This window comes from Actinoallomurus sp. CA-142502, from assembly GCF_050936355.1.
GTDB classification, from domain to species: domain Bacteria; phylum Actinomycetota; class Actinomycetes; order Streptosporangiales; family Streptosporangiaceae; genus Actinoallomurus; species Actinoallomurus iriomotensis.
Genome location: NZ_JBNJMY010000001.1, coordinates 6,652,166 through 6,767,508, shown reverse-complemented (window position 1 = coordinate 6,767,508; position 115,343 = coordinate 6,652,166). Strand labels below are relative to the sequence as shown.

General features: G+C 72.2%; 98 protein-coding genes (2 of these 98 running past the window's edge). 41 read left to right on the top strand and 57 right to left on the bottom strand.

Translation table 11 applies throughout. The features are described from left to right. Both ACQEV1_RS31930 and ACQEV1_RS31925 read left to right on the top strand, forming a co-directional pair. Positions 1–2,270: the 3' portion of an FAD-binding and (Fe-S)-binding domain-containing protein gene (locus tag ACQEV1_RS31930; protein WP_433398377.1), read on the top strand. The gene continues 709 nt to the left of window position 1, outside the view; 2,270 of the gene's 2,979 nt are visible here — the last part of the coding sequence; the start codon falls outside the window, past its left edge; its stop codon occupies positions 2,268–2,270. Continuing rightward, positions 2,267–3,340 (top strand): enolase C-terminal domain-like protein, encoded by a 1,074-nt coding sequence (locus ACQEV1_RS31925; protein ID WP_433398375.1) that lies wholly within the window; start codon positions 2,267–2,269, stop codon positions 3,338–3,340. Before ACQEV1_RS31930 ends, ACQEV1_RS31925 begins: the two co-directional genes overlap by 4 nt. A gap of 411 nt (positions 3,341–3,751) precedes the next feature. Here ACQEV1_RS31925 and ACQEV1_RS31920 read toward each other — a convergent pair whose 3' ends face one another. Next, complete coding sequence (locus ACQEV1_RS31920; protein ID WP_433398373.1) at positions 3,752–4,498, bottom strand: TetR/AcrR family transcriptional regulator; 747 nt, start codon at positions 4,496–4,498, stop codon at positions 3,752–3,754. A gap of 127 nt (positions 4,499–4,625) precedes the next feature. Between ACQEV1_RS31920 and ACQEV1_RS31915 the strand changes: the two genes are divergently transcribed. Then, a complete protein-coding gene (locus tag ACQEV1_RS31915) occupies positions 4,626–5,189 on the top strand; it encodes a dihydrofolate reductase family protein (protein ID WP_285622977.1) in 564 nt (187 codons plus the stop codon). 668 nt (positions 5,190–5,857) lie between these two features. Further along, complete coding sequence (locus ACQEV1_RS31910; RefSeq protein ID WP_285622975.1) at positions 5,858–6,301, top strand: PPOX class F420-dependent oxidoreductase; 444 nt, start codon at positions 5,858–5,860, stop codon at positions 6,299–6,301. A gap of 31 nt (positions 6,302–6,332) precedes the next feature. Here ACQEV1_RS31910 and ACQEV1_RS31905 read toward each other — a convergent pair whose 3' ends face one another. From ACQEV1_RS31905 to ACQEV1_RS31850, 12 genes are all read right to left on the bottom strand, one after another. Beyond that, positions 6,333–6,617: a hypothetical protein gene (locus ACQEV1_RS31905; RefSeq protein ID WP_433398370.1), complete on the bottom strand. Its 285-nt coding sequence runs from the start codon at positions 6,615–6,617 to the stop codon at positions 6,333–6,335. A 94-nt stretch (positions 6,618–6,711) separates the two neighbouring features. Continuing rightward, positions 6,712–7,131 carry a DUF3147 family protein gene (locus tag ACQEV1_RS31900; protein ID WP_433398368.1) on the bottom strand — a complete coding sequence of 140 codons (420 nt, stop codon included), beginning with the start codon at positions 7,129–7,131 and terminating at the stop codon, positions 6,712–6,714. Continuing rightward, positions 7,128–7,460, bottom strand: coding sequence for a DUF3147 family protein (locus ACQEV1_RS31895; RefSeq protein ID WP_285622969.1), 333 nt, complete (start codon positions 7,458–7,460; stop codon positions 7,128–7,130). Before ACQEV1_RS31895 ends, ACQEV1_RS31900 begins: the two co-directional genes overlap by 4 nt. A gap of 70 nt (positions 7,461–7,530) precedes the next feature. After that, positions 7,531–9,333 carry a DUF4118 domain-containing protein gene (locus tag ACQEV1_RS31890; protein ID WP_433398366.1) on the bottom strand — a complete coding sequence of 601 codons (1,803 nt, stop codon included), beginning with the start codon at positions 9,331–9,333 and terminating at the stop codon, positions 7,531–7,533. 81 nt (positions 9,334–9,414) lie between these two features. Beyond that, complete coding sequence (locus ACQEV1_RS31885; protein WP_433398364.1) at positions 9,415–10,497, bottom strand: DUF5937 family protein; 1,083 nt, start codon at positions 10,495–10,497, stop codon at positions 9,415–9,417. A 21-nt stretch (positions 10,498–10,518) separates the two neighbouring features. Then, positions 10,519–12,414 carry a CocE/NonD family hydrolase gene (locus ACQEV1_RS31880; protein ID WP_285622962.1) on the bottom strand — a complete coding sequence of 632 codons (1,896 nt, stop codon included), beginning with the start codon at positions 12,412–12,414 and terminating at the stop codon, positions 10,519–10,521. A gap of 18 nt (positions 12,415–12,432) precedes the next feature. Beyond that, on the bottom strand, positions 12,433–13,254 hold the full coding sequence (locus tag ACQEV1_RS31875; RefSeq protein ID WP_285622960.1) for a substrate-binding periplasmic protein: 822 nt from the start codon (positions 13,252–13,254) through the stop codon (positions 12,433–12,435). A gap of 26 nt (positions 13,255–13,280) precedes the next feature. After that, positions 13,281–14,048: an amino acid ABC transporter ATP-binding protein gene (locus tag ACQEV1_RS31870; RefSeq protein ID WP_433398361.1), complete on the bottom strand. Its 768-nt coding sequence runs from the start codon at positions 14,046–14,048 to the stop codon at positions 13,281–13,283. Positions 14,049–14,050: 2 nt separating this feature from the next. Continuing rightward, positions 14,051–14,830, bottom strand: coding sequence for an amino acid ABC transporter permease (locus tag ACQEV1_RS31865; RefSeq protein ID WP_285572144.1), 780 nt, complete (start codon positions 14,828–14,830; stop codon positions 14,051–14,053). A gap of 147 nt (positions 14,831–14,977) precedes the next feature. Beyond that, positions 14,978–16,597, bottom strand: coding sequence for an IclR family transcriptional regulator domain-containing protein (locus ACQEV1_RS31860; protein ID WP_433398359.1), 1,620 nt, complete (start codon positions 16,595–16,597; stop codon positions 14,978–14,980). Between the two features lie 84 nt (positions 16,598–16,681). After that, on the bottom strand, positions 16,682–17,197 hold the full coding sequence (locus tag ACQEV1_RS31855; RefSeq protein ID WP_285622954.1) for a nitroreductase family deazaflavin-dependent oxidoreductase: 516 nt from the start codon (positions 17,195–17,197) through the stop codon (positions 16,682–16,684). Positions 17,198–17,253: 56 nt separating this feature from the next. Beyond that, the gene (locus ACQEV1_RS31850) at positions 17,254–18,216 is read right to left on the bottom strand and encodes a helix-turn-helix transcriptional regulator (RefSeq protein WP_433406019.1); all 963 of its coding nucleotides are present in this window, start codon (positions 18,214–18,216) and stop codon (positions 17,254–17,256) included. A gap of 63 nt (positions 18,217–18,279) precedes the next feature. Between ACQEV1_RS31850 and ACQEV1_RS31845 the strand changes: the two genes are divergently transcribed. Together ACQEV1_RS31845 and ACQEV1_RS31840 are read left to right on the top strand one after the other, a co-directional pair. Continuing rightward, positions 18,280–20,556 (top strand): ATP-binding cassette domain-containing protein, encoded by a 2,277-nt coding sequence (locus ACQEV1_RS31845; RefSeq protein ID WP_433398356.1) that lies wholly within the window; start codon positions 18,280–18,282, stop codon positions 20,554–20,556. Between the two features lie 147 nt (positions 20,557–20,703). Then, entirely contained in the window at positions 20,704–22,194 is a 1,491-nt protein-coding gene (locus ACQEV1_RS31840) for an alpha/beta hydrolase (protein ID WP_433398354.1), read from the top strand. A 73-nt stretch (positions 22,195–22,267) separates the two neighbouring features. Here ACQEV1_RS31840 and ACQEV1_RS31835 read toward each other — a convergent pair whose 3' ends face one another. The 17 genes from ACQEV1_RS31835 to ACQEV1_RS31755 form a co-directional block, all read right to left on the bottom strand. Next, entirely contained in the window at positions 22,268–23,278 is a 1,011-nt protein-coding gene (locus ACQEV1_RS31835) for a sugar phosphate isomerase/epimerase family protein (protein WP_433398352.1), read from the bottom strand. 21 nt (positions 23,279–23,299) lie between these two features. Then, positions 23,300–24,697: an alkaline phosphatase family protein gene (locus tag ACQEV1_RS31830; RefSeq protein ID WP_433398350.1), complete on the bottom strand. Its 1,398-nt coding sequence runs from the start codon at positions 24,695–24,697 to the stop codon at positions 23,300–23,302. After that, positions 24,694–25,821: a metabolite traffic protein EboE gene (gene eboE, locus ACQEV1_RS31825; protein ID WP_285622942.1), complete on the bottom strand. Its 1,128-nt coding sequence runs from the start codon at positions 25,819–25,821 to the stop codon at positions 24,694–24,696. Before eboE ends, ACQEV1_RS31830 begins: the two co-directional genes overlap by 4 nt. Position 25,822: 1 nt before the next feature. Then, the gene (locus ACQEV1_RS31820; protein WP_285622940.1) at positions 25,823–26,680 is read right to left on the bottom strand and encodes a TatD family hydrolase; all 858 of its coding nucleotides are present in this window, start codon (positions 26,678–26,680) and stop codon (positions 25,823–25,825) included. Position 26,681: 1 nt separating this feature from the next. Next, on the bottom strand, positions 26,682–27,296 hold the full coding sequence (locus tag ACQEV1_RS31815) for an EboA domain-containing protein (protein ID WP_285622938.1): 615 nt from the start codon (positions 27,294–27,296) through the stop codon (positions 26,682–26,684). Next, positions 27,293–28,141: a sugar phosphate isomerase/epimerase family protein gene (locus tag ACQEV1_RS31810; RefSeq protein WP_433398347.1), complete on the bottom strand. Its 849-nt coding sequence runs from the start codon at positions 28,139–28,141 to the stop codon at positions 27,293–27,295. The genes ACQEV1_RS31815 and ACQEV1_RS31810 overlap by 4 nt, the downstream gene beginning before the upstream one ends. Further along, complete coding sequence (locus tag ACQEV1_RS31805) at positions 28,138–29,046, bottom strand: SCO3242 family prenyltransferase (RefSeq protein ID WP_285572132.1); 909 nt, start codon at positions 29,044–29,046, stop codon at positions 28,138–28,140. Before ACQEV1_RS31805 ends, ACQEV1_RS31810 begins: the two co-directional genes overlap by 4 nt. Next, complete coding sequence (locus ACQEV1_RS31800) at positions 29,043–30,209, bottom strand: inositol-3-phosphate synthase (protein ID WP_433398345.1); 1,167 nt, start codon at positions 30,207–30,209, stop codon at positions 29,043–29,045. Before ACQEV1_RS31800 ends, ACQEV1_RS31805 begins: the two co-directional genes overlap by 4 nt. A gap of 66 nt (positions 30,210–30,275) precedes the next feature. Next, positions 30,276–32,738 carry a PQQ-dependent sugar dehydrogenase gene (locus ACQEV1_RS31795; RefSeq protein ID WP_285622929.1) on the bottom strand — a complete coding sequence of 821 codons (2,463 nt, stop codon included), beginning with the start codon at positions 32,736–32,738 and terminating at the stop codon, positions 30,276–30,278. 94 nt (positions 32,739–32,832) lie between these two features. Continuing rightward, positions 32,833–33,618 (bottom strand): ThuA domain-containing protein, encoded by a 786-nt coding sequence (locus tag ACQEV1_RS31790; protein ID WP_285622926.1) that lies wholly within the window; start codon positions 33,616–33,618, stop codon positions 32,833–32,835. Between the two features lie 90 nt (positions 33,619–33,708). Further along, positions 33,709–34,941, bottom strand: a complete 1,233-nt coding sequence (locus ACQEV1_RS31785; protein WP_433398342.1) for a Gfo/Idh/MocA family protein — start codon at positions 34,939–34,941, stop codon at positions 33,709–33,711. Positions 34,942–35,027: 86 nt separating this feature from the next. Further along, entirely contained in the window at positions 35,028–36,077 is a 1,050-nt protein-coding gene (locus ACQEV1_RS31780; RefSeq protein WP_285622923.1) for a substrate-binding domain-containing protein, read from the bottom strand. Between the two features lie 48 nt (positions 36,078–36,125). Continuing rightward, positions 36,126–37,235 carry an ABC transporter permease gene (locus tag ACQEV1_RS31775; RefSeq protein WP_433398340.1) on the bottom strand — a complete coding sequence of 370 codons (1,110 nt, stop codon included), beginning with the start codon at positions 37,233–37,235 and terminating at the stop codon, positions 36,126–36,128. Then, positions 37,232–38,749 (bottom strand): sugar ABC transporter ATP-binding protein, encoded by a 1,518-nt coding sequence (locus tag ACQEV1_RS31770; protein WP_433398338.1) that lies wholly within the window; start codon positions 38,747–38,749, stop codon positions 37,232–37,234. Before ACQEV1_RS31770 ends, ACQEV1_RS31775 begins: the two co-directional genes overlap by 4 nt. 29 nt (positions 38,750–38,778) lie before the next feature. Further along, positions 38,779–39,966: an ROK family transcriptional regulator gene (locus ACQEV1_RS31765; protein WP_285572117.1), complete on the bottom strand. Its 1,188-nt coding sequence runs from the start codon at positions 39,964–39,966 to the stop codon at positions 38,779–38,781. A gap of 179 nt (positions 39,967–40,145) precedes the next feature. Then, complete coding sequence (locus ACQEV1_RS31760) at positions 40,146–41,327, bottom strand: ROK family protein (RefSeq protein ID WP_433398336.1); 1,182 nt, start codon at positions 41,325–41,327, stop codon at positions 40,146–40,148. Between the two features lie 13 nt (positions 41,328–41,340). Further along, complete coding sequence (locus tag ACQEV1_RS31755; protein ID WP_433398334.1) at positions 41,341–42,300, bottom strand: multicopper oxidase domain-containing protein; 960 nt, start codon at positions 42,298–42,300, stop codon at positions 41,341–41,343. Between the two features lie 420 nt (positions 42,301–42,720). Between ACQEV1_RS31755 and ACQEV1_RS31750 the strand changes: the two genes are divergently transcribed. The 4 genes from ACQEV1_RS31750 (at position 42,721) to ACQEV1_RS31735 (ending at position 51,585) form a co-directional block, all read left to right on the top strand. Continuing rightward, positions 42,721–46,701: a ThuA domain-containing protein gene (locus ACQEV1_RS31750; RefSeq protein ID WP_433398332.1), complete on the top strand. Its 3,981-nt coding sequence runs from the start codon at positions 42,721–42,723 to the stop codon at positions 46,699–46,701. 91 nt (positions 46,702–46,792) lie between these two features. Further along, positions 46,793–48,409, top strand: coding sequence for an OmpL47-type beta-barrel domain-containing protein (locus ACQEV1_RS31745; RefSeq protein ID WP_433398330.1), 1,617 nt, complete (start codon positions 46,793–46,795; stop codon positions 48,407–48,409). Between the two features lie 25 nt (positions 48,410–48,434). Continuing rightward, on the top strand, positions 48,435–49,364 hold the full coding sequence (locus tag ACQEV1_RS31740) for a sugar phosphate isomerase/epimerase family protein (protein WP_433398329.1): 930 nt from the start codon (positions 48,435–48,437) through the stop codon (positions 49,362–49,364). Positions 49,365–49,590: 226 nt separating this feature from the next. Next, a complete protein-coding gene (locus ACQEV1_RS31735) occupies positions 49,591–51,585 on the top strand; it encodes a protein kinase domain-containing protein (RefSeq protein ID WP_433398327.1) in 1,995 nt (664 codons plus the stop codon). Positions 51,586–51,782: 197 nt separating this feature from the next. On the opposite strand, the gene ACQEV1_RS31730 is transcribed toward ACQEV1_RS31735, so the two are convergent. Beyond that, on the bottom strand, positions 51,783–53,120 hold the full coding sequence (locus ACQEV1_RS31730) for an MFS transporter (RefSeq protein ID WP_433398325.1): 1,338 nt from the start codon (positions 53,118–53,120) through the stop codon (positions 51,783–51,785). 231 nt (positions 53,121–53,351) lie between these two features. On the opposite strand from ACQEV1_RS31730, the gene ACQEV1_RS31725 reads away from it, so the two are divergent. The 21 genes from ACQEV1_RS31725 to ACQEV1_RS31625 all read left to right on the top strand — a co-directional run bounded on the left by ACQEV1_RS31725 (position 53,352) and on the right by ACQEV1_RS31625 (position 73,958). Next, a complete protein-coding gene (locus tag ACQEV1_RS31725; protein ID WP_433398323.1) occupies positions 53,352–54,197 on the top strand; it encodes an alpha/beta fold hydrolase in 846 nt (281 codons plus the stop codon). Continuing rightward, positions 54,194–55,201 (top strand): asparaginase, encoded by a 1,008-nt coding sequence (locus ACQEV1_RS31720; RefSeq protein WP_433398321.1) that lies wholly within the window; start codon positions 54,194–54,196, stop codon positions 55,199–55,201. The genes ACQEV1_RS31725 and ACQEV1_RS31720 overlap by 4 nt, the downstream gene beginning before the upstream one ends. A gap of 93 nt (positions 55,202–55,294) precedes the next feature. After that, a complete protein-coding gene (locus ACQEV1_RS31715; protein WP_433398319.1) occupies positions 55,295–56,260 on the top strand; it encodes a PDR/VanB family oxidoreductase in 966 nt (321 codons plus the stop codon). 48 nt (positions 56,261–56,308) lie between these two features. After that, positions 56,309–57,526, top strand: coding sequence for a Rieske 2Fe-2S domain-containing protein (locus ACQEV1_RS31710; RefSeq protein ID WP_433398317.1), 1,218 nt, complete (start codon positions 56,309–56,311; stop codon positions 57,524–57,526). Next, entirely contained in the window at positions 57,516–58,448 is a 933-nt protein-coding gene (locus ACQEV1_RS31705) for an alpha/beta fold hydrolase (RefSeq protein WP_433398315.1), read from the top strand. Before ACQEV1_RS31710 ends, ACQEV1_RS31705 begins: the two co-directional genes overlap by 11 nt. Then, positions 58,445–58,618: a hypothetical protein gene (locus ACQEV1_RS31700; protein ID WP_433398313.1), complete on the top strand. Its 174-nt coding sequence runs from the start codon at positions 58,445–58,447 to the stop codon at positions 58,616–58,618. The genes ACQEV1_RS31705 and ACQEV1_RS31700 overlap by 4 nt, the downstream gene beginning before the upstream one ends. Before the next feature lies 1 nt (position 58,619). Beyond that, a complete protein-coding gene (locus tag ACQEV1_RS31695; protein WP_433398311.1) occupies positions 58,620–59,942 on the top strand; it encodes a M20 family metallopeptidase in 1,323 nt (440 codons plus the stop codon). 67 nt (positions 59,943–60,009) lie between these two features. Continuing rightward, the gene (locus ACQEV1_RS31690; RefSeq protein WP_433398309.1) at positions 60,010–60,957 is read left to right on the top strand and encodes a hypothetical protein; all 948 of its coding nucleotides are present in this window, start codon (positions 60,010–60,012) and stop codon (positions 60,955–60,957) included. 2 nt (positions 60,958–60,959) lie between these two features. Further along, a complete protein-coding gene (locus ACQEV1_RS31685; protein ID WP_433398308.1) occupies positions 60,960–61,808 on the top strand; it encodes an alpha/beta fold hydrolase in 849 nt (282 codons plus the stop codon). Beyond that, positions 61,805–62,824 (top strand): LLM class flavin-dependent oxidoreductase, encoded by a 1,020-nt coding sequence (locus ACQEV1_RS31680; protein ID WP_433398306.1) that lies wholly within the window; start codon positions 61,805–61,807, stop codon positions 62,822–62,824. Before ACQEV1_RS31685 ends, ACQEV1_RS31680 begins: the two co-directional genes overlap by 4 nt. Then, positions 62,821–64,104, top strand: a complete 1,284-nt coding sequence (locus ACQEV1_RS31675) for an MmgE/PrpD family protein (RefSeq protein ID WP_433398304.1) — start codon at positions 62,821–62,823, stop codon at positions 64,102–64,104. The genes ACQEV1_RS31680 and ACQEV1_RS31675 overlap by 4 nt, the downstream gene beginning before the upstream one ends. A 49-nt stretch (positions 64,105–64,153) precedes the next feature. Continuing rightward, entirely contained in the window at positions 64,154–64,828 is a 675-nt protein-coding gene (locus tag ACQEV1_RS31670) for a TetR/AcrR family transcriptional regulator (protein WP_433398302.1), read from the top strand. Between the two features lie 150 nt (positions 64,829–64,978). Then, positions 64,979–66,085, top strand: coding sequence for a hypothetical protein (locus ACQEV1_RS31665; RefSeq protein WP_433398300.1), 1,107 nt, complete (start codon positions 64,979–64,981; stop codon positions 66,083–66,085). Then, complete coding sequence (locus ACQEV1_RS31660; protein WP_285622900.1) at positions 66,082–67,017, top strand: DUF6772 family protein; 936 nt, start codon at positions 66,082–66,084, stop codon at positions 67,015–67,017. The genes ACQEV1_RS31665 and ACQEV1_RS31660 overlap by 4 nt, the downstream gene beginning before the upstream one ends. An 11-nt stretch (positions 67,018–67,028) precedes the next feature. After that, positions 67,029–67,400 (top strand): hypothetical protein, encoded by a 372-nt coding sequence (locus ACQEV1_RS31655; RefSeq protein ID WP_285622897.1) that lies wholly within the window; start codon positions 67,029–67,031, stop codon positions 67,398–67,400. A 13-nt stretch (positions 67,401–67,413) separates the two neighbouring features. Then, positions 67,414–68,961 (top strand): ABC transporter substrate-binding protein, encoded by a 1,548-nt coding sequence (locus tag ACQEV1_RS31650; RefSeq protein WP_433398298.1) that lies wholly within the window; start codon positions 67,414–67,416, stop codon positions 68,959–68,961. Between the two features lie 19 nt (positions 68,962–68,980). Continuing rightward, positions 68,981–70,066 (top strand): LacI family DNA-binding transcriptional regulator, encoded by a 1,086-nt coding sequence (locus tag ACQEV1_RS31645; RefSeq protein ID WP_285622892.1) that lies wholly within the window; start codon positions 68,981–68,983, stop codon positions 70,064–70,066. Beyond that, positions 70,066–70,992, top strand: a complete 927-nt coding sequence (locus tag ACQEV1_RS31640; RefSeq protein WP_285622889.1) for an ABC transporter permease — start codon at positions 70,066–70,068, stop codon at positions 70,990–70,992. Before ACQEV1_RS31645 ends, ACQEV1_RS31640 begins: the two co-directional genes overlap by 1 nt. Further along, positions 70,989–71,873 carry an ABC transporter permease gene (locus ACQEV1_RS31635; RefSeq protein ID WP_433398295.1) on the top strand — a complete coding sequence of 295 codons (885 nt, stop codon included), beginning with the start codon at positions 70,989–70,991 and terminating at the stop codon, positions 71,871–71,873. Before ACQEV1_RS31640 ends, ACQEV1_RS31635 begins: the two co-directional genes overlap by 4 nt. Before the next feature lie 16 nt (positions 71,874–71,889). Then, positions 71,890–72,936, top strand: coding sequence for an ABC transporter ATP-binding protein (locus ACQEV1_RS31630; protein ID WP_433398293.1), 1,047 nt, complete (start codon positions 71,890–71,892; stop codon positions 72,934–72,936). Then, positions 72,933–73,958 carry an ABC transporter ATP-binding protein gene (locus ACQEV1_RS31625; RefSeq protein ID WP_433398291.1) on the top strand — a complete coding sequence of 342 codons (1,026 nt, stop codon included), beginning with the start codon at positions 72,933–72,935 and terminating at the stop codon, positions 73,956–73,958. Before ACQEV1_RS31630 ends, ACQEV1_RS31625 begins: the two co-directional genes overlap by 4 nt. A gap of 104 nt (positions 73,959–74,062) precedes the next feature. On the opposite strand, the gene ACQEV1_RS31620 is transcribed toward ACQEV1_RS31625, so the two are convergent. From ACQEV1_RS31620 to pdhA, 3 genes are read right to left on the bottom strand one after another with little or no spacing between them, the layout of a single operon-like run. Beyond that, complete coding sequence (locus ACQEV1_RS31620; protein WP_433398289.1) at positions 74,063–75,394, bottom strand: dihydrolipoamide acetyltransferase family protein; 1,332 nt, start codon at positions 75,392–75,394, stop codon at positions 74,063–74,065. Beyond that, positions 75,391–76,407, bottom strand: coding sequence for an alpha-ketoacid dehydrogenase subunit beta (locus ACQEV1_RS31615; RefSeq protein WP_285622878.1), 1,017 nt, complete (start codon positions 76,405–76,407; stop codon positions 75,391–75,393). The genes ACQEV1_RS31620 and ACQEV1_RS31615 overlap by 4 nt, the downstream gene beginning before the upstream one ends. A gap of 1 nt (position 76,408) precedes the next feature. Beyond that, positions 76,409–77,512 (bottom strand): pyruvate dehydrogenase (acetyl-transferring) E1 component subunit alpha, encoded by a 1,104-nt coding sequence (gene pdhA / locus ACQEV1_RS31610; RefSeq protein WP_285622875.1) that lies wholly within the window; start codon positions 77,510–77,512, stop codon positions 76,409–76,411. 150 nt (positions 77,513–77,662) lie between these two features. Here pdhA and ACQEV1_RS31605 point away from each other — a divergent pair, with 150 nt between their 5' ends. Then, entirely contained in the window at positions 77,663–78,142 is a 480-nt protein-coding gene (locus ACQEV1_RS31605) for an Lrp/AsnC family transcriptional regulator (RefSeq protein ID WP_285572068.1), read from the top strand. 7 nt (positions 78,143–78,149) lie between these two features. Here the strand turns inward: ACQEV1_RS31605 and ACQEV1_RS31600 are convergent, their stop codons facing one another. Next, the gene (locus ACQEV1_RS31600; RefSeq protein WP_433398286.1) at positions 78,150–78,632 is read right to left on the bottom strand and encodes a GbsR/MarR family transcriptional regulator; all 483 of its coding nucleotides are present in this window, start codon (positions 78,630–78,632) and stop codon (positions 78,150–78,152) included. Between the two features lie 136 nt (positions 78,633–78,768). On the opposite strand from ACQEV1_RS31600, the gene ACQEV1_RS31595 reads away from it, so the two are divergent. The 6 genes from ACQEV1_RS31595 (at position 78,769) to paaE (ending at position 84,501) form a co-directional block, all read left to right on the top strand. Continuing rightward, positions 78,769–80,325 carry a GMC family oxidoreductase gene (locus tag ACQEV1_RS31595; RefSeq protein ID WP_433398284.1) on the top strand — a complete coding sequence of 519 codons (1,557 nt, stop codon included), beginning with the start codon at positions 78,769–78,771 and terminating at the stop codon, positions 80,323–80,325. A 124-nt stretch (positions 80,326–80,449) separates the two neighbouring features. Beyond that, the gene (gene paaA / locus ACQEV1_RS31590; RefSeq protein ID WP_433398282.1) at positions 80,450–81,412 is read left to right on the top strand and encodes a 1,2-phenylacetyl-CoA epoxidase subunit PaaA; all 963 of its coding nucleotides are present in this window, start codon (positions 80,450–80,452) and stop codon (positions 81,410–81,412) included. Next, the gene (paaB, locus tag ACQEV1_RS31585) at positions 81,409–81,702 is read left to right on the top strand and encodes a 1,2-phenylacetyl-CoA epoxidase subunit PaaB (RefSeq protein ID WP_285622867.1); all 294 of its coding nucleotides are present in this window, start codon (positions 81,409–81,411) and stop codon (positions 81,700–81,702) included. The genes paaA and paaB overlap by 4 nt, the downstream gene beginning before the upstream one ends. A gap of 10 nt (positions 81,703–81,712) precedes the next feature. Next, complete coding sequence (paaC, locus tag ACQEV1_RS31580; RefSeq protein ID WP_433398279.1) at positions 81,713–82,630, top strand: 1,2-phenylacetyl-CoA epoxidase subunit PaaC; 918 nt, start codon at positions 81,713–81,715, stop codon at positions 82,628–82,630. Further along, entirely contained in the window at positions 82,627–83,136 is a 510-nt protein-coding gene (gene paaD, locus ACQEV1_RS31575; protein ID WP_433398277.1) for a 1,2-phenylacetyl-CoA epoxidase subunit PaaD, read from the top strand. The genes paaC and paaD overlap by 4 nt, the downstream gene beginning before the upstream one ends. 273 nt (positions 83,137–83,409) lie before the next feature. Then, positions 83,410–84,501, top strand: a complete 1,092-nt coding sequence (gene paaE / locus ACQEV1_RS31570; protein WP_433398275.1) for a 1,2-phenylacetyl-CoA epoxidase subunit PaaE — start codon at positions 83,410–83,412, stop codon at positions 84,499–84,501. A 24-nt stretch (positions 84,502–84,525) separates the two neighbouring features. On the opposite strand, the gene ACQEV1_RS31565 is transcribed toward paaE, so the two are convergent. Continuing rightward, entirely contained in the window at positions 84,526–85,155 is a 630-nt protein-coding gene (locus ACQEV1_RS31565) for a TetR/AcrR family transcriptional regulator (protein ID WP_285622859.1), read from the bottom strand. Between the two features lie 160 nt (positions 85,156–85,315). Between ACQEV1_RS31565 and ACQEV1_RS31560 the strand changes: the two genes are divergently transcribed. Further along, positions 85,316–85,783 (top strand): hypothetical protein, encoded by a 468-nt coding sequence (locus ACQEV1_RS31560; protein WP_433398273.1) that lies wholly within the window; start codon positions 85,316–85,318, stop codon positions 85,781–85,783. 175 nt (positions 85,784–85,958) lie between these two features. On the opposite strand, the gene ACQEV1_RS31555 is transcribed toward ACQEV1_RS31560, so the two are convergent. From ACQEV1_RS31555 to ACQEV1_RS31525, 7 genes are read right to left on the bottom strand one after another with little or no spacing between them, the layout of a single operon-like run. Continuing rightward, positions 85,959–87,005, bottom strand: a complete 1,047-nt coding sequence (locus ACQEV1_RS31555; RefSeq protein ID WP_433398271.1) for an ATP-grasp domain-containing protein — start codon at positions 87,003–87,005, stop codon at positions 85,959–85,961. Then, positions 86,992–87,627 carry a GAF domain-containing protein gene (locus tag ACQEV1_RS31550; RefSeq protein ID WP_433398269.1) on the bottom strand — a complete coding sequence of 212 codons (636 nt, stop codon included), beginning with the start codon at positions 87,625–87,627 and terminating at the stop codon, positions 86,992–86,994. Before ACQEV1_RS31550 ends, ACQEV1_RS31555 begins: the two co-directional genes overlap by 14 nt. Beyond that, positions 87,617–88,507, bottom strand: coding sequence for a S8 family serine peptidase (locus ACQEV1_RS31545; protein WP_433398267.1), 891 nt, complete (start codon positions 88,505–88,507; stop codon positions 87,617–87,619). Before ACQEV1_RS31545 ends, ACQEV1_RS31550 begins: the two co-directional genes overlap by 11 nt. After that, entirely contained in the window at positions 88,500–91,640 is a 3,141-nt protein-coding gene (locus ACQEV1_RS31540) for an ATP-binding protein (protein WP_433398265.1), read from the bottom strand. The genes ACQEV1_RS31545 and ACQEV1_RS31540 overlap by 8 nt, the downstream gene beginning before the upstream one ends. After that, positions 91,637–92,986, bottom strand: a complete 1,350-nt coding sequence (locus tag ACQEV1_RS31535) for an MFS transporter (protein ID WP_433398263.1) — start codon at positions 92,984–92,986, stop codon at positions 91,637–91,639. The genes ACQEV1_RS31540 and ACQEV1_RS31535 overlap by 4 nt, the downstream gene beginning before the upstream one ends. Next, entirely contained in the window at positions 92,986–93,900 is a 915-nt protein-coding gene (locus ACQEV1_RS31530; protein WP_433398261.1) for a DUF6895 family protein, read from the bottom strand. The genes ACQEV1_RS31535 and ACQEV1_RS31530 overlap by 1 nt, the downstream gene beginning before the upstream one ends. Before the next feature lie 2 nt (positions 93,901–93,902). Continuing rightward, a complete protein-coding gene (locus ACQEV1_RS31525; RefSeq protein WP_433398259.1) occupies positions 93,903–95,090 on the bottom strand; it encodes a radical SAM protein in 1,188 nt (395 codons plus the stop codon). A 235-nt stretch (positions 95,091–95,325) separates the two neighbouring features. Here ACQEV1_RS31525 and ACQEV1_RS31520 point away from each other — a divergent pair, with 235 nt between their 5' ends. Beyond that, a complete protein-coding gene (locus tag ACQEV1_RS31520; RefSeq protein ID WP_285622838.1) occupies positions 95,326–96,456 on the top strand; it encodes a YcaO-like family protein in 1,131 nt (376 codons plus the stop codon). Further along, a complete protein-coding gene (locus tag ACQEV1_RS31515) occupies positions 96,453–97,838 on the top strand; it encodes a TfuA-like protein (protein WP_433398258.1) in 1,386 nt (461 codons plus the stop codon). Before ACQEV1_RS31520 ends, ACQEV1_RS31515 begins: the two co-directional genes overlap by 4 nt. A gap of 101 nt (positions 97,839–97,939) precedes the next feature. Here ACQEV1_RS31515 and ACQEV1_RS31510 read toward each other — a convergent pair whose 3' ends face one another. The 14 genes from ACQEV1_RS31510 to ACQEV1_RS31445 form a co-directional block, all read right to left on the bottom strand. Continuing rightward, on the bottom strand, positions 97,940–99,124 hold the full coding sequence (locus ACQEV1_RS31510; RefSeq protein ID WP_433398256.1) for a glycosyltransferase: 1,185 nt from the start codon (positions 99,122–99,124) through the stop codon (positions 97,940–97,942). A 339-nt stretch (positions 99,125–99,463) separates the two neighbouring features. After that, positions 99,464–101,251, bottom strand: coding sequence for a BTAD domain-containing putative transcriptional regulator (locus tag ACQEV1_RS31505; RefSeq protein ID WP_433398254.1), 1,788 nt, complete (start codon positions 101,249–101,251; stop codon positions 99,464–99,466). A gap of 1 nt (position 101,252) precedes the next feature. Beyond that, the gene (locus tag ACQEV1_RS31500; protein WP_285622828.1) at positions 101,253–101,444 is read right to left on the bottom strand and encodes an aroma-sacti cluster domain-containing protein; all 192 of its coding nucleotides are present in this window, start codon (positions 101,442–101,444) and stop codon (positions 101,253–101,255) included. Continuing rightward, entirely contained in the window at positions 101,434–101,808 is a 375-nt protein-coding gene (locus ACQEV1_RS31495; protein WP_433406017.1) for a helix-turn-helix domain-containing protein, read from the bottom strand. The genes ACQEV1_RS31500 and ACQEV1_RS31495 overlap by 11 nt, the downstream gene beginning before the upstream one ends. Before the next feature lie 355 nt (positions 101,809–102,163). Then, the gene (locus ACQEV1_RS31490) at positions 102,164–102,805 is read right to left on the bottom strand and encodes an SIS domain-containing protein (protein WP_433398252.1); all 642 of its coding nucleotides are present in this window, start codon (positions 102,803–102,805) and stop codon (positions 102,164–102,166) included. Further along, entirely contained in the window at positions 102,802–103,593 is a 792-nt protein-coding gene (locus ACQEV1_RS31485; RefSeq protein WP_433398250.1) for a hypothetical protein, read from the bottom strand. Before ACQEV1_RS31485 ends, ACQEV1_RS31490 begins: the two co-directional genes overlap by 4 nt. Beyond that, positions 103,590–104,993 carry a trehalose-6-phosphate synthase gene (locus ACQEV1_RS31480; RefSeq protein ID WP_285622822.1) on the bottom strand — a complete coding sequence of 468 codons (1,404 nt, stop codon included), beginning with the start codon at positions 104,991–104,993 and terminating at the stop codon, positions 103,590–103,592. Before ACQEV1_RS31480 ends, ACQEV1_RS31485 begins: the two co-directional genes overlap by 4 nt. 40 nt (positions 104,994–105,033) lie before the next feature. Continuing rightward, complete coding sequence (locus tag ACQEV1_RS31475) at positions 105,034–105,951, bottom strand: transketolase family protein (protein ID WP_433398248.1); 918 nt, start codon at positions 105,949–105,951, stop codon at positions 105,034–105,036. Beyond that, positions 105,948–106,799 (bottom strand): transketolase, encoded by an 852-nt coding sequence (locus ACQEV1_RS31470; RefSeq protein ID WP_433398246.1) that lies wholly within the window; start codon positions 106,797–106,799, stop codon positions 105,948–105,950. Before ACQEV1_RS31470 ends, ACQEV1_RS31475 begins: the two co-directional genes overlap by 4 nt. Further along, entirely contained in the window at positions 106,789–110,676 is a 3,888-nt protein-coding gene (locus tag ACQEV1_RS31465) for a type I polyketide synthase (protein ID WP_433398244.1), read from the bottom strand. The genes ACQEV1_RS31470 and ACQEV1_RS31465 overlap by 11 nt, the downstream gene beginning before the upstream one ends. Next, a complete protein-coding gene (locus tag ACQEV1_RS31460; protein WP_433398242.1) occupies positions 110,676–111,731 on the bottom strand; it encodes a ketoacyl-ACP synthase III family protein in 1,056 nt (351 codons plus the stop codon). The genes ACQEV1_RS31465 and ACQEV1_RS31460 overlap by 1 nt, the downstream gene beginning before the upstream one ends. A 41-nt stretch (positions 111,732–111,772) precedes the next feature. Continuing rightward, positions 111,773–112,822, bottom strand: a complete 1,050-nt coding sequence (locus tag ACQEV1_RS31455; protein ID WP_433398240.1) for a ketoacyl-ACP synthase III family protein — start codon at positions 112,820–112,822, stop codon at positions 111,773–111,775. A gap of 62 nt (positions 112,823–112,884) precedes the next feature. Further along, positions 112,885–113,757 (bottom strand): phytanoyl-CoA dioxygenase family protein, encoded by an 873-nt coding sequence (locus tag ACQEV1_RS31450; RefSeq protein WP_285622810.1) that lies wholly within the window; start codon positions 113,755–113,757, stop codon positions 112,885–112,887. A 42-nt stretch (positions 113,758–113,799) separates the two neighbouring features. Beyond that, a protein-coding gene (locus tag ACQEV1_RS31445) for an FAD-dependent monooxygenase (protein WP_433398238.1) crosses the window boundary here: on the bottom strand, positions 113,800–115,343 show its 3' portion. It continues 82 nt past the right edge of the window; 1,544 of the gene's 1,626 nt are visible here — the last part of the coding sequence; the start codon falls outside the window, past its right edge; it ends in the stop codon at positions 113,800–113,802.

Here is a 115,343-nt window from a genome sequence, read left to right as displayed (position 1 = left end):
ACTTCGCCCGGGCCCTCGTCGGCAGCGAGTCGACGCTGGTGACCGTCCTGCAGGCGGAGATCTCACTGGTCCCGGTGCCGGCGTACCAGTCCCTCGTCGTCCTCGGTTACGACGACATCGCCGCCGCCGGCGACGCCGTGCCGACCGTGGCCCGGCACGAGCCGCTGGCCCTGGAGGGGATCGACGACACGCTCATCGACCTGGCCCGCGTCGAACACGTGGCGAAGCAGGGCGTGCTGAGTGAGCTGCCCGAGGGGTCGGGGTGGCTGATGGTCCGGTTCGGCGGCGACACGCAGGAGGAGGCCGACGAGCGCGCCGACCGCCTGCTGTCCGACATCCACCGGTCCGAGCACGGCCCGGGCGTGTCGTTCCTCGACGATCCGGGCGAAGAGGAGCGGCTGTGGAAGGTCCGCGAGGCCGGCCTGGGCGCGACCGCGTACCCGCCCGGCGGCCCGGACACGCATGAGGGCTGGGAGGACGCGGCGGTGCCGCCCGACCGGCTGGGAGACTACCTTCGCGACTTCCGCGGCCTGCTGGAGGAGTTCGATTACGGGTCGGCGTCCCTGTACGGGCACTTCGGCCAGGGGTGCGTGCACACGCGGATCGCCTTCGACCTCGACGATCCCGGTGGGGCCGAGAAGTACCGCCGGTTCGTCGAGCGCGCCGCGCGCCTGGTCGCCTCCTACGGCGGGTCGCTGTCCGGCGAGCACGGCGACGGCCAGTCCCGCGGCGAACTGCTGCCGATCATGTTCGGCGACGAGGTCGTCCAGCTGTTCGGCCGGTACAAGAAGATCTTCGATCCGGACGACCGGATGAACCCCGGAAAGGTCGCCTCGCCCCGGGAGGCCGAGACCGCGGTCGGCACGCCCGAGGTGTTCCGGCTGGACGAGAACCTCGACCACCTGGGCTACCACCCGGCCGAGCCGCGCACCTACTTCCACTATCCCGAAGACCACGGCCGGTTCACGCACGCGGCGGCGCGGTGCGTCGGCATCGGCAAGTGCCGCTCCTCCTCCGGCGGCGTGATGTGCCCGAGCTACCGGGTCACCCGGGAGGAGAAGCACGCCACGCGGGGCCGCGCCCGGCTGCTGATGGAGATGATGCGCGGCACGCCCGGCGGCGGCGAGGACGCCGTCATCACCGACGGCTGGCGGTCCAAGGACGTACACGAGGCCCTCGACCTGTGCCTGGCCTGCAAGGGATGCCGGGGTGACTGCCCGGTCAACGTCGACATGGCGACCTACAAGGCCGAGTTCCTGGCCCACCACTACCGCTGGCGGCCCCGCCCGCTCTCGCACTACTCGATGGGCTGGCTGCCGCTGTGGGCGCGCCTGGCCGCTGCCGCGCCGGGAGCGGTCAACGCCCTGACGCACGCGCCGGGGCTCGACCGGGTGGTCAAACGCGCCGGTGGCGTCGACCAGCGCCGGGAGCTGCCCCGGTTCGCGAGCGAACGCCTGACCGACTGGTTCAAACGCCGTGGAGGCCCGCGGGCGGACGGGCCGTCGGTCGTCCTGTGGCCGGACTCCTTCACCAACAACTTCCATCCCGCCATCGGCCGGGCCGCCGTTCGCGTGCTGGAGACGGCCGGGTTCCGGGTCGAGATGCCGCCGGTCCCGCTGTGCTGCGGACTCACCTGGATCTCCACCGGGCAGCTCGCCACCGCCGGGCGGGTGCTGCGCCGGACCGTCGACGCCCTGGCGCCCCGGCTGCGCGCCGGAGTGCCGGTGATCGCTCTCGAACCCAGCTGCGGCGCGGTCTTCCGCTCGGACGCCCCGGAGCTGCTGGCCGGCGACCCGGACGTCGAGCGGCTCTCGAAGCAGACGCACTCCCTGGCGGAGTTCCTCCTGGACCGGGCGCCGCAGGCGATCACCGCGCCCCCGCCGGGCACGGGCCGTACCGCCATCGCCCAGACACACTGTCACCAGCACGCCATCTGGGGGTTCGAGGCCGACACCGAGGTGCTCCGGCGCGTCGGCGTCCAGGCGGAGGTGCTGGACGAGGGTTGCTGCGGCCTGGCCGGCAACTTCGGCTTCGAACGCGGCCACTACGAGGTCTCCGTCGGCGCCGCCGAGCTGGGCCTGTGGCCGGCGGTGCGCGACGCCGACCCCGGCACCACCGTGCTCGCCGACGGCTTCTCCTGCCGCACCCAGATCGAGGCCGGCACCCGGGCGAAGCCCAAGCACCTGGCCGAGCTGCTCGCGGAGCTGCTGTGCCCGGAGGAGGCCGGTGAGCGCACCCCCGCCGCCAAGGCGCCGACGGAGGTCTCGTGATTGAGATATCCGCGTCCGCCTACACGATCCCGACGGACGCCCCCGAGGCGGACGGCACGCTGGAGTGGGACTCGACCACCATCGTCCTGGTCGAGGCGAGAGCCGAGGACCTGATCGGCATCGGCTGGACGTACGGCCCCGCGACCATCACGGGGGTGGTCGCCGAGCTGCTCGCCCCCGAGGTCGCCAAGAGCGGCGTGCTGAACCCGCCCGCCGCGCACGAGAGCATGTGCCGCGCGGTCCGCAACGCCGGCCGCCCCGGCACGTGCTCCATGGCGATCTCGGCCGTCGACTGCGCCCTGTGGGACCTGAAGGCGCGCCGCCTCGGCCTGCCGCTGCACCGCCTGCTCGGCGCCGTCCACGAGGAGGTGCCCGTGTACGGCTCCGGCGGCTTCACCACCTACGACGACGCGCGGACGCGCGAGCAGCTCGAGCACTGGGCCGGCGAGCAGCGCATCCCCCGCGTCAAGATCAAGATAGGGGAGGCGTGGGGAGGCCGGGAGGCGCGCGACGTCGAGCGCCTGCGCCTCGCCCGGGAGGCCGTCGGGCCCGGTACGGAGCTGTTCGCCGACGCCAACGGGGCCTACAGCGCCAAACAGGCGATCCGGGTCGCCGGGGTCACCGACATCCGGTGGCTGGAGGAGCCGGTCTCCTCCGACGACCTGGCCGGGCTCGCGACCGTACGCGACGCGGTGACGTGCGAGGTGGCGGCCGGTGAGTACGGCTATGACCTGCCCTACTTCGCCCGGCTGCTGCCCGTCGTCGACTGCCCCCAGGCCGACGTGACGAGGATCGGCGGGATCACCGAGTTCCTGCGCGTCGCCGGGCTCGCCCGCGCCCACGGCAAGGACCTGTCCGCCCACTGCGCCCCGCACCTGCACGCCGCCGCCATGGCCGCGATTCCGAACGCGCGCCACATCGAGTGGTTCCACGACCACGTGCGCATCGAGTCGATGCTCTTCGACGGCGTCCTCGACCCGGCCGGCGGCACCGTGCGCCCGCGCGACGACGCCCCCGGGCTGGGGCTGGAGTTCAAGCGCCCGGACGCCGAGCCCTACCGAGTCGCCTGAACCACCTGCGCCTCGGTCGAGGTCGGACAGGTTCAGCACGAAGCGGTAGCGGACGTCGCCCTGGTCCAGGCGGGTGAGAGCCTCCTGGACGCGGGCGGAGGGGAGCAGCTCGATGTCGGCGGTGATGCCGTGCTCGGCGCAGAAGGCCGGCATCTGGCTGGTGCCGGCACGACCGCCGGTGCCCGAGGAGGTCAGGTTCTTCCGGCCGTAGATCAGGTCCATGATCCGCAGCGGGATCTCGCCGGGCCGGCCGAGGACGCTCAGCGTGCCGTCCAGGGTCAGGAGACGCAGCAGCGGCGATCTGCTCGACTCCGGTTCCTGAGGAGACTCACAGGGGCGCGGGAGTGGCACCAGCCGGAATCCGGCCGTCGGTGGGCAGATCGTGTTCGGGGGCCCGCTGGTGGTCGCCGCTTACGGAGGATCCGGGCGCGAAGCCGTTTGTTCGTCGCCGTTGTTGTGGGTGCGTTGAGTGATGGTGCGTTCGAGGCCGTCGAGGAGGGCCAGGAGGCCGAATTCCCGGGTGGTGGTGGTTGAGGGGATGGCCACGGTGGTGGCGAGCAGCGGGAAGCGGCTGGCGTTGAGGAGTAGCAGCTCGCGCATGACTGGGGCGGCGCTGCCGTCCGTCCAGGTCTGAGTGCCTTGGGTGGCGGCCGGGTGGGTGGCGCGGATGTGGTGGGACACCATCATGACCGCGTCGAGCCGTTCGTGTTCGGTCAGGGGGGTGTCGGTGAGGGCGCTGAGGGCTGTTTCGGCCCATGCGGTCTCACGTGGGCCCATGACGCGGTCGCCCACGGTGACCGACGGCAGCCAGGGGTGGCGCCGCCAGGCGGTGGACAGTCCGCGGGCGTACTCCTCCAGCTTGGCCCGCCAGCCGGCCGCCCCGCTCAGGTCGGGGGGTGTGCCGACCGCCGCCTCGATCATGATGGCCATCAGCTCTGTCTTGCCGTTGACGTAGCGGTACAGGGCCATCTTGGTGAGGCCGAGCTCGGCGGCGATGCGGTGCATGGAGACCGCCTCCAGGCCCTCGGTATCGGCGACCTTGACGGCGGTGTCGGCCAGCCGGGCGAGGTCGTAGGCGGGCCTGGGGCCTCTGATACGCGGCTTCCGCAGGCCCCACAACAGTTCCGCCAGTGTCCTCGGATCCTCGTTGACCGCCACGTCGCCTCCCGCTTGCCATCCGCCAAAACTGTCTCTACCGTACACAGTGTTCTGGGGACACAGTTAATTTCCGGACCCGGGAGCAGGCGGTGGCCGAGGGGCCACGCCGTGAAACAAGGAGTGGGCCATGTCCAGATCAGTGCTCGACATGTCGATGTCCCTCGACGGGTACATCGCCGATCCCAACGACTTCCTCGGCGGCAACGATGGCGAGCGGCTGCACAAGTGGGCTGACTCGGACCAGCATCCCGGGCTGGTCAAGCAGTTCCAAGACGAATGGAACGGGGCTGGTGCGATCCTCGCGGGACGGCGGACCGCTGAGCTCATGGACCACTGGGGCGGCTCTCACGGCGGTGCCCCGATCTTCGTCCCCAGCCACCGGCCGCCCAGCCCGGCCGCCAGGTGGGGCTATCCGCTGGTAACCTACGTGAACGACGGGATCGAAAGCGCGATGGCGCAGGCGAAGGCCGCCGCCGGGGAACGGGACGTCCAGATTCGTGGCGGCGCGTACACGGTGCAGCAGGCCCTTGAGGCCGGAGTGCTGGATGAAGTGCAGATCCACCACATTCCAGTACTCCTGGGCGCAGGGCGCCGGTTGTTCGACGTCCTGCCGTCGGAGATCGAGTTGGAGATCATTCAGGTGCTCGACACGCCCGAGGCCACCCACATCCGCTACCGCGTCCGCCGCTGAGCCGATCGGCCACGGACCGGGCTGGGCGTTACCGCCCAGGGGACGTTGAAATTGGTTTCGGTCATGATGGAAGAGTGACTGCTTTGCCTGGTTGGCCTTGTGGCCCCAGGCCGGGTTTCGCGAACGATCGGACGCATGAGGGCCTCAGCGCCCGCCACGGCCTGACCCGGGCCTGTTCGCCCCATCGCCCCTGACGCCCTCGATCATCTCTCTGGGACGCTCACCTCGCTAACCCGTGACCAACACGCGGCCCGTTTCTGCCGTATTCCGGTGGCACCCCAGGAAAGCCCAGAGTTCGTGCGAACCGAAGGGTCCTCACGATGAACCCACGAGCCTTCAGGCTCTTTCGACGGTTCTGGCCCTTGGGTTCGGGGAACTGGCGGGGTCTTGTTCTTCGGCCATGGTCGTCAGTCACCGTGCGTTGAGCCCATCTAGGTGACGGTTCTGGCAATTCGTCGGGAGTTCGCGACCATGGCTCGTGATCTCTGACAGAGCAGGTCGATTTATGAGCCGGAGGGTCGACGAGCCTCGCCGTTGTCCGTTCGATTGACTCGACTCGCCAGCTCCCAACCCCAGCTGACGACATCGAAAGCCGCCGTGTGGGCAAATCGATGCGGGCGGCTTAAGGCCCTTGACCTCAACTTTGGTTCAGGTTTTATGTTGGATGCATGACCTTCACCGATGCCGAGCTGGAGTACCTGACGAAGCATCCGCTCGGACGTTTGGCCACTATCGGGCCAGACGGCGCCCCGCAGGCGCACCCCGTCGCCTTCTGGGTCAACCCCGACAGCGGCATAATTGAGATCGGCGGCCCCGAGCTGTCCAAGAGCCAGAAGTTCCGGAACGTCAAGGCTGACCCCAGGGTCTCTTTCGTGGTTGACGATCAGGCCGAGACTCCCAACCCCATCGGCCAGACCGGACGAGGGATCGAGATACGCGGTCGGATCGAGATCGTCTCCCAAGACCCTCCGCTCATTCCCGGCTTCAGCCACGAAACGCTCCACCTTCACCCGCACCGGATCATCAGCTGGAATATCGGCGAGTTCGTGCCGGCCGGATCGGCGCGTCCGGCGCACCTGCAGGGGTACAACTCCCGCGATGTCTCCCGGTAGCCGTAGCCGCTGGCCCAGGCGCGTAATCTCCTTACGAGTCCCAGCGGACGAGCCCGACGGCCGCCGCGTCGGCGTCCGCGCCCGCCGCCAGCCGCAGGGAGGAGGGGAGCGGGAAGCCGCGCGACCAGGCCCGTGTCGACTGCGGGGCAGGCCACACCGCCGGGGCGGCGTACGCCTGCCTCCGGGGGGTGACGGCGTCCGCCGCCGTTCCCGTGACGACGGCCGACGCCACGCACGGCGCGGCGATCGCGCACGCCGCCGGGCGGCGACGCCGTACCGGGGCGCGCCGGCCCGTCGATCCGCGAACACGTGCCATACGGTCCCCACAGGACAGGGCCACGACCGGGCCGGTGTGGGAACGATTCCCTGCGACATGGCAATGATCAATGCCGTGGTGTCGCCGCGACGGGCTATTCGTCCGCTCCGTGCCCCAGGCGGCGTACGAGCAGGTATCCGGCGACCGAGACGACAACCCAGGCGAGCGTGGCCACGGCCAGCGCGACCCAGCCGCCCACCGTGTGAGCCGACACCGCGCAGACGATCGCGAACGCCACCATGCCCACCGAGCCGATCGCGGCACCGCGCGCGTCGTCCCGCGCCGCCCGGAGATCCTCCTCCTTGGCCACCAGCGTCAGGGACGCGAGCAGGATGGCGGGGAACGCGAGGAGGACACCGCCGGCCCGCGGGCCGAAGACGGTGGAGACCACCCCGGCGACGGTCGAGACGGCGGCGCCGAACGCGAACCGGACGAGCAGCGCCTTCGCCCGTACCTCGCGGACGCGGCCGATCCTCACCCTGACGTGCGGCGGGCCGGAGCGCCCGGCGCTCACGGCAGCACCCAGGCGCACGCACCGGCGACCACGAACCACGGGATGACGGCGATGGCCGCACCGGCCAGCGGGCCGAACCTCCGCAGCGCCCGGACCGCGACCACGCTGTAGATGAGCAGTGCGATCGCGCCCGCCACCATGCCGGCCGCGGCGGCCCGTACGTCGGATTCGCCCTTGGTCACCAGCGTCACCGCGAGGCTGCCGAGGGCCACGGACGGCGCCGCCGAGAACACGCCGGAGAACCGTTTCGGTGTCGTCACCTCGGAGATGAGGGCGAACACGACGACGAGCAGCCCTCCGAACAGCGCCTTCAGCGCCACCTCGATCATGTCACCCCCGCGGCCGCTACATTCGCGTGTTGTCATCCTCCCCGCCGTGGCCGCCGATCCACACGCGCCGTCAGTCGCCCGTGATCGGGATCTCGGCGAACAGCGACGTCCCGCCGCCCGGCGGGCTGCTGATCTCGAGTTTGCCGCCGATGGCCTCGACGCGGTCTCTGATGCTGAGGAGTCCCGTCCCGTGGGCGGTGTCGGCTCCTCCCGTGCCGTCGTCGCGGATCGACAGGCGGACGGCGGCGTCCTCGATCGTCAGGTCCACGTGGGCGACGGACGCGTCGGCGTGCTCGGCCACGTTCGCCAACGCCTCCGAGACGACGTGGTAGGCGGTGACCTCGGTCCGTTCCGCGACCCGGTCGCCGCAGACGCTGAGTTCGACCGGGACGGGGGAGCAGCGCGCGAGCGCCTTGATCGCGGGTTCGAGCCCCTGCCGGGACAGCAGCGCCGGATGAAGTCCGCGGGCGAGTCCCCGCAGATCCTCCAGCGCCTCGTCCAGACCGAGCACGGTGTGGTACAGCACTCCTGCGATCTCCTCCGGATCGGCCGGCGCGGTGGCCGTCGCGGCGCGCAGTTCGAGCATGAGCGCGGCCAGATGTTGCTGGACCCCGTCGTGCAGATCGCGTTCGATCAGGCGCCGGGTCGCGTCGGCCGCGGCGATCACACGGGCCCGTGACGCCTCCAGCTTCTCGTGGCTCTCGGCGTTCGCGATGGCGGTGGCCAGCAGGTCGGTGAAGTCGCGCATGCGGTTCTCGACGTCCTCGGGCAGCGGCTCGGACGTCGACGTGACGACCACCGCGCCCCAGAGCCGCCCGCCGACCGTGACCGGGCAGCCGACGGCGGCCGTGACGCCCATCCGCTGCAGCGAGGTGAGGAACTCGCCCGCGCCCTCGATGGGGCGGATAGGGCCGACCCGTCCCGTCTCGCCCGTCCGCGCCACCAGTTCCGCTGCGCCGCCCCGCTCCAGCCGCCAGCGGAACCCCAGGGGCATCGTGGCGACCGAACCTCGGTTCCAGACGCCGACGTTGGTGGCGGTGGCGCCTGGCTCGTACCGGACCACCGCCACGTGCCGTGCCTCCAGGACCTGCCCCGCCTCGCGGGCGACCGCGCCGAAGAGCTCCTCCGGCGGGGTCCCCCGCGCGACGAGCGTCGCCAGGCGCCGCAGCGCGACCTGCTGGTCCGCGGCCCGCTCGCGTTCCCGTGCCGCCCGCAGCAGGATCTCCAGCGAGGGCACCACCCGCTCCCGGAGACGCCGCAGCGTCGACCGCGGCAGGCCGGTGGGGACGAGGAGCGAGGCCACCGGGACACCGCGTTCACGCAGCGGGAAGGCCACGTGCCGTCCGTCGCCGGGGATGGGGTCGCGCTCGATCGCCGCGTACGGAAGATCGAGTGTCTCCGCGAGCAGCCGGGCGGCCGCAGGCTCCGCGGCCTTGACATCCGGCGTCTCCAGGAGGACACGCGAAAGGCCGGCAGCCAGGTCGGCCTCCCCGCGCGCGTCGATCTCGAGGGCCAGTGACCTGGTCAACCGGGAGATCGAGCCGGCCAGCAGGGTGACGGCGAGGAAGACCGCGAGCACCGTCCAGTCCTCGGCCTTGCCGAGGGTCAGGCTGCCCGTCGGCGGGGTGAGGAAGTAGTCCATGGCCAGGGTGCTGATCACCGCGGTGGCCATCCCGAACCACAGGCCCCAGACGGCCGCCACCGCCACGATGCCGAGCAGGTACACGACCCCCAGCGACCGGGCGGGCGTGACCTGCGAGAGGAACACGGCGATCACCGTCTCCACGGCGACGCACGAGAGCGCCACCACGATCCCCAGTGCGAGTGGAGGGCGGTTCCGGCGCGCCACGATCATGGGCAGGCCCGACGGCATATTTCAATGTACTCGCGCCGTACGGCGATTCGCGCGTCCAGCGACGTCGGCGGCACAAGAGCTCCGGCGTCGTGATCAAGATCAGCGCATGATCGTCGTCAGAACGTCGGAACCCAGTCCCAGAAGCAGCTGGGCGTGCAGGCGGTGGTAGATCATCCGGCCTTCGCGGCGCGACGTGACCAGCCCCACCTGGCGCAGCCGCTTGAGGTGCCGGGAGACCTGGGGCTCGGAGATCCCCATGCGGACGGCCAGCTCGGACGTGGTGATCGGCTCGCCGAGCAGGTGCCGGCACATCTCGAAGCGGCCGGGCTCGGCGATGGCGGCGAGCCGGTCGCGGATCAGGGACTGCGGGACCGCCGGGCGCTGCTCCCAGTCGCCGCCCACGAAGTGCACGACGAACGGCAGGCCGGGGTCCAGCTTGAGGATGAGGTGCGGCCAGCCGTGCAGGGTGGGCACGAGGAAGCACCCGTGGTCACTGACCTTGCCGAACGCCGATTGCAGCTTGTCGTAGCGGACACGCGTCGGCCGTTCGGTGACGCTGGCGGTCGGCGTGACGGAGGCCAGTACGGCGGCCGGCGGCTCGCGGCGCAGCTGGCCGCGCACCCGCGCCGCCGTGTCCTTCAGATGCGGGCCGACGCGCCGCCACTCGGCCTCGAAGAAGGTGTCCGCGCAGCGTTCGAGCGTCTCGACCAGCCCGGCGCGGAACGCCTCGGGGTCGTCGATCAGTGCACGGGCGAGCTCGCCGCGCGAGAAGGACCGGCGCTCGCTGGCCTTGATGAACGCCTGCTGCCGTACGGTGTCGTGGAGATCGTCCACGCCTTCGAAGGACGTGCCTCGGATACCGCTCGCCGCGAGCGAGACGAACATCCGCTGGTCGTAGCCTGCCAGGGTGCGCAGCTCGGCGGGCAGGTCGCGGTCCAGCGGGCCGCGCAGCGGGAACAGCAGCCGGCAGCGGTACCGCGCCCACAGCGGGGCGTAGTGGTTCAGCCGCTGGACGAGGGCGTCGGGGATGCGCTCCCGAGCCGACGTCAGCCAGGCCCTGGACTCCGGGTGGTGCTCGGGTTCGGCCAGCGCGTGCAGGCAGGCCAGGAGCTCGGACATCGGTGAGGCTCCGGCCGTGAAGTGCACGGGCAGAGCCTCATCGACGTCGAGCGTTACGACCACGCCTGCATGGTAGGGGCCCCGTCACCCCGGCAGGGCGTGCACGCGCAGCCACGAGGGATGCTCAGGGGAGAGGTGAACGGTGTTGACCGCCACCACGCGCCGCCGTTCGGTGGCCTCCGGCCCGCCCGTTCCCGGGTTCACGTCGAAGCGCGGGAAGTTGCTGGAGGAGACGTCCAGGCGGATCCGGTGTCCCGCCGCGAAGAGGTTGGCCGTGTCGGGAGCCGGCACGGTGATCGTGTACACCTCGCCCGGCCGCATCGGCGACGGCTCCGTGTAGGAGTCGCGGTAGCGGCAGCGCAGGATCCCGTCGGTGAGATTCATCGCGTAGCCGTTGGGATAGTCGTCGTTCGGCGGGTGCACGTCGATCAGCCGGACCGTGAAGTCGGTGTCGGGCGCGCTCGACGACACCGACAGCCGCACCTCCACGGGCCCCGCCAGCACGACGTCCCGGTCGAGCGGCTCGCTCTGGAAGACCAGCACGTCCGGCCTGCTGGCCAGCGGGAGGTACGGCGGTTCGCAGCCGAAGGTCTCCTCCGTCGGCGTCTGGTCGAACGCCCCGCCCACCATGACCGGCTCGCCCGAGGTGATCTGCCCGCCGATCGTGGGCACCGGGCGCGCGGGGTCGAAGTCGTACTCCAGCCGGTCGTCGGCGCCCGCGGCGGGCGGTTCGGCGCTCAGCGCGCCCCGTTGCCGCAGGTACAGCCGGAGTGGCGTGGCCTCGGGCGGCGGCCAGTCTCCGGCCGTACGCCAGTGTCCGCCGTGGTCGAGGCGGCCCTCGGCGGTCCGCCGCCCGCTGCCGCCGCCCATCACGAAGTAGCGGACGGGCGGGTCGGCCGGCTCCCCGCCCGGAGCCTCCGCGCCGTCCGGGCGCACGCCGAGGTGCCGGGCGAACCAGCGGGCACGGAAGTCCCAGTAGTCGGCGGCGAGGTTGCCGTCCAGGGTCGCCTCGGGGCCGAAGTCCACGTTCCCGGAGTGACGGACGCTGCGCGCGCCATGGGTCCACGGCCCGACGACGAGGTACGCGGGGCTGGACTTGGCCGCGCCGAGCCGCTGGAAGTTCTCCACGGCGGTCCGGACGTACGGGTCGTACCAGCTCACCATGTGCAGGCTCGGCACGTCGGGGAACCGGTCGTAGTAGCCCCGGCCGAACAGCCCCAGCTGCTGCCAGAACTCGTCGAACGCGCCGCGCTCCCACTGGTGCAGCAGGTAGTCCTCGTACTCCGGCGTCGCCCGGAGCGGCGACGCGCCGCGCCGCCAGGGCATGGCGTGGAACCAGGCGCGCAGGTCCTGGGACCGCAGGGCGGCGGCCACGACCGGATCGCGCTGGGCGGTGACGCTGCCCAGCGCGTGCCGGTACGCCCACGTGGCCTGCTTGAGCTCGAAGGCGCCGCCCATGCGGATCCCCGCCTCGTACGCGCTGGCGAATCCGCCGGAGTCGACGAACATCGCCGCGAGATGGTCCGGGGACAGCGCCGCGAGCGCGGTCTGCGTGTGCGCGGAGTAGGAGACACCGGTCGTGGCGACCCGGCCGTCACACCAGTCCCGCGCGGCGATCCAGTCCACGGTGTCGTAGCCGTCCGCGGCCTCACCGAGGTACTTCACGAACGTTCCCTCGGAGTCGCCGCGTCCCCGGCAGTCCTGCCGTACGACGTTGAATCCCCGCCGGGCGAAGTAGGCCGCGGACTCGTCCGGCATGATCGGCCGGCCGTCGCGGCCGAGACCGTCCGACTCGCGGCGGGCCCGGCGCCCGTACGGCGTGCGTTCCAAGAGCACCGGGCGCCGCTCCGGCGTCGGATCGGTGGTGTAGAGGTCCGCCACCAGTTCGACGCCGTCGCGCATCGGGGTCCGTACGACCCGCCGCCACACCGAGCCCCCGTCCGGCAGCGGGATCCGATCCGCCGCCGGCTCCGTGTTCACCGATGTCATCTCGCCGGCTCAGCTCCCCAGCTGGCTCTTCAGCGCGGGCCACGCGGAGACGAGGCCGTCCGCCGGCGCCTCGGTGAACCACTTCTTGTAGATCCGCAGGAACGTGCCGTCGCCGACCATCGCGGCGACCTGGGCGTCGACCGCCCCCAGGAGCTTGGTGTTCTTCTTCTGCACCGCCATGGAGGTCGGGTGGTCGACCGGGGCGGAGACCGCGATCTTCAGCTTCTGGTACTGCTTGAGGTAGGCCTCGGCGTCCGGGCCGCCGACCACGAACGCGTCGAGGTTGCCCGACAGCAGCTGCGAGACGGCGGCGTTCTGGTTGGCGAACTTCACCTCCCGGGCGCCGGTCATCTTCTGCTCGATGAACGCCTCCTGCACGGTGCCGGTCACCACACCGACCTTCTTGCCGCCGAAGTCGGTGACCTTGGTGGCGCTCTCGTCCTTCCGCGTGACGACGGCGGTCGTGCTCCAGTACAGCGCCTTGGTGAAGGCGACCTGCTTCTGGCGTTCCGCGGTCACGCCGAGCCCGCTGGCGGCGAGGTCGTACTGACCCGAGGTCAGGCCCTGCAGCGCGGCGGGGACCGTGCTGGCCTTGTAGCTCACCTTGAGTCCCAGCCGCCGGGCGACCTCGTTCGTGATGTCGACGATGTACCCCTGCGGCGCGCCGCCCTTGGACGCGGTCGCGAACGGGGGCTGGTCGGTGGAGACGGCCGCCTCGATGGTGCCCGCGGTCTCCAGGCCGTACCGGTCGTCCTTGGACGATCCGCCGCCGCAGGCGGTGAGGGACAGGGCGGCGGCCACGCCGACCGCGAGGAGCCGGGTTCTGAACATCGCTGTTTCCTTCGGAAGTAGGGGATTCACAGGACCTGCGCGAGGAACTCGCGGAAGCGGGTACCCGGCGGATGGTCCAGAAGCTCGCGGGCGTCGCCGTCCTCGGCGATCAGCCCCTCGTCCATGAAGATCACCCGGTCGGCCGCCTCGCGGGCGAAGCCGATCTCGTGGGTGACGACGACCATGGTCATGCCGGAGCCGGCCAGCTCGCGCATGACCGCCAGTACCTCCTTGACCAGCTCGGGGTCGAGCGCGGAGGTCGCCTCGTCGAACAGCATCACCTCCGGCCGCATGGCCAGGCTCCGCGCGATCGCGACCCGCTGCTGCTGCCCGCCGGACAGGTTCGCGGGCCGGTGCCGGGCGACGTGACCGAGGCCGAGCCGCTTGAGCTGGGAGTGCCCGATCTCCTCCGCCTCCGCCTTGGAGACCTTCTTGACGTGCCGGAGCGCGAGGGTGACGTTGTCCAGCGCGCTGAGGTGACCGAAGAGGTTGAAGTGCTGGAACACCATGCCGATCCGGGTCCGCGCGGCGTCGATGTCCACGCCGGGATCGGTCAGCGTCACCCCGCCCACCACGACGCTGCCGGCGGTGGGCGTCTCCAGCAGGTTGAGGCACTTCAGCATGGTCGACTTGCCCGACCCCGAGGGCCCGAGCACGCACAGCACCTCGCTGGGCGCCACGTCGAAGGTGACGCCGCGCAGCACCTCGTTACGGCCGTAGGACTTGCGCAGGTCCCGCACGCTGATCGCCGAGCCGGGCGGGGCCGGCCGGGCCAGTGGGGGTGTGGTCGGCATGCTCATCCTTCCGCGAGTGCCGGTTCGGGCAGCGGCTCCTCCGCGCCCGCCCGTGCGGGCCGGCCCTCCCGCATCCGCCGGTCGAGCCAGTTGACGAAGTACGTCAGCGGGATGGTGATGACGAGGTAACAGAGCCCCGCGGCGACCAGCGCGGACGCGTTGTAGCTGGCGGCCTGGCGCTCCTGCGCGATGAAGTACAGCTCGCGCTGCCCGACGCTGAGGCCCAGCAGGTAGACCAGCGAACTCTCCTTGACGTCCACGATGAACTGGCCGGTCAGCGCGGGCAGCACGTTGCGGACGCCCTGCGGCACGATGACGAGCCGCATCGTCTTCAGGTAGGACATCCCGAGGCTGCGGCCCGCCTGCATCTGCCCGGCGGGCACCGCCTGGATGCCCGCCCGGAAGATCTCCGCACAGTACGCCGCGGAGATCAGGCCGACGGCCACCACCGCGTACCCGAGCGGGCTGCGCCCGAACGGCCGGATGCCCGCCGCCGGCAGCCCCAGGCCGATCAGGCTCACCGTCACGATCGCGGGCAGCCCGCGGAACACGTCCACGTAGATCCGAGCCGGGAGCCGGACCAGCCGCCTGCGGGACAGCAGCAGCACCGCCAGCAGCATGCCGCAGACCAGGCCGAAGATGATCGCCAGCACCGCGATCAGGAGCGTGTTCCGCAGCCCCTCGCCAAGGAGCGACGGGAGAGCGCCGGCGATCTCCGACCAGTCGAAGAACGTATGGAAGAAGTCGTGCACGGCCGCTCCGATCTTTGTTTCGCCGTTCACCCGGGTGCCGTCGGCGCTCGCAGCATAGGGGCGGCCCACGCCGCTGACCGGGACGATTGCGCCTAAGTGGTAATTGAGATCCTATGAACGCCGCGGCTGGGGCCGGACAGCACGGCATGGCCTCACCGGGGCCGCGTCAGGCCTCTCTCAGGAGGTACGGATCTTGAGGAAGCGCCCGGCCACGTGCAGGTCCCGCTCGATCCGCGCCGCCGTGTCGCGGAGGGGCGGAAGAACGGACTCACGGGCCTGCTCGGCCGTGATCCGGCCGGCGTGCATCGAGACGTTGATGGCGGCGACGACCCGGCGGTCGAGGTCGCGGACCGGCACCGCGACGGACCGCAGCCCCTCCTCCAGCTCCTCTTCCACCAGGGCGTAACCGTCGCGATCGGCTCGGCCGAGGATGGCCTCGAGCCGTACGGGCGAGGTGACGGTACGGGAGGTCAGCGGTCGCAGGTCCGCCCGCCGCAGCCGTTCGCCGCGCTCGCCGGGCGGCAGGCCGGCGAGCAGGACACGCCCCATCGACGTCGCGTGCGCGGGGAACCGTGTGCCCAGCGTGATGTCGACGCTCATGATGCGGACGGTGGGAACGCGGGCCACGTACTGGATGTCGTCGCCCACGAGGACCGCCATGGACGCCGAGTCGCGCACCCTCGCGACGAGGGTGGCCAGGTGGGGCTGGGCGATCTCCGGCAGCGTCAGCGCCGACAGGCAGGGAAAGCCCAGGTCCAGCACCCGTGGTGTCAGCCTGAACAGCCCGTCCTGCGCGACCACGTAGCCGAGGTGCGCCAACGTGATCAGCGAGCGCCGGGCGGTGGCGCGGGCCAGGCCGGTGGCGTCGGCGACGGCGGTGAGCGGCAGCCCGGCCCGCGGCACGCCCAGGGCGGTGATGACACCGAGGCCGCGGGCGAAGGACGCCACGAACTCCGCGCCCAGGTCCCGCTTGGCCACCTGTTCCCGCGGCACGGCCGGAACGGGCCGCGACGCCGGAGCGACGGCGGCCGCCAGCACGTCCTCCATCGCCGCGACGGCCTCGCGAAGCCGGGGCAAGACCGCCTCCCGCAGCGATCCGGCGCTGTGCCGGCTGGTGTGGCCGACCACGTTCACGGCGCACACCTGACGCCCCGTGCGGTCGCGTACCGGCATCGTGACGGCGACCAGTCCCGGGTCGAGCAGCCGGTCGTCGAGCGCCCAGCCGTCTCGGCGCGCGCGGACGATCCGTGCCTCGAACGACTCCGCCCCAGGGGACACGGCCGCGTCGCCGGTCTCCCCGCGCCGCCGGGACCGCCATTCGTCGCCGGACCACTCGGCCGCGAACAGCGACCCTCCCATCCCGCACTCCGCGGGAAGGAGCTCGCCGACGCGGAACGCCACCGACACCGCGCGCCGCCGGGAGGCCTGATGGACGAAACGCACGCCGTCCCGGTCCGGGACGGTGATCCACACCGACTCGTCCAGCTCGCCGGCGAGCCGCCCGGCGACCGCGCCGAGGAGATCGGGAAGTCCGCAGGCCGTCAGGTAGGCGTTGCCGAGTTCCATCAGCCGGGGCGCGAGCACCGTGTCGCGGCCGTCCGGTCGCACGTAGCCGAGATGCGCGAGGGTGCTGAGACTCCGGTCGACCGTGGAGCGCGCCAGCCCGGTCTCACGCACGAGCCCGCTCGCGCTCCCGCGTCCGCCGGCCGCGGCCAGTGCGCGCAGCACGGCCGACCCCCGGATCAGCGGCCCGACCGCCTCCCGCGGTCGTGCCACCTCGGTGGTCACGTGCGTCATCTGCTCTCCTCGGCGCGCAGGCCCTCGCCGAAACCGTACCGGCACGGGCGTGACGGCGCCGTGGCCTCGTCTCCGTGGGTCCGGCTACCGCCCGGCGGACAACTCGATGACGACCGGTGTTCCGTCCGTGTACCACTTCTCGTGCATCGCGCGGATCTTCTCATCGGTCGGAGTGCCGGTGCGATGCATGCGGTACTCGAGGTGGTCGAAGGGATTCACGGTGGTCGAGTAGATCCGCCGGCCTTCCTCGATCATGGCCGGATCGGTGATCTCGCGGGCGAGACCGTCGAAACCTCCCCCTCTCATGCGGAGCCTCACCTGTGGGTTCGCCTTCACATTGAGAAACCACGCCGCGCCTGAACCGGTCAGAGAGACGAGGAAGACCTTCTGGCCGCTCCGGATCACCCGTACGCACGTGCGCCTTGTCTTTCCGGTCTTGCGGCCGACGGTGGTGAGGACGCCGAAACCGCGCGGCGGAGCGATTCTGAACCAGGGCACCTGGAATGCGTTGAGGACGCGGGCTCCGGTGAGCGTGGTCGTCAGGGGATTGCGCCGATGACCTGCGAGGTAGGCGCGGAACTGCTCGCTGTGATCACCCATGTCGGCTTCACCGCGCTCTGTTCGATCAACGATGACGATTGACGAGCGTAATCCGTTCAGCGGGCGGCCCGCTTCAGCCGGGAGGCGAGTTCTCTGCAGCGGTCACGGAATTCGGCCGGTTCCTCGATGAGGAAGTCCGCTCCGATGGGGACGAGGTTGAGGGTGAGCCATTCGAAGGAGTCGACCCAGGCGGTGACCCGGCTCCGGCCTCCCGGCAGCGGCACCAGGTCGAAGTCCTGGAATCTCAGCGCGTCGCCGACCATCGCGGGCGGGGCGTCGACGACGACCACGGCCTGGTGACGCCCCGCGGACACCTCCTCGCGGAGATACGCGGCGGCGGACCGGGCCGGCAGCGGCCGGGGCGTGAAGGGCGTTCCGGTGGCCGAGATCGCGCTGACGCGGTCGAGCCGGAACGTACGCCAGTCGGCCCGGTCGAGGTCCCACGCGAGCAGGTACCAGCGCAGCCGGAAGTGGACCTGGCGGTACGGCTCGACCCGGCGTGCGGTCGTGCCGCCGGTCCGGCTCGTGTACGTGAAGGTGACGCGTTCGTGCCGGGCCGAGGCGGACCCGAGGATCGCCAGGACGTCGGCGTCGACGTTGGGCGCGAACTGGGGCGCGGCTTCGACGGTCGCCCGGAAGGCGGTGACGCGTGGCCGGAGCCGTTTCGGGAGGAACTGGTCGATCTTGCCGTACGCGCGATCGGCGGCGGGCCCGATTCCGCCCCGGGAGTCCGCGGCGGAATCGGGTGCCGTGGTGGAGCCGAGCAGCGCGAGTCCGGCGAGCGTCGCGACCACTTCGTCGTCGTCGAGGATGAGCGGCGGTAGCGTCCGGCCGGCCGAGAGCTGGTAGAAGCCGCTGGGACCGGGCCGGGTCGTGACCGGGTAGCCGTACTCGCGGAGCCGCTCCACGTCGCGGCGCAACGTGCGCGGGCTGACGTCCAGGCGCGCGGCGAGTTCCTCACCGCTGAACCGCCGGCCCGTCTGCAGGTGGGCCAGGAGTTCGAGGGTGCGGTGCGTCATGTCGAGCACGGCCCCACTCTATTGCGGTCATGGTCTGACCGCGTCTGCTCCTACGGTGGCGACGTGGCCCCTTTCCAGCAGACGCAGCGCATGATCCGTATCCGTGGTGCGCGCACCAACAACCTGATGGCCGTGAGCCTCGACGTGCCGCGCGGCGCACTGGTGGTGTTCGCGGGAGTCTCGGGGTCGGGCAAGTCCTCGCTCGTGTTCGACACCATCGCGGCCGAGGCCGGGTACCAGCTGAACGAGACCTATCCGCCGTTCGTACGGAATCGCCTGCCCCAGTGGAGCCGCCCCGAGGTGGACCTGATCGAGGGGCTCTCGCCGGTGGTGGTCATCGACCAGAGACGCCTGGGCGGCAACGCGCGCTCGACGGTCGGAACCATCACCGACGCCTACACCTACCTTCGGCTGCTGTTCTCGCGCATCGGCGAGCCGTACGTGGGGGAGTCGAACCACTTCTCGTTCAACGACCCCGCCGGCATGTGCCCCACCTGCGCGGGCCTCGGGGAGACGCTCACCCCCGACGCGGAGCGGATGCTCGATCCGGACCGGTCGCTCGACCACGGCGCGATCCTGCTGCCGGGGTTCGACAACGGCCAGTACCGGTACCGGCGGTACGCCGAGATCGGCTCCTTCGACCCGTCGAGACCGCTACGGGAGTGGACCGCCGACGAGCGGCAGGCCCTGCTGCACGGCGGCGCCGCGGCGGCACGGCTCACGCCCCGGCCGCCGAAGGACTACGAGGGCCTGGTCGAGCTCTTCGAGCGGCTCTACCTGCACACGGCGGACCAGTTGTCGGAGCGCAAACAGGCCGTGCTCGACCGGTTCACCCGGTCGGCGACCTGCCCGGACTGCCACGGCGAACGGCTGGGTGCCGCAGCCCGTACGGCGCGTGTGCTCGACCGCACCATCGTCGAGATGAGCCGGCTGGAGATCGGCGAGCTGGCCGGTGTCATCGCCGGGGTGCGGGAGCCGAACGTCGCCCCGGTCGTCGCGGCGCTGCGCGAGAAGCTCACGGCGTTGACCGCGATCGGGCTGGGATACCTGTCGCTCGCCCGGCCGACGACCACGCTGTCCGGCGGAGAGTCCCAGCGCATCAAGACGGTGCGGCACCTCGGCAGCAGCCTCACGGAGATGCTGTACGTCTTCGACGAGCCGACCGTGGGCCTGCACCCGCACGACGTCCGGTCCATGACCGGCCTGCTCACGCTGTTGCGGGACCGGGGGAACACGGTCCTCGTCGTCGAGCACGATCCCGGCGTCATGCGTGTCGCCGACCGGATCGTGGAGATCGGTCCCGGTGCCGGCGACGACGGAGGACGGGTCGTGTTCGACGGCGGGTTCGACGATCTGCTCGTCGCCGGCACCCCGACCGGGCGCGGGCTACGCGAGTCTCCCGCTCCCCGTCGACCGCGCGGGGCGAACGGGAGGCTGCGGATCGAGAACGCGGGACGCAACAACCTTCGGGACGTCAGCGTCGACGTCCCGGTGGGAGTGCTGACGGTGATCACCGGCGTCGCCGGATCGGGCAAGTCGAGTCTGGTCGCCGAGCTCGTGGACCGGCATCCGGCCACGGTGGTCGATCAGCGCCCGGTGACCGCCAACCGCCGCTCGACCCTGCTCACCTACTCCGGTGTCGCACCCGCGATCCGGAGACTGTTCGCGCGGCGCAACGGCGTGAGCGCCGCGCTGTTCAGCGCCAACTCCGCCGGCGCCTGCCCGGCGTGCGAGGGCGTGGGCGTGGTCCGCACCGATCTCGCCTTCATGGACGGACACGAGTCCGTGTGCGAGGCGTGCGGAGGCAGGCGGTTCACCGATGAGGTCCTCACCCACACCGTCGACGGCCTGACGATCGCGGACGTGGACGATCTCACCGTCGGCGAGGCGACCCGGCGGCTCCGCGATCCCGGGATCGTCCGCGCCCTGCGTCACATCGCCGAGGTCGGCCTCGGGTACGTGCGGCTCGGCCAGCCGCTGACCACGATGTCGGGCGGCGAGTGCCAGCGTCTGAAGATCGCCAGAGAGCTCGCACGCCCGGACGAGCACACCCTCTACGTTCTCGACGAACCGACGACCGGGCTGCACCTGTCCGACATCGACACCCTGCTGGACGTGCTCGGCCGGCTGGTCGACAAGGGCAACACCGTGGTCGTCATCGAGCACGACCTGGAGGTGATCCGCCGGGCGGACTGGGTGATCGACCTCGGCCCCGGCCCCGGCCGCCACGGCGGCCGGGTCCTCTTCGAAGGGATCCCCGAACGGCTCGCCGAATGCCGCGAGTCGGCCACCGGGGCGGCGTTGGCGGTCCGCCCGAGGTCGCACGAAGCCTCGGCTTGAGGTCGTGCGAAAGGTCGGCCCGGAGTCGCACACGGACGGCGACGAGGTCCGCCCGGAGTGTGATGCGGCGCGGTGTCGCCGGCTGCGATCATCCACAGCGCGGCCCGCGCGGTGCGCCGCCGTTCCCCCTCAGCCAGTGGAGAGTCGTTGAGATATCGATCCGGATCGGCGATGGCCGCGGCTCTCGCCGCCGTCCTGGCCACGGGGGCGTGTTCGGCCCCGGCCGTGACCGCGGGGACCCGCGCCTCCGACGGCCAGGTCACGTCGTCGCCGAAGTGGCGCGACTGCCATACGGAGAACACCGCCCCGCAGCTGGAGTGCGCCACCGTCACCGTTCCCCTGGACTGGTCCCACCCGGACGGGAAGAAGATCAGCATCGCGGTGGACCGGCTGCGCGCGACCGACGCGTCGCACCGGGTCGGGGCGCTGCTGGTCAACCCCGGCGGTCCGGGCGGTTCGGGGACCGCGACGGTCGCCCAGGGCGGGATGCTGCTCGGGCATGCCGACCTGAAACCGCTGCGCGAACGCTTCGATCTGATCGGTCTCGACCCGCGCGGGGTCGGGGACAGCACGCCGGTCCGCTGCTCCACGCCGGTGTACGACCCGGCCGCGCCGACCCTTCCGCAGAACCGGGCGCAGTACCGGCGGATGGTCGCCGGCAGTCGCCGGCACGGGCTCGACTGCGCGAAGACGACCGGCCCGCTGATCGGCCACGTGGACACCGTCAGCGCGGCGCGTGACATCGACGCGGTCCGTGCCGCGCTCGGTGAGTCGCGGATCTCCTGGCTCGGCGTCTCCTACGGCACGGAGCTGGGCGCCGCGTACGCGCGGCTGTTCCCCGGCCGGGTACGGGCGATGGTGCTGGACGGCGCCGTGGACCACACCCGCCCGATGACCCGGGACGTGGTCGACGAGTCCGCGGCGATCGAACGCGAGTTCCGCCGCTTCGCGGCCTGGTGCGCGACGGCGAGCGGCTGCGCCCCGCAGGGCGGTGACGTCGTCGCGGACTTCGACACCCTCCTCGCGCGAGCCGGTCGCGGCGAGGTCCAGGACCCGGCGCTGGGGCGGCCCTTGACCGCCGCCGAGGTCACCTCTGGAACCTACGCCTACCTGACGATGCGCTTCCTGTGGCCGCAGCTGGGCACCGCGCTGGCCGCCGCCGAGAAGACGCCGTCGGACGCGTCCGCGCTGGGGCAGGCCGTGGTCGGCCTGGACCCGACCTACCCGGCCTACCGCGCGATCAGCTGCCAGGACTTCCCACCTGGCCTGCACGGCTACGCCGACCTGCGGGTCCGGCTGGCCGCCGTCCGCGGGGCGGCCCCGCACATGTGGCGGTACTCGGAGTACTGGGACTGGACGACCGGCTGCGCCGGCTGGCCGGTCAAGGCGGCCGACCCCCCGGCTCCGCAGCGCATCACCGGAGTACCGACCGTCCTGGTGGTCGGCAACACCTACGACCCGGCGACTCCGTACGCGTGGGCGCGGAGCCTGTCCCGGCAGATCAGCGGCAGCCGGCTCCTCACCTACGACGGAGACGGGCACACCGCCCTGTACAACTCCTCCTGCGCCCGCCAGAACGAAGTGGACTATCTGCTCACCGGCCAGGCCCCCGCACCCGGCCCCCGCTGCAGCGCCTGACCGGCGCCCGCGCCGGTGAAGCCGCGACCGGCGGAGGCCACCAGGTGACCTCCGCCGGTCGGGGATCCCGGGCTCAGTCGCCGGAGCCGAAGGCGGCGTCGAACGCGGCGGCCGGGGGTTCGATCTCGGCGAGCCGGCGGACGTAGGCGAGCGCGTCGGGCGCGCCGGCCAGCCGGTCCATGCCGGCGTCCTCCCACTCGATGGAGATCGGCCCGTCGTAGCCGATGGCGTTCAGCGCGCGGAAGCAGTCCTCCCAGGGCACGTCGCCGCGCCCGGTGGAGATGAAGTCCCAGCCCCGGCGCAGGTCGGCCCAGGGCAGATGGGACGACAGGCGGCCGCGGCGGCCGTCGCCGGTGCGCACCTTCGCGTCCTTGCAGTCGACATGGCGGATCCGGTCGGCGAAGTCGAGCAGGAAGTTCACCGGGTCCAGGTCCTGCCAGACGAAGTGCGAGGGGTCCCAGTTCAGGCCGAACGCCTCGCGGTGCCCGATCGCGTCGAGCGTGCGCACGGTCGTCCAGTAGTCGTAGGCGATCTCGCTGGGGTGCACCTCGTGCGCGAACCCGACGCCGACCTCGTCGAACACGTCGAGGATCGGATTCCAGCGGTCGGCGAAGTCCCGGTACCCGGCCTCGATCATCGACTCGGGCACCGGCGGGAACATGGCGACCGTGTGCCAGATCGACGAACCGGTGAAGCCCACGACCGTACGGACGCCCAGCGCGGCGGCGGCCCGCGCCGTGTCCTTCATCTCCTCGGCGGCGCGGCGTCGCACGCCTTCGGCGTCACCGTCACCCCAGATGCGCGCCGGCAGGATCGCCTGGTGGCGTTGGTCGATCGGGTGGTCGCAGACGGCCTGCCCGACCAGGTGATTGGAGATCGCCCAGACCTTCAGACCGTACTTGTCCAGGATGTCGAGCCGGCCCCGGACGTACCCGTCGTCCTCCAGCGCCTTGGGGACCTCGAAGTGGTCGCCCCAGCAGGCGATCTCCAAGCCGTCATAGCCCCAGCCGGAGGCGAGGCGGCACACCTCCTCGAACGGAAGGTCGGCCCACTGTCCGGTGAACAGGGTGATCGGTCGCGGCATGGTTTCCTCCGGGAGTCGTCGTCACGGTGTCCGGCTGGGCAGTCCGCTCAGCCGCAGGAGCAGGTCTTTCACCTCGGACGCCGCGTACGTCTCGCGTCCGTGTCCGGGGTCGGAGCAGAGCAGCACCGGGCCGTCGGCGGGGGTGTCGGGGAGCCGGGCGTGGCTGCCGCGTACACAGGACGGGTCCAGGGAGACGACCGACAGAGTCGAGCGCAGGCCGAGTTTCTTCCGGCCCAGTGCCGCGGCCGCCCGCAGCTTCACCGCACGGTCACCGGGGTCGAAGAACAGCTCGGCCGGGTCGTAGCCGGGCTTGCGATGGATCTCCACGGTCCGCGCGAAGTCCGGCGCCCGCGCGTCGTCGAGCCAGTAGTAGTACGTGAACCAGGCGTCCGGCTCGGCCACCGCGACCAGGTCGCCGGCGCGCGGATGGTCGATCGCGTACGCCGCCTTGCCCGCCTGGTCGAGGACCTCGGCGACCCCCGGCAGCGCGGCCACGATGTCGCGTACGCGCGGGACGTCGGCGGAGTCGGCGACATAGATGTGGGCGACCTGGTGGTCGACGACGGCGAAGGCACGCGACGCCCACGGGTCGAGGTACTCCATCCCGGCCTGGGTGTGCACCTCCAGCAGGCCCTCCCGCCGGAGCGCACGGTTGACGTCCACGGGCCGGTGCGCGGCGGTGATGCCGTACTCGCTCAGCACGACGACCGCGGCGCCGCGGTCCCGGGCGGCGTCGAGCAGCGGGCCGAGCGCGGCGTCCACCTCGCGCGCGGCGGCGATCGCCTCGGGCCCGTCCGGTCCGTAGCGCTGCAGGTCGTAGTCCAGATGCGGCACGTAGACGAGCGTGAGGTCGGGGTCCTTCGCGGTGAGGATCCGCCGCGCGGCCGCGATGATCCAGCGCGAGGAGGCGATCGACGCGGTCGGCCCCCAGTACGAGAACAGCGGGAACGGGCCCAGCTCGGCGGTCAGCTCGTCGTGCAGCTCCGGCGGGCGGGTATAGCAGTCCGGCGACTTGCGGCCGTCGGCGTGGTAGATCGGGCGGGGCGTGACGAGATGCTCGGTGGCGGCGCCCATGGCGTACCACCAGCACACGTTGGCCACCTGGAAGCCGGGGTACCGGCGGCGCGCCGCGTCCCAGACCTTCTCGCCCTGGACCAGCGCGTTGTGCTGGCGCCACAGGAAGACCTCGCCGAGATCGCGGAAGTACCAGCCGTTGCCCACGATCCCGTGGTCCCGCGGTGACGTCCCGGTGAGCAGCGTCGCCTGCGCCGAGCAGGTGACGGCGGGGAATACGGTGTCGAGCCCGGCCGAGAAGCCGGACGCGCCCACCGCAGCGACGTTCGGCATGTGGGGGAGCAGGCGCGGGGTCAGGCCGACGACGTCGAGGACGACGACCGGCCGGCGGTTCGTGTCGTTCATGTGATCACCTCGCGGAGTCCGAGGGCGAGCAGCCGGTCACGGGTCCAGGCGAGCTCGTCGGCGATGCCGTCGACGAGCGAGCGCGCACCGCCGGGCCGGTGCTCGGCGGGCAGGACGTCCCACGTGTACGTCTCGACCTCCAGGTGGTCGACGAGTGCTTCCGGGCCGCCGAGCAGGACGCCGAGCGTGTCGGTCAGCGTGTCGTGCGCGGTCGCGAGGGGCGGCTCGGGCTTGGCGTGCAGCGGGATGTGGAAGTGCACCCGCCAGGGGCCCGGCCCGCCGGCGGACAGCGCCTCACCGAGGTCGTCCCAGGCGCGGCCGTCGGCGGCGCGGGTCTGGTGCAGGAAACGCGGCTCGGCGAAGGCCCCGAGTGCCCGGCGGGTTTCCGGATCCGCCGGCTCGTCGGCCTGGAGCGCGGCGGACACCTGCGCCTTGACCACGGGCTTCGCCGCGGCCACGGCGGCGGCCGGGTCCTCGAACCCGACCGCGAGATGGCACAGGTCCAGGCAGCTCCCGATCCACTCGGGGTCGACCTGGGCGAGCGTGCGCCGCAACCGGCTCGTCGTCTCGATGACACAGCCGGGCTCGGGCTCGATCGCGACGCGCACCGGCCGGTCCAGCCGCGCCAGCTCCCGCGCCAGCAGGTCGAGCTGCCGCCGGGCGGCGGCGTCGCGCTCGGCGGGCCACGGGGTCCGCCAGCCGAGCGGCAGCGTCGAGATGCTGCCCCGCGCCGCGTCGTCCGGCAGGAGCCGCTGGAGGATGCGGGCGAGGCCGAGCGTGTAGTCCAGCCGCGCCCGCTCCGTCCAGTCCGGCACGTACACGGCCCTTTTCACCACGGGGGCGTGGAAGGCGCGGTACGGGAACCCGTTGAGCGTGACCACCTCGAGCCCGCGTGCGGCGAGTTCGCCGCGCAGGCGGGCGAGGGCCGCGTCGTCGGCCAGCGCCCGCGCGACGTCGGCCGCCAGCCACAGTCCCACGCCGAGCGTGCCGGCGCCGAGCCGCTCGCGTACGGGCTCGGCGTAGCGAGTGAGCTGCGCGAGCACGCCGTCGAGGTCCTCGGCGGGATGGACGTTCGTGCAGTACGCGAGGTGCACGAGCGTGCCGTCGGGATGCCGGAAGCGCATCTCAGCGCTCCCCGCGCAGCACCGAGTTGCCGGCGTACGTCGCGGTGGGTTCGGCGATGTCGATCCCGCCGAGGTCGAGCCGGCCGCTCTGCCCGTAGAAGGCGACGGGGTTGCGCCACAGCACCTTGTCGACGTCGTCCTCGGTGAAGCCCGCGGCGAGCATCGCCGCGCCGGTCCTGGCCGTCTTCAGCGGATCGCTGCGCCCCCAGTCGGCGGCGGAGTTCACCAGCATCCGGTCGGTGCCGTACTCGCCGAGGAGGCGCACCATGCGCTCCTCGTCCATCTTCGTGTCCGGGTAGATCGAGAAGCCCATCCAGCAGCCGGAGTCGTGCACCAGCCCGACCGTCACCTCGTTCAGGTGGTCGATGACCACCCGTCCGGGCGGGATACCGGACTCGGCCACCATCTCGAGCGAGCGTCGTGTGCCCAGGGCCTTGTCGCGGTGCGGCGTGTGAACCAGGACCGGCAGGTCGTGTTCGACGGCGAGCCGTAGCTGCGCGGCGAACGCCGAGTCCTCCTCGGGCGTCATCGCGTCGTAGCCGATCTCGCCGACCGCGACCACGCCGTCCTTCGCCAGGTAACGCGGCAGCACGTCGAGGACGCCACGGCACCGCGGGTCGCCGGCCTCCTTGGGATTGAGCGCGATCGTGCAGTGGTGGCGGATGCCGAACTGCCCGGCGCGGAACGGCTCCCAGCCGACGAGCCCGTCGAAGTAGTCGGTGAAGCTGCCGACCGACGTTCGCGGCTGACCCAGCCAGAACGCCGGCTCGACCAGGGCGCGGACGCCTGCCGCGTACATCGCCTCGTAGTCGTCGGTGGTCCGTGAGGTCATGTGGATGTGCGGGTCGAAGATGCGCATCTCAGTCCTCCTCTGGGTCGGTGACGAGCCAGACGTCGGCCGGTACGGTGCGCCCGGCCGCGACCCGCTCGCGCGCGAAGGCGGTGAACATGCGGGCGAGCTCGGCGTCGCGACGCTCGCGCAACCCGGCCACCGCGGCCAGCGGCACACCGGTGAAGACGCACTTCAGCACCCCGTGCCGGTACGCGTGGGGGTCGAGACGCGCCGCGCCGTACGGGCCGAGGGCGGCGGCGATCAACCGGGTGTCGTTGGTACGGAGCGCGTCGTGGACGAGCGGCAGCGCCTCGTCGCCCAGCCCGAGAAGGTGCAGTCCGCGCAGGACGCCGCGTTTCTCCGCCGCGTCCCCGTACCGGTACAGGTCGCCGACCTCCCGGGCCAGTGCCGGGCCGGTGAGCGGCAGGCACGTCAGCAGCAGCGCACGCCCGGCGTCATCGACCGTCCAGCCGTGCCCGTCCGCCGCCGGGTCGAGCGGGGCACGCCCGCAGTGCCGCCCGACGGCGGGGAACAACGGCCGGATCGCGCCGGCGTCCGCGGCGATCCGCTCGGCGGCGGCGTCCAGCCACTGCGCGCCGCTCTCGGTCAGGTGCGCGTCCAGGATTCGTCGCAGGTCGCTCACGCCGCCCCCTCGACCGGCTCGGCCGCGCGAAGGAAGTCCAGGGATCTCCGGCAGACGTCCGGGGCGGCGTGGCTGTGCCGGGGGAGCTCCACCGCGACCAGGCCCGCGTAGCCGATCTCACCGAGCGCGGCCAGCACCGGCGGGAAGTCGATCTCTCCCTCGCCGAACTCCAGATGCTCGTGCACGCCCCGGCGCATGTCGTCGATCTGCACGTTGACCAGCCGGGACCCGGCGCGGCGCACGCAGTCGGGCACGGACTGGCGCTCCAGGCAGCGGCAGTGGCCGATGTCCAGGGTGAGGCCGAAGCACGGCGGCCGGCCGAGCCGTTCGAACAGCCGGTCGTAGCCGTCGAGGTCCTCGACGAACATGCCGGGCTCCGGTTCGAAGCCGAGCGGCACGCCCGTCTCGTCGGCCGCGGCGGCGACCTTCGCGCAGCCGGCCAGGAGGCGGTCGGCGGCGACCGCGTCCGGCACGCCGGCCGGCTTGATGCCGCTCCAGAACGACACGGCCTCGGCGCCGAGGTCGGCCGCGATCCGCACCGCCCGTACGAGCAGGTCGATCCGCTTTTCCCGGCCGTCGTCGCTCACCAGCGTCGGCGCGTGCTTGTGCCAAGGATCCATCAGGTACCGTGCGCCGGTCTCGATGACGACGCCGAGGCCGAGCCGTTCCAGCCGGCCCGCCAGCGCCGCCACCTGCCGGGACACGTCGTCCGCGTACGGGTCGAGGTGGTTGTGGTCGAGTGTGAGGGCGACGCCTCGGTAACCGAGGCCGGAGATGATCTCCAGTGCGTCGTCGAGCCGGTGGTTGGCGAATCCGTTGGTGCCGTAGCCGTACCTCAGCGTCACGTCGGGGACACCTTTCTCGAGAGCCGGCGCGCGAGCGGGAAGCCCGCCGCCACCGCCGCGGCCGCCGGCAACGCGCCCCTCCGGGCCGCCAGCGACGCCTGCAGGGGGATCAGCCCGAGGATCCCGGCGCCGACCGCCCGGCGGATACGGTCGGCACCGGGATCCGCGACGGCGGCCAGCTGCGCACGCCCCGCCGTGGACAGGTACGAACCCAGCAGGCCGGCGCCCGCGGCCTGCCGCAGCAGACGCGCCGCCCGGCCCTGCCCCCGCCGGGGTACCGGCCAGGCCGCGGCCGACAGCGCGACGGCTCCGGTCGCGGCGAGCGTCGTGGCGGGCAGCACGGGGCCGCCGCCGGTGACCTCGCGCCGGCTGAGCGCGGTCACCGCCAGGGTGTGCGTCCCGACCAGCGCGGCGGGCGGCAGCGCGTCGCGCAGCCGCCCGGTGCCCGCGCCGAGCAGCACGTCGAGGGCACGGGCCGCGGCCATCGCGGCCGGACCGGCCGGTGTCGCCTTGAGCGCCAGGTCGTACGCCCACACGGTCGCCGCGAGGGGTACGGCGACGCCGAGCGCCCGCCGGCCGCCGGCGAGCCCGGCGGCGCCGATCGCGGCGGCGGTGAGCCCCGCCGACAGGCCCAGGGCGAAGCCCGGCCGGACCCGCCCGGACGGGATCGGCCGCTCCGGCCGTTCGACCGCGTCGAGGTCGCGGTCGGCGTAGTCGTTGAGGGCCATCCCGGCCCAGTACAGGAGGGTCGAGGAGAGCGCCAGCACGGGAGTCGCCGCGCCGAACGGCCAGCCGGCGGCCGCCGCGCCGGCCAGCGTGTCGCCGGGAACGGTCAGGGCCGCGGGCGCGCGAACGAGCTCCGCGACCGCGCGCGGCGAGGGCAGCGGCCCGCCGGCGTCGGTCATCGGGACGCCGCCCAGGAGCGGAGCGTCGCGTACTGCGTGGCGAGCGCGTGGTCCACGCCCGGTCCTCCGGTCGTGCCGTCCGCGCCGACCGGGTCCTTGAAGAAGAAGGCGAGCTCGTTCACCGGTCCCGCGCGCCCCGACGCGTGGGCGAGATCCATCAGCCGGGCGAGGTCCAGGATCAGCGGGGCGGCCAGCGCCGAGTCGCAGCCCTGCCAGGTGAACTGCAGGCTCATGCGCGCGCCGAGGAAGCCGTCGAAGACGACGTGGTCCCACGCGGTCTTCCAGTCGCCGAGATCGGCGACGTAGTCGATGTGCACCTGGCCGTCGACCGGATAGCCGAGGGTCTCCCCGACGACGAGGCTCTTGGAGGCGTTCTTGGCGGCCGCCGCGGCCGGGTCGGCCAGGGTGGCGCCGTCGCCGCCGCCCAGCAGGTTCGTGCCCGACCACGCCCGTACGCGCAGGGCCCGCTGGGCGAACATCGGGGCCAGCACCGACTTCAGCAGCGTCTCGCCGGTCTTGCCGTCCCGGCCGGCGTACGGCACGCCGCGCCGGCGGGCCAGCTCGTCCAGGGCGGGCAGGCGAGCGCCCGTCGAAGGGGTGAAGTCCACGTACGGGCAGCCGGCGGTCAGCGCCGCGTACGCGTACAGGGAACTCGCCGGAAGCACGTCGTTCCCGGACGCGAGGGCGGCGGACAGGGCGTCCAGGGATCCGTGCGCCGGGTGCTCGTCGGCCGGTGGCTCGGTGGACGCCACGTTGATGACCACGACGCGGTCGAGACCACGGCGTTCGCGGAACGCGGCGATGTCCGAGGCCAGGGCGGCCGCCGCCGTGGCCTGGTCGCGCACGTCCACCGGGACGCGGACGCCCGGCCGGATCTCCGCGTCGGCCGCGGCCAGGCCGTCCGCGACCAGTTCGGGCAGCCCCGCGGGAACCACCCCGGACCGTACGAGCTGCTCGGCGCGCTTGGTCAGGTCGGCGCCGGCGACGTCGTGGCCGCCGAAGACGAGGTCACCGAGGTCGGGCAGCGGTGTGCCGGCGAAGTCCGGCGACTCGGTGACACAACCGGTCGGCGGGGTGAGCCCGGCGGCGACCGCCGCCGCCCCCACCACCGCGGTGGTCGCGACGGACCCACGCGCCCCGACCAGCCATACTCCCGTGGTCATGTGTTCCCCTTCCGCAGGAACGGAGGCGGCCGGCCGGGGGTCGCCCGGCCGGCCGCCGGTGAACGGCTAGCCGTTCATGGTGAAGGCGTCGAGGGTGAACAGGTCACCGTCGCCGCCCTTGAACACCAGGAACAGCTTGTGCGTGCCACCTGGATCGGTCACCGGCGCGCTCACGGTGGTGAAGGCGCCGGAGGTGTCGGTCACCTTCGCCGAGCCGAGGAGGGTTCCGGTGGGCGAGTCGGCGTGGACCTCGATGGTGCCGCCGGACCCGCTCGCGGCGACCCGGAAGCCGATGGAGCTCACGCCCTGCAGGTCATAGGGGTCGTACTCCGTCCAGTCACCATCGTTGATCGAGGTGACGGCGCTGCCCTGGGCGCCGCTCACCGCGGTGACCTGTACGCCGGAGTCGGACTGGAAGAACTCTCCCTGCTTGTCCTTGGGCTGCAGGACGATCTGCGTCTTCGACGTGAGGTCCGGCACCCCGGAGGCCGGGGACGTGTCGGTGTAGCTCGCGCTGAAGATGCCGTAGAAGTTGTCGGCGTCGGTGTGCCCGGCGGTCGTCAGCGTGAACGTGCCGCTGCAGCCGGTCGCCTGGGACAGGTTGTGCGCGTGCTGGTCGTGGCCGAGCGAGTACTCGACCTGGACCTTGGAGCAGTCGACGGTGCCGTCCGGGTCGTCGACCTGGACCTTCCACGCCTGCTGCTGGCCGTCGCCGAACGTCAGCCCGTTCGGTGGTTCGGTGAAGGTGATCGTCGGGGCGGTGTTCCCGGCGGTCACGAGTACCGCCGCGGTGCCCGAACGGCCGCTCGGGTCGGTGACCGTGAGCTTCGCGTGGTACTGCCCGTTGCCGGAGTACGTGTGGGACGGCTTGGCCTCGGTGGAGTCGGTGGTTCCGTTGCCGTCGAAGTCCCACGCGTAGGTCAGCGCGTCGTTCTCCGGGTCGGTCGAGCCGGTGCCGTCGAACTGGACCGTCAGCGGGCTCTGCCCGGAGGTCTTGTCCACGGTGATGTTCGCCGTGGGGGACTTGTCACCCGGTGCGTACTCCAGCTTGTACAGAGCCGCGTCGAGCGACCCGCCGAACCAGTTGCTGCCGTAGTCCAGGACGTACAGCGAGCCGTCCGGGCCGAAGTCGGCGTCGATCGGCTCCTTCAGCTGCGACCAGTCCTGGCCGTCGGTGAGCGTCTCGATGGACTGGATCGCGCCCTTGCCGTCCATCGTGATCGGCTTGATCCAGTGCGCGCCGAACTCGTACGGGAAGAACTTCCCGTCGTAGGAGGCGGGGAACTTCGCGGGGGAGTCCAGCTTCTTGTCGAAGTGGTAGACGGGGCCGCCCATCGGCGCGCCCTCACCGCCCAGCTGCGGGTACGCCGGGTTGCCCGCGTAGTGGTTCGCGATCCAGGCGGGCTGCGCCGGCGGCAGGTTCTGCAGCCCGGTGTTGTTGGGCGAGTCGTTCTTCGGGTGCGCGCAGTCGAACGGCGGCCCGGCGGTGCCGGTGGCGAAGTCGTACTGCCGGTACGGCGTGTTCTCGCCGATGCACAGCGGCCACCCGAAGTTGCCGGGCCCCGCGATCCGATCGAACTCGACCGTGTTCTCCGGCCCGCGGTTCGGGTCCGCGTTCTGCGCGTCCGGGCCGTAGTCCGCCAGGTACACCACGCCGGTCCTGCGGTCCACGGTGAACCGGAACGGGTTGCGGAAACCCATCGCGTAGATCTCGGGGCGGGTCTTGGCGGTGCCCTTCGGGAACAGGTTGCCGCGCGGGATCGAGTACGACCCGTTCTTGTTCACGTGGATCCGCAGCAGCTTGCCGCGCAGGTCGTTGGTGTTGGCCGCGGACCGTTCCGCGTCGAAGGCGGGGTTCCGGGTGGACCGCCGGTCGATCGGGGCGTACCCGTCGGACTCGAACGGGTTCGAGTCGTCTCCGGCGGTCAGGTAGAGGTTGCCCGCCCCGTCGAAGTCGATGTTGCCCGCGACGTGGCAGCACATGCCGCGGTTGGTCGGGCCGACCTTGAGGATCTTCTGCTCGCTGCTCAGGTCGAGCTTGCCGTCCGTGAACTTGAACCGGGAGAGCTGGTTGTAGCCGTAGTACGGCTGGAAGTCGGCCGCCGTGCCCTCCTCCGGCGCGTCGGTCGTCGGTGTGTCCAGCTTCGGGGCGTAGTACATGTACACCCAGTGGTTCTGGGCGAACTGCGGGTCGACGGCGATGCCCTGCAGACCGTCCTCGTCGTGCGTGTAGACGTCGAGGTGGGCGACGACGCTCGTCACGCCGTCCTGGCTGTAGTAAACGGTGCCGTCGCGCGAGTCGTGCAGGACGCTGCCGTCCGGCAGGATCGCCATCGCCATCGGCTCGCCCATCGCGTCAGGTCCCCTCGCGAGGGTGACCTGCTGGAAGTCGGCCGTGGCGGCCTTGGGCAGGGGATTGGTCGCGTGGGGCAGGGGTTTGGCTCCGGCGGTGCCGGCGCTGAGCGCGAGCCCGGCGCCGACCGCCAGCGCGCAGGTCGCGCGCAGTAGTCTTGACCATGGTCGGTCCACGATTTCGTCTCCGTTCTGCGAGCTCGGGGCGGGGCTGACCGCTCCGGTCGGGCGCGCGGTGCGACGCGCGCCCGACCGTCATTCGCATGAGGGGTCAGGCACCGCCTGTGCCCTCGGCGTCGCACGGGAACCTGGTCACACCGGCGGACATCTCGATGCCGCCGAGCAGGTGCCGGACGAAGAGCGGGTCGGTGTAGCTCTCCTTGGTGTGGCCCATGCCCGTGTACCAGGCGCGTCCGCCGTCGTAGCGGTGGCACCAGCTGATCGGGTGGTCGCCCATGGCGTCGGGGCCGGGATCGTAGGAGTGCTCGTCCAGCGTCATCAGTACGCGTACGCCGGCGTCCCGCGGATTGGTCTGGTAGTTGTACCACTCGTCGAACCGGGTCCAGTGCCTCGGCAGGCCCCGGTTGGAGGGCGCGCCCTGGCCGACGAGGTCGACCGTCGCGTTCTGCTGCGCGGGGTGGCTGCGGAAGTAGGCGCCGACGAGGTCGCGGTACCAGGGCCAGGTGTAGCCCGAGTCGGCCGCGGCGTGCACGCCGGCGTACCCGCCGCCGTGGTTGACGTAGCGCTGGAACGCCGCCTTCTCCTCCGGCAGGTCGAGTGGGTCACCGGTGGTGGAGAGGAAGACGACGGTCCGGTACCGGGCGAGGTTCTCGTCGGTGAACCGGGTGGCGTCCTCGGTCGTGTCCACGGCGAAGCCGTGCTCCCGGCCGAGTTTCTGGATCGCCGCGATGCCGTCCGGGATCGAGTCGTGCCGGAATCCGGTGGTCCTGGAGAAGACCAGCACACGGAACGACGGGGTTTCCGCATGCGCGGCGGTCCCGGCGAGGACGAGCATCGCGACCAGTGTGCTGAGAAGGGATAGCCGTTTGCCTGACATGACAGTCCTCCATGCGGAGCGTCCGGGTCAATGGCAGGTGATGGGGGCGGTGGCCGGGCCACCGCCGCGGTGAGCGCGCCTCCTCTCGTGTCAGCCGGTCGTCGCGGTGGGCGAGGGAGCGCGCGCGGCGTCCTCCGCCCCCTCCACGGAGGTCCAGGCACCGTGGTGGGCGGCGCTGTGCGTGACGGCGGAAATGACCCGTTGCACCTGCAGACCGTCCGCGAACGACGGTTCGGGGTCGGTGCCGGAGGCGATCGCCTCCACGAAGTCCTTCACCTCGTGGGTGAAGGTGTGCTCGTACCCGAGCACGTGGCCCGGCGGCCACCAGGCGCCGGCGTACGGGTGGCTCGGTTCGGTCACGAGGATCCGGCGGAAGCCCGCGGTGCGGGGATCCTCGGTGTGGTCGTAGAACGACAGCTCGTTCATCGACTCCAGGTCGAAGGCCAGGCTGCCGGCCGACCCGTTGATCTCCAGGCGCAGCACGTTCTTGCGGCCGGTCGCGAAGCGGGTGGCCTCGAAGGACGCGAGGGCGCCGCCGGACATCCGGCCGGCGAACAGCGCGGCGTCGTCGACGGTCACCCTCCCGCGCCGGTCGTCGCCGTCCACGGTGGCGTCGAGGCCCGCCGACGCCTGCGCGATGGGACGCTCCTTGATGAAGGTCTCCAGCAGCGCGCTGACGCCGATGAGCCGGTCGCCGGTGACGTACTGGGCGGCGTCGATGATGTGGGCGCCGATGTCGCCGAGCGCGCCGGATCCGGCCTTGTCGGCCTCCAGCCGCCAGACCAGGGGGAAGTCCGGGTCGACGATCCAGTCCTGCAGGTACTGGGCGCGGACGTGGCGGATCGTGCCGAGGCGGCCGTCGAGGACGAGGCCGCGGGCCAGCGCCAGGGCCGGGACCCTCCGGTAGTTGAAGCCCACCATGGCCCGCACGCCGTTCGCGGCCGCGCGCTCGGCCGCCTCCACCATGGCGGTCGCCTCGGCGACCGTGTTGGCGAGCGGCTTCTCACAGAGGACGTGCTTGCCGGCGTCGAGCGCCGCGATCGCGATCTCGGCGTGGGCGTCACCGGGAGTGCAGATGTCCACGACGTGCACGTCGTCGCGGCGAATCAACTCGCGCCAGTCGGTCTCGGCCGATGCCCAGCCGAGCCGCTCCGCGGCCGCGGTCACCTGGTCGCGTGACCGGCCGGCGAGCGCCACCATCGCCGGCGTGCACGGCAGGTCGAAGAACGCGGCGGTGTTCCGCCAGGCCTGGGAGTGCGCACGCCCCATGAAGGCGTAGCCGACCATGCCGACCCCGAGCGTCGGCCTGCTTGCGTGCGTCATGGGTTTCGCCGTCCTCTTCCGTTGGTCATCGCTGAGCCGATCCCCCCCTGTGGTGCCGCCCGTGCCGTGCGGGCGGGACATTCGCCTCACTCGAATGCGAACGGGAGGTACGTGTCGACGTTCTGTTTGGTCACGACCGCGGAGAACAGGGTGATCGAGGAGGGCAGCTCCTGTTCGGCGAGGTCGCTCATGATCTTGCTCTGCCCGAGCAGCCGGGCCACCCGGATCGCGGACGCGGCCATCGTCGGCGGGTAGAGCACGGTGGCCTTGAGCACGCTGTCGTCCTTCTTGATCGAGTCCATCGCGCTCTTGGCCCCCGCGCCGCCGACCATGAAGAAGTCCGTGCGGCCGGCCTGCCGGATCGCCTGGAGTGCGCCGACGCCCTGGTCGTCGTCGTGGTTCCACAGCGCGTCGAACTTCGGGTGCGCCTGGAGCAGCTCCGCCATGCGTGCCTGGCCGGTCTGCACGTTGAACTCCGCCGCCGCCCGGCCGACCTTCTTGATCTGCGGATAGTTCTTCAGCGCGTCGTCGAAGCCCTTGGAGCGCTCCTGCGTGAGCGGGAGCGTGTCGATCCCCGCCAGTTCGACCACGGTGCCCTTGCCGCCGAGCCGCTGGCCGATGTAGTTCCCGGCGTTCAGACCCATGCGGTAGTTGTCGCCGCCGATCCAGATCCGGTACGCCTGGGCGGTGTCGAAGACGCGGTCGAGGTTGATGACCGGAATGCCGGCGTCCATCGCCTTGCGGGCGGTCGGCGTCATCTGCTTGCCGTCCGCGGGCAGGATGACCAGGACGTCGACCTTCTGGTTGATCAGCGTCTGGATCTGACTCGCCTGCTGGGCGGCGTCGTTCGAGCCTTCGGTGATCTTCAGGTCGACGTCGGAGTACCTCCCGGCCTCCTTCTTGGCCTGTTCGTTGATGGCGTTCAGCCAGCCGTGGTCGGCCTGCGGGCCGGCGAACCCGACGGTGACCTTCTTCCCGGGCTTGTCGTTGGCGCCGCCCGCCGTCGCCGCCGCGGGCGCCTTCGCCTCAGGCTCGGCGTTGCTGGTGCAGGCGGCGGCGAGCGCCCCCGCCCCGGCGAGGGTGCCGCTCAACAGGAAACCGCGGCGGCGAACGTCTCGCGCTTGGCTCGAAGTCATGTCATCACCTTTCGGAGCACCGGGTGTGCAGGGGAGGCGGCGAGACGGTCAGGAGGCACCGGACCCGGCTCGACGTTCGGCGAGCAGCCGCTGGAACAGCACCGCGATCACGATGATCACGCCCTTGGCGATCTGCTGGGTCGCGGTCGTGAGGTTGTTGAGGGTGAAGATGTCGTTGATCGTGGTGAAGACGAGCACGCCGAGCACCGAGCCGATCAGCGTGCCGCGTCCGCCGCTGAGGAGCGTCCCCCCGATGATCACGGCGGCGATGGCGTCGAGTTCGTACAGGTTCCCGTTGGCCGAGGTCCCGCTGCTCGTCATGATGATCAACATGATGCTGGCGATCCCGCAGCACAGACCGGACACGGCGTACAGCAGCAGCGTGTGCAGCCGCACGTTGAGACCGGCGAGCCGGGAGGCCTCCGGGTTCCCGCCGATCGCGAACGTCCGGCGTCCGTACGTCGTGCGGTTCAGCACGACCCAGCCCAGCGCGACGACCACCGCGAAGATGATCACGAGGGGCGGGATCCGGCCGAACAGGAAGTGGTCCTTGTAGCCGAGGTTCACCAGCGCCTGGTTGTCGGAGTTCAGCGTCTGCGTGTGGCCGCCGGAGATGTTGATCGCCAGGCCGCGGGCGGAGGCGAGCATCGCGATCGTCACGATGAACGCGACGATCCGGCCGTACGCGATGATCAGGCCGTTGACCAGGCCGCATCCGACGCCCACCGCGAGCGCGCAGAAGATCACGCCACCGGTGCCGTAGACCTGGGTGGCCTTGGTCGTCGCCCATACGGTCGCGAGCGCCACGATGGCCCCCACCGACAGGTCGATCCCGCCACCGATGATGACGAACGTCATCCCGACCGTGATCACGCCGATGACCGACGCGAGAGTGAGGATCACGACGACGTTGTCGTAGGTCAGGAACTCCGCCGGCCGGGTCAGCGCGCCCACCACGACCAGCACCACCAGCACGCCGATCAGACCGAGGTTGCGCAGCTCGCCGAGGCGGAAGCGGGAGAGCCCGCGTGTCCCCGTCGCGGCGGCGGCCGCCTCCACCCGTCCCTGCTCGTCGGCGGGTGGCGGCGCGGCGGAGACCGCCGGTGGGTTCGCGGTCGCGCCGGTCTCCTCCGCGCGCACACCTTCCGGACCGGTCATAGGTCGCTTCCTTCCATGACGAGGTCGAGGACCTGGTGTTCGTCGAGTTCCGTCGCGGCGCAGTCGCGGAGAGCGCGGCCCTTACGGATCACCAGTACGCGGTCGGCCAGGCCGAGCACCTCGGGGATCTCGCTGGACACCAGGAGGATCCCCACGCCCGAGTCGGCGAGCCGCCGGATCAGGGCGTACAGCTCGGCGCGGGCGCCCACGTCGACGCCGCGTGTCGGCTCGTCGAGCAACAGCAGCCGGCAGTCCTTGAGCAGCCACCGGGCGAGAAGGGCCTTCTGCTGGTTCCCGCCGGACAGCGTCCGTACCGGGCGGCGCGGATCGCGGGGGCGGATGTCGAGACCGCCCACCTCGCGTTCGGCGTCCGCGATCTCGCGCCGCCGGTCCAGCCAGCCCAGGCGCGAGTAGCGGCGCAGGGAGGCGACGCTGACATTGCCCGCGACGGTGTCGAGCATGAGCAGTCCCTGCGACTTGCGCTCCTCGGGAGCGAGCCCCATGCCGGCGCGGACCGCGGCGACGACACTGCCCGTGCGCACCGGCCGGCCGTCCAGGATCACCCGGCCCGCCGAGGGACGCCGCGCGCCGTACACCGTCTCCAGGATCTCCGACCGGCCCGCGCCCACCAGCCCGGCGAGACCGACGATCTCTCCGGCGCGTACCGAGAACGACAGGCCGGAGAACACCCCGGGCAGGGCCAGATCCTCCACACGGAGCACCTCCGGCGCGTTCTCGTACGCGTCGGCCTCCGGCCGTGGCGGGAACACGTACTCGTACCGGCGCCCGGTCATGTGCGCCACCAGCGTGTCCGTCGGCGTCGTACGGGCGGGCAGACCGACCGCCACCGTCCGGCCGTCCTTCAGGACGGTGACGCGGTCGCCGATCTCACGGATCTCATCCAGGCGGTGTGAGATGTAGATGACCGCGACGCCGGCCGCGGTGAGCTGGCGGATGACACGGAAGAGGTTCTTGACCTCGTCGTGCGCGAGTGCCGCCGACGGCTCGTCCATGACGAGGAGCCGGGCGTCGTACGACAGGGCGCGCGCCATGCTGACGATCTGACGGGCCGCCGCGGACAGCCGGCCGACCTCGGTGGACGGGGAGATCTCGCCGTGCCCGAGGCGGGCGAGCAGGGCGCGCGCCGCGCGGTTCATCTCGCCTCGGCGGGTGAAGCCGAGCGTCGCCTGCTCATGGCCGAGGAAGATGTTCATCGCGACCGAGAGGCCGTCGACGAGGTCGAGCTCCTGGTAGATCGTCGCGATGCCGAGCCGCAGGGCCGCGGTGGGCCCGGTCGGCTCCGCCGTCTCGGCGCCACGCCAGAGGATGTCGCCGGAGTCGGGCCGGTGGGCGCCCGACAGCACCTTCACGAGGGTCGACTTTCCGGCGCCGTTCTGGCCCAGCAGGCAGTGGACCTCGCCCTCGCGGACCTCCAGGTCGACTCCGTCGAGCGCCCGGACGCCGGGGAACTCCTTCACGATGCCGCGCATGACGAGCAGCTGCGGTTCGGGCATCGGCTCTCCTGTACCGGCGGGGGGACCGCCTATGTGGCCGAGAAGATGTGGTCGCTGATGAGCCGGGTCGCCCCAAGTACCCCGGCGGTGTCCCCGAGTTCGGAAAGCACGATCGGAAGGTTCCCCGTCGCCAGTGGCGGGGAGCGGCGGTAGACGACGCTGCGGATCTCGGCGAGCAGCACGTGCCCGAGGCCCGCGACGCCACCGCCGATGACGACCAGGCCGGGGTTGAAGAAGCTGATGAGCCCGGCGAGCACCTGCCCGACGCGCCGGCCGCCCTCGCGGACCATGCGCACGCCGACCGGGTCGCCGGCCGCCACCGCGTCCGCGACGTCGAGTGCGGTCAGTGCGCCGGCCTGCTCCAGGCGCTGCGCGAAGAACGCCGAGCGCCCCGACCGTGCCGCCGCGAGGGCGTCCCGCGCGAGCGCCGCACCGCTGAAGTACGCCTCCAGGCAGCCGGTGTTGCCGCACACGCACGTCGGCCCGTTGTCGTCGACCCGGATGTGCCCGATGTCGCCGGCACTGCCGGACATCCCGCGGTAGATCCGGCCGTCGACCACGATGCCGCAGCCGACGCCCGTGCCGATCTTGACCAGCAGGAAGTCCTCCGCCGACCGGGCCAGGCCGGCGTGCACCTCGCCCAGCGCCATGAGGTTCACGTCGTTGTCGACGAGTACGGGGCAGCCGAGCTTCTGGCTGATCACCTCACGCACCGGGAAGCGATCCCACCCGGGCATGATCGGTGGTACCACCGGCACGCCCTCACGGAAGCTCACCGGGCCGGGCACGCCGATCCCGGCGCCGTGGATCTCATCGATCAGCCCCTGGCCGCGCAGCTTGCCGACGAGGTCGAGGGCATGGTCGAGGACGACGTCGGGGCCCTCGCGCACGTTGCACGGCATGGACACGTGGCCGAGGATCTCCAGCCCGCCGTCGGTGACCGCGACGTCGATGGAGGTGGCGCCGATGTCGATGCCGATCAGCCGCAGGTGGCGCGACAGCCGCACGATGTTCGACCGGCGTCCGCCCCGGGACGCCGCGAGGCCCGCCGGTTCGACGAGTCCGAGTTCGACGAGCCGGTCGAGCTCCACGGCGAGCTTGGAGCGGGAGAGGTGCACGACGTCGCCGAGCTCGGCCCGCGACCGCGCGCCCTCGTCGCGCAGCAGGCGCAACAGGCGTGTCTGGTGCACGTTCTCCGGCCGCGCCGTCATCCGCATCTCGCCGTCCTCCCGGGGGGTACGGCGTGAACGTATCCGACTTTGTCGAGACCGGGGAGGCCTATGTCCTGATACGGCCAAACTTTCTCCTCTTAGAAGACAAAGCCGCTATAGGTGACCGGAGGGGAGAGGAGTCACGCCTGGTGGACGGTGGTCGGCGCGCGCGTCGCCGTGACGTCTCAGGACGCGGAGAACACGCGGTCGCTGATGAGCCGGGTCGCTCCGATCACCCCGGAGGTGTCCCCGAGTTCGGAGAGGACGATCGGCAGGTTCCCGGTCGCGAGCGGCGCCGACCGCTGGTACACGACAGCGCGGATCTCCGCGAGCAGCGGGTGCCCGAGCCGGGCGACGCCGCCGGCGATGACGACCAGGCCGGGGTTGAAGAAGCTGATCACGCCGGCGAGCACCTGCCCGACCCGCCGGCCGCCCTCCCGGACCAGCCGGATGGCGGCGGCGTCACCGGCCGCCGCCGCGGCGGCCACGTCGGCCGCGGTGAGCGCGGGGCCCTGGTCGAGCCGCTCGGCCAGGTACGGCGAACGGCCGGAGCGCGCCGCCGCCGTCGCGTCGCGGGCCAGGGCGGCGCCGCCGAAGTACGCCTCGAGACACCCGGTGTTGCCGCAGACGCAGAGCGGCCCGTCGTCGTCGACCCGGACGTGCCCGATGTCGCCCGCGCTGCCGGACGCTCCGCGGTAGATCTCGCCGTCGATGAGGATCCCGCATCCGACACCGGTCCCGAGCTTGACCAGCAGGACGTCGTGGACCGAGCGGGCCGACCCGGCGTGCAGTTCGCCGAGCGCCATGATGTTGACGTCGTTGTCGACCAGGCCGGGACAGCCCAGCCGCCGGCCGACCACCTCGCGGACCGGAAACCGGTCCCAGCCGGGCATCAGCGGCGGCACGATGGGCACTCCGTCGCGGAAGCCGACCGGGCCGGGCACTCCGATTCCGACGCCGTGGAGTTCGTCGAACAGGCCCTCGCCGCGTAGCTTCTCCGCCATGGCGAGCGCCCGGCCGAGGACGACGTCGGGGCCCTCGCGCACGTCGCAGGGCGCGGAGACGTGGCCGAGGATCTCCAGCTCCGCGTTGGTCACCGCGACGTCGATCGAGGTCGCGCCGATGTCGATGCCGGCGAACCGTAACCGCGTCGAGAGCCGGACGACGCCCGAGCGCCGGCCGCCCCGCGACGCGGCCGGCCTCGCCTGCTCGACCAGCCCGCACCCGGCGAGCCGGTCGAGTTCGACGACCAGCCGGGACCGGGAGAGGCCGACGACATCGCCCAGTTCGGCCCGCGGCCGCCCGCCCTTGTCCCGAAGCAGGCGCAGCAGCCGCGCCTGGTGCGCGTTCTCCGGCCGCCCGGTCATCGCGCCACACGCGTCAGTGCCGCATGCCTCCCGGCGGATCGCCGGGCATGGTCCCGTCCTTGTCGGTCACCATGAACACCCCGGCCATGCCCATGTCGGCATGGCTCTGCACGTGGCAGTGGTACATCCACATTCCCGTCCCGACGCGGTCGCCGGCGACGACCTGGAAGCCGAACGAGTCGCCCGGCCCGGTGGTCCTGGTGTCGATGATCCGGGTCGGGTCCGTCGGGCTCTCCAGCAGGCCGGTGCGGTTGTCGGCCCACCGGTGCCCGTGGACGTGGAACGTGTGGAAGAAGTCCCCGTGAGTGATCACGATGAACTCCACCCGCTCGCCGATCTTCGCGACGAACTGCGGCGTGTCGTCGCCCGTCCGGTTGTTGATGGTCATGTCGTTGAAGACGACGGTGAACTGCTTGTGCGGCCGTACGTCACCCTTCCGCCGGACGATCAGCGGCCCGTACAGCCCCGCCCGGATGCCGCCCGTGCCGTGGTCCGTGCCCACGGCGTGGTCGTGGTAGTGCCAGTAGCCGGCGCTGCCGTGCTCGACGACGCCGCTGGTGCGGCGGCCGGGCTTGTGGGTGCGCCAGACGTAGGTGCGGCTGCCGCCCGGCTCGACGACGCTGGCGTTCATCTTCGTGCCGTCACTGGCCGTGTCGTAGTCGACGCCGTGCACATGCAGGCTGGCGGCCACGTCGAGGTTGTTGACCATCGTGATCTCGAGGGTCTCGCCCTCGGTCATCTCGATGAGCGGGCCGGGGATCGTGGCCTTGCCGGGTTTCAGGCCGTAGCCCATCTGGCCGTTCGGCAGCTTCTCCGCGTACAGGGTCATACGGCGGATGGGGGTCGGCTTGTCGCCGGCCGCCGTCGCGGCGGACGCCTGGCCCGATACGGCCAGCGGAGTGAGCGCGGCGGCCGTGGCGAAGGCGCGCCGGGAGAGCGCGCCTCGCGGCACGCCTCTGCCAACCTCGGTCATGGTTCCCCAATCGGGTGGCGGCGGGACTCGGACCTGCGGAAAAGGCTCATACCACTCAAAATCGGCCTTACCGTAACCGCGAGGCGGGACTTTTTCTAGTGAGATGACAAAGTCCGGCCATTTGCGGCGCTACTTCTTGACGCAGGAGCAAAAGAGCCGGAAGCTCCGCCCAGAGTTCGGATGCATCCGGACAAAGCTCCTCCGCGCCCCGAGTGTGCGGGGCACATCGCCGACCGTTCTGGAGTGCCGCATGTCACCACCAGTACCCGGTCGGCGCCCGCGTCCGCTGCCCGCCCGACCGAGCCCCGGGCGGCCGTGGTCGACCATCCGCGACGCCGCACGAAGGTGCCCGCATCGCAAGGCATGACCCCATGGCTCTTCCGCAAGGTGCCGTTGAAGCTCTCCGACTAAGGAGCAACGATGGGTCGAAGAGACCTTTTCCCCCCGCCCCGACCATCCACCTGGCGCCGCGTGCTGACCGTCGTGTCGAGCGGTGCGCTGATGCTGGGACTGGCCACGCTGCCCGCCGTTCAGGCGCAGGCGAAAGCCGGCGACGCGGCGGCGGCCGGCGGCGACTCGGTCCGCGTGCTGGTGTTCCACGGGCCGGCCGACAAGCAGGACGACCCGGTCGCGAGTGCGGCGGGCGCGGTGGAGAAGCTGGGGAAGAAGAACCACTTCTCCGTCGACGAGTTCGACGACCCGCGGGTGTTCAACGCCGCGACGCTGGCGCACTACCGCGCCGTGGTGTTCCTGTCGGCCGACGGCGTGACGCTGAGCGCCGACCAGCAGGCGGCGTTCCAGACCTACATCGAGCAGGGCAACGGCTTCGTCGGCGTCCATGACGCCGCTCGCGCGCAAGCCGACTCCTCCTGGTTCACCGAGCTGATCGGCACCCGGCCCGCGGACAGCCTGCCGAACGCCGAGAAGGTCACCGACGTCTCGGCGAGCGACGAGAACCCGCCGAACGAGACCAAGGACAAGCTCTTCGACGGCAAGAACGACACCAAGTGGCTGGCCCACGCGAAGTCGGGCTGGGTGCAGGCGAAGGCCGAGAAGCCGGTCGCGGTCGCCCACTACGCGTTGACCTCGGCGAACGACTACCCCGGACGTGACCCGAAGGACTGGACGCTCCAGGGCTCGCAGGACGGCAAGAGCTGGACCGACCTGGACAAGCGGAGCGGAGAGAGCTTCGACCAGCGGTTCCAGACCAAGGAGTACACCTTCAAGAACACCACGGAGTACGCCTACTACCGGCTGGACGTCACCGCGAACAGCGGTGAGCCGCTGACCCAGCTGGCGGAGCTGCGCCTGTTCGGCCCCACCACCGGGCCTCCTCCCGAGGCCAAGGTCCAGCAGGCGACCGTGGACGTCACCGACCGTCAGCACCCGGCGAACAAGGGGCTGCCGCTCACCTGGAAGCGGTCGGACCAGTGGATGAACTGGAGCCCGAGCCCACAGGGCAAGGTGCAGACGATCGCACAGGTCGAGGAGAAGACCTACGACGCCGGCCCGAACGGCAACGGCGCGTTCCACCCGATCTCCTGGTGCCGGGACTACGACGGCGGCCGGTCCTTCTACACGGGCATGGGCCGTACCGCGGACAGCTACACGACGGACAAGAAGTTCCAGAAGCACCTGCTCGGCGCGATCGAGTGGACGACCGGCATGGTCCGCGGCGACTGCAAGGCGACCATCGCGTCGAACTACACGACCGAGCGGCTGACCGGGAAGAACAAGACGGGCGAGCTCGACCAGATCGGTGAGCCGCACGGCCTGACCGTCGCCCCGGACGGCAAGGTCTTCTACATCGGCAAGGCCGCCTGCCCGACCGGACCGATCGTCGACTGGAACGACCCCAAGGTCGGCCTCGGCTGCGGCACGATCCACCAGTGGGACCCGAAGACGAAGCAGGTCAAGCTGCTCACCACCCTGCCGGTGATGGGCAACCGCGGCAGCGGCGACGAGCTGGTCAAGAACGAAGAGGGCCTCGTCGGCATCACCCTCGACCCGAAGTTCCAGCAGAACGGATGGATCTACGTCTACTGGATGCCGCACGAGTCGATCGACCGCGACAAGCAGCTCGGCCAGCGGACGATCTCGCGTTTCACCTACGACGGCACGACCCAGTCGATCGACCAGGCGACGCGCAAGGACCTGCTGCACTGGACCGCGCAGATCCACAGCTGCTGTCACGCGGGCGGCGGCATGGCCTTCGACAAGCAGGGCAACCTGTACGTCGGCTCCGGTGACAACAACTCCTCCGGCGGCGCCGGGGCGGGGTACTCCGGCAACAACTGGACCCAGGACTACAAGGGCGTCTCGTTCCAGGACGCCCGCCGCACCGCCGGCAACACCAACGACCTGAACGGCAAGATCATCCGGATCCACCCGGAGCCGGACGGCACGTACACGGTCCCCAAGGGCAACCTGTTCAAGCCGGGCACCCCGCAGACCCGCCCGGAGATCTACGTCATGGGCGTCCGCAACATCGCCCGGATCGCCTGGGACAAGCAGAACAACTGGCTGACCGCCGGATGGGTCGGACCGGACGCGGGAGTCCCGGACCCGACCTGGGGCCCGGCCAAGTACGAGACCGCGACCATCATCGACTCCCCGGGCAACCAGGGCTGGCCGTACTGCATGGGCGACCGGCAGCCCTACCGCGACCGCAGCAACGTCGACGCCAGTCAGCCGGCCGGCTGGTACGACTGTGCCCACCTGAAGAACCAGTCGCCGCGCAACACCGGCCGGACCGACATTCCGGCGGCGCGCGACAACATGATCTGGTACTCGCCGCAGGGCGGTGGCCCGGTCTACCCGCAGCGCACCGACGGCAGCGGCCTCCCGACGTACAAGCTGGGCGATGAGACCTTCACCGAGCCGTACCTCAAGGGCGGCGGTCAGGCCATCATGGACGGCCCGACCTACCACCGTGCCGAGGTCAACACCAACAGCGGCGTGGCCTGGCCGGCGTACTGGGAGAACAAGTGGTTCATCGGCGACGAGTCCAACGCGCAGAACCGCGTCGCCGTCACCGTCGACCCGAAGACCGTCGCCAAGCACGGCGCGCCGGCCTTCGCCGAGGACCTGCGCAGCATCATCCAGCCCGGTGGCGGCGACACCCAGCTCCAGTCCTGGATGGACGCCAAGTTCGGTCCGGACGGTGCGCTCTACATGCTCGACTACGCGGGCGGCTTCTTCAGCCTCGACCCGAACCAGAAGCTGATCCGCATCACCTACCACGGTGGGGCGGCGACGCCGAACCCGAGCGAGGCCACGACGCGTGCGGTTCAGCAGAGCACGCCGAACACGGTCGCGTTCTCCAGCCGGAAGGCCGGCGGTGTGTCGTGGACCTGGGACTTCGGTGACGGCAGCAAGGTTTCCCACGCGGCCGACCCCACGCACACGTACCTCAGCTTCGGCACCTACCACGCCACCCTGAAGGTCACCTATGCGAACGGCGAGGTGACCACCGGAAAGATCAACGTGAAGGTCGGCTGCTCCGCGCCCGACGCACGGAAGACGGTCCGGCTGCTGGACACCGACACGGGCGTGGCCAACCGCGCCGTCGGGGGCGGCTGCACGATCAACGACATGATCGACGACGAGCGGACCTGGCCGAACCACGCCCAGTTCGTCAGCTACCTCGACAACCTGGTGAACCAGTTCCAGCGGGAAGGAGTCCTCACCGTCGCCGAGGCGCAGACGCTGAAGAAGGCGGGCGCCCAGTCGCCGATCGGCAAGACGAACGGGTACGAGCCCATCTTCGACGGGACGGCGCAGTCCCTCGGCGGCTGGTCCCAATCCCCGTCCGGCCGGTTCAACCTGCAAAGCGACGGCACGATCCGCAGCTCCGGCGGCATGGGCCTGCTGTGGTACTCCAAGAAGGCCTACGCCGACTTCTCCGTGCGACTGCAGTTCCGTGACGTCGCACCCGACGGGTACCGGGCCAACACCGGGGTGTTCGTACGGTTCCCCGACCTCCGGACCCCGCTCGAACAGCGGCCGCCCGGATGCGGGACCGTCGGCTCGGCCCGTACGTCCACCACGTGGGTCGCGGTCTACTGCGGCCAGGAGATCCAGATCTACGACGGAGACACGGGAGAGCCGCAGAAGACCGGCTCGGTCTACAACTTCAAGGCCAACGACCTGAGCCAGGCGCGGGTGACTCCGAAGGGCAAGTGGAACGACTACGAGGTCCGCGTGGTCGGCCAGCACTACACGATCATTCGCAACGGTGTGGTGATCAACGAGTTCGACAACACCCCGGGCAAGCAGTCGACGCGCGACGGTGATCCGCCCACGGACCTGCGCCAGTTCATCAGCGGGTTCGTCGGGCTGCAGAACCACAGTGACAACGACCTGGCCGAGTTCCGCAACATCCGGGTGCGGCAGCTCTAGTGGCCGGCCGGTGCCGGGAGGCGGGCATCGCCCCGCGTCCCGGCGCCGCTCCGGCGGCCCACCTCGCTGATTGTGAGAGGCAGAGCGACAGATGAGACCCAGACCCCTTCCCACCCTGCCGGCCCGGCGGAGAACGCCCCGCGCCCTGGCCGCGGTGGCCGTGGCGATACTGAGCGCGGTGATCTCGGCACTGTGGCTGGCGCCGAGTGCGGCGGCGGGCGCGTACGACCACAAGCTCCACGCCGCGGCGGACCAGGTGCTCACCTGGACCGCCGACGACAGCATGACCGCCTACAAGTCCGCGCCGTCCACGGCGACCGCCGGCCCCGTGACGATCGTCTTCGACAACAGCGCGGCCAGCGGCAACACCACCGGGATGACGCACACCCTGACCTTCGACACCGCCACCGCCGGCTACAACCACGACGTCAACCTCAACATCATCTCCAGCCCGTACGACGCCAACGGCGGCCATCACGAGGTCCAGGCGAACCTCACTCCCGGCAAGTACCGCTACTACTGCGCCATGCCGGGCCACCAGATGAGCGGCGAGCTCGTGGTCACCGCCGGCGGTGGCACCGACACGACGCCGCCGCAGGTGTCGGCGTCGGTGTCGGGGGACAAGGACGCGGACGGGAACTATGTGGGGTCGGCCACGGTGACGGTGTCGGCGAGTGACACCGAGTCCGGGGTGGCCACGGTGGAGTACGCGCTGGACGGTGCGCCGTACGCCGCGTACTCGGCTCCGGTCTCGGTGAGCGACGCCGGTGCGCACACGGTGAAGTACCGGGCGACGGACAAGGCGGGTAACACCTCGCCGGAGGGTTCGACGTCGTTCACCGTGGCTCCGCCGCCGAGCGGCGACACCACCCCGCCCCAGGTGTCGGCGACCGTGTCGGGAGACAAGAACGCGGACGGCACCTACGCGGGCTCGGCCACCGTCACGGTCGTGGCGAGTGACACCGAGTCCGGGGTGGCGACGGTGGAGTACGCGCTCGACGGCCAGCCGTTCACCGCCTACGCGAACCCGGTGGTGGTCGACCAGCCGGGCGCCCACACGGTCCAGTTCCGCGCGACGGACAAGGCGGGGAACACCTCGTCCGCGGGCTCGGTGTCGTTCACGGTGGCCGCGCCGCCGGGGAAGGACACGACGCCCCCGCAGGTGTCGGCGTCGGTGTCGGGGGACAAGGACGCGGACGGGAACTATGTGGGATCGGCCACGGTGACGGTGTCGGCGAGTGACACCGAGTCCGGGGTGGCCACGGTGGAGTACGCGCTGGACGGTGCGCCGTACGCCGCGTACTCGGCTCCGGTCTCGGTGAACGAGGCCGGTGCGCACACGGTGAAGTACCGGGCGACGGACAAGGCGGGCAACACCTCGCCGGAGGGTTCGGTGTCGTTCACCGTGGCCGCGCCGCCGAGCGGCGACACCACCCCACCGCAGGTCTCGGTGCAGGCCACCGGTGACCAGGACTGGGCCTGGAACTACGTCGGCTCGGCCACGGTGACGATCTCGGCGAGCGACGACGACTCCGGGGTGGCCACGGTGGAGTACGCGCTCGACGGCCAGCCGTTCACGGCGTACACCAAGCCGTTCGCGGTCGGCCAGCCCGGCGCGCACACGGTGCGGTTCCGCGCCACGGACAAGGCAGGAAACACCTCCGACGTCGGCACGGCGAAGTTCCGGGTCGTCAAGAGCGGTTCGTAGTACCGAACAGAAGGAGCGATTGCCCATGTGTGGTAACGAGCGCGTGACGTTCGACCGGCGGAGGTTCCTCAGGGGAGTGGCCGCCACCGCGGCGGGCGTCACCGCGATCGGAGCGGCGGGCGGCCTGGCGCCGAGCGCCTTCGCCGACACGGCCGGTTCCCGAGGTCATGGCAGGCACATCCCGAACGACAAGATCGGTCTTCAGCTCTACTCCGTACGCGACGCGTTCATGGCCCAGCCGGAGGCCGTCCTGCGCGCCCTGTCCAGAGCCGGCTACCGCAAGGTCGAGTTCGCCGGGCTGCCGGGCGGCACCGACCCGGCCCACGCCCCGGCGATCCGCGCGATGCTCGACAAGTACCACCTGGTGGCGATCTCCAGCCACCACAACTACAGCGAGTTCACCGACGAGAACCGGCTGAAGCAGCTCATCGAGATGGCGCGGATCCTCGGCCAGAAGTACATCGTGTGCCCGGGCGGCGTGCCCGACACCGCCGATGGCTTCGCCCAGGCCGGCCCCGCCTTCAACCGGGCGGGGGAGAAGATCCGCGCCGCCGGGATGAAGCTCGGCTACCACAACCACACCGGCGAGTTCCAGGGCCACGGCCCGGACGGCCGGACGTTCTACCAGATCCTGCTCGACAGCTCCGACCCCCATCTGCTCCACATGGAGCTCGACATGGGCTGGTCGAGCGCCGCCGGCCTCAGCGCCCAGGACAACCTCGACCTCATGGCCGCGAACAAGGGACGGATGCTCCTGGCCCACGTCAAGGATCTGCACCCGGACGGCAGCCTCGCCGACCTCGGCACGGGCATCGTCGACTACAAGACGATCCTGAGCGGGGCGACCCGGCTCGGCATGCGGGAGTTCATCATCGAGAACGACGACCAGAGCAACCCACTGACCGACTCCCGGGCAGCGCACATGCACGACTACCTGGCCACGCTCAAGCTCTGACCCGCGTCATCCCAGCGGAGCACGTCCCGCCGGTCCGGCCGTAGGCGAGATCGCGCGGGACCGCTCCGCCGGGTGGTGCGGGTGCACGGCACGCGGGGGTCTCCCGGCTCACCGTGCCACACGCCCGCCTCGGTGTCTTCGACCTCCCCGCGGTGGCCCACCGTGATCGTTAAGGTGGCCTGGAAGGTCCGCTTGGAGTAGATGGCCCGGTGTCTAGGGAGATGTGGTGGAGTCGCTCACGCCGGGGGATCCTGCGCGGATCGGGCCGTACGAGCTGCTGGGCCGTCTGGGGGCCGGCGGAATGGGGCGGGTCTATCTCGGTCGCACCGGCGACGGGAGGCAGGCGGCGATCAAGGTCGTCCGGCCGGAGCTGGCCGAGGAGCGAGACTTCCGCCGCCGGTTCGCCCGGGAGATCGAGGCGGCCCGTGCGGTCGACGGCCGGTACACCGCGGCGGTCCTCGACGCGGATCCGGACGCCGAGTCACCCTGGCTCGCCACCGCCTACATCCCCGGTCCGTCGTTGGTCGATCACGTCATCGACCGCGGGCCGATGGGCGAGGAGGACCTGCGGCGGCTGGCCGCGGGCCTGGCGTACGCGCTCGGCGCGATCCACGCCGCCGGGCTGGTCCACCGGGACCTGAAGCCCTCGAACATCCTGCTGGCCGATGGCGGCCCGCGGGTCATCGACTTCGGCATCGCGCGGGCGGCAGAGGCCAGCGCGCTGACCCGAACCGGGGTGACGATCGGATCACCGGGCTACATGTCACCGGAGCAGATCAACGGCGAGGCGGTGGAGACGCCGAGCGACGTCTTCTCCGTCGGGGCGGTGCTGGCGTACGCGGCGACCGGCCGGTCTCCGTTCGGGGCCGGCGCGACTCCGGTGCTGCTGTACCGCATCGTCCACAACGCCCCCGACCTGACCGGAGTGCCGGCCTCCCTGCTGCCGCTGGTCGCCGCGTGCCTCGACAAGCGGCCTGCGGCCCGGCCGACCGTTCCCCAGCTCCTGGCCACGGTCACGCCCCCCGCCATGGTCGCCCCGACCGCCGTCGCGCACACGGTCGCCCGCACGAGGACCGCGACCCTCCCCGTCGCGGGGGCGCACAATCGCCGCCGCGTCCTCGCCGTCGGCGGCGCGGCCGCCGTCGCCGTGGCCGCTGCGATCTACGCCCCCTCGCTGCTGACCGATTCGAAGGGGAAGAGCGCGAAGTCGGCCGGTGCACGCCCGGTCAACCCGCCGAAGACGCTGTGGCACGCGCCCACCATCAACGAGAGTGCCGTCACGACGAACGCGGTCCTGACCATCCAGGGTTCGGAACACAATGTGCTGGCCGCGCTGGACCCGGTGACCGGGGTCCAGCGCTGGTCCTGGACGGGCCCCACCGTGGGGATCATCTCCTCCATCGGCGCACTCCCGGCCACGGTGTACGCCTGCGGAGTCCAGTTGTTCGCGATCGATCCGAGCGACGGCCGGCAGCTCTGGTCGGCCAAGGTGGTCCTTGACGAGTTCGCCGTGTCCGACCGGGCGCTGGTCGCCTGGCTCGGGGGAGAGGCGCGCCTCACGCCGACGCTGTCCTGCCTGGATCCGGCCAGCGGTATGAAACGGTGGACCCGTCGCGCCCCCGCGACCGCTTACACCGGCGCGCTGAGCATGTCCTCCACCGTGGTGGCCTTCTGCGACAGCATCGACTCCCGCCGCGTCAGACCCGAGCGGGTGTACGCCCTCGATGTCACCACCGGCGAGGAACGATGGCGGTTCACGGCCGGCCGCCTGCTCGGCCGGCCGATCGCCACCGCCGACACCGTGTACGTCGGCGGCGGTGACGGCACACCTCTGTACGCCCTCGATGCCATGACCGGCGCCATCCGCTGGAAGTCCGCGGTCGGGCAGGGCACCGCCGCTCCCACGGTCGACCAGGCGACCCTCTACGTCATCGACGGAAGCCACAACGTACTGCGGGCCCTGGACACTGCCACCGGAGCCCAGCGCTGGAAGTTCGAGGGGAGGGACTTTCGCGGCGTGTGGGGACCCGTCAACGGCGTCGTCTACCTCAACGGCTTCTACGACGACATGATCTACGCTCTGGAGGCGCGGACCGGGCGTCTGCTGTGGAGCTACCGCGCCGCCGGGGCCGAGCAGGTCGCCGTCACCGGCGACGTGGTCACCGTCGTGTGCGGCGGCGACCCGGACGCCCGAACGGTGTACGGGATACGTCCCCGCTGACCTCCAGCGTGACGTTGAGGACCCGCAGCCGGATGCGGCCGGCACCCACGGAGGCCGGTGCCTGGAGGGCCTCATCGCGCAGCGCGACCGGAGACCGCTTCTGAGCCTGCGCGCCGGCCGGCCGGGGAACACGAAGTTCCGGGCCGGGCGCTCTCGAGGTGAGAGCGCCCGGCCCGGGGGTTCTTCCGGGAGGAACGTCACTCGGGCTGCGCCAGGGGGACCGGGTGGGCGGCGGGGCTCGGCTCGCCGGGCCGCTCGTCGGCGGGCGCGTCGGGCGCACGCAGGAACACTCCCGCCACGAGGGTCACCAGGGACGCGGCCGCCATGTAGGCGGCGATGGCGGTCCATCCGCCGGTCGCCGCCAGCAGTGACTCCGAGACGGCGGGCGCGATGGCGTTGCTGACGATGAGGCCGACGGTGAAGGCGATCGACATGCCGCTGAACCGCACCGCGGACGGGAAGACGCCGGAGAAGTACGCCGGGACCACGGCGTAGTTGGCCGCGTAGCCGACGAACAGCAGCGCGAAGCCGAGCAGCATCCAGCCGTACTGCCGGGTGTCGAGCAGGGCGAACCAGGCGAACGGCGCCACCACCAGCATGACCGCGCCGCCCATGAAGACCGGCCGCACGCCGATCCGGTCGGCCAGGCGCCCGAACAGGGGCACGGTGACCAGGACGACCACGGTGGCCGGCAGGAGGACGGCGAGCATCCGGTTGCCGGACAGGCCGAGGCCGGACTTGCCGTACGTCAGCGAGTAGACCGTGGCCATGGTGAAGGTGGTGCCTGCCCCGATGATCCCGAGCGCGACCAGCAGGACGGTCCGCCAGCAGGCGCGGAACAGGTCGACGACCGGCAGCCGTCGTACCTCGTGGTGCCGTTTGACCTCGTGGAACTCCGGCGTCTCCTCGACCGCCAGCCGGACGACGAGCCCGATCACCACCAGGACGGCGCTGAACAGGAAGGGAATCCGCCAGCCCCAGGCGTGCATGGAGTCCTCGTTCATCCCCAGCACCGGGAGGAAGACCAGGTTGGCCAGCACGAGCCCGGCGGTCGTGCCGGTGTTGACGAGCGAGCCGAAGAAACCGCGCCGGCCGCGGCCGGCGTGCTCCACGGTCATCAGCACGGCGCCGCCGTACTCGCCGCCCGCCGAGATGCCCTGCAGGACGCGGGTGATGACGAGCAGCGTGGGCGCGGCGGCCCCGACCTGTCGGTGGGTGGGCAGCAGGCCGATCGCGAAGGTCGCGGCGCCCATCAGCACGAGCGTCACGATGAGGATCGTCCGGCGGCCGACGCGGTCGCCGAAGTGTCCGAAGATCAGGGCGCCGAGCGGCCGCGCGACGTATCCGACGGCGAAGCTGGACAGCGAGAGCAGGGTCGCCACGAACGGGTCGCTCGAGGGGAAGAAGAGGTCGGCGAAGACGAGCGAGGCGGCGATGCCGTAGCAGGCGTAGTCGTAGTACTCGACAGTGGTGCCGATCCAGCTGGCGATGGCGGCTCTTCTGCGTTGGCGTACGGAACTGGTCGTGGCGGTCATGGCGCCCTCCGTGAGAAGCAAGAAAGGGTAACGCCTCGGTACGAGGGGATCCGGCGGCCCGTTGCCCGCGGCGTCGCCCAAAGCTGCGCCGTACTATGTACGGTTCAAAGAACGAATGTCAAGGGTCGACGATCGGGTGAATTTCCTGAGGTCAACGGGCCAACGGGCGGGCTCTTGACTTCGTACTATGCACCGTACATAGTACGAAGCGTCCTACTCCCGGAGGTCACTGTGCACGAGCGTTACCCGGACGATCGCCTGCGAGCGCCCCGGTTCCCGGTCGCCCCGGCCAGGGCGTACGCCGCCACCCCGCACGGGCTGATCCACTACGCGGAGCAGGGTGCGGGCGTGCCCGTCCTCCTTCTGCACCAGACGCCGCGCTCCTGGGACGAGTACCGGGACGTGCTGCCCCTGCTCGGCGCCCGCTACCGGGCGATCGCCATGGACACACTGGGCTTTGGCGCGTCCGACCGGCCCGCCGGCCCATGGAGCATCGAGCTGTTCGCCTCCGGCGCGCTGGCGCTGTGCGACGCCCTTGAGCTGGAGCAGGTCGCGCTGGTCGGCCACCACACCGGCGGGGTGATCGCCACCGAGATGGCCGCGCGCGAACCCGGACGGGTGAGCGCCCTGGTGCTGTCCGGAGTGCCGTACGTCGACGCCGCCCGGCGGGCCGAGGTGGCGCGACGGCCGCCCATCGACGAGGTGACGCCGCGTCCGGACGGCTCGCACCTGACCGGCCTGTGGAACAACCGCCGGTCGTACTACCCGGACGATCGGCCCGACCTGCTGAACCGCCTGGTACGGGACGCGCTGCACGTCCTGGACCGGGTCGAGGAGGGGCACCGGGCGGTCAACGCCTACCGGATGGAGGACCGCCTCGGCCTGGTGCGCGCACCCGCCCTGGTGCTGTGCGGGGAACAGGACTCGTTCTCCCGGCCCGACATGGCCGCCCTGGTCGAGCGTCTGCCGGACGCCCGGACCGAGCTGCTGCCGGGCACCGGTGTGCCGTCGGCCGACCACCGGCCCGACCTGTTCGCCGCGGCGGTCACGCGTTTCCTCGACCGGGTCCTGCGATGAGCCCGGTGGTGACGTGGGTCGCCACCGGGGGCACCATCGAGGCCGTCGGCCAGGACCGGCTCGACCTGGTGGGTTATGGCGAGAGCGGGCGGCGGATCACCCCGGCGGAGATCCTGGCGGAACTGCCGGAGCTGTCCCGGGTGGCGGACGTGCGGCCGATGCCGTGGAGCGACTCGGGTCGCGCCCAGCTTCCCCCGAGCCATGCCTGGACGGTCGCGGATCTGCTCGACCTGGGACGGCTGGTGCGGCAGGCCGCGGCCACCTCCGACGGCGTGGTGGTCACCTGCGGCACCAACGGCCTGGAGGAGGCCGCGTACCTCCTCGACCGGGTCCTGGACGACGCCGTTCCGGTGGTCGTGACCGGGGCCATGCGCCCCGCGTCGGCGCTGGGCGGTGACGGCCCGGCGAACCTGCTGGGCGCGGTCAGAGTGGCCGCGCACCCGGCGGCGCGCGGCTGCGGCGTGCTCGTGGTGCTCGACGACGTGATCCTTCCAGCGCGCGACGCGACCAAGACGACGACCTACCGCCGCGGAGCGTTCCGATCGCCGCCGTTCGGGCCGCTGGGCTGCGTCGACGCGGACGGCGCGGTGGTCATCCGCCGGCGTCCGGCGCCCGCCTTCCCATCGGCCCGGTTCGACCTGGACGTGCTGCCCGCCGCGCCGCCCCGGGTGGACGTCATCGCCTCCTACCTCGGCGCGGACGGGGCGCTGGTGGACGCCGCGGTGTCCGCGGGGGCGCGCGGGCTCGTGCACGCGGGTCTCGGTGCGGGACATCCCACGCCGGCCGAGTGGGCGGCGCTGAGGACCGCCGCCGGGGCGGGCGTCCTGGTGTGCCAGTCGTCGCGGGTGGGTTCGGGGCGGGTGGTGCCGCACGGCTCGATCCGCGCGGGCGGCTTCGTCGCCTGCGGCGACCTGAGCCCGTGGAAGGCGCGCCTCCTGCTGTGCCTGGCGCTGGCCCGCGGCGACCGCGCGGACGCCGTCCAGACGTTGTTCGACGAGTCCTGATTTGCTGCGTTGCAGCAGGTGATGGGCATTGTCCGCTTGACGCCATACTTTGAACCGTACATAGTACCGATCAATGCACCGACGGAGGTTGACGTGACCGAGGACGACACCGAGGAGGGCGTGCTCGAACTGCGGGTCGAGCAACTGCGCCGGGAGGCCGACGGGGTGCTGTCGGTGACCCTCGCCGACCCCGACGGCGGGCTGCTGCCCGCGTGGGAGCCGGGCGCGCACATCGACCTCGAGCTGCCCGGCCTCGTCCGGCAGTACTCGCTCTGCGGCGATCCCGCCGACCGGTTCACCTACACGGTCGCCGTCCTGCGCGAGGCGGCCTCGCGCGGCGGCTCCGCGTTGATCCATGACGAGCTGCGCCCCGGCGACCTGGTGGAGGTGGGCGGGCCGCGCAACCACTTCGCGCTGGTGCCCGCCGAGCGCTACCTGTTCGTCGCGGGTGGCATCGGCATCACCCCGATCCTGCCGATGATCGCCGCGGCGGAGGCGGCCGGCGCCGCCTGGCGGCTGGCCTACGGCGGCCGGCGCCGCGCGACGATGGCGTTCCTGGACCGGCTGGCCGCGTACGGCGACCGGGTGGACGTCGTCGTCGAGGCCGAGGACGGCCCACTCGACCTCGCCGCCCTGCTCGGCACCCCGCGGCACGGCACCGCCGTCTACTGCTGCGGCCCCGAGGGGCTGCTGGACGCGGTGGAGGAGCGCTGCGCCGCCGGATGGCCCGAGGACGCCCTGCACCTCGAACGGTTCAAGGCCAAGACGTTCGACGTCGACCCGTCGGCGGAGCGGGCCTTCGAGGTGATCTGCGCGCGCTCGCAGCTGACCGTCCCGGTGCCCGCCGCCCGTCCGATCGTCGACTGCCTGGACGAGGCGGGCGTTTCGGTGCCGACCGCCTGCCGCGAGGGCATCTGCGGAAGCTGCGAGGTCAAGATCCTGGACGGTGTCGCCGAGCACCGCGACTCGCTGCTGTCCCACGCCGAGCAGGAGGCGGGTCAGACGCTCATGGTCTGCGTGTCCCGCTCCCGCTCCGACCGGCTGGTACTCGACCTGTGAGCGCCACCGCCGCTCTCGTCCCCACTCTGACGACCTTGGAGGTCACCCATGGCCGAGCCCGCTGAGAAGACGCCCGGCGCGCCCGCCGCCGCCCGTCGCCGGCCCCGCCGCGCCACCGCCCCGGCCGCCGCGAAGGCGCCGTCCCCAGCCGGGCAGGACTGGTCGGCCTGGCCCACGTACAACGACGCCACCTTCGGTTTCCGTGACTTCTGGTATCCGGTGCAATGGGCCAGGAGCATCGGCTCGAAACCGGTCCCGATCACCTTGCTCGGCGAGAAGATCGTCCTGGTCCGCGACGGCGACGACGTACGGGCCCTGCACGACCGCTGCCCGCACCGGGGCGTGCCGCTGTCCCTGGGCCGCCGCCAGTTCGACGGCACCATCAGCTGCCCCTACCACGGGTGGACATTCGACCTGGAGGACGGCCGGCTGAGCGCCGTCCTCACCGACGGCCCCGAGTCGCCGATCTGCGGCAAGCTGGCGGTGCGCACCTACCCCGTGGCGCAACGCCTCGGGCTGGTCTGGGTCTACGTCGGTGACGGCGACCCGCCGCCCATCGAGCGCGACATTCCCTCCGAGCTGACCGAGAACGCCTTCGTCATGGGCGGGCGCACCGACATCCGGGACGGCAACTGGCGCTTCGCCGCCGAGAACGGCTTCGACGAGGGACACGCCAAGTACCTGCACAACACCGCGCTCTGGCGGCTGTTCAAGGTGATGCCCGCCTGGAACAAGACCCGGGTCGTGGACTCGGACGCCGACGGCTGGATCATCCGGGTGCAGGACGAGGTGCACTGGGAGGCGGAGTTCCCCGGCTACGGCACCTGGACCAACAAGCGGTGGTGGAAGCGCATGCCGCTGCCGGACCACCCCGGCAAGTCCGCCGACATCAACCCGGTCATCAAGAAGATGAACATTCCCGGCTTCGTGTCGTTCCGGCTGCCCGGCCTGCTGCGCGTCGCGTATCCCCACTTCATCCACTACGAGTGGTACGTGCCGGTGGACGCCGACCACGTCCGGTACGTGCAGATCATGGTGCGGTTCGAGGACGGCCTGAAGGCCGCGATGTTCAAGGCCAAGTACGTCAGCTGGGTCCGCTGGCTGTTCCACGGCCAGTTCACCGGCCAGGACGCCTGGATGGTGGACGTGATGGACGCGCCGCCGGAGAAGCTGTACCGGCCGGACCTGTCCATCACCGCGCTGCGCCGCCTCGTCGAGAACAGCGACCTGAAGGTGCAGCGCCCCGGGGGCCCCGTTGCCCGCTGAGGCCGCAGGCGCCGCGCCGCCCGGCCGGGACGTCGACGCCGGCGGAGTGCGGCTGCACGTCGCCGAGCTCGGCACCGGCCGGCCCACGGTGCTGCTGCACGGCGGCGGACCGGGCTGCACGGCCTGGACCGACTTCGGCGCGGTGGCCTCCCGGCTCGCCGCGGAGCGCCGGCTGATCCTCATCGACCTGGCGCAGTACGGCCGGTCGGAGGCTCCCGCCATCACCGGACCGGCCGCGCCGTACCACGCCGCCCGTGTACTCGGCGTGCTGGACGCGCTCGGCGTCGACCGGGCCGACTTCGTCTGCCAGTCCCTGGGCGGCGCCGTGGCGTTCGCGCTGGCCGCCCGCCACCCGGAGCGGGCCGGGCGGCTGGTCGTGACCGGGAGCCAGCCGGCGCCCTCGCCGTGCGGGATCCGGTCCGACACCACGCTGGGGCCGCGCGCCCGCGCCGCCTACTACGGCGGCGAGGGCCCCACGCCGGACAAGATGCGCAAGCTGATCGCCGACCTGGAATGGCACGACCCGTCCGCCGTGCCCGAGCACACCGTCCTGCTGCGGTACGAGGCCAGCGTCACGCCGTCCGCCCTGGAACTGGCCGCGGAGGTCACCCGCCGCGGCGCCCCGCCAGATCGCGTTCCTCCCGACCGACCCACCCCGGCCGACGGTGTTTCCCCCGACCAACCCACCCCGGCCGACCTCCCGGCGGCGGCCACGGAGCTGTCCGTCGTACGGTCCCCGGTGCTGCTGCTGTGGGGCGAGCACGACCCGTTCGCGGGTGCCGCCTACGCGCACTCGCTGGCGGCCCGGCTGTCCCGTGCCGACGTCGCGGTGCTGGGTCGCACCGCTCACCATCCCGCCGAGGAGCGGCCCGCCGCGTACGCCGCGCTGGCCATCGCCCACCTGGACGGAAACCTGCCATGACCGACCCACCCACCACGAGGTTCATCATGAGGAAACTGCTGTTCACCGCCGTCGCCGTCGGGCTCGGCATGGCCGTCGCCAAGCCGCTCCGCCGCGCCGCGAGCCAGGCGTTCCTGCACGCCACCGGCACCGTCGTACGGGACGAGCGGCCCGCCGCCGGAGGCCGCTGACATGCCCGCACGCCTGGACGCGCAGCGCCGCGCCTGGACCGAGGCGGCCTGGGCGAGAATCGACGACGGGCGGCTCACCGAACTGACCGCCGGGATGGTGGACATCCCCAGCCCCACCGGGGAAGAGGGCCCGCTGGCCCGCTGGCTGGCCGAGCGGCTGCGCGAGGCCGGGCTGGCCGGCCGCTACCAGCCGATCGACGACGACCAGGGCAACGCGGTCGGCCGGCTGTGCGGCGACGGCACCGGCCCCGACCTCCTGCTGTACGCGCCGATCGACACCCTCACCGTGGGCACCGAGGAGGAGGACGTCCCGCAGGTCGGCCCGGCGCTGCGCGAGGACATGCGCCCGTCGGCGATCGTGGACGGCGACTTCGTCATCGGCCTGGGCGCCAGCAACCCCAAAGGGCACGGCGCCGCGCTGATCGCCGCCGCCGCGGCGGTGGCCGAGGCCGGGATCCCGCTGCGCGGCGACGTGCTGGTCGGCCTCGGCGCGGGCGGCATGCCCACCAACCGGCGCACCGTCCCGCAGGCCCGCCGTCACAACGCCGGACAGGGCAACGGCTGCTCGTTCATGCTGGAACAGGGCGTCTGGGCCGACTACGCGGTCATCGCCAAGCCCGGCTGGACCGCCGCGTGGGAAGAGGTCGGGCTCTGCTGGTTCGAGGTGGTCGTGCGCGGCACCTACAGCTACGTCGGCAGCCGCCACCGGATGCCCTACCGCAACCCGATCGTGGACGCCGGAACCGTCATCGCCGGACTGGAGGAGTGGTTCCCCGAGTACAGCGCGCGGCACACCGGCGGGCTGGTCGCTCCGCAGGGCAACGTCGGCGGCATCGAGGGCGGCTGGCGGCGAACCGCGTCGCTGTCCCCGGCGACCTGCCGGTTCCACGTGGACCTGCGGATCAGCCCGGACACCACGCCGGCGCAGGCCAAGCGGGAGTTCGCCGGGGCGATCGACCGCATCCGCGCCGCGCATCCCGGCATCGGCCTGGACTGGGAGATGACCCTGGCCATCCCCGGTACGCGCACCCCGGAGTCCACCTGGATCGTCACCGCCGCCAAGGCCGCGTGGGAGGAGCTGGAGGGACGTCCGCACGAGCCGATCCTGAACAACAGCGGTGCCACCGACGCCAACATCCTGCGCCAGCGGGGCATCCCCACCGTCCGTACCGGCATGGACCGCATCGGCGACGACGCCCCGATGAGGCTGGACTTCCCCGCCGGGATGAACGTCGTCGACGTACGCGAGGCCCGCAGGCTGACCCGCGCCCTGATCCACACGATCGTCAACACCTGCACCCGCGCCCGCGAGGAGGTCGCATGAGCGAGCGGAGCGAGCGAATCGAAGAACACGGCGTTCCGGTGGTCGCTCCTCCGACGAAGGAGGACTCATGAGTTCCGTCGTGCTGGGGGTGGGCGCGTCGCACAGCACCCTGATGAACACCCACTGGGCCGAGGTGGACCACCTGCCGGAGGCCCACCGGTTCCGCGACGGCCTGAACGAAGCCCGCCGCCTCGTCGAGCAGGCGCGTCCCGACGCCGTCGTCATCGTCGGCTCGAACCACTTCCGCGGGTTCTTCCTGGACATGATGCCGTCGTTCACCGTCGGCGTCGGCGAGGTGAACGGCGCGGGGGAGGCGGGCACGCCGGGAGGACCGCTGCCGGTCGACACCGGCCTGGCCCGCCACCTGGTGGACACGCTGGTCGACGACGGGTTCGACCCGGCGTTCTCGCTGCGCTTGACCGTCGACCACGGCATCACGCACAGCCTGCAGTACCTCGTGCCCGGGCTGGACGTCCCGATCGTCCCGGTGGTGGTGAACATGTTCGCGCCGCCGCTGCCGTCGCTGCGCCGCTGCCACCGGCTCGGCGCGGCGATCGGCGCGGCCGTGCGCTCCGACGGCCACGGCAAACGCGTGGTGGTGATCGCCTCGGGCGGGCTGTCCCACCGGCTGCCCTGGCCGAAGTGGTTCGACGCCCTGACCGACGACGACCGGTTCCTCGTCCAGGCGTGGTTGAACGGCCGCGACTCCTGGAGCGAGTACGAGGTCCGCCGCCGCCAGATCATCCGCGCGGCCGAACCCGACATCGACCCCGAGTTCGACGCCCGGTTCCTGGACCTGCTCCGCGGCGGTGACCTGGAGCCGATCCTCGACATGAGCACTGACGAGCTGACCGCGGAGGCCGGCAACGGCGCCCAGGAGATCCGTTCCTGGATCGCGATGGCCGCCGCCGTGGGCCCCGCCACCGGCCGGACGCTCGCCTACGCCCCGATCGACGCCTGGCTCACCGGCATGGGCGTCGCGGCCCTGACCCCCGATTCCCGACAGGAGACCTGATCATGACCATCTGGACCGACCTGACCGGCGTCGACCACGCCCTGCGGCACGTCGACGTGAACGGGCTGCGCACCCGCGCCCTGCAGGCGGGCGACGGCGAGGCGGTGGTGTTCCTGCACGGCACGAGCGGGCATCTGGAGGCGTTCGTCCGCAACATCCCGGCGCACTCGCGCGAGTACGCCTGCCACGCCATCGACATGATGGGCCACGGCTACACCGACGGTCCGGACGAGCCGTACCGGATCCCCGGCTATGTCCGGCATGTCCTCGGCTACCTCGACGCCTGCGGCATCGAACGGGCCCACTTCGTCGGAGAATCGCTGGGCGGCTGGGTCGCCGCGCGGCTCGCCGCCGACCACCCCGACCGGGTGGGCCGGCTCACCCTGGTCGCTCCCGGCGGCACCGTCGCCAACCCCGCCGTCATGGAGCGGATCAAGACCAGCACCCGTGCCGCGGTGGAGACCGACGACATCGACCTCACCCGCAAGCGGCTGCACCTGCTCATGCACGACCCGGCCGCGAACGTCTCCGAAGAGCTGGTCCAGGTCCGGCACGCCATCTACCACCGGCCCGAGTTCGTCAAGGCCATCGGCAACCTGCTCTGCCTGCAGGAGATGGAGAACCGCACTCGGGATCTGCTCACCCCCGAGCAGATGGGCCGCATCGCCGCCCCCACGCTGATCGTGTGGGGCGCGCAGAACCCGTTCGGCGACGTCCCGGAGGCGCACCGGATGAACGCGGCGATCCCCGGGTCCCGCCTGGAGATCTTCGGCGAGTGCGGCCACTGGCCGCAGCACGAGCACGCCGACCGGTTCAACGAGCTCCACCTGGCGTTCCTGGAAGAGGCATGACGGTCCCGAAGGTCGGCATCCGCCTCCCTCCCTGTGCGCCCGCCGGCCACCTGGTGCGTACCGTCCGGCGGGCCGAGGAACTGGGCTTCGACCAGGCGTGGTTCCCTGACTCGCAGCTGCTGTGGCGGGACGTGTTCACCACTCTGACCGCCGCCGCCCTCGGCACCGAGCGGATCGGGCTGGGCACCGCCGTCACCAATCTGGTCACGCGGCACCCCGCCGTACTGGCCTCCGCCGCCCGCAGCGTCGCCGAGCTCGCGCCGGGCCGCCTCACCCTCGGCCTCGGCGTCGGCAACAGCTCGGTCGGGCCGATCGGGCTGCGCCCGTCCACCGGCGCCGAGATGCGCTCCGGGTTCGCGCAGCTGCGCGCCCTGCTGAACGGGGAGGACTGGGACTTCGGCGGCACGGTGTCCCGGCTGCGCGAGCCGCTGCCGGTGCCGCTCTACATGGCCGCCAGCGGGCCGCGCAACCTGCGCCTGGCCGGCGAGATCGCCGATGGGGTCGTCCTGCTCAGCGGCGTCTCCCCGGAGCCCCTGGCCGGCGCGTCCGCGCGGGTGCGCGAGGGCGCCGACGCGGCGAGGCGCGGCCGGGTCCCGCTGGTCGCCTCGGCGTTCTGCGCGGTGACCGACGACGTGGAACGGGCGGCGCGGCGGCTCAAGCCGATCTGCGCCTCGATCGCGCAGACCGGCGGGGCCAGGGCCCTGGCCCTGTCCGGCATCGAGCTGGACGTGCCCGACCGCGTGGACGGCGTCTACCCCGACCTCGTACACGCCGAGGACTGGGACCGGGCCGTGGAGATCTGCTCCCGCTGGGTCAGCGACGAGGCCGCCACCGCGTTCGCCCGCGCGTTCTGCCTGTTCGGCACGGCCGGGGAGATCCGTACGCGACTGCGTGAACTGGGCGACGGGGGAGTGGGCGGCGTCTACCTGCAGCACGTCGGCTCCTACGACCTGCCCGAGGAACTGATCGAAACGGTCGGGCGTGACGTTCTGCCCGCGTTGCGGGAGGACGGGTGACGCTCCTCACCGAACTGGCCGCCCGCGCCGTACGGGCACCGCGACGCGCGGACGCGGCGGCCCGGTCGCTGACGTCGCTGCACGTCCTGGACACCCTCGGCTGCGTCGCGGCCGGTGCCACGCATCCGCTGGCGTCCGCGCTCGCCGCCGTCGGCGTCCCGGGCGGCGGCGGCACGCTGACGGTGACCGGGCTGCCGGGACGGCATTCGCTGCGTACGGCGGTGCTCATCGAGTCCACGCTGGCGCACGTGGACGAGTCCGACGCGCTGCACCCGGCCGCCGCCGTGGTGCCGTCCGCGGTGACCGTGCCCGCCGCGCTGGCGGTGGCCGACCAGGAGCGCCGGTCCGGCCGGGCGGTCGTGGACGCGGTGCTCGCCGGGTACGAGACGGTCGTCGAGGCGGGGCTGCGGTTCGGCGGCCCCCGCCTCTACGAACGGTCCTGGTGGCCGACGGCCCTGTTCGGCGGGCTCGGCGCGGCGGCGGCCACGGCGTCCCTGCTCGATCTGGACGAGCGGCGCACGGTCCACGCGCTCGGCATCGCCGCGGCCGGGCTCGGCGGGCTGCTCGGCTCGGACGCCCTGGGCACCGGCCACTACCTGCTGGCCGGCCGCGCCGCCGCCGACGGCGTGGAGGCCGCCTACCTGGCCCGGGCCGGCGCGACCGCCGCTCCGGGCATCCTCGACGACCCGGCCGCGGCGGCGTTGGGCACCGTACCCGCCGGTCACTCCGGAGCCGTCCTCCACCTGACGGACTGCGCCTTCAAGGCGTACCCGTGCGCCCGCCCCCTCCACGCCGCCCTGGACGCCCTGACCGCCATCGGAGAGGAGAGTCTGCCGCTGTCCACCGCGCGGCGCATCGAGATCGAACTGCCCGAACCGCTGCTGCGCTTCGTCACGGCCGATCGTGAACCGCCGGGCCCCACCGAGGCGGCGGCCAGCGCCGCGTTCGCGGTCGGCGCCCTGCTCCACGGCGCGGTCGACGACGTGTCCTTCTACCGCGGCCCGCTGCCCCCGGACGTGCCCGACGTCGCGCTGCGGCCCGCACCCGACCTGAACGCCGCCCTCCCGGACCGCTGGAGCGCCCGGGTCACCGTGCGCGGCGACGACACCGTCGTCCGCCGGACGTGCGAGCAGGCGCGCCCGCCCACGGCGGACGCGGTCGTCGCCAGGTTCCGCCGCCGGCTGGGCCCCACTCCCGACGCGGACGCCCGCGTGCGACGCTACCTGGCGCTGGACGACCTGCCCGAGGTGAGCATGCTGCGCAGCATGTCGCCGTACTAGTTGCCGTATCCTGTACCGGACGATCGTCCGGAGAGCAGAGGAGCCCGACATGGCCCGCGGGGGTGCCCGGCGCGCTGGCCGCGCACTCAGCCTGGAGAGCATCGTCGAGATCTCTCTGCGGATCGCCGACGCCGAGGGGCTGGAGGAGCTGACGATCCGCCGGATCGCCGCCGAACTCGGCGTCGGCGCGATGACCCTGTACGGCTACGTGCGCAGCAAGGACGAGATCCTCGACGCGATGGCCGACCACGTGCTCGGCGGCCTCCGCATCCCCGAGGCCGACCCCGCCGACCCGGCCGCCGTGCTGCGCGCCGCGGCCACCGGCTTCCTCGGCATGATGCGCCGGCACCCGAGCATCGTCCAGCTGATGACCAGCCGGGTCACCATGAGCATCCACTCCATGGAGGGCGGCCTGGAGGGCGTCCTCGCCCGGTTCCTGGAGGCGGGCCTGACACCGGAGCTCGCCGTCCGCTGCTACTCCTTCCTCATCACGTACGCGCTGGGCTTCGCGGGCTACCAGCACCCGCGCCCCTGGGGCCACACGGACCGCCCGGACAACGCCGAACTGCGCCGGCAGCGCACCCACTTCTACGCGTCGCTGCCCGCCGAGAAGTTCCCCAGCATCGTCGCCATCGCCGACGACCTCGTCGCCCTCCCCGCCGACGACCAGTTCGACTTCGCGGTGGAGTGCTTCATCACCTCGGTCCTCGCCGGCCGCGCCTGAGGGCCGCACCGCTCGGATCCCGCACGCTTGGAACGGCGGTTCCCTGGTCCTGAAGCGTGCAATTTTCGCGTAACACGCCATTGACATCCCTGAAATCGGGGCTACTGTATCACCTCAACGATCACGTGAACGTTAATGTAAGGACGCGCGATGCCAGAGAAACGGTTCTCCCGCAGGTGGACGAAGGCCGCGGTTCTCGCTGCCACGGCCCTACTCGTGCTGGCGAACGCATCCGCGGCCATGGCCGCCGGGGCGGGTAAGGACAACGGCCGGGCGCGGTCCATCGACGTCCGGGTGGGCAGCTACAACGTCTGCGGTCACGGCTGTCTGCCGACCAAGGAGGAGTGCGAGCGGGTCATCGGCCGTGACTGCGCGACCAAGCTCAAGCCCTGGGCCGACGGCCGGGCGGCGGCGGTGGCCGAGGACATCGACGCGGCCGGGCTGGGGGTCGTCGCGACCCAGGAGATCGGCAACAACCCGACGCCGACGCAGGCCGGCGTCGACGTCGAGTCCTACCGTGCCCCGCTGACCGCGGCGCTCGCGAAGCACGGGTACGCCGAGGCGCCCGCCGACTACGCGAACGCCCGCCACCCCTGGTACGGCTACCCGCTCAAGTCCGGCGCCGGCCGGTTCACCTACTACGACGCCTCGCGCTACTCCCACCTCGACGAGCACGGACGCGCGCTGCCCCACGACCTGTTCTGGCTGCCCGACTCGACCGAGATCTACGGCAAGACCATGACCTGGAACATCCTGCGCGAGCGGGCGAGCGGCGTCCGCTTCGTCGTGGTCGACATGCACCTGGAGTACCGCAAGAACGGCGCGACCGACCCCAACGGCTGGACCAAGAACTGGGACCAGGTCCGGTACGGCGACGCGCGGAGGACCGCCGAGGAGCTCACCCTCCACAACCCCCAGACCAGAGACCTGCCGATCGTGTTCGCCGGGGACATGAACTCCGGTTCGACCGCGGACGGCGCGAGCGCGGTCGACGCCTTCTCCGACGTCGGCTTCGTCGACGCGCACGCCGTCGCCGCCCGCCGCGTCGGCGACGAGTACGCCTCCTTCAACGGCGGGAAGATCCCGCTTCCCGCCGGGGAGAAGATCGACCACATCTTCGTCCGGAAGGGCACTCCGGTCCGCGACTGGGTGCTGGTTCCGCAGACGACCGAGACGTCCGGAGCGCCGGCGGACCTGCTCCGTTCCGACCACAACCTCTCCTACGCGAACCTCCGCCTGAAAGGAACGTCCCGTTGACGACCACGCCGCACGTCGATCCGCGTCTGCTCGACCCGAAGCTGGCCAAGTTCAACCCACTGCGCCGGATCCTCGTGCACGACGACTTCAACGACGGCACCCACGGGTGGGTCGAGCTGATCGGCAACCACGATGAGCACGGTGACCTCGACACCGTCGATGAGCACATGTCCGACTTCCGCCCACCGCAGCTCAGCTCCTGCAGCTTCTTCGACGTCGGCACCCACGGCGCCATGTCGGGCACGTACGCGCTGAAGGTCGCCACCCGCCCCGTCGCCGGGCACACCGGCGTCGCGATCCGCCGGCTCACCATGTCGGGCCGCGGCCGGGTCCAGTTCGAGACGTACCTGGCGTACAAGGCCGAGGCGGCCTCGGCCGAGAACGGCGCCGCGACCGCGGCCGGCGGCGGACGGTGGGACGCGAACAACCACCCGTCGGAACAGCAGTTCGGCGCGTTCACCGTCGCGACCGACATCTGCGACGGCGTCCGGTACCACACCGTGGCGCGGTACCTGAACACCGACCTGGATCATCAGGTGCGGCACCAGTGGGTGTATCCCACCGTCCCCGAGCCGACGCCGCGCGAGCACTTCGAAGGCAAGGTCAAGCTGCCGCGGACGGCGGACTTCACCGCTCCGAACCCGGAGGACTGGAAGCCGTTCGGCGAGCCGCAGGAGATGTGCTTCAACGAGGTCCCCACCAAGGTCAACTGGCACTACCTGCGCTGGGTGATCGACACCAGCACCCGTAAGAACGTCGAGCTCCAGCTCAACGACGTCGTCCACGACATGTCCGACGTCCCGGTCCCGCCGTACGACGAGCACTACGGGTCGCTGCAGAACCTGCTCAACTTCTACGTCTCCGTCCGCACGCACACCGATGTCCGGAACTTCCTGTACCTCGACTCGGTACTGATCTCGGTGGACTGGTGAGAAAGGCCCCGATGAACATGCGACAGTCACTCACCGCCGTCATTGAGCGCAACACGACGCTGACCGGCGAGTTCACCACCGAGCCCTACGAGGCCGCCTGGGCCGGCGAGGCCCGCTGGTTCGTCCGGGTACTCGACGCCGCCGGACGTCGCCCCCGCCTCGTCGCGCGCACGCAGATCTCGCCGGACGGCCTGCACTGGTGCGACCTGGACGAGACCGACCAGAGCATCTCGCCCGCCGACGGCCCCGTGCACAGCTGGCCGGCGACCGGGTTCGGCGGCTGGCTCAGGCTGCGCGGCACCGTCGTCGACGAGGCGGCCGACCCCGCGCCGGACGAGTCCGCGCGGCTCAAGGTCCTCATCTACCTGGCGCTGAAGGCATGACCGGGGCGGCGGCATGAGGACGACAGGCAGGCCGGGCGCCGGCGGCGCGCACATGGGGCGACGGGACTTCCTCGCCATGGCCGGGCTCGGATCCGCGAGCGTGCTCGTGTCCGGCTGCGGATTCGGAGGCGGTGGCGGCGGCGCTCCCAAGGGTGCGCTGCGCGCCGCGTTCGGCCAGCCGGTCACCGACCTGGATCCGTACAACGCCGCGACGGCGGTCGACGAGGCGTCGCTGATCGTCAAGCGCCTGGTGTTCGACACGCTCGTGCGGCGCCAGGGCGACCGGCTGGTCCCGGGGCTGGCGAGCGGCTGGGAGCGGACGAACGACACGACCTGGGTGTTCACGCTGCGGCGCGGCGCCCGGTTCCACGACGGGACGCCCGTCACCGCGGCCGACGTCGCGGCCTGCCTGAAGCGGACGCGGGCGGTCGCCTCCGCGCAGATGCCGTTGTGGGCGTCGGTCACCAAGGCCGAGGCACGGGACGACCACACGGTGGTCTTCACCACCGACGGTCCGCTCGGTTCGCTTCCGGTCAACCTCACCCTGCTCTTCGTCGTCCCGGCCGCCCGGGTCGCCGATCCGGAGCAGAAGCGCCGTCCGATCGGGTCGGGGCCGTTCCGCGTCACCGGGTTCACGCCGTCGACCTCGGTGGAGCTGGCGCGCTTCGACGACTACTGGGGCGGCCGGTCCGACCTGCCCGGGATCTCGATGCCGTACATCGCCGAGACCTCATCGGCGATCACCGCCCTGCGCACCGGGGACATCGACCTGCTGTGGCCGATCCCACCGGACCAGCTACCGGAGGTCACCGGGGTGAAGGGCGTCACCGTCGAGCCCGTCCCCTCGTGGACGTACTACCTCAACTGGTTCAACTGCTCGCGCGCGCCGTTCACCGACGCCAACGTGCGGCGGGCCATGTGCCAGGCCGTCAACCTGCCCCAGATCGTGGACCGGCTGTTCGGCCGCGGCGGACAGCAGATGCGCGCGCCGATCCCGGCGACGGTCGCCGGGTACGCCGCGCAGGAGCCCTGGACCTACGACCCGGCCGCCGCGAAGCGCCTGCTCGCCGCGGCCGGGCTCGGCCGGGGTTTCACCACCTCGATGATGTGGTTCGACGCCACCGGCCCGCTCTCCCGCGAGCTCGCCGAGGCGATGATCTCCTCGTGGGCCGACATCGGGGTCACGGTCCGCCCGCAGAGCATCGAGAAGGCGCAGTGGCTCGAACGCCTGAACAGCCTCGACTGGGACATGAACCTCCAGACGAACACGGTGACCACGGGCGACGCCGCGTTCACCGTCGGCCGCCTGTACACCTCCAAGGCCCACCGGATGGGCTACAAGAACCCGGCCCTCGACCAGCTCCTGGCGCGCGCCGCGGCGGCACCGTCCGGCTCGGAGCGCGACGGCCTCTACGGTGAGGCGTGCAAGATCATCTGGTCCGACGCCGTCGGACTGTTCCCGCTCACCCTCGTCACCGGGTATGGGCGTTCGAGCCGGCTCACCGGCTTCACGCCTGCTCCGAACAACCAGCCCGACCTCGCGGCGGTGAGGCGCCGATGACACCGTGCCGGAGGATCCGATGAGCCCACGACGCCGTACGACGCTGCGTGACATCGCCGAGTCGCTCGACCTGTCGGTCAACACCGTCTCACGGGCGCTCGCCGACAAGGACGCGGTCGGCGTGGAGACGCGCAGACGCGTCAAGGCCGAGGCCGAACGCCTCGGCTACGTGCCCAACACGATGGCCCGCTCGCTCGTCCTGCAGAACGCGATGACCCTCGGGCTGGTCATCACGAACCCGTCCAACCCGTTCTACGCCCGCCTCATCTCCGCGATCGAGGAGCGCGGGCGCACCCGCGGCTACTCGCTCATGCTGATGGTCACCGAGGACTCGGTCGACAACGAGCGCCGCGCCGCGGAGGAGCTGATGCGGTGGGGCGTCGACGGAGTGCTGGCGATCCCGGTCCAGCACGGCGCCGAGCACTGGGAACGTCTGCGCAAGTCCGGCGTCCCCCTCGTCCTGCTCAACCGTGACCTGCCCGGCCTCGACGTCGACCTGGTCGGCGTCGACTACTACGCCGGCGCCCGCGCGGCGACCGAGCACGCGCTGAGCACCGGCGCCACCGAGCTGTACCTGGTCGAAGAGGACCTGGACATCTCACCGGTCGCCGAGCGTATCCGCGGGTTCCGCGACACGCTCGCCGCCCACGGGCTCGGCGCCCCCGACGACGCGGTCGTCCGCGTGGACTCACCGGAGGACGTCTCCGTGTCGATACCGTTCGACCCCGGTCCCGCGTACGGGCTCGGCGCCGACCTCGCCCGGAGGGCCGGACCCGGCGCGGTCGTGCTCGCCGGCAACGACTACCACGCCCTGGGTCTGTGCCGCGCCTTCTCCGAACAGGGCCTGCGGGTGGGCGTGGACGTCGGCGTCATCGGGCACGGCGACCATCCCTTCTCGGCCTACCTCGACCCGGCGCTGACCACGGTGCGGCTGCCCGCGCCCGAGGTGGGGCGGGCCGGCATCGACCGGCTGCTCGAACACGTCGAGACCGCCGCGGGATCCGGTGGACCCGACGGCGCCGTGACCGGCCCGACGCACACGCTGCTGCCTCCCGAGCTCGTCGTGCGCGCATCCGTGCCCGGGACCGCCGGAGGTGAGCACTGATGGGAGCGTTCGTCGCGAAGCGGCTCGGACAGGCCGTGATCGTGGCCTGGGGAGCATTGACGCTGGTCTTCATCATCGTCCGTGTCGTGCCCGGAGACCCCGCGAAGCTCATCCTCGGCCCGGACGCCTCGGCCGACCAGCTCAAGCACGTACGGTCGGACTTCGGCCTCGACCATCCGCTGTGGCGGCAGTACCTGGAGCATCTCGGGGGAGTCCTGCACGGCGACCTCGGCGACTCGTGGCGCCTCGGCGGTTCAGCGCTCGGCGACACGCTCGAACGCTTCCCCGCCACTCTCACGCTGTCGCTGGTCGCGCTCGTGCTGACCATCCTGCTCGGCTTCCCGCTCGGGATGCTGTGCGCACGCCGGCCCGGCAAGGTGCTGGACCTGCTGGTGTCCACCGGGTCGCTGGTCGGGCAGGCCGTTCCGTCGTTCTGGCTCGGCATCGTCCTGATCCTGCTGTTCGCCCGCGAGCTGGGATGGCTGCCCGCGACCGCGGACGGGTCGTTGGCCGGGGTCCTGCTGCCGGCCTTCACCCTCGCGCTGCCGTTCATCGGCTGGCTCGCCCGCCTGGTGCGCAACGGCGCGCTGGAAGAGGGCGCGAAGGACTACGTGCGTACGGCCCGCGCCAAGGGCGTGCCGGAGGGCCTGGTCCAGTACGTGCACGTGGGCCGGAACATCGCGGTCCCGGTCGTCACCGTGCTCGGCCTCCTGATGGGCAACTTCATCGCCAACGCGGTCATCATCGAGGTCGTCTTCTCCTGGCCCGGCATCGGGTCGCTGATGGTGGACGCGATCACGAACCGCGACTACGCCGTCGTCGAGGCCGCGGTCCTCACGATGACGGTGTCCTACATCGCCCTGAACCTGCTCGTGGACGTCGTCTACTTCGCCCTCGACCCGCGCCTCACCCCGGAGAACGCATGACAGCCATTACCGTGCCGGCTGAAGGAGCCGCAGCACGCGCCAAGACCGGCGGTCGGCGCGTCCCTGTACGCGTGTGGGTGGGCGTCGGAGTGCTGGCGTTGTTCGTCCTCGCCGCGCTCGTCGGCCCGCTGCTGTGGCCGTACGATCCGGTGGCGACGCATCTGGCCGACCGGCTCCTCGCGCCCGGCGGCCGTACCGCCACGGGATCGATCGCCTGGCTCGGCACCGACCAGGTGGGCCGCGACCTGTTCGCCAACCTGCTCGCGGGGGCCCGGATCACGCTTCTCGTCGCCGGCGCGACCGTCGTCGTCGGTGGCGCCGTGGGTCTCGTCGTCGGCCTGGTCTCCGGCTACTTCGGCGGCCCGCTGGACACCGTCCTCTCGCGCGTCGGCGACGTGCAGCTCGCCTTCCCCTCGATCCTGCTCGCGATCCTGCTCGCCGGAGTCCTCGGCCCGAGCATCACCAACATCGTCATCACCCTGGCGATCACCCGCTGGGTCATCTTCGCCCGCGTCGTCCGCGCGTCGGCCATGTCGACGCGACGGCTGGAGTACGTCGACTCCGCCCGCGTCCTCGGCTGCGGGCACCTCCGCATCCTCGTCCGGCACGTGCTGCCGTCCTGCTGGCAGCCGCTGCTCGTCGCGGCGACGGTCCAGGTCGGCCTGGTGATGGTCGCCGAGGCGTCGCTGAGCTTCCTCGGTCTCGGCGTACCGGTCGACACGGCCTCCTGGGGCGCGACGGTCTCGATCGGGCGGGACTACCTGGGGTCGGCGTGGTGGATCTCCACGGTGCCGGCCGCCGCCCTCGCGCTCGTCGTCACCGCGGTCGGCGTGGTCGGCGACGGATTCCGTGACCTGTCCGACCCCCGGTCCCAGATCTGAATGAGAGGAGCGACCGATGTCTTCCACCGTTGAGGAGGTCGCCGGGGCCACCGAGGCGACCCCGGTCGCGCGGCTGCGCGGAGTCCACATCGGCTTCGGCGCCCCGGGGAGGGAACGCCCGGTCGTCCGGGGCGTCGAACTCGACCTCGTACCGGGCCGGGTCACCGCCCTGGTCGGGGAGTCCGGCAGCGGAAAGTCCCTGACGACACTCGCCCTCATGGGCCTGCTGCCCGGCGGCGCGCGTGTCAGCGCCGGGTCGGTCGAGATCGACGGGCAGGACACGGCCGGTTTCACCGACGCGCAGTGGCGCCGCCTGCGCGGGCCGAAGATCGCGATGGTCTTCCAGGACCCGATGGCCGCCCTGAACCCGTCGTTCACGATCGGGTGGCAGGTGGCCGAGACGTTCCGGCGTCACCAGGGCGTCTCGCACCGGACCGCGAGGGCCCGGACGATCGAGCTCATGCGGACCGTCGGGATCCCCGACGCCGAGCACAAGTACCACTCCTACCCGCACGAGTTCTCCGGAGGGATGCGCCAGCGCGCGATGATCGCCATGGCGCTGGCCCTCGAACCGGAGGTGCTGCTCGCCGACGAACCCACCACGGCCCTCGACGTGACGGTGCAGGCGCAGATCCTGCGCCTGCTCACGACCCGGCAGGCCGAGGCGCGGATGGCGATGCTGCTCGTCTCGCACGATCTGGGAGTGGTGGCCCGCGTCGCGCAGCACGTGGCGGTGATGTACGCCGGGCGGATCGTCGAGGCCGGCACCCTCGACGAGGTCTACACCACCCCGGCGCATCCCTATACGCGCGGGCTGCTCGACGCGATGCCCGACCCCGGCCGCCCCGGCCGGCTCGTCCCCATCGAGGGTCAGCCGCCGGCTCCCGGCCACCTGCCGGCGGGTTGCGCCTTCGCGCCACGCTGCCGCTTCGCCACCGAGGTGTGCCGGACCGACGACCCGGCGACGCTTCCCGTACCCGGCCGTGGCACCTCCACCGGCCACGTCGCAGCATGTCACCACAGTGCCCGGATTCTCGGCACGGAGCCGGAGGCGCGTTCGTGAACACCGCACAGGCAAGCGTTCCCGAGGCCGGCACCGCACTGCTGCGGATCCGCGGCCTGCGTGCCGGATACGCCACCCGCGGCCGGTCCGGGTTCGGCCGGCGCCGCGTCGACGCGGTCGCCGGCGTCGACCTGACGGTCCATGCGGGCCAGACCCTCTGCGTGGTGGGCGAGTCCGGCTGCGGCAAGTCGACTCTGGCCCGGTCGGTCGTGGGCCTGCTGGACCCGTTCGCCGGGTCGATCTCCTTCGGGGACGTCGACCTGTCCGCGGCGGGACGGCGTGAGCGGCACCGGGTCGCCCGCGACCTGCAGATGGTCTTCCAGGACCCGTACACCTCCCTGAATCCGCGGATGCGCGTCGCCGACGTCATCGCCGAGGGCTGGCACGTGCACCGGGGCGTGCTCCCCGCCGGCGAGCACGCGGCCGAGGTCGACCGCCTGCTCTCCCTCGTCGAACTGGACTCCTCCTACGCCGGACGCCGGTTGCACGAGCTGTCGGGAGGACAGTGCCAGCGGGTGAGCATCGCGCGAGCCCTGGCCCTGCGGCCGAAGCTGATCGTGTGCGACGAGGCGGTCTCCGCCCTCGACGTGTCGGTACGCGCGCAGGTCCTCAACCTCCTCATGGACCTGCAGCAGGAGCTGGGAGTCGCCTACCTGTTCATCTCGCACGACCTCGACGTGGTGCGCCACATCGCGGACGAGGTGGCGGTGATGTACCTCGGCACCATCGTCGAGCACGGCACCGCCGCACAGGTCTTCCAGAACCCGCGGCACCCCTACACCCGGGCGTTGCTGTCGGCGGCCCCGTCGATCCACGACCGTCCGGGCGGTACGAACGAGTCCGCGCTGACCGGCGAGGTCCCGTCACCGGCGGCGCCGCCGTCGGGGTGCCGGTTCCGGACCCGGTGCCCGATCGCGGCCGACGTCTGCGCCGCCGAGGTACCCGAGTTGCGGGTCCGCGGCGACGCCGACCACGCGGCGGCATGCCACTTCGCCGGCGAGAACCCCGCCACCGGAAGCTGACCACGAGCAAGGCCGAGGCCCGGCACCCCACCGCCGAGCGGCGGGAGGTGCCGGGCCGACCAAGTGTCGCCCGCCGCCGCGGCGATTCGTGGGCGGGTGGGAGGTTACGTGTGGGCGAGCAGGATCGCCGGGTTCTCCACGCAGTCGGCCACGTAGCGCAGGAAGCCCCCGGCGGTGCCCCCGTCGCAGACCCGGTGGTCGAAGGTGAGGGACAGCTGTGCGACCTTGCGCGCCGTGACCGTGCCGTCGACCACCCAGGACCGGTCGATGATGCGGCCGACGCCGAGGATCGCCGCTTCCGGATGGTTGATGATCGGGGTGGATCCGTCCACGCCGAAGACGCCGTAGTTGTTGAGCGTGAACGTCCCTCCGGTCAGCGCCGATGGTGGCAGCCTCCCCGAGCGTGCCAGGCCGGTGAGGCGGGTCAGCTCCGCGGCGAGCCGCGCGGTCGTCATCAGGTGCGCGTCGTGGACCACGGGCACGACGAGGCCCCGGTCGGTCTGCGCGGCGAAACCGAGGTTGACGTGCCCGTGCCGGACGATCTCGGCGCGGTCGGTGTCGACCGAGGAGTTCAGCTCGGGGAACCGCGTCAGGCCGTCCACGCAGATGCGGGCCAGCAGGGCGAGCAGCCCGATGCCGAGGTCGGGGCGGACCCGCGCGAGCGCGTTCTTCGCGTCGAGCAGCCCAGTCGCGTCGACGTCCACCCAGGTCGTGGCGTCCGGGATCTCCCGGCGGCTGCGGCTCAGCTTGTCGGCCACGGTCCGGCGCAGGCCGCGCAGCGGGATGCGCTCGGCCCTCAGCGCCCTCACCGGCGCGGCGGCGGGCTCCTCGGGCGCGCCCTGGGCGATGGCCTGTTCGACGTCGCGGCGGAGGATCACGCCGTGCGGTCCGGTGGGCCGGACGGCGGCGAGGTCCAGTCCGTGTTCGCGGGCCATCCTGCGGACGAGCGGGGAGATCACGCGAAGCGCGCGCGGCGGTTCGGGGGCGGGCGCCGGCGGCGCGGCCTCGGCGGTCTTCCGGCCGGCGAACCGGGAGCCGCGGCGCCGCCCGCGCGTCCCGGCCGTATGGCCCGTGCCGTAGCCGATCAGGACGTTGCCGGAGCCGGCCTGTTCCTCCTCCCGGTAGCGGGCGGCGTCGGGGTGCGTGCCCGGATCCCCGCCCGCGGCGTCGGCCGGCTCGCCGGCGGCGGGGCCGATCTCGATGAGTGGTTCGCCCACCGCCAGCACGGTGCCCGGCTCCGCGTGCAGTCGCCGTACGGTCCCGGCGTAGGGGACCGGCACCTCCACGGCCGCCTTGGCGGTCTCCACCTCCACCACGACCTGGTCGACCTCGACCGGGTCGCCGACGGCGACCTTCCACTCGAGGATCTCGGCCTCGGTCAGGCCCTCGCCGAGGTCGGGCAGGCGGAACACCTGCCGCGTGAGGACGGTCGTCATGACGCCTCCCGGTCCAGGTGGAGGACGTCGGGTTCGTCGTCGAACTGCAGCCGGTCCACCGCGTCGAGGATCCGGTCGGCGTCCGGCAGGTACGCGTGCTCCAGTTTCGGCGGCGGATAGGGGATGTCGAAGCCCGTGACCCGCAGCACGGGGGCGGCGAGCGAGTGGAAGCAGCGTTCCTGTACGCGCGCCGCGACCTCCGCGCCCACTCCGGCGAACCCCTGGGCCTCCTGGACCACCACGCAGCGGCCCGTCCCGCGCACCGAGGACACGACGGTCTCGTCGTCGAACGGGACGAGCGTGCGCAGGTCCACCACCTCCAGGTCGACGCCGTCCCGGGCCGCGGCCTCGGCCGCCTGGAGCGCCACCGGGACGCCGGGCCCGTAGGCGACCAGCGTCGCGTCGCGCCCCTCGCGCCGTACCGCCGCCCGCCCGAACCCCGCGGCGCGGCGGTCGGCTGGGTCGGTCTCACCCTTGGACCAGTACAGCCGCTTGGGCTCCATGAAGATCACCGGATCGGGGTCGGCGATGGCGTCGCGCAGCAGCCAGTACGCGTCGTCCGGAGTCGCGGGCGTGACCACCTTCAGGCCCGGCGTGTGGGCGTAGTAGGCCTCGCTGGAGTCGCAGTGGTGCTCGACGCCGCCGATGCCGCCCGCGTACGGGATGCGGATCACGATCGGCAGCGACAGCCGGCCGCGGGTGCGGTTGCGCGTCTTGGCCACGTGCGAGGCGATCTGCTCGAAGGCCGGGTAGGCGAAGGCGTCGAACTGCATCTCCACCACGGGGCGGAAACCGCCCATCGCCATGCCCACGGCCAGGCCCACGATGCCCGCCTCGGCGAGCGGGGTGTCGAAGCACCGTTCTTCGCCGAACTCCTTGGTCAGCCCGTCGGTGATGCGGAAGACCCCGCCGAGCGGGCCGACGTCCTCGCCGAAGACGAGCACGCGCTCGTCCGCGTCCAGCGCGTCCCGCAGCGCGGTGTTCAGCGCCTGCGCCATCGTCATCGCGGCCATGTCAGTCCTCCGGTGAGGTGAGTTCGGCCGTGAGCGAGGCCCGCTGCTCGCGCAGCTGGGGGGTGGGCTCGGCGAAGACGTGGTCGAACAGCTCGTACGGGTCGGTCCGCGTGTCGGCGTTCATCCGCTCCCGGACCCGTGAGGCGAACTCCTCGGCGGCCTCGTGCGCCGAGGCGACGCTCTCCGCGTCGAGCAGGCCCCGGTCGCGCAGGTACGTCTCCAGCCGGGCGAGGGGATCGGCCGCCTCCCACCGGGCGACCTCCTCCGGATCGCGGTAGCGGCCGGCGTCGTCGGCGTTGGTGTGCGGGTCCATGCGGTACGTGTGCGCCTCGACCAGGAACGGGCCGTCTCCGGCCCGCGCGTGGCGCACCGCCGCGGTCAGGACGGACAGCGTCGCGACGAGGTCGTTGCCGTCCACCTGCTCGGACCGGACGCCGTAGCCGATCCCCTTGTACGCGAGCGCGGGGGCGGCGGTCTGCCGGGCCAGCGGCACCGAGATCGCGTACTGGTTGTTCTGCACGAGGAACACGACGGGGGAGCGGAGGACCGCGGCGTAGTTGAGCGCCTCGTGGAAGTCGCCCTCGCTGGTGCCGCCGTCCCCGATGAAGGCCATCACGACGCCGTCCTCGCCCTTGCGGCGCAGCGCCTCGGCCAGGCCCACCGCGTGGAGGGTGTGGGTGGCCAGCGGCGTGCACTGGGGCGCGACATGCGTGGCCGCGGGGTCGTACCCGCAGTGCCAGTCGCCCCGCAGGAGCGTGAGGGCCTCGACGGGGTCGATGCCGCGGGCGATCAGGGCCATCGAGTCGCGGTAGGTCGGGAACAGCCAGTCGTTCTGGCGCAGCACGAGCACACCGGCGATCTGGCAGGCCTCCTGGCCGCGGCTCGACGGGTAGACGGCGAGCCGGCCCTGCTTGGTCAGCGCGGTCGCCTGACGGTCGAAGCGGCGGCCGAGCACCATGCGGCGGTACGCCTCCCGCAGCTGCTCGTCCTCCGGCGCCGGGTAGCCGGCGGGCGGTTCGACGGCCGTGCCGTCCTCGGCGACGAACCGCACCGGGACGGGTGAAGGAAGAAGGTCGTCGACCACTTGGCGATGTGTCACGGACATGGCGACGCTCCCTTTCTCTGGACGTTTGACAGGAGCAGCGTCCGCTTCGGGCATCATCCGTTCAAGACATCGGGCACAATTAGCGACAAATAGGTCTCAAGCGGGCTTGAGGTGGACCGAATGTCGTCCGAAGAGGGCATTGGCGGGGGCTTGGCCGGACGTTCTGCCGGTCCGCTGGACGAGGTGGACCGCGCGATCATCGCCGCGTTGCTGAACGACGGCCGGATCTCGGTGCGGGCCCTCGCCGAGCAGGTCCACATCTCCCGGGCCAACGCCTACGCGCGGCTCTCCCGGCTGACGGACGAGGGGGTGATCACCGGTTTCACGATCGAGCTCGCGCCGCAGAAGGCGGGCCTGGGCACCAGCGCGTACGTCTCGGTCACCATCGAGCAGAACGCCTGGCGCGCGGTGTCGGCCGGGCTCCAGGACATCCCCTACGTCGAGCACTTCGCCATGGTCGGCGGTGACTACGACGTGCTGGTCCTGGTCCGGGCGCCGGACAACGCGGCGCTCCGGCACGTGGTGCTCGAACGCATCCAGGACGTCCCCGGTGTCCGCGCCACCCGTACGTGGCTGGTGTTCGACGAGGCCCGCGGCCGGGGCGCGGACTGGGGGAAGGAGGCGAGGTGAGCGAGGGTCACCCGTCCCGCGACGCCTCGTACTCCCCGAGGAGCGCTTCGAGGCGCCGCACCATGAACGTGTAATACTCGTGCATCTCCCGGATGCGGCCGCGCTGGCGGCTGGGCAGGCCCGCCCCGCGCGCCCGCGCGTTCTCGGCCAGGGTCAGCAGCTCGGTCGTCTGCTCCAGCTGGTGTTGGAGGCAGCCGGTCCAGGCGTCGTCGCGCCACTCGTACACGTACTGCCGCGAACCCGGTTCCTTGAACCGCCGTACGGTCCCGCTCACCATCAGCAGGCGTGTCGTCTCCGACATCGAGCCCTTGCTCGCGTCGAGCGCGCGCTGCAGCTCCGCCATCGTCATCGGCGTCTCGCTGAGCATCAGGACGCCCGCGGTGCGCCCGGCCATCGGGGGCCAGCCCATCGCACGGCCGATGTGCAGGCCGAAGTCGTCGATCAGTGCGTTCACGTCACCGGGATCGTGGTCGCCGGCCGGGCTGGGCACGATCGGGCTCCAATCGCTCAGCAAAAAATGAACTTTCACTCTTGACTGAACTTTCCCCTGGAGGCAGAGTCTACCGCCAACGGCGGTTCGGAGGTCTCCGCAGCCGCATTCCCCGGCCGGACGCAGGAGGCTCGCCATGACGGACACGAGCTGGGACGTCATCGTCGTCGGCGCGGGCTCCGCCGGCGCGACGCTCGCCGCCCGTTCGGCCGAGCGAGGGAGGCGCGTCCTGCTCCTGGAGGCCGGGCCCGACTACCGGTCGGCGGAGATGCCGGAGGTGTGGCGGTCGCCGAACCCGGCCCGCGCGCTGCTCGACCCCGGCGCCGGGGAACACCTGGTGTGGGCGGGCGTCGACTCTTCGCGGACCGACGGGCAGGCCCCGGCCCCGTACTGGCGCGGCCGGGGTGCGGGCGGCAGTTCGTCGATCAACGGGCAGATCGCGATCCGCCCGCCGATGGAGGACTTCGACGACTGGGCCGCGGCCGGCTGCGCCGGCTGGTCGGCCGAGGACGTGCTGCCCTACTTCGTGAAGCTGGAGGACGACGAGGAGTTCGGCGACGAGCCGTACCACGGACGGGGCGGGCCGACTCCGATCTTCCGGACGCCGCGGGAGCGATGGGGGACGGTGGACGCCGCCCTGGGCGCCGCCGCGCTGGCGGCGGGCCACCCCTGGGCGCCGGACGTGAACGCGCCCCGGGCGAGCGGGGTCTCGCCGTACCCGATCAACTCGCGCTCCGGGCGCAGGGTCTCGGTCAACGACGCCTACCTCGAACCGTCCCGATCCCGGCCCGGCCTCACCATCCGCGGCGACGCCCTGGTCGACCGGGTCGTGTTCGCCGGTGACCGCGCCGTCGGCGTCCGGGTCGTCGTGGCCGGGACGGCGGTGACCGAGTACGCGGACGAGGTGGTGCTCAGCGCGGGAGTGATCCACTCTCCGGCGATCCTGATGCGGTCGGGCGTGGGCCCGGCGGACGCCCTGCGGCGGCTCGGCATCACGGTGCGGCAGGACCTCCCGGTCGGCCTCGGCATGCAGGACCACCCGATGGTCGTCGTCGACCTGCCGCTGACCGAGGAGGCGGCCATCCGGACGGCGGACGACCGGCATACCAACGTCTGCGTCCGCTACACCAGCGGGGCCGTGCCGTACGACCTGATGTTCGTCTCGATGAACCAGAACGTGCTGTCCATGCAGGCCGCCGACACGCGGTGGCCCGCCGGCGGCCTGGGCGTGTGGCTGAACCACAACCACTCGCGCGGCGTGCTGACGCTGACGTCCGCCGACCCCGAGGCCCAGCCCGAGGTACGGGAGCGGATGCTGTCGGACGCCCGTGACCGCGAGCGGTTGCGCGAAGGGGTCCGCGCCCTGGTCGAGCTGGCCCGCGGCGCCGAGGTCGCCCCGATCGTCGAGGGCTCGATCGAGGCACGGAACAGCCGCCTGTTCGCGGTGCTGGACGACGACGCCGGGCTCGACGACCACCTGCTCGCCACCGTGGTGGACGCCCAGCATGGCACCAGCACGTGCCGGATGGGCGCGCCCGATGACGCCTCGGCGGTGGTCGACCCGTCGTGCCGCGTCCTCGGCGTCGACGGCCTGCGCGTCGTCGACGCGTCGGTCTTCCCGTCCGTCCCGCGGGCCAACACCAACCTGGCCTCGATCATGGTCGGCGAGCTCATGGCCGACCGGCTCGGCTGAGCCGTCCCGGCTCCTCCACCCGTCCCGTCCTGCTTTTCTGGTCTCCATCAGTGGTTGCGCGGACGGCCCGGTCCGTGCGACCTTATTACTGACCGAGCGATAAGTAATTGCCTCGGGAGGGAAGATGACCACGACTCCCACGGAGCGGGACCCGGAGGAGCGGCTGCGGGCCGGGTTCGACGCGACCATCGCGCGCCACGACCGCATCGAGCCCCGCGACTGGATGCCGGACGCCTACCGCAGGACGCTCGTGCGCCAGATCGCCCAGCACGCGCACTCCGAGATCATCGGCATGCAGCCCGAGGGCAACTGGATCGGACGCGCCCCGTCGTTGCGCCGCAAGGCGATCCTCCTGGCGAAGGTGCAGGACGAAGCGGGGCACGGCCTGTACCTCTACTCGGCGTGCGAGACCCTCGGCGTCTCCCGCACCGAGCTGACCGACCTGCTCCTGGCCGGTCGGCAGAAGTACTCCTCGATCTTCAACTACCCGACGCTGTCCTACGCCGACGTCGGCACGATCGGCTGGCTCGTCGACGGCGCCGCGATCTGCAACCAGGTGCCGCTGTGCCGCACCTCGTACGGTCCGTACGGCCGGGCCATGATCCGCATCTGCAAGGAGGAGTCCTTCCACCAGCGGCAGGGCTATGAGCTGCTCATGACGATGATGCGCGGCACCGACGCGCAGCGGGCCATGGTCCAGGAGTCGGTCGACCGGTTCTGGTGGCCGAGCCTGATGATGTTCGGCCCGCCGGACGCGCAGTCGCCCAACAGCGCGCGGTCGATGGCCTGGGGCGTCAAGCGCAACTCCAACGACGAGCTGCGTCAGAAGTTCGTCGACATGACGGTTCCCCAGGCGGAGGCGCTCGGGGTGACGCTACCCGACCCCGACCTGCGCTGGAACGAGGAGCGCGGTCACCACGACTTCGGCGAGCCCGACTGGGCGGAGCTCGCCGCGGTCATCGCCGGAAACGGGCCGTGCAACGCGCAGCGGCTGGCCCACCGCCGGGCGGCCCACGAGGACGGCGCCTGGGTGCGCGAGGCGGCGACGGCGTTCGCGGAGCGGTCCGCCGGGGCGGGTGCGCGATGAGCGGCGACCGGCGAGAGTGGCCGCTGTACGAGGTGTTCGTCCGCGGCAAGCGCGGGCTCAACCACGTGCACGTCGGATCGCTGCACGCCCCGGACGACGCGATGGCCCTGCGGCACGCGCGCGACGTCTACACCCGGCGCAACGAGGGCGTGAGCATCTGGGTCGTACGGGCCGACGCGATCACGGCGTCCAGCCCGGACGAGAAGGACCCGCTGTTCGCGCCGAACGGCGACAAGGTCTACCGTCACCCGACGTTCTATGAGATTCCCGGCGACGTCCCGCACATGTGAGAGAAGACCCATGAGCGACGAAAGTGGGAGCATCTTCGACGGCCTGATCGGCGGGGACTCCTCCCAGTGGGCCTTCGGCACCGACTTCGAGGCCCCGCTGGCGGGCGTCGACACGACGGTGCCCGACGGCGTCGACCACGGCGAGCTCGCCGGCTACTGCCTGATGCTCGGCGACGACGCCCTGATCATGTCGCAGCGCCTGTCGGAATGGTGCAGCCGCGCGCCCGACCTCGAAGAGGACATCGCGCTGGCGAACATGGCCCTCGACCTCCTCGGCCAGGCCCGCCTGCTGCTCGCGCGGGCGGCCGCCGCGGACCCCGGCGTCGTACCCGCCCTGCCCGACGGCTCGCCGGTGCCCGCGGAGGACGCGCTCGCCTTCTTCCGCGAGGCGGAGGCGTTCCGCAACGTACGCCTCGCCGAAGTGGCGAACGGCGACTTCGCGCACGTCGTCGTGCGCCTGCTGCTGTTCTCGGCGGCCCGGCTCGCGCTGCTCGAACGGCTCCGCGGGAGCGCCGACAAGGTGCTGGCCGCGGTGGCGGCCAAGGGCGTCAAGGAGGTCGCCTACCACCGCGACTGGGCGGGCCGCTGGTTCCTCACCCTCGCGCGGGGCACCGACGAGTCGCACCGCCGGCTCGTCGCTGCCCTCGACGCTTTGTGGCCCCTCCAGGACGAGCTCGTCGCCACGCACCCCCTCGAACGCTCCCTCGCGCGGGCGGGCGTCGGCGTCGACCCCGCGTCCACCCGCGACGAGGTGGACGCCGTCCTCGACCAGGTGTTCGCCGTGAGCGGCGTCGACCGCCCGGACCGCGCGCCGCTCGCCGGAGTCGGCGGGCGGACCGGCCGTCACGGCACGCACACCGAGGCCCTCAGCCGGCTGCTCGCCGAGATGCAGGTGGTCGCGCGCGCACACCCGAGCGGGCGCTGGTGAGCGGCCGCGACCGCGCCATCGAGGTCGCCGGGCAGGTACGCGACCCGGAGATGCCGATGCTCACGCTCGCCGACCTCGGCGTGCTGCGCGGCGTCGAGGTGCGGCCGGACGACGACGGCGAGGCCGTCATCGTCTCGATCACCCCCACCTACACCGGCTGCCCGGCCATGGCGACCATGCGCGACGACCTCGTGCACCGGCTGAACGACGCCGGGTTCGCCCGCGTCGAGGTGCGGGTCGTCCTCGACCCGCCCTGGTCCAGCGACTGGATCTCCGAGCGCGGCCGCGCCGCGCTGCGGGAGGCCGGGCTGTCGCCGCCCGGTCCCGCCGCCCGCCCGGCCGGGCCGGTGATGCTCACGCTCGGCCCGCCCCGGCCCGCCCCGCCCTGCCCGCGCTGCGGCTCGGCGGCCACCCGGCTGACGTCGGAGTTCGGCGCCACCGCCTGCAAGGCCCTCTACCGCTGCACCGACTGCCTCGAACCGTTCGAGCACGTCAAGGAGATCTGACATGACCGAGCGAAGCGAGGGAATCGAAGGCGCGTCCTCGTGGTCACGTCCTCCGACGAAGGAGGATTCATGACCGAGCGAAGCGAGGGAATCGAAGGCGCGTCCTCGTGGTCACGTCCTCCGACGAAGGAGGATTCATGACCGAGCGAAGCGAGGGAATCGAAGGCGCGTCCCGGTGGTCACGTCCTCCGACGAAGGAGGATTCATGACCGAGCGAAGCGAGGGAATCGAAGGCGCGTCCTCATGGTCACATCCTCCGACGAAGGAGGACTCATGACCACGCTCGCGCCCAGCCCGGTGCCGGCCCGGCGCGCGGTCTTCCACCCGCTGACCGTCGCGGCGGTGGACCGGCTGTGCGAGGACGCGGCGGCGATCACCTTCGCCGTACCCGACGAGCTGCGCGAGACGTACGCCTTCCGCGCGGGGCAGTCGCTCACGCTGCGCCGCGTCGTCGACGGACGGGAGCACCGCCGGTCGTACTCCATCTGCGCGCCGGCCGGCGCCGCGCCGCGGATCGGCGTCCGCGAGGTCCCCGGCGGGCTCTTCTCCTCCTGGCTCGTACGCGAGGTGGCGCCCGGCACCCGGATCGAGGTGCAGCCCCCGACCGGTTCGTGGCACGCCGACCCCGCCCTGGGCGAACGGCACCTGTGCGTCGCCGCCGGATCGGGCATCACCCCCCTGCTGTCGGTCGCCTCGACCGTGCTCACCCATCCCGCCGCCCAGGTCTCACTGCTGTACGGCAACCGGACGAGCCGCACCGTGATGTTCACCGAGGAGCTCGACGACCTGAAGAACAGGTACGGTCCCCGCCTCCAGATCGCCCACGTGCTCTCCCGCGAGCCGCGCGACGTCGAACTGTTCTCCGGCCGGCTCGACGGTGACCGGCTCCGCCGCGTCCTCACCGGTCTGGTCCCGGTCGAGGTGTTCGACCACGTCTGGCTCTGCGGTCCCCTGGAGATGATCCAGGACGCGCGTCCCGTGCTCGCCGACCTCGGCGTGCCCGCCGACCGCGTGCACGTCGAACTCTTCTACGTCGACGAACCCCCGCCCCGGCCGAGGCGGGAGGAGCACGGCATCGCCCCCGGCGCCACGACCGAGCTCACGACGGTGCTGGACGGTCTGCGCACCACCGCGACCGTCTCACGGGAGACGACGATCCTCGAGGGCGCCCAGGCCACGCGCGCCGACCTGCCGTTCGCCTGCAAGGGCGGCGTCTGCGGGACCTGCCGTGCCGTCGTCCGCGGGGGAGAGGTCGACATGCGCCGCAACTACGCCCTCGAACCGGCCGAGGTGGACGCCGGATTCGTCCTCACATGCCAGACGTTCCCGGTCGGGGACCGGGTGACCGTCGACTACGACGCCTGAGCCGGTGTCCCGCCGGACGGCCGGTCAGGGTTCGTACCGGGCGAGACCGTCGAAGGCGATGGTGATGATCGCGTCCGCGACCGTCGCCGGATCGTACGCCCCGTCCGCGCGGTACCACTCGACCAGCGAGTTGACCATGCCGAACAGCAGCCGGCTCACCAGCTTCGGCGGCACGTCGTCGCGCAGGGCGCCCTCCGCGACCGCGTCCGCGACGAGCGCGGCGAGGCGGTCGTCGAGCCAGCGCCGGCGTTCGAGGGCGGCCAGCTCGACCTCGCTGTTGCCCCGCACGCGCAGGAGGAGCGTGACGGACGGCTGGTGCGCGACGAGGACCTCGACGCTGCGCCGCACCATCGCGCGCAGCCGCTCGTAGGCGGTCGTCCCGGCCCGCTCGCGGGAGGCCTCGGTGACGGCGGCGGTGAGCTCGTCGAGAGCGTCGTCCAGCGCCTGGCCGAGCAGCTGTTCCTTGCTCGTGACGTGATGGTAGATCGCCGGCTTGGTCAGCCCCAGCTCCCTGGCCAGGTCGCCCACGCTCGTCGCGTCGTACCCCTTGCGGTTGAACAGCTCCACCGCGGCGCGCAGGATCGCCGGCTGGTCATAGCCCGGACGGCCACGCCGACGGCGCGGAGTCGGTGCGGCGGGCCCCGTTGACGTCACAGGTGCAGCATAAGGTCGCCCGGAAAGCCCCGCCGCAGGCTAACGGCTTGGTGCACGACCGGCTCGTGGTTACGGTCGTTCCCATGGCAGGGCAGGGCAGGGCAGGGCTGCGGTTGTCGGTTGGGCGGCCCGATCGAGTGCCGATGAGCCGGAGGGGACCGTGCTGGAGAAGTTGCCGGATGGTCTGTGGGCCACTCGGTATGTTGGTGATCGCTTTCCGGGGTCGCCGCTGGTGGCCGACAGGCCTGGGCTCGCTGATGGGGCCAACTGCCAGCTGTTCGCCTATGAGGTGCTCAGGTTGTTCGGACTCGACCTGCCTGACCTGCGGTCGAGTGAGCTCTGGGCTGATGCGGAGTTCACCGAGCGGGTGGCAGCGGCCTGTCCTTTGGACCTGGTCCTGTTCAACGCCACCCAGGATGCGTGGGGTGCTCACGTGGGAGTCTGCGCCGGCGACGATCAGATCCTGCACTTGTGTGCCGAGGCCGGGTACCCCGCCATATGGAGCTGGCGGGAGTTCAATGACCGGGAGCGGTACCGAACTCTGGTCGGCATCAAACGGGTCGTGCGTCGTCTGCACGAGTGTCCGCAGCCTCCGGGGGCATCGTGGCGTTCGACTCGGTGTGGATGATCGGCTTCACCGACCGGGACAGCGATCGGTGTGCGGCATTCTCCGGATTCTCCAGGGACCACAGCTGTTCACCGCTGGCGAGGTCGACGGCCCGCAGCCGACGTCACCACGTGGGACAGGGCTGTCACGGTCGTCCCGACGGCGTATGGCCTGGTCTGGCAGGCGGGACCCACGGTCACCGTGTACGGGGAGGACCACTGGGGCCCTCGGCGGACGCGCCCGGCAGCGCCTCCCGGTGCAGCCCGGCGAGCAGCGCGGCCACGGCGTTCGTGACCAGGGTGGTACGCGTCCTCCGCTCGGCCCAGCGCCAGTCGCCGTCCGGGTTGACCTCCAGGAACACCGGCGTGCCCTCGCGGACGAGGAAGTCGAACGCGCCGTAGCGGAGCGACATCGCGGAGGCGAGCAGCGTGGCCGCGGCGGCCACCGCCGGGGGCGGTTCCCCGGACCGGATCTCGACCCGGCCGCCGGCGGTCCACAGGTCGGCGGGGGAGTGTCCGCCGGGGAGCTCGAACCCGTGCACCTGCCCGCCCACGTAGTACACGCGCCACTCGGTCTCGTGCTCGACGTACTCCTGCACGATGACGGGCGGACCGGGACACGGATCGGCGGGCAGGCTCCGCCGTTCGACGACCGTGGGGAAGATCCCGCTCAGCCGTCCCGGCGCGGCCTCGACGAAGTGCCGGTGCACGGCCTTGATCACCAGCCGTGGGCACGCGAAGGCGTCCCGGGCGCGACCCGGGTCGGTGGTCACGATCGTCCGTGGCACCGCCACGTCGTGGTGCCGGGCGAGCCGCAACTGGGCCAGCAGAGCGGGACGCCGCGCGCCGAGACTCGTCCCGGAGATCGCGGCCAGCTCGTCGGCCGCGGCCTGCCAGGACTCCCGGGCGAACACGCGGTGCGCCGCGTCGTCCCCGCCCTCGATCGCGTTCGCCGAGAAATGCCTGGTCCAGGTCACCGTCGGGGCGAGGCGGCGCCCGTTCACGCACGCCGTGCGGGTCGCCGGGTCGACCGTCAGCCCGGTCGTGGCCGCCAGCTCGTCGGCGTTGAGACGGGCCGACCGCACGCCGGCGCCGCCGAGCAGATCCCGCACCGCGTCCAGTTCGGAGTCACACGAGCGGCTGAGGAACAGCACGCACGGCACCGGCCCCGGCCGGACGTCGAACACGCGGGCGGGGGAGGAGAGCTGGCCGAAGAACGCCTCGGCACCGTCAGGCACCGCCACCGGCCAGTAGTTCGTCGGCCATGGTCAGCAGCTTGGTCACCGTGGCGCCCACCTGTTCGGACGCCGTGGGCAGTCGCTCGGCCACACGTTGCAGCAGCGGCAGGTCGAACCGGGCGACCTCGACGGCACGGGTGGCGCCGGTGTCGTGCCGGAGGCGTACGAGCAGCTCCAGGACGGTGGCCATCTCGGTCGCCAGCAGGCCGAGCGAGTCCATGTCGCCGAGGTCGCCGCGTGGCCGGCTGTCGCGGTCCAGCACCTCCAGGACGCCGATGCACTCGCCGTCCGCGATGAGTGGCGCGGCCATGATGCTGCGCGGTACGTAGCCGGTCGACTCGGCGGCCGCCCGGGCGAATCGGGGGCTCTCCGCCACGTCGTCGACGAGCAGTGGCTGACCGCCCATGACCGCCCAGCCGGCGATGCCGGTACCGCCGGGAAACCGGGTCCCCGGCAGCTGGTTCTCGCCCTCGCCCGCGACCGCCTCGAAGACCAGGTCCCCGTTCGCCCGGTCCACCAGGAACACGGAGGCGGCGGCCGCGCCGAAGACGCTCCGGGCCACCTCCACGATGGACTGGAGCAGTCTCCGCTGCGTGATGTCGGTGCTCTCCGGCGGATCAGTCAACACGCGCACCTCCATTCTCCGTGGCCGCGGAGCCGGCCACGTTCTCGGCGGTCAGGTAGAGGACGGACTTGAGCTGGAACGGTGTGAGCGAGCGGTGCTTGCTGAGGATGAGCGCGCAGATGCCCGCGATGTGCGGGGTCGCGAAGCTGTTACCGGTGGTGAGCATCTCCCGGCCGCCGGTCCAGGCCACCCGTACCCGGACGCCGCGCGCGTAGAACTCCACGGGAGGCGACGGGTTGTAGTAGTAGGCCATGGGGTCGGTCCCGTCGTGGCTGGCCACCGAGATGACCGACGCGAACGGCCACGGATAGCTCCGTACCGGCATGTTGTGGGCCGACGCCACGATGACGCAGCGCCGGAAGTAGGCGGCGTCGGACAGCTCGCGCAGCGCGTCGCGGAACTCCGGCTTCGTCGTCGACAGGCTCATGTTGATGACGTCGAAGCCCTCGTCGATCGCCCAGCGCAGCCCCGTCAGGAGGGCCGCGCCGGTGCCGTGGCTGCCACTGGACAGGACGCGCACCGAGGTGAGCGACGCCGCGGGAGCGATCGCCCGGATCACGCTCGCGCACGCGGTGCCGTGACCCGCCTCGTCACCGGGCTCCACCGGTACGACGGCGGCTTCGCCGCCGTCGCCGGTGACCACGTCCATGGACGCCTCCAGCTCGCCGACCAGGGGGTGCGAGGTGTCCACTCCGCTGTCGAGCACGCACACGCGGATCCCCGAACCGTCGGCCCCGCCCCACGCCCACTCCCGGGTGACCACCGGGCCGAGCGGGCTCACCTCGAAACGCTCGTGCGGCACGACGGACGCCGGCATGCTCCACGCGGGCACGCCGGGGAAGTGGTCGCGCGGTGGCCTCCGCCAGGGTGGGACGTCAGTCACCGCTGCCGTCCGGACCTCGACCGCGCAGCCACTCGCGAACCCGTGCGGCCGGCAGCGTGGCGCCCTTGGCCTGGAACCTCCGCAGTGCCTCCGTCCCCTCGGCCATCGCCTGCTCGGCCATCCCGGCCGCCCTGAGCACGATCGCCCGGTCGAAGAGCGTCTCGCCGGCGAGGCACAGGTCGTCGGCGTCCGCGCTGAGGCCGCGTGCCGCCTCGGTGGCGGCGACCGCCTCGTCGTGGCGTCCCCGCGCGGACGCGATGCGGCCCCTCAGCGCGGCCGAGCCGATCCGCGCGCGCAGGCTCGTGAGGGCACCCTCTCTCTCGACGCCGTCCAGGGCCGACGCCGCGGCGGCCGTCCGGCCCTGGTGGAAGAGCTCCCGGGCGATCGCGACCTCGGTGTTCTGGGTGTCGGGGGCGTGCCGGCTCACGCGCAGCATGCCGAGGCTCCGGCGGTACCGCGCCTCGGCCGTCTCGTGCGCGCCGGCCAGCGACTCGACGTAGCCGGCCGCGTCCATGACCGCCGCGTCGGCGAGGTCGAGGTGCAGGTCGCGGGAGTAGGACAACGCGTCGGCCAGGGTGCGCCGCGCGCCGTCGAGGTCACCGTCGAGCGCCTCCAGGCGCGCCCGCGTCACCAGAACCGGGACGAGCAGGGCGCGATTGGCGGCGAACCGCATGGCGAGCATGACGCACAGGTCCAGCCCCGGAATGACCGGAGTCGGAGTCCACTGCGCCAGCTCGCAGATCGCGCAGAGCAGCCGGTCCTCCTCGTACCGGTCGTTCATGGCCCGCGCCCGCGCCAGCCCGAGCCGCAGCGACGCCTCCGCCGACGTCGCGCGCTCGTCGACGAGACGCAGGTAGGCCAGGAGCTGTTGCAGCCGGCACCAGCTGAGGTCGTCCTCGGGATCGCCGAGCAGGTCCGCCTCGATCAGCGCCGCGTCCGCCGCCACCGTCGCCGACGGCGCCCGGCCGAGCCGGAGCGCGACGATATCGCGCTGGATCGCGCACGTGGCCGTGTTGCGCGGATCGTCCGGCAGCGCGGCCTCGGCGGCGGCCAGCGCGGTCAGGCACCGTTCTTCGTCCCACAGCCAGAGCCCGGCGTCGCAGATGTGCAGCGCGAGCGCCGTGTGCCTGGTGTCGCCGGCCGGCAGCAGCTCGCGGCCGCGCTCCAGCAGCTGGACCGCGGCCGGCAGGTCCTTGCGGTCCAGCGCGTTCGTGCCCTCCGCGATCAGGGCGTTCGCCGCGGTCTCGGCCAGCCGCGGCAGGCTCCGGTCGCCCGGCCGCAGCTCCCGGCGCAGCCGGCGGGCGGCCTCGACGTGGTAGGCCACGGCCATCGCGTCCTGCGGCCGCTCCCGGGAGAACCACTCGGCGACGAACTCGTGCCAGTGCTCACGCCGGGTCTTGGGGGTGAACTCGTAGGCGGTGTCGCGCAACAGGGACTGGGCGAACCGGAACGTGCCGGCCGGGCCGCGCTGGAAGACGCGCCGTCGTACCAGGCGGGCCAGCAGCTCGTCGATCGTGGCCCCGCCGATCCCGTCCGCGTCGGCCATCGCCTGGAGCAGGTCGCGGGTGAACTCCCGCCCGATCACGGCGGCGATCTCCAGCAGGGAACGTTCGGTGCCGGGAAGCCGGTCCAGCCGCGCGCCCAGCATCGCCTGGATCGTGGGCGGCGTGTGGATGCCGGCGGCGGTCTCGGTGAAGACGTCCAGGAGCAGCTCGGCGAATAAGGGATTCCCGTCGCACTGCACGGCGATCCGGCGGTACACGTCCTGATATTCCTGCGGGTACACGTCGTTCCGCAAGGCCAGCGCGCTGACCAGTTCCGCGCTCTGCTCGCGGGTCATCTCCCCGAGCTCCAGCGTCATCGCGGACGGCTTCCCGCCGCCCCAGGCGGGCCGGGCGTCCAGCAGCTCGGTACGGGCGACGCACAGCAGCAGGACGGGCACGTCGTCCAGCCAGGTCGCGATCTCGTCGACCAGGTCCAGCAGCGTCTGCTCCGCCCAGTGCAGGTCCTCCCAGACCATGACGACGGGGCGGGCCCGGCCGAGGACGCCGAGCAGGTGCCGCATCGCCCAGGCGATGTCCTCGATGCCGGCCCCGCCGGCGGTGCCGTCATCGTCCATGAGGGTCGCGAGGCTGCGCACCGCCAGGCGGTTCGCCGCCATGTCGGCCGGATCGGGCTCCTCCACGAGCCGTCGCGTGAGCTCCGCCCATCCTCCGGGGAACGAGCCGAGCATCTCCGTCAGCGGTTTGTAGGTGATGCCCCGGCCGTACGCCGAGCAGCCCCCGGACAGCACGGTCACCTCGCCGTCCGGCAGCGTGGCGAGGAACTCCTGGATGAGGCGTGACTTGCCGATCCCGGGCATGCCGAGCACCGTGACCAGGCAGACCTGCCGCCGGGACCGGGCACGCCGGAGGCTGTGCCGCAGCTCCTCCAGCTCGTCGGAGCGGCCGATGAACGGGGTGGCCGGGCCGGGGCGCTCGTCCCGGAGCACGGCGTCGGTGAGCCGCCAGGCCGGAACGGGGTGGGCCTTGCCCTTGAGCCGCAGCGGAGGTACGGACTCGATGCCGACCCGGCCGCGGACCATGGCGGCGGTGTCGGCGCAGAGCAGGATCTCGCCGGGAGCGGCGGCGGTCTGCAGCCTGCTGGCCGTGTTGACCGAGTCGCCGACGACCCGGAAGTCGTCGCCGGGCATCGTGATCACCACGACGTCACCGGTGCAGACTCCGGCCCGCGCCTCCAGCTTCACCTGGTACTGGGCGGTGAGTTCGGCGCTCAGGCCCTCCAGGGCCGCGAGCGCCTCGGCGGCGGCGCGGACCGCGCGAACCGCGTCGTCCTCGTGGGCGACGGTGGCGCCGAACGCGGCGAGGATGGCGTCCCCGACGAACTTCTCCACCGCCCCGCCGTGCTCGGCGACGCACGCCCCGCAGGCCGCGAAGTACCGGTCCATGACCTGCCGCAACGGCTCGGGATCCAGGCGTTCCGCGAGCGCGGTCGACCCGACGATGTCCAGGAACAGCATCGACACCTTCTTGCGGCTCTCCTGACGCGCGGCGGCGGCCGTCAGCGGCGCGCCACAACCGGCGCAGAACCGGTCGGACTCGCCGGTGTGCCGCCCACAGGCGGTGCAGCTCACCGGGTGCCGCCCAGGGGCCGCGCCGCGGGCGCCGCCTCGGGCGCGGGATCCGGTTCGGCCTCCGGCGGCGGGAGGGCGAGCCCCGCGCAGACACCGGCCATCACGACGAGCACGCCGGACACCGCGAAGATCGTGTCGATGGGGCCGAACCGCAGGCCGGCCGCCGAACCCGAGAAACCGCGCAGGCCGGAACTGGCGAGCCAGCCGGCCACCAGCGCGGCCAGCATCTGCGCCAGCCGCGTGGCCGGATAGAACACGGCCATCACCCGTCCGGTGTATCCCCGGGGCGCCGCCGCGAGCAGCAGCGGCGACATCGCCGTGTTCAGCATGGTGAGCGGGACGGCGAAGACGAACAGCAGCACGATGCCGCTGACGAGGTGGGCCTGGCGGGCGTAGGCGATCAGCAGCACACCGCTGACCAGCAGGCCGATCCAGGTCGTCCTGCGCGCCCCGATCCGCTGCACGACCTGGCCCGAGCACAGCGCGCCGACGACGCCGCCGAGGCCGAGGGCCATGCCGAGGTAGCCGTACAGGTGGGCGGACGCGTGCAGGTTCCCGGTGACGAAGAAGACGTTCAGCGTGTTCAGGGAGCCGACTCCGCACTGGCCGATCACGGCGAGGGTCAGCAGCGCCATCAGGAACCGGTTGCCGGCGAAGAACCGCAGCCCGGCCACGAACTCACGGCGCAGCCCGGCACGTTCGCCGGCCGGCTCGCCCCGTCGTACGACCTCCGGCCCCATCTCGGCCGACCGGATGGCGAAATAGGACACCGCGTACGACAGCGCGTTGAACAGCAGCGCCCACTGCAGACCGGCGGTGAACAGCAGCGGCGCGGCGAGCGGCGGTCCGACGAGCCAGGCCGTCTGCCCGGTCGCCTGGGCGATGCCGGCTGCGCGGGCCCGGTCGGCCTCTCCGGTCACCAGGTCCCCGATGACCGCGAAGCGCGCCGGGGCGAAGAACTGGGCGGCCGCGTTCAGCGCGAACACGGTCACGTAGATGAGGGCGAGCCACACTCCGGCCGGAAGGGCGTGGACGGGAAGGAACGACACGGCGGTCAGCACCGTCACCAGCGCGCCGCGGACCACCTCGGTGCGGAGCATGGTGCCGCGTTTGCTCCACCGGTCGACGAACACGCCCGCGACCGGCCCGACGAGCAGCACCGCGCCGCCCATCGCCAGCATCACGCCGCTGACCGCGGCCGGGGCCCACGGCCTCCCCTTCGCCAGGACGACGGCCACCCACAGCACCAGGGTGGTGCTGAAGACGGCGTCCCCGACCGACGAGACGGCCTGCCCGAACCACAGGCGGGTGTAGTTCCGATCGATGAGCGTCAGCCGGAGCGCCATCAGGGACGCACCGACGTGACCATCAACGACATGAGGGCCGTCACGAGCGTCGTGTGGTACGCCTTACGGAAGGACTCGCCCGCCGAGAGGGGACCCGCCGCCCGCAGTTCGGCCGACCGTGCGGGGATCGCGCCGTCGGGACGTTGTGCCCGCGTGAGGCACTCGATCGCGGCCACGCCCGACGGCGTGCCGAGCGGGTCGTGACCCAGGCAGAACCACGTCATGACGAGTTCCGCGGTCAGGTCCCACCGATCGCGCCGCACGCAGTGGTCCAGCATCCGGCCGGTGACTTCCTCCGCCCGCGCCAGGGCGTGGGCCGGCCCCGGACTCCGGCGGCCGAAGTCGCTGAGGAAGAAGCTGGAATGCGTGACGGCGTACGCGTCCTGGGTGGCCAGCGGCGCACCGGACGGTGCCGGCGCCGCGACGGGCGGCTTGACCAGCGGACTCTGTTCGAAGAGTTCCTCGTACGGCTCGATCCCGTGGTCGACGCCGGCCTTGTCCGCGTAGTACCGGGTCTCCAGGCGCTGGTACGGCGACTTCCCGAGCGGTGACAGGAAGCCCTCGGCGGCCAGCCGTGCGAGCGTGGCCCGGCACAGCCGGTCGTCGATCCCCGGCGGCGCGAGCGCGGCGTAGATCAGCCCGTACTGGGGCGCGAAGTCGGGCTGGGCGGCGATGAGCCGCTGGAAGTCCGGACGCGGCCAGAGCCGGCGGATGAGCGCGGCCGGTTCGTTCAGCCGGTCGTCGCCGGGGTCCAGCCGCGTCCAGCAGTGGCAGAGCAGCGCCAGTTCCAGCGCGGCCTTCACCTTCCCGTGCGCCGAGGACCGGGCATTCTCCGAGTACGGGTCGAAGTAGTCCAGGTTCCGCCCGAGCCAGTCGAGCGTGCCCGCGGACAGCCGGTCGAGAGTCGGCGGCATGGCTACAGGCGCCCCGTCTCATCCAGGTGGTCGAGCAGGGCCGCGTCCACGGTGTCGTGGAAGTCCGCGAGCACCCGCCCCTCCTCGCCGTACCGGTAGAGGTCCTCGCAGGCGATCCAGCGGTCCCGGGTCACCGCGCCGGGCAGGTACCCGCCGGTGACCGTGCCGACCTTCCAGTCGGGTTTCCCCGCGGTCTCCCAGCAGCTCGACAGGGTGCCGTCCGCGTTCACCACCGCGCCGTAGCGGCCGTCGGTGTGACCGCAGGTGGGGCACACGCGGTGCGCGCGCGGGCGGTTGACGCGGAAGCCGACTTCGAGCGCCCGGCGCTGCCACCGGGTGAAGCAGGTCGCCAGTTCGCCCGTGTGCAGCAGATCGTTCGCGTATCCGACGCCGACGTCACCGACCCGCGTGAAGTAGATGGTGCACCGGTCGGGATCGACGGCCTCCGCGAGCCGCTCGACCAGCGCGTCGATCCCGCGGAAGTTGTGGTGGGAGACGTTCACCCGCACGATCCACCGGAGCGGCGCGGCGTCGGAGGCGCGGGCGATGTTGCCGACGATGGCGTCGAAGGTCCCGCCGTTCGACCGCCGTACCCGGATCCGGTCATGGTCCTCGCGGTCGCCGTCGAAGGTGACCTGGATGGAGTCGAGCCCGAGGTCGGACAGCCGCCGGGCCAGCTTCGGGGTGAGCAGGGTGGTGTTGGAGATCATCCAGGCGGACGACAGGTTGTAGTCGGCCGCCCGGGCCAGCATCTCCACGCAGCCGCGCGGGTTGAGCAGGGGCTCCCCGCCGAACAGCAGCAGCGCGAGGCGGTCCAGGCCGGCCGCGGCCATCCGCCGGCCGGCGAAGTCGAGGATCGACGTGATCGTCTGTGACGTCAGCCGCGCGTGCGTGATCCGTGGCGGGCGGCCGCCTCCGGACGGATCCTGGGCGGTGTTCTGGAAGCAGTAGGCGCAGCCCAGGTTGCAGTCGGTGCTCGTCAGGACGGTCAGCGAATAGGCGTGGTTCGGCGCTGCGGACAGCAGTCCGCGCTCGCCCAGCCGGCGTTCGGTGTCCGGCCGCAGCCCGCCGTCGGCGGTCAGGTGCCCGGCGCGTAGGCGGGCCACCCCTCCCGGTCCGAGAAACCACCAGTTCCGCTCGCCCCTGAGGAGCCGTGCACCGGTCGTACGGCCGGCCTCTTCCAGATTCACTAGCCCTCCACGTTGCCGGCGCCCGGTTCGGTGGCGGTCGGGGAAAGGCGGCGCTCTTCGTTCAGACCCGGCGAATCCGAACGCTAGATATTCGCGGTATGGAGGCGATTAATCACCGGTTCGGCAATGGTAAATCCACAGCCCTCGAAGCGCGCTGAAACGCATTGGCCCGAAGGTCTCATGGAGCCGTTTCCGGCAGCGGGCGAGGATGGCCATTGCCTACCGAGGAGCGCTGATGCCGGACACCATCGCCTACCGGACCGGCACCTACCGGACCGCCGGCCCGGAGGAGACCTGGCAGCGGGTGCGGCCGATGCTGCCCCGCTTCGGCATCACCCGGGTGGCCGACATCACCAGGCTGGACGACATCGGGCTGCCGGTCCACGTGGCCTACCGGCCGGCCGGCCTCACCTACGCGGTCAGCATCGGCACCGGGACCACGGCGGCGCAGTCGCGGGTCGGCGCGGTCATGGAGAGCATCGAGACCTGGCACGCCGAGAACCTCCGGCTCCCGGTGGCCGCCCGTGCCCCCGCCTCGGCGCTCGACCTCGGGTATGACGTCCGGGCGCTGAACCTCGTCCCGCGGGCCCCGCTGACCTCGGCCGTGGTGCTGGACTGGGTCAGCGGGCGCGGCCTGCTGACGGGTCGGGAGATCCTGGCCCCCATCGACGCCATCCGGCTGGACGGCACCGGGCCGCGCGACTGGGCGGCGGTGTTCTTCTGGCCGACCAGCGGAGGCCTGGCGACCGGGAACACCGAGGCCGAGGCCGTGCTGCACGCCCTGCACGAGCTCGTCGAGCGGGCCAGTGTGGCCGCCGCGCGGGACCGTCCCCTCTCCCGGCGGCGTTACGTGGACGCCGGGAGCTGCCGCGAACCGGTGACCAGGTACGTCTTCGACGCGTTGCGGGCGGCGGACTGCACCGTCACGGTCCGGGACATCACCGGGCCGGAGGAGCTGCCGTGCTACGCGGCGACCATCTGGTCCGAGGACGTCCCGATGCGGTGTGCCGGGTACGCCTGCCACGTGGATCCCTCGATCGCGCTCGGCCGCGCGCTGTCGGAGGCCGTGCTGACCCGGCTGGCCGTGATCTCGGGGGCGCGCGACGACATCGACGGCGGCGAGTACCGCGAGATGGCGCGTCCGGAGGAGCCCGTCGCACCGGTCGCCGTCCGCGACGGGGTCTCCTGGGCCGACGACGGCGACCTGCGGTCGGTGGTCCGGCACTGCGCGGCCCGGGTCGCCTCGGTCACCGGCGCCGAACCGTTCGTGGTCCGGCTGGACCACGAGGACCTCGGCATTCCCGCCGTCAAGGTGATCGCTCCGGGGTTGAGCACCGCCCACGCCGCGTGGGAGGCGAGGCCGTGAGAGCCCCCGTCGTGTTCGTCGGCCCGACCCTTCCGCGCGCCGAGGTCGCCGCGCTGCTGCCGGCCGCGCGGATCCTGCCGCCGGTACGCCACGGGGACCTGCTGCGCCTGGACGCCGGCGCCGGGGACACCGTCCTCATCATCGACGGGCTCTTCCTCCAGGCCGCGTCGGTCCGGCACCGGGAGATCATGTACCTGCTGCAGCGCGGGGTCACCGTGGCCGGCAGCTCCAGCATGGGCGCGCTGCGCGCGGCGGAGCTGTGGCCGTACGGCATGCGTGGATTCGGGGAGATCTTCCGGCTCTACCGGGACGGTGAGATCGACGGCGACGACGAGGTCGCGATCGTGCACGGCACGGCGGAGGACGACTACCGCGCCTACAGCGACCCCATGGTCGGCATCAGGATCGCGCTCCGCGACGCGGCGGCGGCCGGGGCCATCAGCGACCGTGACGCGGGGCTGATGCTCGACGTTGCCATCGCGATCCCGTTCCGGTCCCGTGGTTTCCGCGCGCTGGAGTCGGCCGTACGCGCGCACGTCCCGGCCCGGTCCGTCGAGGCGTTCCGAACATGGCGATCGGCGCACGACACCGACGCCAAGGCGGCCGACGCCCGGCTCCTGCTCGCCGCGGCCGCGACCGGCGACTCCGCGCTGTGCCCGGCCGGCCCCGGCGACCGGCCGGTCCGGAACGTGCACACGTGGATGTTCGACAGGTGGGAGCACCGGTTCCACGGCACCGGGACCGGCGACGGGTGGGTGGCCGACGCCGACGCCGCCGCCGCGCTCCGCCTGGTCCATCCCGCGTTCCCGGACCTGCATCGGCGGTACGTCCTGTCCAGGGTCGCCGGACTCGACCCGGACCATCCGGCGCTGGTCGAGGGCGCCGTCGCGGCCGCCCGGGCCAAGGGACTGCGGGTCCCCGGCCCGGACCCCGCGAGTACGGACTGGCTCACCGCACGGGACCTGGCCCTGCCGGAGGACGAGGCGCTCGCCACGCTGCTGGTACGGGCCTTCGGCGTGGTGCACGGCGGCTCGCGGTCCCGGTGGGACCTGCCTCCGGACCTGCGAACCCCGGCGATGATGTCGTGGGGCCGCGAGGTCGTCACCGCCGCGCGCCGATGCCACGACCGCCTGCTCGGCCCGGCCGACGGGGGGCCACGCCGCCGGTTCAGGGCGGAGGTCACCGACCAGGTCATCGCCGGCCACTGGGGCTGCGACCCCGGCGACCTGACCGGCCACGCCTGGGACCGGGGAATCGCCGACCTGCCGGCACTCCGTCGCCTCGCCGAGCCGTTCGTCGCCCTGCTGAAGAACCGACCGACGGGCACGATCGGCATGGACGGCGACCGTGTCACGGACGTCGCCTGGCCGCGCTTGCCGTGAGTTCCTCCGCAGGTCGCGAACCGTCCGTCGTGGTCGGCCTGCGGCTGAGTCCGGCGTCGCGGTGTGCGGCCCTCCGCCGACTCGGGCGGGCGGGGGCCCTGTCACGAACGCTGCGTGGCTGCGGTCGTGGTGAGTTCCTGCACGGGTCCGCGCGTCACGTGCTCGGCGAGGTCGGCGGCGCGGGTGGCGCCGTCCGTCGCGGCCAGTCTGCGGCCGAGTTCGCCGGCGCGTGCCCGTAGTCCGCGGTCCCGCCACGCCGATTCCAGGATCGGCGACGGGTTCGGCGTCGCGGTGCTCGGTACGCGCACCGCCACGCCGGCCCGTACGCACGCCCCGGCCAGCAGCGGCTGTTCGGAGCCGTTGGGTGAGACACCGAGCGGCCGGCCGCGCAGCAGAGCGGACAGTACCGGCGCCGACGTGGCGCTGGTCAGCACCAGCCCGGCGCGGTCGATGAGCGGTCCCATCCACGGCTTGCGTACGACCAGGATGTCGGCGCCGGGAGCCGGGTGCGGGTCGGTCGACCGTCCCTGCTCGACCACGGCCTGGAAGGGGCCGCCGGTGAAGGCGGCGTTCAGGCCCGGCCACTGGTCGGTCCCGCCGAAGAAGCGGCCCAGGTGAACGTAGACGACGGGCTTGCCGGACCGGGCCAGCCGGGCCTCGATCGCCTCGATCTCGGCAGGGTCGGCCGCCGGCTCCCAGGCCAGCGGCCCGACGTGGCGCACCCGCTCGGGCAGCACCGCGCCCGGGTACTCCAGCGCGGGGTCGCCGCGGAGCAGGAGCGCGTCGCCCAGCAGCGGATTCTCCGGCCGTCGGGGACCCAGCCCGGCCTGCTCGCGTACGGCGGCGTAGAGCCGGAGAGACTCGCGGGTTCGGTCGTCGCGGGCCCGGCCCAGGTGCGGCTCGCCCTCGCCGCCGGCCCGGTAGTTCCACAGGTGGACCGACAGCCCCAGCACCACCACCGGGATGTCCAGTACCTCGGCGGCGAGCAGGGCACCGTTGCACAGCACCGAGGTGATCAGCAGGTCGGCCCGTGCCTGCGTGGCGGCGCGCAGCGTCGCCCGGTACTGCGCCGGTCCGGTGGTGCCCCACCAGGTCGCGGAGAATCCGCGCCGCTCGCCGAAGTCCTCCGCCGCCGCGAACGGCAGGCCGGCCTCGGCCAGCACGGGAGCGGCCGTCGACCGGCCCAGGACGCTCACGGTGTGCCCCCGGCGGCGCAGCTCACGCCCGACCGCGATCGCCGGATACAGGTACCCTCCGTCGCTCAGCGGGCAGAGAAGAATCTTCATGGGGCGTGCGCCCGGTGATGCGATGCCCTCACGGCGGATCTCACTGAGTGCTCCCTGATGGCGGGCGGTCACCCGGCCCCCCGGACCGGCGTGACCTGGCGGAGAGGACCGGATGTCCCGCCCGTCGTCAAGTCGTGGCGAGCCCACCGCCGGCGAGGCCGGCGTCGAGCTCGTCGTAGCCGGCGTCAGTTGATGACGCAGCCGGTGCTGAGCTCGCCGTCCTCGCCGTGCGCGACGACCTCGACGTCTTCGGTCTCGGTGTCGGCGGGCTCTGGGGCCTTGTCCTCGGGCTCGGTCATGTCGTCCTCCTGCGCGCTGCTGGCGCCTTTTGCGCCATTTCTAGAAAGAAGGGTAATGACGCGCGGTATGGAGATGATTAGCCACTGGTTTGATAGTGGTAAATGGCGGATTCGCGCTGGCCGCCATCTCCCGCGCGTACGCGTAGGGCAGCACCGGAATCTCATAACGCACGGTGTGCGCGAGCATTTCCACGCCCGGGACGGTGATGATGCTGGCCTCCAGCAGGCTCTCCAGCACCCGTACCGCCGTGTTCTCGTCGGCGTCCAGGACGGCGGCGGCCTGTTCGAGGGTGAAGACCGGCTCGGGGAGCATGCCGAGCCGCGGCACCGCCCGGTGCGCCGGCTCCGGCAGTTCGCCGATGGCCTCGGCCAGCCGGGCCCGGATCGCCACGTCCCCCGCGGTCAGCTCGTCCAGCAGGGCCCGGGCGCCCACCATCCGCTCGGCGTACTCCCGTAGTGGCACGTGCCGTAGCAGCGCCAGCCGGTCGGCCACGAGCCGGACTCCGAGCGGCAGCAGGCCCGTCGCCGTGACGATCAGCTCGGCGGAGTGCCGGTCCGCCGCGACCCGCTCCCTGCCGATCGTCCGCCCGAGGAGCGCGACCGCCTCGTCGACCGCGAAGGAGGAGATCCGGAGCCGGTATCCGGCCTCCAGCCCGGCGAGCCGGGATCGGGCCGTGACGATGACCGCGCTGTCGCCGGACTCGGGGAGCAGCGGCCGGACCTCGGACTCCCGGCGGGCATCGTCGATGACGACCAGCGCCCGGCGCTCGGCCAGCCAGAGCTGCCAGGCGCGCCGCGCCTCCGGCAGCGAACGGGGCGAGTCCACCGGCAGGAGCTGTGACACCACGTCCTCGAACGGGCGCGGTGTCCCGTCCTCGCCGCGCAGCCGGACGAACAGGCGGCCGTCCGGGAAGTGGTCACCGAGCCGGTGCGCGAGGTGCACCGCGAGCGCGGTCTTGCCCGCGCCGAGCGGGCCGGTCACCACGGTGAGCCGGTTTCCGTCCCGGACGAGCGCGTCCCGCAGCCGCCGGACCGCCGCCGTCCGTCCGGTGAACGCCGGCGGGTCCCAGGGCAACAGGCTCGGCGCCCTGCCGCGCGCGGGAGCGTCCGGTTCCGGCGCGGTCGGCTCCGGCTCCCGTAACAGCGACTGGTAGAAGCCGACCAGCGCCTGGCTGGGGGAGAGGCCGAGTTCGTGCGCCAGCGCCTGACGCAGCTCGTCGTAGACCGCCAAGGCCTCCGAACGCCGCCCGGCCCGGCACAGCGCGGTCATCTGTAACATCCGCAGTCGTTCCCTGAGCGGATGCCGCTGGGCGACCTCGGTGAGGCGCTCGATCGTGGCCGACCCGCCGCCCGCGGCGATCTCCGCCTCCGCCCAGTCCTCGAAGACGACGAGGAAGCGCCGCTCCAGCCGCTGGGCCGCGGCACTGATCAGCGGTACGTCCTGGAACCCGTCCAGCGCGGGTCCGCGCCACAGGCCGAGGGCCTCGGCCGGCGCCCCGGATCGGGCCTGCTGCTCGAAGCGCAGCGAGTCGAGCTCGGCCGGGGCCGCGTGGAACACGTATCCGCCGGTCTGGTAGCTGATACGCGAGCCGGAACCCTCGCTGACCAGCCGGCGCAGCGCGGACACGTACACCTGGATGTTCTTGCGCGCCGTCTGCGGGGGTGCCTCGTCCCATAACGCCTCGACCAGCGCGTCGAACGACACCAGGGAGTTCGCCCGGCTCAGCAGGGCGGCCAGGACGACCTGTTGCTTCCGTGATCCGAGATCGACGGAACGGCCGTTCTCCACCACCTGCAGGGGGCCGAGAATTCCGAAACCGGCGTTCATCTCACGCTATCTTGATTACTAGGGAATGCCCTTCGACTTCGGCGTCCGAAACGCTGTCCAGACGCTGTTTGACGGAGTTGAGAACGGCCACCTCTTGCTCGGTGAGGTCGGCGAGCACATCGCGTTGTGCCGCGGTGAGTAGATCCACCGGGTTTCCGGCCTGCCTTAGGGCGGCAAGCGCGTCAAAGGTCATGGTCCCCTCCACGGTCGTGTGCCGGAACATCGTCACCTGCGGTCAGTGCCGAATCCATAAGACCTTCGGGCCATTGGGCATCCGCGGCCGCGGACCACGAAAGGATCAATGCGGACAGTCCGGCCTGCAGCCGGGACCGGAGTTCCAGCTTCGTGAGTATGGCGGTGACATACCGTTTGACGGTGCGTTCACTGATTTTGAGTTCGCGCGCTATCGACCGGTTGTCGTAGCCGAAACCGAGTAACTGAAAGACCGCGCGCTCCCGTGGCGTGAGCGTCCGCGTGAGTGACAGCGCCGCTGCCAGCGGCTGGGGTGGCGCGGGCCGCTGGTACGAGCCACAGGCCGGGCATGGCCCCGTTCTCATTCGCGAGGGCCGGTGGTGCGCGTCCCCGGCCGTCATCGAATCACGTGCCGCAGGTGCGGGGGCTGGAAAGATAAGTCGATCTTCGACGCGGCGGTCATCAAGGCATCTTCACCACTCGCCGAGGTGGTGGCCAGGCTAACCGCGGGGGCCATGGGGCGAGTTCTCCGCCGTCACATCCGCGCCTCCGTCCTTGTCGAGGCCAACGATGCTGACATCGCTACCAGACCCTGATTGTCCACATAGTTCCGTAAGTTACGTAGTCCCGATAAGTACCTTTTGTCGGCCGGTGGTGGCCATCGGGTACGCGGCACGGCGCGCCGTCCATGCCGGCGAATCACCCACAGGTCTTTTTCGGTCAGTCCGTTCCGCGTTCGGCGACGCGCTGTTTGAGAAGGCCGACGAGCATATGGTTCACCGACAGCATGAGGTCCTCGAAATGAAAATTGTTGTCGTTCTTGCCGACCTGCCCGGGGAAACGGGAGGTTCCGGGCACCACCAGGCAGACCTCGGCCAGTGCCCTGCACGTGCCGCCGTCCCCCTTGGTCATGGCGAACGTCCGCGCGCCCGCGTCGACCGCGACCTGGAGGGCCTTCGCCACGTTCGGCGAGTTGCCGCTTCCGGAGTAGGCCATCACCAGATCCCGGGAAGTGACGAAGGGCGCCAGGGACGCGGCGAACATGTCGTCGGCGCCGATGTCGTTGACGAGCCCGGTCAGCTCGGCGGCCGACGAGCACAGGTTGACGAACGACAGGCGTCTCACGTCCGGCGGGAGCGGCCGGGTCTTGTCCTCCGTCACGAACGGGTGGTGCTTGAAGTCGCAGTAGAAGTGGTCGAGGGTACCGGCGTTCCCGCCGTTGGCCATGGCGTAGACGGTGCCGCCCTCGTCGTAGGTCTCGAACAGCATCTCGGCGGCCCGCTCCAGGACGGCCACCGGGAACTCATCGACGATGCGGCGCTTCTCGGCGAGGTAGAGCCCGATGGTCTCGGCGAGGGTCACGACCGGCCTCCCGCGTGCTCGGACTCGATCCGGCCGTGCCCGCGCCCGGCGTCGTCCTGCCAACGGATGACGTCGTCGAGTTCGGGCGTGGAGACCTCGATGGAGGTGTAGTCGGTTCGCGCGATCACCCGATGGAGATCGTTCGGCGGGTTGGTCCAGCCCGAGCGGGGACGGTGGACGGTGGTCGTCAGGTCGCCCACGTCGATCACCGCGTCGAGGTCGTCCGGCGCGGTCGCGCCGCTCAGCACCGTGGCCTCGCCCTCGATGACGTAGTTCGTCTCCAGCTTCCGGCGGTGGGACTGCAACGACGACTGGTGCCCCTCGGTCATCCGGATGCGTTTCAGCGCGTACGGGACGTCGGGCAGGTTGCGGGTGTACCAGACCTCGTCGCCCCAGGGCTTGTGCACCGTGTAGTCCGAGACGTCCGGGCAGCGGCAGGGCACCGCCCGAGGGCCGGCGCCGGTCACCGTCTCTCCCCGGACGGAGCCGGCCTCGACGAGGACCGCCGGTTCGGCGCCGGCGTTGACGATCCGGTGGACGCATCCCGGCAGGGTGTGCCAGCCGCCCAGGTACCCGTACGTCCTCGGCGGCTCGTCGCCGTGCGGCGTCTCCAGCCGTACCCGGCCTGCGATGACCACGAAGCTCCGGTGGTCGCGGGGGTGGGAACCGAACGGGGTGGCCCGCCCGGCCTCGATCGTGTGCTCCGCGAACAGATAGGCGCCGTCGGCGGCCGGATCGGCGAGCCGGCTGCTGCGCCTGTAATCGGTGGTGACCTCGGTCGTCCTCATCGTTCCACTCCCATCATCCGGTCCAGCCAGTGGTTCGCGTCCTGCTCGCGCAGCAGCCGTCGTGCCGCCGCGCGCTCCGCCGGGGCCGCCCCGGAGGCCATCGCCTCGCGCAGGACCGAGGCGGTGCCCTCGACGTCGAACGGATGCACCGGCGTCACATGGCCGGCCAGCTGCTCGTACGCGCCCGCGTTGACCGAGAGCAGCAGCCGGGCGCGCTCGCCGAGGTAGAGGGCCTCCTTGGCGACCAGGTTCATCCCGTCGAACGTCGGGTTCACCAGCGCCAGGTCGGCGCCGGACAGGGCGGCCACCACGCAGTGACGCGTGGTGGGCAGGTCCGGGTAGACCAGCGAGACGGCCGGCCGGCCCGGGGCGCCGAACCGTTCGTTGAGGCCGGCCACCAGGCCCTCGCACTCGCTCTGGAGCTCCCGGGTGCGCTCGGTCGGGCGACCCGGCGGGGTGGCCACCGCGCAGAACCACCATTCTCCGGCCAGCCCGGGCTCGCGCTCCAGCACGCTCCGGTACGCGGCGAAGCCGCGCGGCAGGTTCTTCCACAGGTCGATGCGGTCGGCGCGGGCGATCACCCGGCGTCCGCCCGCCTCCCGTGCCAGCCGCGCCCGCCACCGCGCCGTGGCCGGCTCGTCGCGCAGCCGCTCCACCATCGCGACGTCCAGCGGGAACGGGGCGACGGTCACCCGGGTCCGGTGCCCGTCGTACGTCACGCTCCCGTCGTCGACCGCGCAGCCGGGCAGGAAGCGCGCGCAACAGCCCAGGAACGCGCGTGCCCACCGGGTGCAGTGGAAACCGACCACGTCGGCGCACAGCAGGCCGGTGAGGATCCGGTCGCGGATGTGAGCGGGCAGGACGCCGAAGTAGTCGGGCTCGCACCAGGGCAGCCCCTGGAAGAACGCGATCCGGCCGCGGCGTTCCGCCCGCCGCCCGAGCATCTCCGGCACCAGGAACAGGTGGTGGTCGTTGACCAGCACGAACTCGTCCGGCGACCCCGTCATGAGGCTCGCGAGCCGGTCGGCGTACGCCCGGTTGACCGCCTCGTAGGCCGGCCACGCCTCCGCGAGCCCCGCCTCCGGCTGCCGCGCGGTGTCGAGCAGATAGTGGAACAGCCACAGCAGCAGCCGTACGCCGACCGTCTCGTAGTGCCGGTCGGTCATCGCCCGGGGCAGGCGCAGCCGGTGCAGCGTGACGCCGCCGGGCAGCCCGGTCACGTCGACGGGGCCGTCGCCGGCCGCGGCGGCGTCATCCGGCGGCATCGTGCACACCCAGTCGCCCCCGTGCCGGCCGAGCAGCGTGGCCAGCAGCGGCACCAGGCCGCCCGGCGAACGGGGGAGCAGGCCGGCGCCGTCCTGCCACCGCGGTGCGCTGTTGCTGCAAACGATCAGTCTCAAACCGGTCGCCGTCCTCGGGTCGGCATCGGCCACGGCGGGCTCACCTCGCGGCCTCCCGTACGAAGGCGGCGATCCCCGCCGCGTCCAGCCGGTACCGGCGGTAGAGCTCCTCGGGCGGGCCCGCCTGCCCGTAGTCCGGCACCGCCAGCACGTCGAAGCGGGGCCGGTCCGGCAGGCCCAGCACGATCCGGCCGATCTCGTCGGCGAGGCCGCCGACGCGATAGTGGTCCTCGACGACGACCGCCCGGCGGTGCGCCCCGGCCAGCCGCGCCACCGCCGCGCGGTCCACCGGCAACGACGACACGTTGACCACGGTGGGAGTGATCCCGTCCGCGGCGAGCCGGCCGGCCGCCTCCACCGCGACCGGCACCGTACCGCCCATCGCGAAGACGACCACGTCGCCGCCCTCGCGGACCACGTGCGGGACCCCGAACCGGAACCGGTACCCCTCCGCGTGCACCTCCGGCTGCGGCTGCCGGCACAGTCGCAGGTAACTCGGGTGCCGGTCGGTCGCCAGGTGCTCCATCATCTGCCAGACCTCGGCGCCGTCGGCGGGCTGGAACACCCGGACGTTCGGCAGGGTGCGCATCAGCGCCACGTCCCGAAGCCCCATCTGGGTCGGCCCGTCCCGCCCGATCGCCAGCCCGGCGTGGGTGCCGACCAGGACCACGCCCGCGTCGTTGAGCCCCACCGACTGGAAGATCTCCAGGAACTTGCCGGTCAGGAAGTGGCCGAAGCTGGCGACGAACGGCCGGAACCCCTCCTGCGCCAGCCCGGCGGCCACGCCGATGGCGTTGGCCTCCGCGATGCCGCACTCGAAGAACCGGTCCGGGAACTCCTCCTTGAACGGCAGCGTCCGTGTCGCCTTGGCGAGGTCGCAGTTCACCACCACCACGTGGTCGTACTCGCGGGCGATCTCCACCAGCGCGGCCCCGAACCAGTCCCGTGTGGAGCTCATGCGCCGCACTCGAGAAGGGTTTCGAGGTAGTCGACGGCGGCCGCGTACTCCGCCGGAGAGGGGAGGTCGCTGTGGCTGCCGTCCAGCAGGACCCGTCCGGGGCCGAGCCGGCCCTTGCGCGTGTGGGCGATGATCGCCGACGGCCGGCCGGGGTCGCGCCGTTGCAGGGCGTCGCGCAGCTCCCCGTGATCGTGGCCGTCCACCTGGGCGACGTCCCAGCCGAACGCGCGTAGTTTGTCCGGCAGCGGGCGTAGCGGCAGGGTGTCGCCGACCGCCCCGTCGCTCTGGCTGTCGTTGTGGTCGATGACGGCCACCAGGCCGGAGACCCGGTTCGCGCCCGCGTACAGGAACGCCTCCCACACCTGTCCCTCCTGGCATTCGCCGTCGCCGAGCAGGCAGTACACGGTGGAGTCCCGGCCGTGCAGCCGGCGGGCCACGGCCCGGCCGACGGCCACCGACAGGCCCTGGCCGAGCGCGCCGGTGCTGACGTCCACCAGCCCGAGCCGCGTACGGTCCGGGTGCCCCTGCAGCCGGCTGTCCAGCGCCCGCAGCGTGCCGACCTCCTCGGCGGGCAGGTCGCCGCCGACGATCAGGGCGGCGTACCAGGCGGGCGCCGCGTGGCCCTTCGACAGGACGAACACGTCGCCGGATCGGTCCGCGCTCCAGTCCATCCGGTCGAACCGCAGCACGCTGATGATGTCGGCGCACGACAGCGACGAGCCGGCGTGCCCGGAACCCGCGCGATGGATCATCTCCAGGAGCACGAGCCGGCATCGCGTCGCGAGCCGCGCGATCCGGGCCAGGTCGGCGTGCTCGGCCGGACCGGCGACCACTCCCTCACCCCGCATCGGCGCCCCCGTTCCCGTTCGCGGCGGGCACCGGGCCGGCCACCAGCCCCGCGATGTAGTCGGAGACGGCGGCGATGGTCGGCTGCCGCCACAGCAACGTCGTCGGCAGCGAGCACCGGAACCGTTTCTCCAGCCTGCGCCGGACCACCACGGTGAGCACCGAGTCCAGCCCCTGCTCGACCAGCGGGCGGTGCGGCGACAGGTCGGCGGGGGCCAGCCGCATCTCCCTGGCGACCTGCGCGCCGACCTCCTCGATCAGGAACGCGCGCAGCTCCTCCGGCGGCAGGTCGGCGAACGAGTCGGCGGGCCGCTCGTCGGCGCCGTTCTCCCCGGGGGCCGGCGCGTCGATCACCGGGTACCGCAGTCCGGACAGCCAGGCGACGACGGCGCCGGCGTCGTCGGTGACCCGGACCTGCACGGTGTCGGCCCGTTCGGGGTCGAGCCACACCTCGATGTCCACCGCGTCCGGCGGCTCTCCCACGATGACGAGCCGGTCGACGTGAGTCACCATGCGCAGCAGCGGGTCGCCGGGGAACGCGCTCGGCGCCACCGACATCGCCGCGTCCAGCACGGACGCCCAGGCACCGGGCGCGGCCCCACCCGCCGGAAGCGCGCCGTCAGCGGGGAGCGCGCCGTCGGGCGCGGTGCCACCCGCTGAGAGTGCGCCGTCGGCGGGGAGCGCGCCGTTGGCCGGGGGAGTGGCGTCCGCCGGGGGCGTGTCGCCGGGCGGTCCGCACCGCACGCGGGCGCGCAGCGCGCCGTGGCCGAGCAGCAGTTCCTCGACACTCCAGTCGAACCCGGTGCCGGGCACGCCGACGGCGGCCAGCCGGTGCGTGACCGTGCCGGGGTCGGCCGGCGTGAGCGGCTGCGCCGGGGGCTCCGGCGCCTCGCCCGGCGCGGCGGGGACCGTGGCGGTGGCGATCATCTGCCAGGCGGCGTCCGGCTCGCCGGCGAGCCGGGCGGCCAGCCGCAGCGCGGTCCCGTCCCGTACGACCTGCACCTCGCGGCGGTCGGCGGTCAGCAGCGGCGCGGACATCGTCACCTCGCCGAGCGCCCGGCCGCCGGAGGCGGCGAAGAACGTCGCCGCCAGCACCGCGGCGGGCACGATCTCCACGCCCTCGATCGCGTGACTGCCGGGATAGGGCCGGGTCTGGTCGTCCAGGGCGGTCCGCCAGAGCCGGACGTCGGTGCCCGCCAGGTCGACGCCGTCGCCGAGCAGCGTGTGCGCGTCCGGGTCGTGGCCGCGCCCACCGGTGTCCGGGGCCGACGGCGCGCGCCAGTGCCTGCGGCGCTGCCACGGGTACGAGGGGAGCACGACCGGCCCGCCGGACGGCTGCAACCGGTGCCAGTCCACGCCGAGGCCGGCGCAGTGCGCCGCCGCCACGCCGGTGAGCAGGGCGGCCCGCGTGGGCCGGTTCCGGCGCAGCGAGGAGCCGACGAACACCTCCTCGTGCCCCTCCGCGCTCAGCGTCTCCAGCACCGAGTGCGTGACGACCGGGTGCGGGGAGATCTCCACGAACGCGCGGTAGCCGTCGGCCGCGGCCGCCGCGACCGCGCCGGCCAGGCGTACCGGCCGGCGCAGGTTGGCCGCCCAGTACGCGCCGTCGAAGCCCGGCGCCGCCCGTGGAGCCTCCAGCGCCGTCGAGTAGACGCGGACGCCGGGGACGGCGGGGGTCAGGTCGGCCGCGGCGGCGGTGAGCTCGGCCAGCAGCGGATCCATCTGCGGTCCGTGGAACGCCACGTCCGAGGCGACCCGGCGGGCCGGGATCCCCTCGTCGAGCCAGCCGAGCAGCACCTCGGCCACGGCGTCCGGTTCGCCGGAGACGACCGTCGAGCCGGGCGACGAGGCGATCGCGGCGACCACGTCGGTACGGCCCGCCAGCAGCCGCGCCGCCTCGGCGAACGGCAGCTGCACCATGGCCATCGCGCCGCGGCCGGCGACCCGCCGCAGCAGCCGCGACCGGCGGCAGATCAGCCGGGCGCCGTCGAGGCGGCTCAGCGCCCCGGCCGTCACCGCGGCGGCGATCTCGCCGACCGAATGGCCGATCACCGCGTGCGGACGCACCCCGTACTCGCGCCACAGCTCGACCAGCCCGAGCTGCATCGCGAAGATCATCGTCTGGATCCGGTCCACCTCGGTCAGCGCGCCCTCGGTCAGCGCCTCCCGCGGCGAGAAACCGATCTCGGCGGCGAACACCGGTTCCAGCTCGTCGATCACGGCGGCGAACGCCGGTTCGGACGCCAGCAGCTCGCGGCCCATCCCGGCCCACTGCGAGCCGTGCCCGGAGAACACGAACACCGGGCCGGGACCGGCGTCGCCGAGCACCCGTCCGGTGGTCACCGCGTCGTTCGGCGCGCCGGCGGCCAGGGCGCGCAGCCCACCGGCCAGCGCGGCGGGATCCTCGGCCGCCACCACCGCCCGGTACGGCAGGTGCGCCCGGCGCAGCGCGAGCGTGTGCCCGACACTCGCCGCCGGCAGGCCGCCGACGACACCGGCGAGGCCGGCGGCGGCCTGCCGCAACGCCGCCCGCGACGCGGCGGACACCGGATACAGCCGCCCGGCGGTCCCCTCGGCGGGCGGCGCCTGCTCCGGCGCCTGCTCGAGGATGACGTGCGCGACCGTGCCGCCGTAGCCGAAGGCGGACACCGCGGCGCGGCGCGGGTGCCCGGAGCCGGGCCACGGCGTCGGCGCGTCGACCACGCGCAGCCTCGCGCCCGCCCAGTCGACGGCCGGAGTCGGCGTGCCGAGCCGGCTCGGCGGCAGCTCGCCGCGGTCGAGCGCCAGGACGGCCTTGACCAGGCCGGCGATGCCGGCGGCGCCCTCGAGATGGCCGATGTTCGACTTGGCCGAGCCGATCAGGCACGGCCGCTCCGCCGGCCGGCCCGCCCCGTACACGGCGCCCAGCGCGGCGGCCTCCAGGGGGTCGCCGACCGCGGTGCCGGTGCCGTGCGCCTCGACGTAGCCGACGGTGCCCGGTTCGACGCCCGCCTGCCGCAGCGCGCGGCGCATCACGTGTTCCTGGGCCTGGCCGCACGGCGCCATGATGCCCACGGTGCGACCGTCCTGGTTGACCGCGCTGCCGAGGACGGTCGCGAGGATTCGGTCCCCGTCGCGTACGGCGTCGGTGAGCCGTTTGAGCACCACGACCGCGGCGCCCTCGCCCCGCCCGTACCCGTCGGCGGCGGCGTCGAACGACTTGCTCCGCCCGTCCGGGGCGAGCGTGCCCGCGGCGTCGAGGGTCAGCGTCTCGCCGGGGGAGAGGATGAGGTTGACCCCGCCGGCCAGCGCCACGTCGGTCTCCCCGGCGCGCAGGGCCTGCACGGCCAGGTGGACGGCGACCAGCGACGCCGAGCACGCGGTGTCCACCGCCATGCTCGGGCCGCGCAGGTCCAGCGCGTACGAGACACGGTTGGCCACGGCGCAGGTGGCGGAGCCGATCCCGGTCCACGCCTCGATGTCGGGCAGGTCCTCCAGCAGCCGGTGCCCGTAGTCGCCGGTGCAGACGCCCACGTACACCCCCGCGTCGGTGCCGGCCAGCGCGTCCGGCGACACCCCGGCGTGCTCCAGCGCCTCCCACGCGGTCTCCATCACGAGGCGCTGCTGCGGGTCCATCAGCTCGGCCTCGCGCGGGGAGAGCCCGAAGAACTCCGCGTCGAAGTCGGCCACCCCGTCCACGAAGCCGCCGCGCGGCACGGTACGGCGGACCGCCGCCGCGTACGACGTGCCGCGGTCGGCGTAGTCGCGCCAGCGGTCGGCGGGCACCGGTCCGCTGGCGTCCCGCCCCTCGCGCAGCAGGTTCCAGTACGCGTCCGCCGAGTCGGCGCCGCCGGGCAGGCGGCAGCCGATCCCGATCACCGCGATCGCCGGCCGGTCCATCAGGCATCGCCTCCCCGCGTCCGTGACCACACGGGCGACTCGAGAATCTCCACGACGGCGGCCGAGATGGTCACGCCGGGTCCGTACGCGAACATCAGCAGGTGGTCGCCCGGCCCCAGTTCGCCGCCGCGGACCAGGTGCTCCAGCGCGACGATCTGGTCGCTGGCCCCGCAGTGGCCGAGGGTCCGGCCGAACTCCCAGGTCGACCGGGACGCCGGGATGCCCAGCCGGTGCTCGCAGATCTGGTCGGCGATCTCCTGAGAGGTGTTCATGCAGGCCACCCGGGTGACGTCGCCGGCCTTGATCCCGGCCTCCGAGAGGGACTGGTCGATCACCTCGGCCATCCGTTCGTCCAGGGTGACCAGCACCCCGGTCCCCTCGCCCTCCACGACCGCACGCCGCCGGAACACGTCGTTGTGCGCCGCGAAGTCCACGGTGCGTCCCTCGGTGACGCCGGGCGGGAACAGCGGCTCGGCGCAGCGGTGCATCTCCTCGGCCTGCGACACGGACGCGGTGCACACCGACGCCAGCCGGGCGAACCCCGCTTCGGTGTCCAGCACGACGGCACTGGCGGCGTCACCGGCGACGGCCCCGGGCAGCATCCGCCACCGGTCCACCAGCGGAGTGCCGTAGTTGTCGGCGGTGACCAGGAGCGCGGCCCGGTGCCCGCCCCGCAGGTAGCTCGCGGCCAGCTCCAGCGCGGTGAACATGCCGTTGCAGCCCTGCTTGAGCTGGGTGGACAGCACACCGTCGCCGACCAGGTGGCGCTGCACGTATGACTGCGGCGGCCAGCCCTCCGGGCCCTGGTGCCAGGTCGAGGTGTACAGCAGCAGGTCCAGCTCGGTGGGGGACCGTCCGCTGCGGGCCACCGCGGTCCGCGCCGCGCGGAGCGCCATCTCCGGCGCCGGAACGTCACCGGCCACCGCGACCGAGACGAGCCCGTGCAGCTCGACCTCCTCGGCCGTGTACCGGCCCGCCGCCACGGCGTCGTCCACGCCCACCGTCGCGGGCACGTACGACCCGACGCCGCTGATGTACATGTCCGCCGTCTCCATACCGCCTCCTGGACCGCTCCAAGTCGATGTGCGCCGCTCGCTCATGCGGGACCGCCGGAGGCGTACTCCGGCGGGACGTCGAGGATGCGGAGTACGGCGCAGGCCATGGTGGTGCCGGCGCCGAGCCCGACGAGCAGCACGTGGTCGCCGGCGGCCAGCGCACCGACGGTCAGCAGGTGGTCGAGGGCGACGAACTGGTCGCTGACCCCGAGGTGCCCGATCCCGGCGCCGTAGTCCCAGGTGGTGTCGGCCATGGTCAGCCCGAGCCAGTTGACCCCGCGGTTCTCCAGGTCGTCCCAGCGCCCGTGGGGGAAGGCCACGCGCGCCACCTCGTCGAGCGTGATCTCCGCCTCCGTGAGCGTGCGGTCGACCAGCTCCAGCAGCGTCTTCTGGATCGCCAGCATGACTTCGGCGCCGTCCCCGGCGATCAGCCGCTTGCGGAACTCCCGGTTACGCGCGGCGAAGTCCAGCGGCCGGCCCACGGTGGCGTCCGGCGGGAACATCGGCACGCCGCCGTCGTTGACCGCCTCGGCCTCCGGGAGCACGGTCACGTTGATCGACCGCAGCTCGGCGAACCCGGTGTCGGTGGTGACCAGCAGCGCGCACCCGGCGTCGCCCATCACGGCGCCCTCGATCATCCGCCAGCGGTCGACCAGCGGGGTGCCGTGGTTGTCGGCGCCGACCAGCAGGGCGGTGCCGCCCGGCCGCAGGTACCCGGCGGTGAGCTGCAGCGCGCTGAACAGCCCGCAGCAGCCCTGCCGCAGCTCGACGGCCAGCACGTCGCCGCCGACCAGGTGCTGCTGCAGGTAGTACTGCGGCTCCCAGCCCTCCGGCCCCTGGTGCCAGACGTCGGAGTACAGCATGAGGTCCAGCTCGCGCGGTGACAGGCCGCCGGAGCGCTCGAACGCCTGCCGGGCGGCGCGCAGCGCCAGTTCCGGCGCCGGTACGTCACCGGCCACCGCCGCGCCGCCGAGACGGAAGTACTCCACCTCGTCGGCCGGGTAGCGGCCCTCGGTGACGGCCGTCTCGATGCCCACCACCGGTGGGAGATGGACGCCGATACTGCGCAGGTACAAGTCGGGAGTACGCATCTGTCCCTCCTTCAATGCGGGCATGCCGCGGTACGGGGCGGTGGGGCCGTAAGGTGCGGGCCTCACCGCGTGTCGGACGTCGCGGCCGGGCCCGGGGACCCGTCGCGGAGCAGCAGCATCGGATCGTTCAGCTCGTGCAGTCCGCACATCGGCGGGCAGGCCTCATAGCCGAGGAGCCGCTGGATGTCCTCGGGGTACCCCCGGACCACCTCCAGCGGCACGGACAGGTACTGGTTCTCCTCCTGCCGGAGGTTGCCGAGGTCGTAGGCGTACGACAGGCCGGTGCGGGGGCCGTCGGAGGCGTTGACGCCGGCGCCGTGGTACGTGCTGCCGAGCCACAGCAGTGCGGAACCGGCCCGCATCTCGGCGGGGACCGCCTCCTCGTCGCGGGGCGCCCGCTCGTCGTCCCACCGGTGGCTCCCGGGGATCACACGGGTGGCGCCGTTGCGCGCGGTGAACTCGCTCGCGGCGACCATGACCTGCACCCGGCTCTCCGGGCCCGGATGGGTACGGAGGTGGGCCGTGTCGTCGCGGTGCAGCCCCTGGAGCGCCACCCCGGGCCAGATCTGGATCGCCCGCGAGATGCCCAGCTGAATCGTCGGGACGAACTCGACGCGCTGCTCGCCGAGCCAGGCCTTCACCGGGCGCTGCAGGAAGTGCCGCGCCGCGCCGAGGAAGTGCGGCTGGCGCATGATCGCCACCGACCGCGCGCTCCGGCGCACCAGCCCCGGCAGGATCCGGGTCTTCTCGCCGACCAGGCGTCCGTCGCCGTCCGCCTGGCGCTCCAGGTCCGTATCCAGGTCCGCCCACAGGCCGCGGAGCGTGCCCGCGTCGACGAAGTCCTCGATGATCACTGCTCCGTCGCGGTCGACCACGTCGACGGCCTCGTCGACCGAGCTCGTCGCGGGCAGCGTGGTCAGCATGGGATCACTCACTCCGGCCTCCGGGAGCGTGGTCGGTCCAGGTCGGTCAAATCGTCAGGCGGTCCCGGCCGGCGGGCCGAACCAGCGGGCGAGGGCGTCCGGGAGCGACGCCGGGTCGGCGGGCGTGCTCCAGGCGACGAAGCCGTCCGGCCGGATCAGCAGGGCGTCCGCCGGGGCCTCGTCGCACTCGGCGGTGATCACGTCGACCCGGTCGGACCAGGGCTCGGCGAGCGCCCGCAGCCCGGATCCGGCGGTCAGGTCGAGCAGCAGGGCCCGCCCGTCGCGTTGCAGTTCCGCGACCCGCACGGTGCCGTCGGCGCGCCGCAGCCGCAGGTCCGGGCTGTAGCGCCCGACCAGCGGACCGGTCAGTGACGGGTCGCCCATGTCGTAGCCGATGTGCAGGTCGTCGACCAGGGAGGTGAGCTGCCGGTTCGCCTCGTCGCGGAGCAGCAGTTCGGTGAAGAGCCGGCGCAACGCGTCGACGTGGGGTCCGGGCCGCATCAACGCGATGGACGCGCGCTGGATCTCCAGCGTCTGCGCGCCGACCGGATGCCGCTCGGAGGTGTAGGTGTCGAGCAGGTCCTCGCCGCACCAGCCGCGCGCGACCGCGGCGAGCTTCCAGCCGACGTTGACGGCGTCGCCCAGGCCGAGCCGCAGCCCCGGACCGCTCCAATGCGAGTGGACGTGCGCCGCGTCGCCGACGAGCAGCACCCGCCCGCTGCGGTACGTCTCGGCCTGCCGCGCGTTGTCGGTGAACCGGGTGATCTTCTTGACCTCGGTGACCGTCACCTTGGTGCCGCTGAGCCGGCGCAGCGCACCCTGGAACTCCTCGGCGGTGATGGGCGCGTCCCGATTCTCCGGCGGGCCGTCGAATTCGAGGGTGATGAACCGAGGCGGTCCCTCCTCGTACACCAGGAGCCCGCCGTCCTTACGGAACCATCCGGGCAGGTGAAAGTCGAGGTCATCGATCTCGGCGAAGGCGCGGTAGCCGGTGGTGATGCCGTCCGTTCCCGGAAAGGCGACGCCGGACAGCTTACGGACCAAGCTCCGGCCGCCGTCGCAACCGGCGAGCCATTCCGCCTCCAGCCGATACGGCCCGTCCGGGCCGTCGACGTCGAGACGCACCCGGTCGTCGTCCTGGGTGAACCCGGTGACGGTGTGGCCGCGCCGTACCTCGACGCCGAGCTCCGCCGCGCGCCGCGCCAGATCCTGCTCCAGCAGTTGCTGGGGCACCAGCAGGTCGGGGGACTCCGGGCGGAGCAGGAACATGCTGGCGAAGTGCCGCGCGCCCGGGAACGCCTTGGGGTGCAGGCTGTCGGGGCGCCGCTCACCTGCGGCGATGCGGGCCTGCTGCTCGGCGGTCGGCGGCGTGATGGGAGTCTCGGCGACCCCGATCATGAGCCCGCGGCGGTCCATGATGTCGACCGCCCGCCCGGTGATGCCCTCGGCCTTCGGTCGCCATTCGATCTCGGGAAGTCGTTCGAGCACCACCACCGGAACGCCGTGGAGCGCCACCTCGCACGCGAGCATGAGGCCCACCGGCCCGCCACCGACAACAGCGACCTGCGCATCCCGAAAAGCCATTAACACCTCTGCTG

What these genes read in the sequence shown, in the direction of transcription:
- ACQEV1_RS31860 (WP_433398359.1), bottom strand. Translation starts at nt 16,597, where the DNA reads ATGACGCACGTGACCACCGAGGTGGCACGACCGCGGGAGGCGGTCGGG.
- ACQEV1_RS31635 (WP_433398295.1), top strand. Translation starts at nt 70,989, where the DNA reads ATGACAGCCATTACCGTGCCGGCTGAAGGAGCCGCAGCACGCGCCAAG.
- ACQEV1_RS31655 (WP_285622897.1), top strand. Translation starts at nt 67,029, where the DNA reads ATGAACATGCGACAGTCACTCACCGCCGTCATTGAGCGCAACACGACG.
- ACQEV1_RS31460 (WP_433398242.1), bottom strand. Translation starts at nt 111,731, where the DNA reads ATGGAGACGGCGGACATGTACATCAGCGGCGTCGGGTCGTACGTGCCC.
- ACQEV1_RS31890 (WP_433398366.1), bottom strand. Translation starts at nt 9,333, where the DNA reads ATGCCGTCGGGCCTGCCCATGATCGTGGCGCGCCGGAACCGCCCTCCA.
- ACQEV1_RS31665 (WP_433398300.1), top strand. Translation starts at nt 64,979, where the DNA reads ATGCCAGAGAAACGGTTCTCCCGCAGGTGGACGAAGGCCGCGGTTCTC.
- ACQEV1_RS31740 (WP_433398329.1), top strand. Translation starts at nt 48,435, where the DNA reads ATGTGTGGTAACGAGCGCGTGACGTTCGACCGGCGGAGGTTCCTCAGG.
- ACQEV1_RS31760 (WP_433398336.1), bottom strand. Translation starts at nt 41,327, where the DNA reads ATGACCGGGCGGCCGGAGAACGCGCACCAGGCGCGGCTGCTGCGCCTG.
- ACQEV1_RS31645 (WP_285622892.1), top strand. Translation starts at nt 68,981, where the DNA reads ATGAGCCCACGACGCCGTACGACGCTGCGTGACATCGCCGAGTCGCTC.
- ACQEV1_RS31455 (WP_433398240.1), bottom strand. Translation starts at nt 112,822, where the DNA reads ATGCGTACTCCCGACTTGTACCTGCGCAGTATCGGCGTCCATCTCCCA.
- ACQEV1_RS31510 (WP_433398256.1), bottom strand. Translation starts at nt 99,124, where the DNA reads ATGAAGATTCTTCTCTGCCCGCTGAGCGACGGAGGGTACCTGTATCCG.
- ACQEV1_RS31855 (WP_285622954.1), bottom strand. Translation starts at nt 17,197, where the DNA reads ATGGGTGATCACAGCGAGCAGTTCCGCGCCTACCTCGCAGGTCATCGG.
- ACQEV1_RS31710 (WP_433398317.1), top strand. Translation starts at nt 56,309, where the DNA reads ATGGCCGAGCCCGCTGAGAAGACGCCCGGCGCGCCCGCCGCCGCCCGT.
- ACQEV1_RS31835 (WP_433398352.1), bottom strand. Translation starts at nt 23,278, where the DNA reads ATGCCGCGACCGATCACCCTGTTCACCGGACAGTGGGCCGACCTTCCG.
- ACQEV1_RS31680 (WP_433398306.1), top strand. Translation starts at nt 61,805, where the DNA reads ATGACGGTCCCGAAGGTCGGCATCCGCCTCCCTCCCTGTGCGCCCGCC.
- ACQEV1_RS31720 (WP_433398321.1), top strand. Translation starts at nt 54,194, where the DNA reads ATGAGCCCGGTGGTGACGTGGGTCGCCACCGGGGGCACCATCGAGGCC.
- ACQEV1_RS31820 (WP_285622940.1), bottom strand. Translation starts at nt 26,680, where the DNA reads ATGCGCATCTTCGACCCGCACATCCACATGACCTCACGGACCACCGAC.
- ACQEV1_RS31650 (WP_433398298.1), top strand. Translation starts at nt 67,414, where the DNA reads ATGAGGACGACAGGCAGGCCGGGCGCCGGCGGCGCGCACATGGGGCGA.
- ACQEV1_RS31695 (WP_433398311.1), top strand. Translation starts at nt 58,620, where the DNA reads ATGCCCGCACGCCTGGACGCGCAGCGCCGCGCCTGGACCGAGGCGGCC.
- paaC (WP_433398279.1), top strand. Translation starts at nt 81,713, where the DNA reads ATGAGCGACGAAAGTGGGAGCATCTTCGACGGCCTGATCGGCGGGGAC.
- ACQEV1_RS31850 (WP_433406019.1), bottom strand. Translation starts at nt 18,216, where the DNA reads ATGACGCACCGCACCCTCGAACTCCTGGCCCACCTGCAGACGGGCCGG.
- ACQEV1_RS31535 (WP_433398263.1), bottom strand. Translation starts at nt 92,986, where the DNA reads ATGGCGCTCCGGCTGACGCTCATCGATCGGAACTACACCCGCCTGTGG.
- ACQEV1_RS31595 (WP_433398284.1), top strand. Translation starts at nt 78,769, where the DNA reads ATGACGGACACGAGCTGGGACGTCATCGTCGTCGGCGCGGGCTCCGCC.
- ACQEV1_RS31765 (WP_285572117.1), bottom strand. Translation starts at nt 39,966, where the DNA reads ATGCGGATGACGGCGCGGCCGGAGAACGTGCACCAGACACGCCTGTTG.
- ACQEV1_RS31640 (WP_285622889.1), top strand. Translation starts at nt 70,066, where the DNA reads ATGGGAGCGTTCGTCGCGAAGCGGCTCGGACAGGCCGTGATCGTGGCC.
- ACQEV1_RS31730 (WP_433398325.1), bottom strand. Translation starts at nt 53,120, where the DNA reads ATGACCGCCACGACCAGTTCCGTACGCCAACGCAGAAGAGCCGCCATC.
- ACQEV1_RS31500 (WP_285622828.1), bottom strand. Translation starts at nt 101,444, where the DNA reads ATGACCTTTGACGCGCTTGCCGCCCTAAGGCAGGCCGGAAACCCGGTG.
- ACQEV1_RS31630 (WP_433398293.1), top strand. Translation starts at nt 71,890, where the DNA reads ATGTCTTCCACCGTTGAGGAGGTCGCCGGGGCCACCGAGGCGACCCCG.
- ACQEV1_RS31800 (WP_433398345.1), bottom strand. Translation starts at nt 30,209, where the DNA reads ATGACCACGGGAGTATGGCTGGTCGGGGCGCGTGGGTCCGTCGCGACC.
- ACQEV1_RS31485 (WP_433398250.1), bottom strand. Translation starts at nt 103,593, where the DNA reads ATGAGGACGACCGAGGTCACCACCGATTACAGGCGCAGCAGCCGGCTC.
- ACQEV1_RS31875 (WP_285622960.1), bottom strand. Translation starts at nt 13,254, where the DNA reads ATGTTCAGAACCCGGCTCCTCGCGGTCGGCGTGGCCGCCGCCCTGTCC.
- ACQEV1_RS31690 (WP_433398309.1), top strand. Translation starts at nt 60,010, where the DNA reads ATGAGTTCCGTCGTGCTGGGGGTGGGCGCGTCGCACAGCACCCTGATG.
- eboE (WP_285622942.1), bottom strand. Translation starts at nt 25,821, where the DNA reads ATGCGCTTCCGGCATCCCGACGGCACGCTCGTGCACCTCGCGTACTGC.
- ACQEV1_RS31805 (WP_285572132.1), bottom strand. Translation starts at nt 29,046, where the DNA reads ATGACCGACGCCGGCGGGCCGCTGCCCTCGCCGCGCGCGGTCGCGGAG.
- ACQEV1_RS31905 (WP_433398370.1), bottom strand. Translation starts at nt 6,617, where the DNA reads ATGGCACGTGTTCGCGGATCGACGGGCCGGCGCGCCCCGGTACGGCGT.
- ACQEV1_RS31530 (WP_433398261.1), bottom strand. Translation starts at nt 93,900, where the DNA reads ATGCCGCCGACTCTCGACCGGCTGTCCGCGGGCACGCTCGACTGGCTC.
- ACQEV1_RS31895 (WP_285622969.1), bottom strand. Translation starts at nt 7,460, where the DNA reads ATGATCGAGGTGGCGCTGAAGGCGCTGTTCGGAGGGCTGCTCGTCGTC.
- ACQEV1_RS31620 (WP_433398289.1), bottom strand. Translation starts at nt 75,394, where the DNA reads ATGACGACCGTCCTCACGCGGCAGGTGTTCCGCCTGCCCGACCTCGGC.
- ACQEV1_RS31790 (WP_285622926.1), bottom strand. Translation starts at nt 33,618, where the DNA reads ATGTCAGGCAAACGGCTATCCCTTCTCAGCACACTGGTCGCGATGCTC.
- ACQEV1_RS31465 (WP_433398244.1), bottom strand. Translation starts at nt 110,676, where the DNA reads ATGGACCGGCCGGCGATCGCGGTGATCGGGATCGGCTGCCGCCTGCCC.
- ACQEV1_RS31505 (WP_433398254.1), bottom strand. Translation starts at nt 101,251, where the DNA reads ATGAACGCCGGTTTCGGAATTCTCGGCCCCCTGCAGGTGGTGGAGAAC.
- ACQEV1_RS31495 (WP_433406017.1), bottom strand. Translation starts at nt 101,808, where the DNA reads ATGAGAACGGGGCCATGCCCGGCCTGTGGCTCGTACCAGCGGCCCGCG.
- ACQEV1_RS31615 (WP_285622878.1), bottom strand. Translation starts at nt 76,407, where the DNA reads ATGGCCGCGATGACGATGGCGCAGGCGCTGAACACCGCGCTGCGGGAC.
- ACQEV1_RS31910 (WP_285622975.1), top strand. Translation starts at nt 5,858, where the DNA reads ATGACCTTCACCGATGCCGAGCTGGAGTACCTGACGAAGCATCCGCTC.
- ACQEV1_RS31685 (WP_433398308.1), top strand. Translation starts at nt 60,960, where the DNA reads ATGACCATCTGGACCGACCTGACCGGCGTCGACCACGCCCTGCGGCAC.
- ACQEV1_RS31915 (WP_285622977.1), top strand. Translation starts at nt 4,626, where the DNA reads ATGTCCAGATCAGTGCTCGACATGTCGATGTCCCTCGACGGGTACATC.
- ACQEV1_RS31785 (WP_433398342.1), bottom strand. Translation starts at nt 34,941, where the DNA reads ATGACGCACGCAAGCAGGCCGACGCTCGGGGTCGGCATGGTCGGCTAC.
- ACQEV1_RS31470 (WP_433398246.1), bottom strand. Translation starts at nt 106,799, where the DNA reads ATGCGGGGTGAGGGAGTGGTCGCCGGTCCGGCCGAGCACGCCGACCTG.
- ACQEV1_RS31670 (WP_433398302.1), top strand. Translation starts at nt 64,154, where the DNA reads ATGGCCCGCGGGGGTGCCCGGCGCGCTGGCCGCGCACTCAGCCTGGAG.
- paaE (WP_433398275.1), top strand. Translation starts at nt 83,410, where the DNA reads ATGACCACGCTCGCGCCCAGCCCGGTGCCGGCCCGGCGCGCGGTCTTC.
- ACQEV1_RS31830 (WP_433398350.1), bottom strand. Translation starts at nt 24,697, where the DNA reads ATGAACGACACGAACCGCCGGCCGGTCGTCGTCCTCGACGTCGTCGGC.
- paaB (WP_285622867.1), top strand. Translation starts at nt 81,409, where the DNA reads ATGAGCGGCGACCGGCGAGAGTGGCCGCTGTACGAGGTGTTCGTCCGC.
- ACQEV1_RS31870 (WP_433398361.1), bottom strand. Translation starts at nt 14,048, where the DNA reads ATGCCGACCACACCCCCACTGGCCCGGCCGGCCCCGCCCGGCTCGGCG.
- pdhA (WP_285622875.1), bottom strand. Translation starts at nt 77,512, where the DNA reads ATGTCCGTGACACATCGCCAAGTGGTCGACGACCTTCTTCCTTCACCC.
- ACQEV1_RS31745 (WP_433398330.1), top strand. Translation starts at nt 46,793, where the DNA reads ATGAGACCCAGACCCCTTCCCACCCTGCCGGCCCGGCGGAGAACGCCC.
- ACQEV1_RS31780 (WP_285622923.1), bottom strand. Translation starts at nt 36,077, where the DNA reads ATGACTTCGAGCCAAGCGCGAGACGTTCGCCGCCGCGGTTTCCTGTTG.
- ACQEV1_RS31750 (WP_433398332.1), top strand. Translation starts at nt 42,721, where the DNA reads ATGGGTCGAAGAGACCTTTTCCCCCCGCCCCGACCATCCACCTGGCGC.
- ACQEV1_RS31770 (WP_433398338.1), bottom strand. Translation starts at nt 38,749, where the DNA reads ATGCCCGAACCGCAGCTGCTCGTCATGCGCGGCATCGTGAAGGAGTTC.
- ACQEV1_RS31475 (WP_433398248.1), bottom strand. Translation starts at nt 105,951, where the DNA reads ATGAGCTCCACACGGGACTGGTTCGGGGCCGCGCTGGTGGAGATCGCC.
- ACQEV1_RS31520 (WP_285622838.1), top strand. Translation starts at nt 95,326, where the DNA reads ATGCCGGACACCATCGCCTACCGGACCGGCACCTACCGGACCGCCGGC.
- ACQEV1_RS31700 (WP_433398313.1), top strand. Translation starts at nt 58,445, where the DNA reads ATGACCGACCCACCCACCACGAGGTTCATCATGAGGAAACTGCTGTTC.
- ACQEV1_RS31775 (WP_433398340.1), bottom strand. Translation starts at nt 37,235, where the DNA reads ATGACCGGTCCGGAAGGTGTGCGCGCGGAGGAGACCGGCGCGACCGCG.
- ACQEV1_RS31755 (WP_433398334.1), bottom strand. Translation starts at nt 42,300, where the DNA reads ATGACCGAGGTTGGCAGAGGCGTGCCGCGAGGCGCGCTCTCCCGGCGC.
- paaA (WP_433398282.1), top strand. Translation starts at nt 80,450, where the DNA reads ATGACCACGACTCCCACGGAGCGGGACCCGGAGGAGCGGCTGCGGGCC.